This window comes from Mesorhizobium sp. M1D.F.Ca.ET.231.01.1.1, assembly GCF_003999155.2.
Lineage (GTDB): Bacteria > Pseudomonadota > Alphaproteobacteria > Rhizobiales > Rhizobiaceae > Mesorhizobium.
This window is the reverse complement of record NZ_RZOZ02000001.1, coordinates 486626-597913: the sequence shown is the minus strand read 5'-3', so window position 1 is coordinate 597913 and position 111288 is coordinate 486626. Positions and strand designations below refer to the sequence as shown.

116 protein-coding genes, 1 tRNA gene and 1 pseudogene (1 of these 118 running past the window's edge) are annotated in these 111288 nt (G+C 64.1%); 44 read left to right on the top strand and 74 right to left on the bottom strand.

The features are described 5' to 3' along the window. From pyrH to EN874_RS03010, 3 genes are all read right to left on the bottom strand, one after another. Positions 1-513 carry the 5' portion of a UMP kinase gene (pyrH, locus tag EN874_RS03020; protein ID WP_059188649.1) on the bottom strand. It extends 210 nt beyond the left edge of the window, so 513 of the gene's 723 nt are visible here — the first part of the coding sequence; its start codon is at positions 511-513; its stop codon lies off the left edge, out of view. A gap of 150 nt (positions 514-663) precedes the next feature. Further along, entirely contained in the window at positions 664-1773 is a 1110-nt protein-coding gene (locus EN874_RS03015) for an aldo/keto reductase (protein WP_127423997.1), read from the bottom strand. 22 nt (positions 1774-1795) lie between these two features. Further along, the gene (locus EN874_RS03010) at positions 1796-2323 is read right to left on the bottom strand and encodes a nuclear transport factor 2 family protein (RefSeq protein ID WP_127423996.1); all 528 of its coding nucleotides are present in this window, start codon (positions 2321-2323) and stop codon (positions 1796-1798) included. A 114-nt stretch (positions 2324-2437) separates the two neighbouring features. Here EN874_RS03010 and EN874_RS03005 point away from each other — a divergent pair, with 114 nt between their 5' ends. Then, positions 2438-3364, top strand: coding sequence for a LysR family transcriptional regulator (locus EN874_RS03005; protein WP_127423995.1), 927 nt, complete (start codon positions 2438-2440; stop codon positions 3362-3364). 27 nt (positions 3365-3391) lie between these two features. Here the strand turns inward: EN874_RS03005 and tsf are convergent, their stop codons facing one another. From tsf to EN874_RS02975, 6 genes are all read right to left on the bottom strand, one after another. Continuing rightward, positions 3392-4312 carry a translation elongation factor Ts gene (gene tsf, locus EN874_RS03000; RefSeq protein WP_127423994.1) on the bottom strand — a complete coding sequence of 307 codons (921 nt, stop codon included), beginning with the start codon at positions 4310-4312 and terminating at the stop codon, positions 3392-3394. 119 nt (positions 4313-4431) lie between these two features. Then, entirely contained in the window at positions 4432-5211 is a 780-nt protein-coding gene (gene rpsB / locus EN874_RS02995) for a 30S ribosomal protein S2 (protein ID WP_127423993.1), read from the bottom strand. A 176-nt stretch (positions 5212-5387) separates the two neighbouring features. Then, complete coding sequence (locus EN874_RS02990) at positions 5388-5999, bottom strand: LysE family translocator (protein WP_127423992.1); 612 nt, start codon at positions 5997-5999, stop codon at positions 5388-5390. Continuing rightward, positions 5996-6274: a DUF4031 domain-containing protein gene (locus EN874_RS02985; protein WP_127423991.1), complete on the bottom strand. Its 279-nt coding sequence runs from the start codon at positions 6272-6274 to the stop codon at positions 5996-5998. Before EN874_RS02985 ends, EN874_RS02990 begins: the two co-directional genes overlap by 4 nt. Positions 6275-6337: 63 nt before the next feature. Then, the gene (locus tag EN874_RS02980; RefSeq protein ID WP_127423990.1) at positions 6338-7633 is read right to left on the bottom strand and encodes a hypothetical protein; all 1296 of its coding nucleotides are present in this window, start codon (positions 7631-7633) and stop codon (positions 6338-6340) included. Between the two features lie 95 nt (positions 7634-7728). Next, complete coding sequence (locus tag EN874_RS02975; protein WP_126089172.1) at positions 7729-8559, bottom strand: cell envelope integrity EipB family protein; 831 nt, start codon at positions 8557-8559, stop codon at positions 7729-7731. 138 nt (positions 8560-8697) lie between these two features. On the opposite strand from EN874_RS02975, the gene EN874_RS02970 reads away from it, so the two are divergent. The 5 genes from EN874_RS02970 (at position 8698) to EN874_RS02950 (ending at position 13241) form a co-directional block, all read left to right on the top strand. Beyond that, positions 8698-9159: a RidA family protein gene (locus EN874_RS02970; protein WP_127423989.1), complete on the top strand. Its 462-nt coding sequence runs from the start codon at positions 8698-8700 to the stop codon at positions 9157-9159. A gap of 12 nt (positions 9160-9171) precedes the next feature. Next, positions 9172-9900 carry a glycerophosphodiester phosphodiesterase gene (locus EN874_RS02965; RefSeq protein WP_127423988.1) on the top strand — a complete coding sequence of 243 codons (729 nt, stop codon included), beginning with the start codon at positions 9172-9174 and terminating at the stop codon, positions 9898-9900. A 168-nt stretch (positions 9901-10068) separates the two neighbouring features. Beyond that, positions 10069-11283, top strand: a complete 1215-nt coding sequence (locus EN874_RS02960; RefSeq protein WP_127423987.1) for a GNAT family N-acetyltransferase — start codon at positions 10069-10071, stop codon at positions 11281-11283. Between the two features lie 120 nt (positions 11284-11403). Then, on the top strand, positions 11404-11829 hold the full coding sequence (locus EN874_RS02955) for an HIT domain-containing protein (RefSeq protein WP_127423986.1): 426 nt from the start codon (positions 11404-11406) through the stop codon (positions 11827-11829). 317 nt (positions 11830-12146) lie between these two features. After that, complete coding sequence (locus tag EN874_RS02950; RefSeq protein WP_245513424.1) at positions 12147-13241, top strand: phosphatase PAP2 family protein; 1095 nt, start codon at positions 12147-12149, stop codon at positions 13239-13241. A 17-nt stretch (positions 13242-13258) separates the two neighbouring features. On the opposite strand, the gene EN874_RS02945 is transcribed toward EN874_RS02950, so the two are convergent. From EN874_RS02945 to EN874_RS02930, 4 genes are all read right to left on the bottom strand, one after another. Beyond that, on the bottom strand, positions 13259-13882 hold the full coding sequence (locus tag EN874_RS02945; RefSeq protein WP_127423985.1) for a chloramphenicol phosphotransferase: 624 nt from the start codon (positions 13880-13882) through the stop codon (positions 13259-13261). A gap of 97 nt (positions 13883-13979) precedes the next feature. Beyond that, positions 13980-16445 (bottom strand): ATP-dependent Clp protease ATP-binding subunit ClpA, encoded by a 2466-nt coding sequence (gene clpA / locus EN874_RS02940; RefSeq protein ID WP_127423984.1) that lies wholly within the window; start codon positions 16443-16445, stop codon positions 13980-13982. Positions 16446-16451: 6 nt separating this feature from the next. After that, positions 16452-16778, bottom strand: a complete 327-nt coding sequence (clpS, locus tag EN874_RS02935) for an ATP-dependent Clp protease adapter ClpS (RefSeq protein WP_168247384.1) — start codon at positions 16776-16778, stop codon at positions 16452-16454. A 276-nt stretch (positions 16779-17054) separates the two neighbouring features. Then, positions 17055-17384: a phasin family protein gene (locus tag EN874_RS02930; RefSeq protein ID WP_059185707.1), complete on the bottom strand. Its 330-nt coding sequence runs from the start codon at positions 17382-17384 to the stop codon at positions 17055-17057. A gap of 286 nt (positions 17385-17670) precedes the next feature. Here EN874_RS02930 and EN874_RS02925 point away from each other — a divergent pair, with 286 nt between their 5' ends. After that, complete coding sequence (locus EN874_RS02925; protein WP_127423983.1) at positions 17671-19101, top strand: D-alanyl-D-alanine carboxypeptidase; 1431 nt, start codon at positions 17671-17673, stop codon at positions 19099-19101. Positions 19102-19143: 42 nt separating this feature from the next. On the opposite strand, the gene EN874_RS02920 is transcribed toward EN874_RS02925, so the two are convergent. From EN874_RS02920 to EN874_RS02910, 3 genes are all read right to left on the bottom strand, one after another. After that, positions 19144-19842, bottom strand: coding sequence for a molecular chaperone DnaJ (locus tag EN874_RS02920; RefSeq protein ID WP_127423982.1), 699 nt, complete (start codon positions 19840-19842; stop codon positions 19144-19146). Between the two features lie 120 nt (positions 19843-19962). Further along, positions 19963-20400, bottom strand: coding sequence for a DUF1489 family protein (locus EN874_RS02915; RefSeq protein WP_127423981.1), 438 nt, complete (start codon positions 20398-20400; stop codon positions 19963-19965). A gap of 84 nt (positions 20401-20484) precedes the next feature. Next, on the bottom strand, positions 20485-21888 hold the full coding sequence (locus EN874_RS02910) for an L-serine ammonia-lyase (RefSeq protein ID WP_127423980.1): 1404 nt from the start codon (positions 21886-21888) through the stop codon (positions 20485-20487). Between the two features lie 179 nt (positions 21889-22067). Here EN874_RS02910 and EN874_RS02905 point away from each other — a divergent pair, with 179 nt between their 5' ends. After that, complete coding sequence (locus EN874_RS02905) at positions 22068-22787, top strand: DUF599 domain-containing protein (RefSeq protein ID WP_127423979.1); 720 nt, start codon at positions 22068-22070, stop codon at positions 22785-22787. Here the strand turns inward: EN874_RS02905 and EN874_RS02900 are convergent. The 5 genes from EN874_RS02900 to EN874_RS02880 all read right to left on the bottom strand — a co-directional run bounded on the left by EN874_RS02900 (position 22760) and on the right by EN874_RS02880 (position 26827). Continuing rightward, positions 22760-23557: a YdcF family protein gene (locus EN874_RS02900; protein WP_127423978.1), complete on the bottom strand. Its 798-nt coding sequence runs from the start codon at positions 23555-23557 to the stop codon at positions 22760-22762. The genes EN874_RS02905 and EN874_RS02900 overlap by 28 nt on opposite strands. 29 nt (positions 23558-23586) lie before the next feature. After that, positions 23587-25152, bottom strand: coding sequence for an amidase family protein (locus tag EN874_RS02895; RefSeq protein WP_127423977.1), 1566 nt, complete (start codon positions 25150-25152; stop codon positions 23587-23589). Beyond that, positions 25152-25610 (bottom strand): GNAT family N-acetyltransferase, encoded by a 459-nt coding sequence (locus tag EN874_RS02890; protein ID WP_127423976.1) that lies wholly within the window; start codon positions 25608-25610, stop codon positions 25152-25154. Before EN874_RS02890 ends, EN874_RS02895 begins: the two co-directional genes overlap by 1 nt. A gap of 6 nt (positions 25611-25616) precedes the next feature. Continuing rightward, entirely contained in the window at positions 25617-25904 is a 288-nt protein-coding gene (gene gatC, locus EN874_RS02885) for an Asp-tRNA(Asn)/Glu-tRNA(Gln) amidotransferase subunit GatC (RefSeq protein ID WP_127423975.1), read from the bottom strand. Positions 25905-25987: 83 nt separating this feature from the next. After that, a complete protein-coding gene (locus EN874_RS02880; RefSeq protein ID WP_245513422.1) occupies positions 25988-26827 on the bottom strand; it encodes a radical SAM protein in 840 nt (279 codons plus the stop codon). Here EN874_RS02880 and EN874_RS33565 point away from each other — a divergent pair. Continuing rightward, complete coding sequence (locus EN874_RS33565) at positions 26765-26995, top strand: hypothetical protein (protein WP_168247327.1); 231 nt, start codon at positions 26765-26767, stop codon at positions 26993-26995. The genes EN874_RS02880 and EN874_RS33565 overlap by 63 nt on opposite strands. Here EN874_RS33565 and EN874_RS02875 read toward each other — a convergent pair. Beyond that, a complete protein-coding gene (locus EN874_RS02875; RefSeq protein ID WP_127423973.1) occupies positions 26992-27699 on the bottom strand; it encodes a metal-dependent hydrolase in 708 nt (235 codons plus the stop codon). The two genes, EN874_RS33565 and EN874_RS02875, sit on opposite strands and share 4 nt — an antisense overlap. A 103-nt stretch (positions 27700-27802) precedes the next feature. Between EN874_RS02875 and ruvX the strand changes: the two genes are divergently transcribed. Next, the gene (ruvX, locus tag EN874_RS02870) at positions 27803-28285 is read left to right on the top strand and encodes a Holliday junction resolvase RuvX (protein WP_127423972.1); all 483 of its coding nucleotides are present in this window, start codon (positions 27803-27805) and stop codon (positions 28283-28285) included. Here the strand turns inward: ruvX and EN874_RS02865 are convergent. The 3 genes from EN874_RS02865 to EN874_RS02855 form a co-directional block, all read right to left on the bottom strand. Then, positions 28227-28568, bottom strand: a complete 342-nt coding sequence (locus EN874_RS02865; protein WP_127423971.1) for a DUF6105 family protein — start codon at positions 28566-28568, stop codon at positions 28227-28229. The two genes, ruvX and EN874_RS02865, sit on opposite strands and share 59 nt — an antisense overlap. After that, complete coding sequence (locus EN874_RS02860) at positions 28568-29131, bottom strand: hypothetical protein (RefSeq protein WP_127423970.1); 564 nt, start codon at positions 29129-29131, stop codon at positions 28568-28570. The genes EN874_RS02865 and EN874_RS02860 overlap by 1 nt, the downstream gene beginning before the upstream one ends. A 154-nt stretch (positions 29132-29285) precedes the next feature. Beyond that, positions 29286-30914, bottom strand: coding sequence for a DNA alkylation response protein (locus tag EN874_RS02855; protein WP_127423969.1), 1629 nt, complete (start codon positions 30912-30914; stop codon positions 29286-29288). Positions 30915-31090: 176 nt separating this feature from the next. On the opposite strand from EN874_RS02855, the gene EN874_RS02850 reads away from it, so the two are divergent. Genes EN874_RS02850 through EN874_RS02830 form a run of 5 tightly spaced genes read left to right on the top strand, consistent with a single transcriptional unit; the run spans position 31091 to position 35506 of the window. Continuing rightward, positions 31091-32056 carry an aspartate carbamoyltransferase catalytic subunit gene (locus EN874_RS02850; RefSeq protein ID WP_127423968.1) on the top strand — a complete coding sequence of 322 codons (966 nt, stop codon included), beginning with the start codon at positions 31091-31093 and terminating at the stop codon, positions 32054-32056. Next, positions 32053-33339 carry a dihydroorotase gene (locus tag EN874_RS02845; protein ID WP_127423967.1) on the top strand — a complete coding sequence of 429 codons (1287 nt, stop codon included), beginning with the start codon at positions 32053-32055 and terminating at the stop codon, positions 33337-33339. The genes EN874_RS02850 and EN874_RS02845 overlap by 4 nt, the downstream gene beginning before the upstream one ends. Positions 33340-33389: 50 nt before the next feature. Then, positions 33390-33971: a glycerol-3-phosphate 1-O-acyltransferase PlsY gene (plsY, locus tag EN874_RS02840; RefSeq protein ID WP_127423966.1), complete on the top strand. Its 582-nt coding sequence runs from the start codon at positions 33390-33392 to the stop codon at positions 33969-33971. Further along, positions 33968-35104, top strand: coding sequence for a DNA-processing protein DprA (dprA, locus tag EN874_RS02835; RefSeq protein ID WP_127423965.1), 1137 nt, complete (start codon positions 33968-33970; stop codon positions 35102-35104). Before plsY ends, dprA begins: the two co-directional genes overlap by 4 nt. 51 nt (positions 35105-35155) lie before the next feature. Then, positions 35156-35506 carry a hypothetical protein gene (locus EN874_RS02830; RefSeq protein WP_127424508.1) on the top strand — a complete coding sequence of 117 codons (351 nt, stop codon included), beginning with the start codon at positions 35156-35158 and terminating at the stop codon, positions 35504-35506. Here EN874_RS02830 and EN874_RS02825 read toward each other — a convergent pair. The 19 genes from EN874_RS02825 to EN874_RS02735 form a co-directional block, all read right to left on the bottom strand. Then, complete coding sequence (locus EN874_RS02825; RefSeq protein WP_127423964.1) at positions 35503-36645, bottom strand: hypothetical protein; 1143 nt, start codon at positions 36643-36645, stop codon at positions 35503-35505. The two genes, EN874_RS02830 and EN874_RS02825, sit on opposite strands and share 4 nt — an antisense overlap. 189 nt (positions 36646-36834) lie before the next feature. Beyond that, the gene (locus EN874_RS02820) at positions 36835-37107 is read right to left on the bottom strand and encodes a hypothetical protein (RefSeq protein ID WP_189394068.1); all 273 of its coding nucleotides are present in this window, start codon (positions 37105-37107) and stop codon (positions 36835-36837) included. Between the two features lie 84 nt (positions 37108-37191). Continuing rightward, positions 37192-37731: a J domain-containing protein gene (locus EN874_RS02815; RefSeq protein ID WP_127423963.1), complete on the bottom strand. Its 540-nt coding sequence runs from the start codon at positions 37729-37731 to the stop codon at positions 37192-37194. A gap of 602 nt (positions 37732-38333) precedes the next feature. Continuing rightward, positions 38334-38409, bottom strand: a tRNA-Lys gene (locus tag EN874_RS02810). A gap of 191 nt (positions 38410-38600) precedes the next feature. Further along, the gene (gene glpK, locus EN874_RS02805) at positions 38601-40094 is read right to left on the bottom strand and encodes a glycerol kinase GlpK (RefSeq protein ID WP_127423962.1); all 1494 of its coding nucleotides are present in this window, start codon (positions 40092-40094) and stop codon (positions 38601-38603) included. A gap of 91 nt (positions 40095-40185) precedes the next feature. Further along, entirely contained in the window at positions 40186-41913 is a 1728-nt protein-coding gene (locus EN874_RS02800; RefSeq protein ID WP_127423961.1) for an ABC transporter substrate-binding protein, read from the bottom strand. A 78-nt stretch (positions 41914-41991) separates the two neighbouring features. Further along, complete coding sequence (locus tag EN874_RS02795) at positions 41992-42285, bottom strand: DUF2160 domain-containing protein (protein ID WP_168247343.1); 294 nt, start codon at positions 42283-42285, stop codon at positions 41992-41994. Further along, positions 42282-43196 carry a carbohydrate ABC transporter permease gene (locus EN874_RS02790; RefSeq protein ID WP_126089120.1) on the bottom strand — a complete coding sequence of 305 codons (915 nt, stop codon included), beginning with the start codon at positions 43194-43196 and terminating at the stop codon, positions 42282-42284. Before EN874_RS02790 ends, EN874_RS02795 begins: the two co-directional genes overlap by 4 nt. Before the next feature lies 1 nt (position 43197). Then, positions 43198-44064: a sugar ABC transporter permease gene (locus EN874_RS02785; RefSeq protein ID WP_126089119.1), complete on the bottom strand. Its 867-nt coding sequence runs from the start codon at positions 44062-44064 to the stop codon at positions 43198-43200. Continuing rightward, positions 44065-45132 carry an ABC transporter ATP-binding protein gene (locus tag EN874_RS02780; protein ID WP_126089118.1) on the bottom strand — a complete coding sequence of 356 codons (1068 nt, stop codon included), beginning with the start codon at positions 45130-45132 and terminating at the stop codon, positions 44065-44067. A gap of 10 nt (positions 45133-45142) precedes the next feature. Then, positions 45143-46222: an ABC transporter ATP-binding protein gene (locus EN874_RS02775; RefSeq protein WP_127423960.1), complete on the bottom strand. Its 1080-nt coding sequence runs from the start codon at positions 46220-46222 to the stop codon at positions 45143-45145. A 39-nt stretch (positions 46223-46261) separates the two neighbouring features. After that, entirely contained in the window at positions 46262-47782 is a 1521-nt protein-coding gene (glpD, locus tag EN874_RS02770) for a glycerol-3-phosphate dehydrogenase (RefSeq protein ID WP_127423959.1), read from the bottom strand. Between the two features lie 127 nt (positions 47783-47909). Then, positions 47910-48677: a DeoR/GlpR family DNA-binding transcription regulator gene (locus tag EN874_RS02765; protein ID WP_126089115.1), complete on the bottom strand. Its 768-nt coding sequence runs from the start codon at positions 48675-48677 to the stop codon at positions 47910-47912. A gap of 124 nt (positions 48678-48801) precedes the next feature. Continuing rightward, the gene (locus tag EN874_RS02760; RefSeq protein ID WP_127423958.1) at positions 48802-50214 is read right to left on the bottom strand and encodes an aspartate aminotransferase family protein; all 1413 of its coding nucleotides are present in this window, start codon (positions 50212-50214) and stop codon (positions 48802-48804) included. A 102-nt stretch (positions 50215-50316) separates the two neighbouring features. Then, complete coding sequence (locus EN874_RS02755; RefSeq protein WP_127423957.1) at positions 50317-51048, bottom strand: peptidase; 732 nt, start codon at positions 51046-51048, stop codon at positions 50317-50319. A 32-nt stretch (positions 51049-51080) separates the two neighbouring features. After that, positions 51081-51875 (bottom strand): transglutaminase family protein, encoded by a 795-nt coding sequence (locus tag EN874_RS02750; RefSeq protein WP_127423956.1) that lies wholly within the window; start codon positions 51873-51875, stop codon positions 51081-51083. A gap of 20 nt (positions 51876-51895) precedes the next feature. Next, positions 51896-52837 carry an alpha-E domain-containing protein gene (locus EN874_RS02745; RefSeq protein ID WP_126089111.1) on the bottom strand — a complete coding sequence of 314 codons (942 nt, stop codon included), beginning with the start codon at positions 52835-52837 and terminating at the stop codon, positions 51896-51898. 131 nt (positions 52838-52968) lie between these two features. Further along, on the bottom strand, positions 52969-54381 hold the full coding sequence (locus tag EN874_RS02740; RefSeq protein WP_168247342.1) for a circularly permuted type 2 ATP-grasp protein: 1413 nt from the start codon (positions 54379-54381) through the stop codon (positions 52969-52971). A 168-nt stretch (positions 54382-54549) separates the two neighbouring features. Further along, positions 54550-54786, bottom strand: a complete 237-nt coding sequence (locus EN874_RS02735; RefSeq protein WP_126089109.1) for an Lrp/AsnC ligand binding domain-containing protein — start codon at positions 54784-54786, stop codon at positions 54550-54552. A 286-nt stretch (positions 54787-55072) separates the two neighbouring features. Between EN874_RS02735 and EN874_RS02730 the strand changes: the two genes are divergently transcribed. Next, positions 55073-55492, top strand: coding sequence for a DUF4864 domain-containing protein (locus EN874_RS02730; RefSeq protein ID WP_126089108.1), 420 nt, complete (start codon positions 55073-55075; stop codon positions 55490-55492). An 11-nt stretch (positions 55493-55503) separates the two neighbouring features. Here EN874_RS02730 and EN874_RS02725 read toward each other — a convergent pair whose 3' ends face one another. The 8 genes from EN874_RS02725 to coaD all read right to left on the bottom strand — a co-directional run bounded on the left by EN874_RS02725 (position 55504) and on the right by coaD (position 60880). After that, entirely contained in the window at positions 55504-56229 is a 726-nt protein-coding gene (locus EN874_RS02725) for an SDR family NAD(P)-dependent oxidoreductase (RefSeq protein WP_127423954.1), read from the bottom strand. Positions 56230-56295: 66 nt separating this feature from the next. Beyond that, on the bottom strand, positions 56296-57426 hold the full coding sequence (tgt, locus tag EN874_RS02720) for a tRNA guanosine(34) transglycosylase Tgt (RefSeq protein WP_127423953.1): 1131 nt from the start codon (positions 57424-57426) through the stop codon (positions 56296-56298). Then, complete coding sequence (locus tag EN874_RS02715) at positions 57419-57688, bottom strand: hypothetical protein (RefSeq protein WP_127423952.1); 270 nt, start codon at positions 57686-57688, stop codon at positions 57419-57421. The genes tgt and EN874_RS02715 overlap by 8 nt, the downstream gene beginning before the upstream one ends. Further along, positions 57678-58766: a tRNA preQ1(34) S-adenosylmethionine ribosyltransferase-isomerase QueA gene (gene queA / locus EN874_RS02710; RefSeq protein ID WP_127423951.1), complete on the bottom strand. Its 1089-nt coding sequence runs from the start codon at positions 58764-58766 to the stop codon at positions 57678-57680. The genes EN874_RS02715 and queA overlap by 11 nt, the downstream gene beginning before the upstream one ends. Next, complete coding sequence (locus tag EN874_RS02705; protein ID WP_126089829.1) at positions 58766-59215, bottom strand: DMT family transporter; 450 nt, start codon at positions 59213-59215, stop codon at positions 58766-58768. Before EN874_RS02705 ends, queA begins: the two co-directional genes overlap by 1 nt. A 12-nt stretch (positions 59216-59227) precedes the next feature. Beyond that, on the bottom strand, positions 59228-59740 hold the full coding sequence (locus tag EN874_RS02700; protein WP_126089104.1) for a peptidylprolyl isomerase: 513 nt from the start codon (positions 59738-59740) through the stop codon (positions 59228-59230). 30 nt (positions 59741-59770) lie between these two features. Continuing rightward, positions 59771-60361 carry a peptidylprolyl isomerase gene (locus EN874_RS02695; protein WP_126089103.1) on the bottom strand — a complete coding sequence of 197 codons (591 nt, stop codon included), beginning with the start codon at positions 60359-60361 and terminating at the stop codon, positions 59771-59773. A gap of 18 nt (positions 60362-60379) precedes the next feature. Then, positions 60380-60880, bottom strand: coding sequence for a pantetheine-phosphate adenylyltransferase (gene coaD, locus EN874_RS02690; RefSeq protein WP_127423950.1), 501 nt, complete (start codon positions 60878-60880; stop codon positions 60380-60382). Between the two features lie 204 nt (positions 60881-61084). Here coaD and EN874_RS02685 point away from each other — a divergent pair, with 204 nt between their 5' ends. Beyond that, on the top strand, positions 61085-61237 hold the full coding sequence (locus EN874_RS02685; RefSeq protein ID WP_126089101.1) for a hypothetical protein: 153 nt from the start codon (positions 61085-61087) through the stop codon (positions 61235-61237). A gap of 59 nt (positions 61238-61296) precedes the next feature. Here EN874_RS02685 and gyrA read toward each other — a convergent pair whose 3' ends face one another. Next, entirely contained in the window at positions 61297-64089 is a 2793-nt protein-coding gene (gyrA, locus tag EN874_RS02680; protein ID WP_127423949.1) for a DNA gyrase subunit A, read from the bottom strand. A gap of 157 nt (positions 64090-64246) precedes the next feature. After that, the gene (locus EN874_RS02675) at positions 64247-65116 is read right to left on the bottom strand and encodes an AraC family transcriptional regulator (protein WP_127424506.1); all 870 of its coding nucleotides are present in this window, start codon (positions 65114-65116) and stop codon (positions 64247-64249) included. Between the two features lie 84 nt (positions 65117-65200). On the opposite strand from EN874_RS02675, the gene EN874_RS02670 reads away from it, so the two are divergent. From EN874_RS02670 to EN874_RS02660, 3 genes are all read left to right on the top strand, one after another. Next, on the top strand, positions 65201-65731 hold the full coding sequence (locus tag EN874_RS02670) for a hypothetical protein (RefSeq protein ID WP_127423948.1): 531 nt from the start codon (positions 65201-65203) through the stop codon (positions 65729-65731). 32 nt (positions 65732-65763) lie between these two features. Then, positions 65764-66141 carry a VOC family protein gene (locus tag EN874_RS02665; RefSeq protein ID WP_127423947.1) on the top strand — a complete coding sequence of 126 codons (378 nt, stop codon included), beginning with the start codon at positions 65764-65766 and terminating at the stop codon, positions 66139-66141. A gap of 194 nt (positions 66142-66335) precedes the next feature. Further along, positions 66336-66965: a MarC family protein gene (locus tag EN874_RS02660; RefSeq protein WP_127423946.1), complete on the top strand. Its 630-nt coding sequence runs from the start codon at positions 66336-66338 to the stop codon at positions 66963-66965. 119 nt (positions 66966-67084) lie between these two features. Here EN874_RS02660 and EN874_RS02655 read toward each other — a convergent pair whose 3' ends face one another. The 3 genes from EN874_RS02655 to EN874_RS02645 are packed head-to-tail and all read right to left on the bottom strand — an operon-like array spanning position 67085 to position 68486. Then, positions 67085-67510: an OsmC family protein gene (locus EN874_RS02655; RefSeq protein WP_127423945.1), complete on the bottom strand. Its 426-nt coding sequence runs from the start codon at positions 67508-67510 to the stop codon at positions 67085-67087. 24 nt (positions 67511-67534) lie between these two features. Next, positions 67535-67933 carry a DUF2306 domain-containing protein gene (locus EN874_RS02650; protein ID WP_127423944.1) on the bottom strand — a complete coding sequence of 133 codons (399 nt, stop codon included), beginning with the start codon at positions 67931-67933 and terminating at the stop codon, positions 67535-67537. Positions 67934-67967: 34 nt separating this feature from the next. Further along, positions 67968-68486, bottom strand: coding sequence for a single-stranded DNA-binding protein (locus tag EN874_RS02645; protein WP_067319755.1), 519 nt, complete (start codon positions 68484-68486; stop codon positions 67968-67970). A 196-nt stretch (positions 68487-68682) separates the two neighbouring features. Here EN874_RS02645 and EN874_RS02640 point away from each other — a divergent pair, with 196 nt between their 5' ends. From EN874_RS02640 to EN874_RS02590, 11 genes are all read left to right on the top strand, one after another. Then, complete coding sequence (locus EN874_RS02640; RefSeq protein WP_245513418.1) at positions 68683-69063, top strand: cupin domain-containing protein; 381 nt, start codon at positions 68683-68685, stop codon at positions 69061-69063. A 44-nt stretch (positions 69064-69107) separates the two neighbouring features. Continuing rightward, positions 69108-69422, top strand: coding sequence for a metalloregulator ArsR/SmtB family transcription factor (locus EN874_RS02635; protein WP_127423943.1), 315 nt, complete (start codon positions 69108-69110; stop codon positions 69420-69422). Continuing rightward, positions 69419-69895 carry an SRPBCC domain-containing protein gene (locus EN874_RS02630; RefSeq protein ID WP_127423942.1) on the top strand — a complete coding sequence of 159 codons (477 nt, stop codon included), beginning with the start codon at positions 69419-69421 and terminating at the stop codon, positions 69893-69895. The genes EN874_RS02635 and EN874_RS02630 overlap by 4 nt, the downstream gene beginning before the upstream one ends. Positions 69896-69922: 27 nt before the next feature. After that, positions 69923-70528, top strand: a complete 606-nt coding sequence (locus tag EN874_RS02625; protein ID WP_127423941.1) for an ATP-dependent Clp protease proteolytic subunit — start codon at positions 69923-69925, stop codon at positions 70526-70528. Between the two features lie 77 nt (positions 70529-70605). Then, entirely contained in the window at positions 70606-70890 is a 285-nt protein-coding gene (locus EN874_RS02620; RefSeq protein ID WP_127423940.1) for a hypothetical protein, read from the top strand. Between the two features lie 771 nt (positions 70891-71661). Next, entirely contained in the window at positions 71662-74583 is a 2922-nt protein-coding gene (gene uvrA / locus EN874_RS02615; RefSeq protein WP_127423939.1) for an excinuclease ABC subunit UvrA, read from the top strand. Further along, complete coding sequence (locus EN874_RS02610) at positions 74583-74993, top strand: DUF302 domain-containing protein (protein WP_168247341.1); 411 nt, start codon at positions 74583-74585, stop codon at positions 74991-74993. The genes uvrA and EN874_RS02610 overlap by 1 nt, the downstream gene beginning before the upstream one ends. After that, on the top strand, positions 74990-75448 hold the full coding sequence (locus EN874_RS02605) for a GNAT family N-acetyltransferase (protein ID WP_127423937.1): 459 nt from the start codon (positions 74990-74992) through the stop codon (positions 75446-75448). Before EN874_RS02610 ends, EN874_RS02605 begins: the two co-directional genes overlap by 4 nt. A gap of 26 nt (positions 75449-75474) precedes the next feature. After that, entirely contained in the window at positions 75475-76281 is an 807-nt protein-coding gene (locus EN874_RS02600) for a DUF72 domain-containing protein (RefSeq protein ID WP_127423936.1), read from the top strand. A 202-nt stretch (positions 76282-76483) separates the two neighbouring features. Further along, the gene (locus tag EN874_RS02595) at positions 76484-76741 is read left to right on the top strand and encodes a hypothetical protein (RefSeq protein WP_127423935.1); all 258 of its coding nucleotides are present in this window, start codon (positions 76484-76486) and stop codon (positions 76739-76741) included. Positions 76742-76851: 110 nt separating this feature from the next. Then, a complete protein-coding gene (locus tag EN874_RS02590) occupies positions 76852-77997 on the top strand; it encodes a GGDEF domain-containing protein (RefSeq protein ID WP_127423934.1) in 1146 nt (381 codons plus the stop codon). Between the two features lie 13 nt (positions 77998-78010). Here EN874_RS02590 and EN874_RS02585 read toward each other — a convergent pair whose 3' ends face one another. From EN874_RS02585 to urtA, 6 genes are all read right to left on the bottom strand, one after another. After that, a complete protein-coding gene (locus EN874_RS02585; protein WP_126089084.1) occupies positions 78011-78187 on the bottom strand; it encodes a hypothetical protein in 177 nt (58 codons plus the stop codon). Between the two features lie 261 nt (positions 78188-78448). Beyond that, a complete protein-coding gene (urtE, locus tag EN874_RS02580) occupies positions 78449-79144 on the bottom strand; it encodes an urea ABC transporter ATP-binding subunit UrtE (protein WP_127424504.1) in 696 nt (231 codons plus the stop codon). 70 nt (positions 79145-79214) lie between these two features. Next, the gene (urtD, locus tag EN874_RS02575; RefSeq protein WP_127423933.1) at positions 79215-79961 is read right to left on the bottom strand and encodes an urea ABC transporter ATP-binding protein UrtD; all 747 of its coding nucleotides are present in this window, start codon (positions 79959-79961) and stop codon (positions 79215-79217) included. Between the two features lie 6 nt (positions 79962-79967). Continuing rightward, positions 79968-81191 carry an urea ABC transporter permease subunit UrtC gene (gene urtC / locus EN874_RS02570; RefSeq protein ID WP_127423932.1) on the bottom strand — a complete coding sequence of 408 codons (1224 nt, stop codon included), beginning with the start codon at positions 81189-81191 and terminating at the stop codon, positions 79968-79970. Further along, complete coding sequence (urtB, locus tag EN874_RS02565) at positions 81188-82804, bottom strand: urea ABC transporter permease subunit UrtB (RefSeq protein WP_127424503.1); 1617 nt, start codon at positions 82802-82804, stop codon at positions 81188-81190. Before urtB ends, urtC begins: the two co-directional genes overlap by 4 nt. Before the next feature lie 136 nt (positions 82805-82940). Continuing rightward, entirely contained in the window at positions 82941-84221 is a 1281-nt protein-coding gene (urtA, locus tag EN874_RS02560; protein WP_245513474.1) for an urea ABC transporter substrate-binding protein, read from the bottom strand. Between the two features lie 338 nt (positions 84222-84559). On the opposite strand from urtA, the gene EN874_RS02555 reads away from it, so the two are divergent. The 3 genes and pseudogenes from EN874_RS02555 to EN874_RS34225 all read left to right on the top strand — a co-directional run. Then, positions 84560-84946, top strand: coding sequence for a hypothetical protein (locus EN874_RS02555; RefSeq protein WP_127423930.1), 387 nt, complete (start codon positions 84560-84562; stop codon positions 84944-84946). A 111-nt stretch (positions 84947-85057) separates the two neighbouring features. Then, the gene (locus EN874_RS34230; RefSeq protein ID WP_245513416.1) at positions 85058-85528 is read left to right on the top strand and encodes an alkaline phosphatase PhoX; all 471 of its coding nucleotides are present in this window, start codon (positions 85058-85060) and stop codon (positions 85526-85528) included. Positions 85529-85803: 275 nt separating this feature from the next. Further along, positions 85804-85993, top strand: a pseudogene (locus EN874_RS34225) (ribbon-helix-helix domain-containing protein); the annotation flags it as partial. Here the strand turns inward: EN874_RS34225 and EN874_RS02540 are convergent. Together EN874_RS02540 and EN874_RS02535 are read right to left on the bottom strand one after the other, a co-directional pair. After that, positions 85990-86697, bottom strand: coding sequence for a purine-nucleoside phosphorylase (locus tag EN874_RS02540; protein ID WP_127423929.1), 708 nt, complete (start codon positions 86695-86697; stop codon positions 85990-85992). The pseudogene EN874_RS34225 and the gene EN874_RS02540 overlap by 4 nt on opposite strands. Before the next feature lie 77 nt (positions 86698-86774). After that, positions 86775-89354 carry a PAS domain-containing sensor histidine kinase gene (locus EN874_RS02535; protein WP_127423928.1) on the bottom strand — a complete coding sequence of 860 codons (2580 nt, stop codon included), beginning with the start codon at positions 89352-89354 and terminating at the stop codon, positions 86775-86777. A gap of 210 nt (positions 89355-89564) precedes the next feature. Here EN874_RS02535 and EN874_RS02530 point away from each other — a divergent pair, with 210 nt between their 5' ends. Beyond that, positions 89565-90281: a flagellar biosynthetic protein FliO gene (locus tag EN874_RS02530; RefSeq protein WP_127424502.1), complete on the top strand. Its 717-nt coding sequence runs from the start codon at positions 89565-89567 to the stop codon at positions 90279-90281. Positions 90282-90365: 84 nt separating this feature from the next. Here EN874_RS02530 and dksA read toward each other — a convergent pair whose 3' ends face one another. After that, entirely contained in the window at positions 90366-90782 is a 417-nt protein-coding gene (gene dksA, locus EN874_RS02525; RefSeq protein WP_059185643.1) for an RNA polymerase-binding protein DksA, read from the bottom strand. A gap of 254 nt (positions 90783-91036) precedes the next feature. On the opposite strand from dksA, the gene EN874_RS02520 reads away from it, so the two are divergent. From EN874_RS02520 to EN874_RS02505, 4 genes are all read left to right on the top strand, one after another. Next, a complete protein-coding gene (locus EN874_RS02520; RefSeq protein ID WP_127423927.1) occupies positions 91037-91540 on the top strand; it encodes a histidine phosphatase family protein in 504 nt (167 codons plus the stop codon). A 62-nt stretch (positions 91541-91602) separates the two neighbouring features. Next, entirely contained in the window at positions 91603-93075 is a 1473-nt protein-coding gene (locus EN874_RS02515) for a YcjX family protein (protein WP_127423926.1), read from the top strand. Further along, the gene (locus EN874_RS02510) at positions 93072-94154 is read left to right on the top strand and encodes a TIGR01620 family protein (protein WP_127423925.1); all 1083 of its coding nucleotides are present in this window, start codon (positions 93072-93074) and stop codon (positions 94152-94154) included. Before EN874_RS02515 ends, EN874_RS02510 begins: the two co-directional genes overlap by 4 nt. Before the next feature lie 139 nt (positions 94155-94293). Beyond that, entirely contained in the window at positions 94294-94815 is a 522-nt protein-coding gene (locus EN874_RS02505) for a hypothetical protein (protein WP_245513473.1), read from the top strand. 70 nt (positions 94816-94885) lie between these two features. On the opposite strand, the gene EN874_RS02500 is transcribed toward EN874_RS02505, so the two are convergent. Next, the gene (locus tag EN874_RS02500) at positions 94886-95152 is read right to left on the bottom strand and encodes a hypothetical protein (RefSeq protein WP_127423923.1); all 267 of its coding nucleotides are present in this window, start codon (positions 95150-95152) and stop codon (positions 94886-94888) included. 263 nt (positions 95153-95415) lie between these two features. On the opposite strand from EN874_RS02500, the gene EN874_RS02495 reads away from it, so the two are divergent. Continuing rightward, positions 95416-97251, top strand: a complete 1836-nt coding sequence (locus tag EN874_RS02495) for a monovalent cation:proton antiporter-2 (CPA2) family protein (protein WP_127423922.1) — start codon at positions 95416-95418, stop codon at positions 97249-97251. 10 nt (positions 97252-97261) lie between these two features. After that, complete coding sequence (locus EN874_RS02490) at positions 97262-97810, top strand: DUF924 family protein (protein ID WP_127423921.1); 549 nt, start codon at positions 97262-97264, stop codon at positions 97808-97810. Positions 97811-97905: 95 nt separating this feature from the next. On the opposite strand, the gene folK is transcribed toward EN874_RS02490, so the two are convergent. The 3 genes from folK to folP are packed head-to-tail and all read right to left on the bottom strand — an operon-like array spanning position 97906 to position 99627. Further along, positions 97906-98427, bottom strand: a complete 522-nt coding sequence (gene folK, locus EN874_RS02485; RefSeq protein ID WP_127423920.1) for a 2-amino-4-hydroxy-6-hydroxymethyldihydropteridine diphosphokinase — start codon at positions 98425-98427, stop codon at positions 97906-97908. After that, positions 98411-98770: a dihydroneopterin aldolase gene (gene folB / locus EN874_RS02480; protein ID WP_126089067.1), complete on the bottom strand. Its 360-nt coding sequence runs from the start codon at positions 98768-98770 to the stop codon at positions 98411-98413. The genes folK and folB overlap by 17 nt, the downstream gene beginning before the upstream one ends. A 2-nt stretch (positions 98771-98772) precedes the next feature. Further along, the gene (folP, locus tag EN874_RS02475; protein WP_127423919.1) at positions 98773-99627 is read right to left on the bottom strand and encodes a dihydropteroate synthase; all 855 of its coding nucleotides are present in this window, start codon (positions 99625-99627) and stop codon (positions 98773-98775) included. An 84-nt stretch (positions 99628-99711) separates the two neighbouring features. Between folP and EN874_RS02470 the strand changes: the two genes are divergently transcribed. Together EN874_RS02470 and EN874_RS02465 are read left to right on the top strand one after the other, a co-directional pair. Continuing rightward, complete coding sequence (locus EN874_RS02470) at positions 99712-100332, top strand: DUF922 domain-containing protein (protein WP_126089065.1); 621 nt, start codon at positions 99712-99714, stop codon at positions 100330-100332. A 221-nt stretch (positions 100333-100553) separates the two neighbouring features. Further along, positions 100554-102041 carry an MDR family MFS transporter gene (locus EN874_RS02465; RefSeq protein ID WP_127423918.1) on the top strand — a complete coding sequence of 496 codons (1488 nt, stop codon included), beginning with the start codon at positions 100554-100556 and terminating at the stop codon, positions 102039-102041. A gap of 5 nt (positions 102042-102046) precedes the next feature. On the opposite strand, the gene EN874_RS02460 is transcribed toward EN874_RS02465, so the two are convergent. From EN874_RS02460 to EN874_RS02450, 3 genes are all read right to left on the bottom strand, one after another. After that, complete coding sequence (locus EN874_RS02460; protein ID WP_127423917.1) at positions 102047-103078, bottom strand: NAD(P)/FAD-dependent oxidoreductase; 1032 nt, start codon at positions 103076-103078, stop codon at positions 102047-102049. Between the two features lie 96 nt (positions 103079-103174). Further along, positions 103175-103495 carry a 2Fe-2S iron-sulfur cluster-binding protein gene (locus tag EN874_RS02455; RefSeq protein WP_126089062.1) on the bottom strand — a complete coding sequence of 107 codons (321 nt, stop codon included), beginning with the start codon at positions 103493-103495 and terminating at the stop codon, positions 103175-103177. Between the two features lie 166 nt (positions 103496-103661). Further along, positions 103662-104030 carry an Hpt domain-containing protein gene (locus tag EN874_RS02450; RefSeq protein WP_127423916.1) on the bottom strand — a complete coding sequence of 123 codons (369 nt, stop codon included), beginning with the start codon at positions 104028-104030 and terminating at the stop codon, positions 103662-103664. A gap of 291 nt (positions 104031-104321) precedes the next feature. On the opposite strand from EN874_RS02450, the gene EN874_RS02445 reads away from it, so the two are divergent. Next, the gene (locus EN874_RS02445) at positions 104322-110531 is read left to right on the top strand and encodes a kinesin (protein ID WP_127423915.1); all 6210 of its coding nucleotides are present in this window, start codon (positions 104322-104324) and stop codon (positions 110529-110531) included. A 94-nt stretch (positions 110532-110625) separates the two neighbouring features. Here the strand turns inward: EN874_RS02445 and EN874_RS02440 are convergent, their stop codons facing one another. Then, entirely contained in the window at positions 110626-111225 is a 600-nt protein-coding gene (locus EN874_RS02440; RefSeq protein WP_127423914.1) for an ABC-type transport auxiliary lipoprotein family protein, read from the bottom strand. Positions 111226-111288: the final 63 nt, after the last annotated feature.

The window sequence follows — 111288 nt, the reverse complement described above, 5'->3', positions numbered from 1 at the left end:
GGCCGAATAGACACCGTCGACCTGGGTGCCCTTGAACAGCGCGTCGGCGCCGATCTCGGCGGCGCGAAGCGCCGCGGCCGAATCGGTGGTGAAGAACGGATTGCCGGTGCCGCCGGCGAAGATCACCACCTTGCCCTGATTCATATAGGCGGTCGCCTGGCGCTGGGAAAAACTCTCGCAGAGCTCCGGCATGGCTATGGCTGAAAGCACGACGGCATCGACGCCGATCTTGTTCAGCGAGGTGCGCAGTGCCAGCGAGTTGATAACGGTGGCGAGCATTCCCATGTGGTCACCGGTGACGCGGTCGCCGCCCTTGGAGGCGACGGCCACGCCGCGGAAGATGTTGCCGCCGCCGATGACCACGCCGACCTCGATGCCGAGCGCGCGCGCCTCGGCGATGTCGGCGGCGATGCGGTCGACGACCGACACGTCGATGCCGAAATGCTGTTCGCCCATCAGCGCTTCGCCCGAAGCTTTCAGCAAGACACGTCGATAGAGGGGCTTCACCGTCATCTGATTCCTCGAAAATCTCGGCGCGGGCAAATCTGGAGGCGAAAGCTGCCTCGCTTCGCCTGGCGGCGCTGGCACGATGGTTCGACCCGATACACGAAGGGCGCGGCGATGTCACGCCGCGCCCCTGCGCAAAATCCCAGGCTTTTTCGATCAATTGCTGCGGACGCTGACCGCCTCGCCTTCGATCAGGACCGGCAGGGAGTAGCCGGACGGTTTGTCGCCGGTCGCGGCGCCTCCGGTCACCCTCCCCTGGATCTCCGGCCCGAAATAGGAATGCGGGAACGGCGCCGGCATGCTGCTCGCCGAATCGAGCCGCTTGCGCAGCTCCGGGGCAATCGAAAAGTCGAGCGCCGCAAGATTGTCCTGCAACTGGGCAAGCTTCTTCGCGCCGAGGATGACGGTGGCGATGCCGGGCTGCGTCGCCGCCCAGTTGAGCGCCACCTGCGCCATGCTGCGGCCGAGTTCGGCCGCCACCTTTTCTAGCTCCGCCACGATCGCCCAGTTGCGGTCGTTGAATTTCTGGAAGCCCGGATGCGTGGTGTTGCGGAAACCGTCGAGCCGTCCGGCATTCCCGGTCTGCGTCGGCCGGTACTTGCCGCTGAGGAGCCCGCTGGCGAGCGGGCTCCAGATCATGATGCCGGCGCCGTGACGTGTGGCCAAAGGCACGAATTCATGCTCGATCGTCCGCTCGGTCAGCGAATATTCGAGCTGCAGGGCCGAGATCGGCTCATAGCCGCGCAGTTCGGCGACCGCCTGCGCCCGGCCGGCATACCAGGCCGGCACGTCGGAAAGGCCGATATGGCGTATCTTGCCCGCGCGAACGAGGTCGTCCAGCGTACGCAGAACCTCCTCGGCCGGCGTCAGCCGGTCCCACACGTGCATGAGATAAAGGTCGATATAGTCGGTCCCGAGCCGCTTCAGCGAAGCGTCGACCGCGCGCATGATGTTCTTGCGGCCGTTGCCGCCGGCATTCGGATTGCCGGGGTCCATGTTCATCGTGAATTTGGTGGCGATCACCGCCTTGTCGCGCAAGCCGCGCTCGGCGACGAATTCGCCGAGCCAGGTCTCGGCCGTGCCGCCCGTATAGAGATCGGCGGTGTCGAAGAAGTTGCCGCCTGCCTCGACATAGGCATCGAACATAGCGCGGGCGGTTTCCCGGTCGGCGCCCCAGCCCCATTCGGTGCCGAAGGTCATCGTGCCCAGCGCCAGCCGGCTGACGCGCAGGCCGCTGTTGCCGAGCGTGTAATAGGTCATGCTCATGACGTTCTCCGATCTTGTCTGCTTACTGGCCGGGGGTCGACTTGACCCAGGGATTGCCGCGTTCATGCGTCATGCGGAAGGTGAAGCCGTCGACCTTCCAGCCGGCGCTGGAGCGGACAAGGTGGTGCTCATAATTGCCCCACACCTCCCACAGCGGTTCGCCATTGCCCTCCATCCGGTTCCAGGCATAGCCGTTGGAACGAACGATCGCCGCATCGGCCTCGATGACGATCTGATGGTTGGTTCGCAGATGCAGGCTGGTCTTGCTGCCCTTGAGATTGTCCGCCCATGCGCCGATCAGGTCGTCGGAGGCGATGGTCGCCGCAGGCTGCCCGGAGAGACTGCTGAAGTCCGCGGTGACGCGGTCGGCGAAATAGCTGCGCGCCAGCTTCCAGTCCTGCGCGTCGACGGCGCGGTCGATGGCATCGGCAATGCGGATGACGGCGCGCTCGTCGGCGAGTGCCTGCCAGCCGGCCGGTTCGGCTCCGCCGGCATCGACCGGCGCCAGCGCCAGACCTGCCGCGAAGGTCGCGTGTCTCAAAGCATTCATGTCTCTTCTCCTCGAGCATCGGCCCGCTGCCGATTTGTTGAGGACAATGTGGGCCAACGCGCCGACATCGATAAGATTGCATTGTTCGCAAGGACCATGCGATATCATTCATGAATGGATCGAGACCTGCTCACGCACCTGCCTGTTGTCGTTGCCGTGGCGCGGCGTGGCGGCTTCGCGCTTGCCGCGGCCGAGCTCGGCATGAGCCCTTCAGCGGTCAGCCATGCGGTGCGGCTGGTGGAAGAGCGCATCGGACAGCCGCTGTTCGCGCGCACCACGCGCAGCGTTTCGCTGACCGAGGCCGGCAAGGCGCTGGTCGAGACGGCCGCCCCTGCCCTTCAGGATATCGCCGAGCGCATGGATCGCATCCGTGGCGTCAAGGGCCGGCCCTCCGGCCTGCTCAGGATCAACGCTTCCAACATCGCGATCCCATTGGCGGTGACGCCCGTGGTCGCGGCCATGGCCGAACGTTATCCGGACGTGACGGTCGAGGTTTTCGCCGAGCAGGGCCTGGTCGATATCGTCGGCGAAGGTTTCGATGCCGGCATCAGGCTGGGCGAGATGATCGCGCAGGACATGGTCACGGTGCGGCTGACGCCGCCCTTCAAGGCCGTGATCGTCGCCTCACCCGCCTATATCGCAAAGCACGGCCGTCCGCGCGACGTCGCAGACCTCGCCAAGTACAACTGCATCGGCTACCGGCTTGTCCGCTCCGGCGGGCTCTATCGCTGGGATTTGAACGAGCACGGCAAGGATGTCGTGGTCGAGACGCGCGGCACCGCCGTCGTCACCGATTCGCTTGGCGCCATCGATCTTGCGCTTGCAGGCGTCGGGCTCGCCTATGTGTTCGAGCCGCTGGCGCGCGCCGATCTCGCCGCCGGGCGGCTGGTCCAGATCCTGGCGAAGACGGCGATCGAGGAGCCCGGCCTCTTCCTTTATTTCCCGCGCCGGGCATCGATGGCGCCGAAGCTGAGGGCCTTCATCGACACCGCCAATGAGATCGGCCGGGCATCCATGCGGACACCCGGCCGAGTTGCCTGAGCTCTGTAGCCTTACTCTATCTTCAGGCTATTTCTTGACCGCGGCCGCGACTTCCGCCGCGAAATCGGTCGTTTCCTTCTCGATGCCTTCGCCCAGCGCGAAGCGCAGGTAGGCGCTGATCTTGGCCGGAGCGCCGATCTCCTTCTCGGCATCCTTCAGCGCCTTCTCGACGGTTATGTCGGGATTGAGCACGAAGGCCTGCTTCAGAAGCACCACCTCTTCATAGAACTTGCGCAGGCGGCCCTCGACCATCTTCTCGATGATCGCCTCGGGCTTGCCAGTCTGGCGCGCCTGGTCGGCGAAGATCGCCTTCTCGCGCTCGACCGCGGCCGGATCGAGTTCTTCCGTGGTCAGCGCCATCGGGTTGGTGGCGGCGACATGCATGGCGACCTGGCGGCCGAAGGCGTTCGCTGCATGCTCGTTGCCGGTGGTCTCGATCGCGACCAGCACGCCGAGCTTGCCGAGGCCATCGGCGACGGCATTGTGCACATAAGTCGCGACAGCGCCGTGCGGGACGGTGAGCTTGGCCGAACGGCGGAAGCCCATGTTCTCGCCAATGGTGCCTACCGCGTCCTTGATGGTCTCGGTGACCGACTTGTCGGAGCCCGGATATTTGGCCGCTGCCACGGCCTCGGTCGTGCCATAGGCGAGCGCGACCTTGGCGACGTTGGCGACGATTTCCTGGAAGGCGGCGTTGCGGGCAACGAAGTCGGTCTCGGAATTGACCTCGACGATTGCGGCTTCACGCACGCCGGAATCGACGCCGATCAGGCCCTCCGCCGCGGTGCGGCCGGCCTTCTTGTCGGCCTTGGAGATGCCCTTCTTGCGCAGCCAGTCGACGGCCTCTTCCATGTTGCCGTTGGTTTCGTTCAACGCCGCCTTGCAGTCCATCATGCCCGCGCCGGTCAAGTCGCGGAGTTCTTTGACCTGTGCAGCCGAAATGCTCATTGTCGCCTCTTTGTTTCAAATGCGCCGACGCACCATCGGTACTCGATGATGCGCCCGGCAAAAGCGCTTTAGCGCGCCAACTTATTGGAAAGATGAAGGCCGGAGCCGGCCTTCGCTTTTCAAGCTTCCGGAACCTCGGTGGCCGGCGTGTCGAGGGCCGGCTCGACCGGAGCCTCGGCAGACGCGCCGATATCCATGCCGAGGGCGCCCTGCTGGCGGGCGATGCCGTCGATGGCAGCCTTGGCGATCAGATCGCAATAGAGCTGGATGGCGCGCGCCGCGTCGTCATTGCCCGGGATCGGGAAGTCGATCTTGTCCGGATCGCAGTTCGAATCAATGATGGCGACGACCGGGATGCCGAGGCGCTTAGCCTCGAGGATGGCGATCGCTTCCTTGTTGGTGTCGATGACGAACATCAGGTCCGGGGTCGAGCCCATGTCCTTGATGCCGCCCAGCGCCTTGTTGAGCTTCTCGCGCTCGCGGTCGAGGTTGAGGCGCTCCTTCTTGGTGAGGCCCTGGGCCTCGCCGGCCAGCGTCTCGTCGAGCTTGCGCAGGCGCTGGATCGAGTTCGAGATCGTCTTCCAGTTGGTCAGCATGCCGCCCAGCCAACGCGAGTTGACATAGTACTGGGCCGAACGCTGCGCGGCGTCGGCGACGATGTCCGAAGCCTGGCGCTTGGTGCCGACGAACAGCACGCGGCCGCCCTTGGCGACAGTGTCGGAAACCTGCTTCAGGGCCTGGTGCAGCAGCGGCACCGTCTGCGACAGGTCGATGATGTGGATGTTGTTGCGGGCGCCGTAGATATAGGGCGCCATCTTCGGGTTCCAGCGATGGGTCTGGTGGCCGAAGTGAACACCAGCTTCCAAAAGCTGGCGCATGCTGTAATCTGGCAGAGCCATTCTTTAGTTCCTTTCCGGTTGGCCTCCACGGACACAGGCATTTCGGACCTTATGTCCTGATGCCACCGGAGGTTTCAGCCGGATTTCTCCCGGGCAGACACCAAAGTCCGTGTGTGGAATGAGCGCGCATATAGAGTGGAAGCGCGACAAACGCAAGCGCTGCCGCGTCTGCCAGTTCAACGTGCGGCGATCAGCGCACCGGTGCTGATCATTGCGCCGCCGGCAAACCTGTTCATCAGGCGCATGCGCCTCGGCGTTCTGAACCAGACCGAAGCCCGCCCGGCAAGTGCTGCATAGACGCCCATCGTGGCGATATTGACGCTGATGACGATTGCGACGACGAGCAGTCCGTCGGCGAAGGTCATGGTATCGAGGTCAAGGATCAGCGGCATGATCGATGCGTGGAACAGGATTGCCTTGGGGTTGCCGAGTGCGATGGAGGCGCCTAGGAAAAACGACCTTGACAGTCCCGCCTGACCGGCCTGCGGTCCAACTGCCTGGGTGGCGGCCGACCGCCACATCCTGATACCGAGAAACACCAGATAGGCCGCGCCTGCATACTTCAAGGCGAGAAACACCCATTCGAAGGTCTGTGCCAGCGCCACCAGACCGAGCAGCGCCAGGGTCACCAGCACCGCGTCACCGGCGGCAATGCCGACGCCGGCGATGAATGCCCTGAAAAAACCACGCGACACGCCATTGGTGATGACGGCGAACATCGATGGGCCGGGCGTGGCGGCAGCAAGTGTGATCGCCGCGCAGTAGGCTAGAAATGCCGTAAGCGTCATGGTCGTATCTTCCCGTTCGGAACCCGCACGCGGCGGAAGATCGCGACGATCTCCTCGCGGCTGCACTCGATGGCGCCCAGGCGCACCGCGCGGTCGCGCTCGAAGCCGGTTATGTCATAGTGCGGCGCCGATGTCTTGGGCGGTCCCTGATAGGACGAACGCTTCACGCCAAGCTCGGCGGCGAAGCGATGCAACTCTTCGGTGTCGTCGGCCATCAGGTGACACCAGCGATGGCCGGCCCATTTCCAGATCGCCGCATCGACATAGACAGCCATTGAACCTGCTGCACTCCAACCGACAGGGGCGGCCCGTTCACAGTCACCCGGGCCGATGTGAAGTCAGCGATGATAGAAGGGATTCGGATAGGAAATGAAGCCGCCGACGGTTTCGAGCTCGGTGACGATCCTCGTCACGGCCTCCTGCATGCGCGAGCGCAGCGCTGCAAGCGCCTCGTCGACCGACCCGTAGTAATCGTGCAATCCCAAAGGCTCGGGCACGCGAATGTGGGCGCAGCGGGGTCCCGCGGGCTGCGGGACGAAACGGTTGATCGTGTCGCGCAACGTGCCTTTGCAATAATCGTTGCGGATGCGCTTCAGATGCTCGGCGATCTCTTCCTGCGTGATCGTTTGATGGGCGAAAGCCCATGGGCCGACGCGCTGGATGCGTTGGATCGCTTCCGCCAATTTTCGCACGCGCATCTGCCCTTCGGCGTCCGCCTTGCCCTCGCGCAGCCAGCGGCGCGAGCGCCACAGCAGCTCCGCCGAGTCCAGGTCAGCCTCGGCAGCCATGCCTTCGGCCAGTTGCCGGCCAAGAGCGGCCAGCACGCTCTGTTGGCGGGCGGCATAAGAAGCGCCTTCCTCCGCCGTCAGTCCGCAGGCCTGCTCGTCCCGGGATAGCAGCGTTGAATAGATGTGGCAGACACGTTCCGGCAACGGGCCGTCTCCGGCTCCTTCGATTTTCAGGCTCTTCTCGACATAGGCGCATTCCCTGGCGAGCGCCCGCTCGACATTGCCGGTGAAGGCGAGCTTCCACACGACCGGAGCGACCCAAGCCTTGAAATCCCTGTTCGTTTCGCGACCGCGCTGCAGCGCCTCGAGTCCCATCTCCACGGCGCCTGGCAGCAACGGCCCGACAAAATTGCCATGCCAGCCGACGCCGCCTTCCGGATGAAGCAGCACGCCATGGCCTTTGAGTGCCCAGTCGACAGAATGCGCCTTGGCCGCCTCGCTGTTGCCGGGAATCTGCGCGATCAGATTGTTGGCCAGCCAGAATTTCTGCATCAGCCGGCCAATCCCGTTCACCACGCCATGCGTGGCCCAGGACGCCGCAAGCGGGCTGACGCGCGAGACGACCTCCTTGTCGATCATCCAGTCGGTGAAGAACTCCGGATGGTTGGGCGTGATGAATGTCGCCTGGCCCGCCCCGCAGCAGGCCGTCAGCCTTTGCTCATCGGCGGCGGGGAAGTCGATGTGGCGGACGTTTGAGACGCCGCGCAGGCCGGCAAGCCGGTTGAACGGCAACAGGTCACGAAAACCTGGAACTCCGCGCAGCATGACGATGCGGTTGACGATCGTCATCACTTTGATCAGCGCCGGATTGGGTCGCGGCGCCACGAACACGTCGATCCTACCCAAGCTCTCTCCCCCGAAATGCCGTCAGGAAATTGGGATCGGATTGCGGCGCCTTCAAGTCGGGCCGATGGGCAGCCTGCTTGGTGGTTAACCCGCTGCTATTTCGACGCTGGACAGGGCTTGGTCTGATCGAACAGCGACAGGTTGACCAGCTTGCCGGTCATCGAGAAGTCGCCGTAGTCCATGACGAGATCGCGCGTGATGCCGTTCTCGTGCAGCTTGAAGCTGATCCGGTACTCCGGCACTTCCTCGCCGCTTTTGTCGGTCTCGTCGAAATAGGCGATGTCGACCGGCCAGTATTTGTCGCTGGCGAGCTTGGCGAGCGCCGGGGCTTCCGGGTCCGACTTGTCGGCGTCGGTCCTCTTGCCGACGACGACGGTGGTCGTCATCACCTTGTTGGCATCTTCGGAGCCGTCGAACAGATTGGTCTGATAGAAGTTTTCGCCGCTCTCGGCCTTGCCGATCAGTTCAACCAGGTGCTGGGTCGGGAACTGCGTGGCGGCGAGCTCGAGCGTGTTCTTCTCGGGCTTGTCGATGTCGACCTTGAGGCCCTTCGGCTCCCTGGTCGCCATACCCTTGACCTCCTTGTCGAGATTCTGGTCGACGAAGGACTTCGTTACGAAGGAGAAGGTCTTGCCTTCGGCGTCCTCGAACGTCGTCGTCTGCTGATCGGTCAGCCTGGTGTTGTCGCTGGTGACGATCTGGGTGACGAAGCGGAACTTCACCGTGTAGCCTTCGCAGGGAGAGCCGTTGAACTCATACACCATGCGGCCGGAGATGCCGGTGATGCCCGAGCGGTCGGACGCCTTGTTGAGGGTGAGGTCGTAGACGGCACGGTGCGCCTGCAGCGCCGGCACCGCGAAGGCCGGAGCCATCGGGACGGCCGCCGACAGGAGAGCGGCGGAAAGGAAAAGGCGCGTTACGCGCATGAAGTGCTCCGTTCGTCGCGACCGATGGCAGGCCGCAGGGAAAGATAGTCCAGCTTAAAAAAAGTCGTGGCGGAAGCGAGGCAAAAATAGCAATTTCGGCCCGGCCAACGCGGCGCCTTCCAGCAATAGGGAAAACCAATGAGCGAAACAATCGAAAAGCGGCTAAGCGATCTTGGCGTCACCATTCCGGCCGGCGCCGCGCCCGCCGCCAACTATGTGCCCTACTGCCGGACCGGCGACCTGCTTTTCACGGCGGGTCAGTTGCCGCTCAAGGACGGCAAGTTGGTAAGCGGGCTGCTTGGCCGTGACATCGACACCACCGCCGGCAAGGAGGGCGCGAAATTCTGCGCCATCAACATCCTGGCGCAGGCCAAGGCAGCACTTGGCGATCTCGAGAAAATCCGCCGGCTGGTCAAGATCACCGTCTTCGTCGCCTCGGCGCCCGACTTCGTCGAGCAGCATCTGGTCGCCAACGGCGCTTCCGACTTCCTGGTTGCCGCGCTCGGCGAGCGCGGCAAGCATGCCCGCTCCGCCGTTGGCACCGCCTCGCTGCCGCTCAATGCCGCGGTCGAGATCGAAGCGATCTTCGAAGTCGAGTGAGAAGAGCCTGACATGACTGACCTTTCCTGGCTGATCGCCCGCCCGGTTGCGCATCGCGGCTTCCACGACATGAACAGGACGCGCTGGGAGAACACGCCGTCGGCCTTTGCGGCGGCGGCCGAGCGCGGCTATGCCATCGAATGCGACGTGCATATCTCGTCCGACGGCGTTCCCGTCATCATCCACGACGGCGACCTGAAACGCCTGACCGGCGAGGACGGCTTCGTCTGGCAGCGGACCGTCGCCGAGCTGACGGCGCTCAAGGTGGGCGGCACGAAAGACCATATTCCGACGCTGCAGGAGGCGCTCGACCTGATCGACGGCCGGGTGCCGCTGGTGGTCGAGCTGAAAGGCGTTGCCGGCCACGACCAAGGGCTGGTGGCGAGCGTCGGCAGGCTGCTCAAGCGCTACAGGGGCAAGGTGGCGATCATGTCGTTCGACCACTGGCTGATCCGCGATTTCGCCAAGGATGCGCCGGGCATTCCCGGCGGGCTGACCGCCTATGGCAAGGACAACCAGCTGATCGAGGCGCATTTCGCCATGCTGGCGCATGACCTCGCCTTCACCTCCTATGCCGCTGGCGACCTGCCCAACCCGTTCGTGAGCTTCGTGCGCGAAAAACTCGGGATGCCGGTCATCACCTGGACGGTGCATGACCAGCCGGCGGTCGACCTCACCTTCAAATATGCCGACCAGATGACCTTCGAGGGTTTTGAGCCGGATCTGGTCAAGGTGGCCTAGAGCCGGATGACTTCAGCTCGAGACGACCTGAAATCCGATCCGCCTCAATCAATCCAAAGAGAGAGCATGATGTCGTCCGAAAACCGCTTCGCACTTTTCGGCATCATGCTCCGAGGCGGTGCCCGAAACGTGACTTGCGGCAGCCCTGAGGACGCTTAAATAAGCCGCATGGATCAAGGTGACGACGACGATGGACGGACTGCTAATGCGGACTATGCGATCCGCGTCGCGGCGGGCATAGGCGCGTTCACCTGCGCGGAATGGGACGGCTTTGCGGGAACCACCCGCGGCGGCACGGAAAACGGCTACAACCCGCTCGTTTCATTCGCTTTCCTGAGCGCGCTGGAGGATTCCGGCTGTGCCGTGCGACGCACCGGCTGGCAAGGTCATCACCTCAGGCTCGAGACGGCGCAAGGCAAGCTGCTGGGCGCCCTGCCCTGCTATCTGAAATCACACAGCCAGGGCGAATATGTCTTCGACCATGGCTGGTCCGACGCCTTCGAGCGCGCCGGCGGGCGCTATTACCCCAAGCTGCAATGTTCGGTGCCCTTCACGCCAGTCACCGGCCCTCGCCTGCTGGTCGGCAAAGGCGAGGACGAAGGCGCGGTAAAGGCAGGCCTCGCCGCGGGGCTGAAACTGGTAACCGATAAGCTCGGCGTGTCCTCCGCGCATGTCACGTTCGCGACGGAGTCCGACACGGCGACGCTGGAAGCGGCGGGCTTCCTGCACCGCACCGACCAGCAGTTCCATTTCTTCAACGAAGGCTTCTCGAGCTATGACGACTTTCTCGCCACGCTTGCCTCGCGCAAGCGCAAGGCGATGAAGAAGGAACGGCGCGAGGCGCTGGCCGACGGCATTTCGATCGACTGGCTGACCGGCAAGGATCTGACCGAAAAGGCCTGGGACGATTTCTTTGCCTTCTACATGGATACCGGCGGCAGGAAATGGGGTCGGCCCTATCTCAATCGCCATTTCTTCTCGCTGATCGGCGAGCGCATGGCCGACGACATTCTGCTGGTGATGGCCAGGCGCAACGGCCGCTATATCGCCGGCGCCATCAACTTTATCGGCTCCGACGCGCTCTACGGCCGCAACTGGGGCTGCATCGAGGATCACCCCTTCCTGCATTTCGAGGTTTGCTACCACCAGGCGATCGACTTTGCGATCGAGCGCAAGCTGAAGGTAGTGGAGGCGGGCGCGCAAGGCGAGCATAAGCTGGCGCGCGGCTACCAGCCGGTGACCATGCATTCGGCGCACTACATCGCCCACCCCGGCCTGCGCAATGCGGTCGCCGATTACCTTCGCCGCGAGCGGCGCGAGGTCGAGCGGATGGGCGAATATCTTGAAGAGCACACGCCGTTCCGCAAGGATCTCAAGGAATAGGGCCGAAATCGCCGCGCGCACGGTTTCCGGTCCCGCACGGTCGATCTCGCCTGACTTGCCTTGCCGCATGACGGCGGCCCCGCTACATGGGTCGGAACAGCAAGATCCGGAGCGCCCTTCATGGCCGAAGCTACCTACGATCCCGGCAACATCTTCGCAAAGATCCTGCGCGGCGAAATCCCGTCGCATCGCGTCTACGAGGACGACGCGGTCGTCGCCTTCATGGATGTGATGCCGCAAGGGGTCGGCCACACGCTGGTGGTGCCGAAGGCCCCGTCGCGCAATATCCTCGACGCCGATCCGGCGACGTTCGGTCCGCTGTTTGCCGTGGTGCAGAAAGTGGCGGTGGCTGTGAAAAAGGCCTTCAACGCGGAGGGCGTGACGCTCTTGCAGTTCAACGAGCCGGCCTCCGGGCAGACCGTCTACCACCTCCATGTCCATGTCATCCCACGCTTCGAAGGCGTGCCGCTGAAGCCGCATTCCGGGCAGATGGAAAAGCCGGAGGTGCTGGCCGAGAACGCCGGCAAGATCCGCGCGGCACTGTGAAGCTAGCGATCCGCCAATGTTGAAGGCCGACCGATAGAACCGACTGACGACCCCCGATTTCCGCTTGCCGCGATAACTTGCGCTCGATTTTTCGAGACTGGATCAGGATGACGTTTCGTTGAATCGCCATCCTGATCCAACTCCTTTTGGAGCACGATCTTCTCGAAAACCGGTTCCCACGTTTCAGGATCATGCTCTAGACGGTCCCGTGCAGCGCCGGACGTGACCGATTGCACTCGAATCGTTTGGTTAGGAAATATCGAACCATCTCGCTGTAAAACGCCGAGGCAGTGGCGAACGCTTTTGGGTTTCGAACCATGGAAAATTCGGTTGCGGCGTCGACCCCCCTTGCGAGGACGGCTGCCGGTCGCGCTTTTCTGATTGCCCTGGCGGACGCCTTTCAACGGCACCGGCTGCTGCACGCCATGTCCGTCTGTGCCCTGCTCCTGGCAACACTGGTCGGCATGCGTACCGGAAACATGCCGGATTTCAGCGTGCTGAAGGAATACCTTCAATACCTGTTCATCGCTTTCTGGATCTGCGGCTGCGTCTTTGCGCTTGGGGTCTTTCTCCACCTTGCGCTGGTCAAGCGGGATACCGAACCGCTCGGCACCTTCCTGAAATCGCTGGGCAGCTTTTTCGGCGACGCCGAACGCACTGCCAACAGCCTGAACGGCCTTGCCGCGAGCATCGCCTTCGTATCCGCCGTCGGCGTGCTGAAAGGAGCCATCGCAATCCTCTCCCCGTTTACATGGGACAAGGCGCTCGCCCACGCCGATCGGATCCTGCATTTCGGTCGAGCACCAGACGAATGGCTATGGTTTGTCGTCCAGTCGCCATTTGCATTGAGGATGTTCAATATCGCGTACAACTTCTGGTTCATCGTGCTCATTGCCACGGTTTTCACCGCCTGCATCACACGCAACGATACGAAGCTGCGTCATCAGTTCCTGATGAGTTTCATGCTGGTATGGACGCTTGGCGGCTTCTTCCTGGCGATGGGGCTGTCGTCGGCGGGGCCGTGCTATTACGAGCGACTGGGGCTCGGCGGTGACTTTCACCCCCTCATGCAGGCACTCGCCGCCGCCGATCGCATCTATCCGATCTGGGCGCTCGGCACCCAGGACATGCTATGGAGCGGCTACATCGGCGCCACCGACGGCAGTATCGGAATATCGGCTTTCCCATCCATGCACGTGGCGATGGCGGTGCTTTTTTCCCTTTACGCAACGCGGCGCTCCCGGCTGGCCGGTATCCTGATGTGGGCATTCGCCGGTGTGATCATGGTCGCCTCGGTCGTGCTCGGCTGGCACTATGCCATCGACGGCTACGCGGGTGCGCTCTTGTCGATCATGATCTGGAAGGCATGCGGATATTTCCTGGCACGCTTCGCGCCCTCAGGGGTTGCTTGAGGCTCACGGGCTGGCATTTACGCCAGCCTGCGAAAGGCCAGCGGTTCCGGCCCGGCATCAAGTCGTTGGTGGATTGCCCTGGCGCACTCGGCTGGATCCTGCCGCGATGTATCGACTTCGAAATCGTAAACGCCCGGCCTATGCACCTCTTCCTGCCAAAGACCGACGGGCAGCGGTACTGGGTCGTCGACAGAGCCGGTCACATACCCTCCCTCCGCTCCACTCGCGGCACGCCTTTGCATGATCACTTCCACCGGGCAGCGGACCCCGACAAACAGGACCGGCAGGCCGGCGAGACGCCTGGCGCATTCGTGAAGGATGCCGAGTGGCCTCGAATAGTTGTCGTGATGGCCAACGTCGGTGACGACGTTCAAGCCCAGCCGGCTGTGTGCCGCGATGGACCCATAAAGCCCGGCGTAGAGGTTCGGCACGACGGTTTCGAGATCGGGACGTTCGCCGCCGGGACGCAGGCCTATGCCGGGACGGAACCGCGGCGGCGTTGCCTGCGCATAGTTATCGACGCCGAGATTGATCCAGATGCCCTCGAATGTCTCCTGGATCGCCAGGGCGATGCTCGACTTTCCCGACCGCGGCGCACCGTTGAGAATGATGATCTGTCCAGCCAATGCCGGTTCCTCCAACGAAAAAAGCCCCGTCCCCGGGGCTTTTCGATTTCAATGCATGTCGCCCAAAAGTGCGACACCTAATGAGCGTTCAGAGGGACGCGCTTTAGGCCGATCAGCTCTTGCGGGGCAGTTGCGGGACCAGGCTTCGCTTGCCGCCGTCCTTGCCCTTCGGCTCCGGCTTCTGCGCCACCGCCTTCTTGGCGACGGACTTCTTGGCCACCGCCTTCCCAGGCTTCGGGGCATCCTCCGGCTCTTCCTTCTTCGGCTTCACCGGGGCTTCATCGGCGAGCGATTCGAGCTTCAGGCCGGTCTCGCCGGTCTCCTTCTTCTCGACGGTGACGCGCACTGTGCCGCCCTTCTTCAGCTTGCCGAACAGCACCTCGTCCGCCAGCGGCTTCTTGATGTGCTCCTGGATCACGCGACCGAGCGGACGCGCTCCCATGCGCTCGTCATAGCCCTTGTCGGCCAGCCACGCGATCGCGTCCGGCGACAGGTCGAAGGTGACGCCCCGCTCGGAGAGCTGAGCCTCGAGCTGCATGACGAACTTCTGCACCACCTGGTGGATCACCGGCACTGGCAGCGAGCCGAATGGGATGATCGCATCGAGACGGTTGCGGAACTCCGGCGTGAACAGCCGGTTGATCGCCTCGACGTCGTCGCCCTCGCGCTTGGTCGAGCCGAAGCCGATCGCCGCGCGCTGAGCGTCCGACGCGCCCGCATTGGTCGTCATGATCAGGATGACGTTGCGGAAGTCGATCTGCTTGCCGTTGTGGTCGGTCAGCTTGCCGTGGTCCATCACCTGCAACAGGATGTTGAACAGGTCAGGATGCGCCTTCTCGACCTCGTCGAGCAGCAGCACGCAATGCGGATGCTGGTCGACGCCGTCGGTCAGCAGACCGCCCTGGTCGAAGCCGACATAGCCGGGAGGCGCGCCGATCAGCCGCGAGACGGTGTGGCGTTCCATATATTCCGACATGTCGAAGCGGATCAGCTCGACGCCGAGCGAGGCGGCAAGCTGCTTGGCGACTTCCGTCTTGCCGACGCCGGTCGGCCCTGAGAACAGGTAGGAGCCGATCGGCTTCTCCGGTTCGCGCAGGCCGGCCCGCGCCAGCTTGATCGCCGAGGTCAGCGCGGTGATCGCGGTATCCTGGCCGTAGACGACGCGCTTCAGCTCGACGTCGAGGCCTTGCAGCACCTTCTCGTCGTCGGCCGAAACCGTCTTCGGCGGGATGCGCGCCATGGTGGCGATCGTCGCCTCGATTTCCTTGATGCCGATCGTCTTCTTGCGCTTGGCTTCCGGCACCAGCATCTGCGAGGCGCCGGTCTCGTCGATCACGTCGATTGCCTTGTCCGGCAGCTTGCGGTCGTTGATGTAGCGGGCCGAAAGCTCGACCGAAGCCTTGATCGCTTCAGACGTGTAGCGAACCTTGTGGAACTCCTCGAAATAGGGCTTTAGGCCCTTCATGATCTCGATGGCGTCCTCGATGGTCGGCTCGTTGACGTCGATCTTCTGGAAGCGCCGCACCAGCGCGCGGTCCTTCTCGAAGAACTGGCGGAACTCCTTGTAAGTGGTCGAGCCGATACAGCGGATCGCGCCTGACGAAAGCGCCGGCTTCAACAGGTTCGACGCATCCATGGCGCCGCCGGAGGTGGCGCCTGCCCCGATCACGGTGTGGATCTCGTCGATGAACAGAACCGCGCCGGGATAGTCCTCGAGCTCCTTGACGACCTGCTTCAGCCGCTCCTCGAAGTCGCCGCGATAGCGCGTGCCGGCCAGCAGCGTGCCCATGTCGAGCGCGAAGATGGTGGCGTCCTGCAGCACCTCGGGCACGTCGCCCTCGACGATTCGCTTGGCGAGGCCCTCGGCGATCGCCGTCTTGCCGACGCCGGGGTCACCGACATAGAGCGGGTTGTTCTTGGAGCGGCGGCACAGCACCTGGATGGTGCGGTTGATCTCGCTCTCGCGGCCGATCAGCGGATCGATCTTGCCGGCCTTGGCCTTGTTGTTGAGGTTGATGCAGTAGGCCGTCAGCGCGTCCTGCGGCTTCTTCTTGCCATTGTCTTCCTGCGGCTCGGCGCCGTTCTGCCCTCCCTGCTCGTCCTCGGCGCCGCGCGGCGTGCGCGACTCCGAAGCGCCGGGGCGCTTGGCGATGCCATGCGAGATGTAGTTGACCGCGTCGTAGCGGGTCATCTGCTGTTCCTGCAGGAAATAGGCGGCGTGGCTCTCGCGCTCGGCGAAGATGGCGACGAGCACGTTCGCGCCGGACACTTCCTCGCGGCCGGACGACTGCACGTGGATGACGGCGCGCTGGATGACGCGCTGGAACCCGGCGGTCGGCTTGGAATCCTCGTCGTAACCGGTGACGAGGTTGTCGAGCTCGGTGTCGATATAGGTGAGAACCGTGTGCTTGAGCTCGTCGAGATCGACGTTGCAGGCGCGCATCACGGCGGCCGCCTCGGTGTCGTCGATGAGCGCGAGCAGCAAATGTTCGAGCGTTGCATATTCATGATGCCGCTCGTTGGCGAATGTCAGCGCCTGATGTAGCGCCTTTTCCAGGCCTTGGGAGAAAGCCGGCATGTTACCTCACTTCTTCTCCATCACGCATTGCAGCGGATGCTGATTCTGTCGGGCGAAATCCATGACCTGAGACACTTTGGTCTCGGCCACCTCGAATGTGTAGACCCCGCACTCGCCCACTCCATGATTATGAACATGCAGCATGATGCGTGTGGCGGCCTCGCGGTCCTTCTGGAAAAAACGCTCCAGGACGTGGACCACGAACTCCATGGGAGTGTAGTCGTCGTTGAGGATGAGGACCCTGTAGAGGCTGGGCTTCTTGGTCTTGGTTTTGGTGCGCGTGATGACCGCAGTGCCGCGGCCGTGATCGTTTCGGTCGTCGTCACCTTGCATTCGCACCACGCCTGCCGTGGCAGTCAAACCGATCGTCACGTAGTCCTGCCTTTTCGAATCCTCATGCGAGTTCAACATGTAGGTCTTCGATGACCGATTTTAAGCCCTTCTGTTTAGCTGACAATATGGCTAGGTGGGCAAACTTCAGCGAATTTCTCAATCGTGAATGCGGCAAGGCTCGGGCGCTGCAATCGCGCACGAAAAAACCCGGCCGCGCTTCCGCGACCGGGTCCTTTATGCAGGCCGGCTGGTCGTGTCGGATATGATCCGACGAAATTACTTCGCCTTGGCGACGACCGATTCGAACGGCTTGTAGGCTTCCTTGGCGAGCTCGGCATAAAGATTGCCGATCTTGCTGGCCTCGGCCACGAAGCTCTCGTAGCTCTGCTTGGCGTAGTCGGTCTGGATCTCGATGGCCTTCTCGATCGACTTGGCCGAGAACAGCTTCTCGACGGCGGCGCTGCCGGCCTCGAAGCTCTTCTTGGTATATTCGCCGGCTTCGGTGGCGATCGCCTGCGCGCCCTTGGTGAGTGAGGCAAAGCTCTTCAGCCCGGTGTCGGCAAATTCCTTGCCGTATTTCGTGAAGTCCTCATAGGTCTGGGTCATTTCATACTTCCCTTGTTGAAACGCCCATTTGCCCCGGGCGCCCTTGTGCAATGCACTGGAATATATTGTGCGCTGCACAAAAAGTCAAGATTCCCTTGAACCGCAAGGGCCGCGAATGACAGCAGCCGCTAAAATTCGAATAAACAGAGGCTCAAATCGCCAGAAAATGGTGAACGCGGCGGTTACCATAAACGGATTGGTAACGCTGCCCGCGATAGCTTGGCTGGAAGCGAGGCAGGCACCCCTCTGCCGCCTCCGGGGCAACGAAAATTCAGGGTAAGTAGCGGTGCGTCAGGCGTTGTCGGGGTTCGTCTCCAAATCTTCATTCTCCTTCAAGGCAGTCATGGTCGCCGCGCTCGCGGTGACGATTGTCGCCGCCGATGTCGCATCGGCTCTCGCCGCCAAGTCGGCGGCCATCGTCGTCGATGCCAAGACCGGCAAGGTGCTCTATTCAGCCGACGCCAACGGCCGGCGCTATCCAGCCTCGCTTACCAAGATGATGACGCTCTATCTCACCTTCGAGGCGCTGGCGAAGGGCAGGATCAGCAGGAACACGCCGGTGCCGTACTCGGTCCATGCCGCGTCCGAGCCGCCGACCAAGCTCGGCGTGCGCGCCGGCGGCTCGGTGCCGGTCGAGACCGCGATCCTGTCGATGGTGACGAAGTCGGCGAACGACTCGGCGACCGCGCTGGGCGAGATGTTGGGCGGCAGCGAAGACAATTTCGCCCGCATGATGACGGCCAAGGCCCGCCAACTCGGCATGAACGGCACCGTCTTCCGCAACGCCAATGGCCTGCCGGATCCCGGCCAATTCACCACGGCCCACGACATGGCGATGCTTGGCATCGCGCTCCGCGAGCACTTCCCGCAATATTACGGCTATTTCTCGCAGCGCTCCTTCCTCTACGGCCGCCAGCGCATCAACGGCCATAACCGCCTGCTCGGCCGCATCAAGGGCGTCGACGGGATCAAGACCGGCTACACGCGCGCTTCCGGCTACAACCTGGTTTCCTCCGTCGCCGATGGCGATCGCCGCCTCGTCGCCGTGGTAATGGGTGGCGCTTCCGGCCGCAGCCGCGACAACCAGATGGCTTCGCTGATCAGCACCTACCTGCCGCGAGCCTCGACCCGGGGTGGCGGCAATCTGATCGCCAAGGCGGGCGGCGACAACCCGATCAAGGCTTTGGCAAAGGTCCTCCTGCCGAAGCACGACGCGCCGACCCCGGATGAAAAGCCGGCCGTCGACGACACCGAGGTCGCGTCAGCCGACGACAACGTTCCGGTCGCCGAGGAGACCAAGCCGGTCATCCAGGTCAGGAAGGTGAAGACGGTGGCCGTGGCCGCCATGGCTCCCGGGCCCCAGGAAAACACGTCCCAGGCCGAAACCACTTCCCAGACCGTCGCCGCTTATGCCGAGCCGGCGCCTGCGGCCGCGCCGACCGTCGATCCGGTCAAGACGTCGTCGCTGCCGTCGGGATGGGTGGTGCAGGTCGCCTCCTCGCCGACGCAGTCCGGGGCTCAGGCCCTTCTCGACAAGACGAGCAAGCAGGCGCCGAGAGTGCTGGCGGACGCCGAGGGCTTCACGGTCGCGTTCGACAACGGCGGCGTCACCTACTACCGCGCCCGCTTCGGCGGCTTCGGGTCGAAGGACGCAGCCTGGAAGGCCTGCGATGCCCTGAAGCGCAAGAAAATCTCGTGTTACGCCGTCCAGCAATAGGCGGCTTTTGAAATCTCCCGGAAGGTTCAGCGTCGAAGGAGACTAGTCGTGATTGGAGAGCAAGACGTCCTTGGCTTCATTGATTCGCGCCGCCAGGACAGACGTGCCGCCGACATCGGTGTTCAGGCGCTGCATCAGGCGGCGGTGCGCCTTGCGGATATCCGCCGCGGCAGCCCCCGCTTCAAGACCAAGGATCTTGTAGGCCTCCTCCTTAGTCATGGCGCCCGCACCTGGCGCAACACCCAGCCTTTCGCCACTGTCCGGCTGCGCGTCCTTGCGCCAGACGGGAAAACGGCCGTCAAGATACGTCTCTAGCAGCTGGCGGCTCTCCGGGTCCGGCCGCAGCTCGACGTGGAGTTGCTGCAGGTCCGCGATCCCCATGGCGCCCAGCATCTTGCCTTCGTAGCGGCCGGCGAGAACGAGGCCTTCCAGCTTGCCGCTATCATGGTCGAGATCCATTTCGAGAGCCGCTGTGCGCACGGTCGAGCGTTTGGCCGCGACCGGCTTCGCCGGCGGCCGTTTCGCCCGCATCCAGGCATACCAGCCTGCCGCCGCAATCATGAGCAGGCCGCCGATGCTGCTGCGACCGACCACGAGCATCGTCGCGCCGATCAGGCCCAGCAGGGCGGGGCCAAGCGTTCTAAGATTGTCCGCCATCCTGGCGGCGTCGGCGCGCACGAAGATCGTCGCGACGCCGAAAAGCATCAATAGCAAGGCCGCCAATGCGATGATCACGCCCATCGGTTTGCATCATCCGGATGATTGTGCCTGTAGATCAGGATGGGGTGTGGCTCAGTTGCTTGCAAGTCCCACATCGGACGAGCCGAGGGGCCAGCAACCGGAAGATGAGGCCGTGCAGGCTTACAGCAGGCCGAGTTCGGTAAGCTCCAGGCGCAGTTTCGGCGGCATCTCGGCCAATGCGGCTCTGCCCTTGCCAAGATCGGCAGGGGCGTCGGTCGGCTTGAGATAGCGCCAGCCCTGGAAGGCGCGGCGCGGCTGCCAGTCGGTGCGCACCACATCGTGATCGAGCACCAGATGGCAGCGGCCGATGCCTTCGCCGTCGACGAAGGGCCGGATCTCGGTAATGAGCTGCCGGCACTGCACGTTGCCCTTGATCACCCAGTAGAGCGAGCCGCCGTCGACAATCTCCTCGCCGCGCGTCGGCACCATGCGGGTCGTGTGCCAATGCTCGGCCGGCTCGCCGGCGCGGCGCCGCTCATCGAGACGGAAGGCAATCCACTCTTCCAGGTCCTCGACGCTGTCGCAGCCGACACAGAGCTTGATGAGATTGAGAGACATGCCCCAAGATTTAGCTGGGCAGCCCGATGCGTCAACGTCCTGTCCGACTTCTCCACAGGGCCAGTTCGCTCAGCCGGTCGGCACTCAGCACTCGACGACGTTGACCGCCAGCCCGCCCAGGCTGGTTTCCTTGTATTTCTCGTTCATGTCGAGGCCGGTCTGGCGCATGGTCTCGATCGCCGCGTCGAGCGGCACGAAATGCGTGCCGTCGCCCTTGATGGCCAGAGACGCGGCGGTCACCGCCTTGACCGCGCCCAGCGCATTGCGCTCGATGCAAGGCACCTGCACCAGTCCACCCACCGGATCGCATGTCATGCCGAGATGGTGCTCGAGCGCGATCTCGGCGGCATTCTCGACCTGCTCCGGCGTGCCGCCCATGACGGCGCAAAGGCCGGCGGCCGCCATCGCCGAGGCGGATCCCACCTCGCCCTGGCAGCCGACCTCGGCGCCGGAGATCGAGGCGTTGGACTTGATGATGCCGCCGACGGCGGCGGCCGTCAGCAGGAAGTCGCGGATGCTCGGCTGGTCGGCCTCGGGATGGAAATGCAGCCAGTAGCGCAGCACGGCCGGGAGCGTGCCGGCCGCGCCATTGGTCGGCGCGGTCACCACGCGACCGCCGGCCGCGTTCTCCTCGTTGACCGCCATGGCGTAGATCGACAGCCAGTCATTGGCGAGCAACGGATTGGGCCGGTTTTGCTGCCACTGCTCCTGCAGCTTGTCGTGGAGTTGGCGCGCGCGCCGGCGCACCTTCAGTCCGCCCGGCATGACGCCGTCCTGCGACAGGCCGCGATCAATGCAGCCCTTCATGGCGCTCCAGATCGCGTCGAGGCCGGCGTCGAGCTCCTCGCGCGACATGTGCTTTTCCTCGTTGATGCGCTTCATCTCGGCGATCGAAAGCCCGCTCTTGGCCGCCATCGCCAGCATCTCGACGGCGTTCTTGAACGGATACGGCACCTTCTTGCCTTCAGTCGTCACCGAGCCCTTGGCCTTCATGCGCTGCAATTCTTCCTCGGAGACGACGAAGCCGCCGCCGATCGAATAATAGATGCGCTTGAGCAGCAGCCGATCGGATGCGTCATAGGCGTAGAAGGCCATGCCGTTGGCGTGGCCGGTCAGCGGCGTCTTGCGGTCGAGCACCAGATCCTTGGCGGGGTCGAAGCGATAGGACGGATGTCCAGGCGGCGAGATCCGCTTCTCCGCGCCGATGCGGGCGACGATGCCATCCGCCTCGTCCGGGTCGACCGTCTGCGGCGTCTGGCCGGCAAGGCCGAGGACGACCGCGCGGTCCGAGCCATGGCCGATGCCGGTATAGGCGAGCGAGCCGTGCAGGCTGGCGCCGATGCGATCGAGCTTGACGCCGGCCGGACGCGGCCAGTCGCCGGCAAGGACCTCGTCGAGGAAGCGGCGGGCGGCCGTCATCGGCCCCATCGTGTGCGAGCTCGATGGACCGATGCCGATCTTGAACAGGTCGAAAACCGAAAGGAACACGCGCCGTTGTCTCCTGGAGGCCGCTCAGGAATTACATATAGGAATTCCTCTGATGTTTCCGCTGTTTTGCGTGTCGCGGCGCGGCGGCCGCCGACTTTGTTTGCTTCGCCAGCGACATCGTCAGGGGTTGGACCTCTGCGCCATCGAAGCGCCTGCTCGGCCTGTGGTAAAAGGCATGCATGGGCGATTCCCTCCATCTTTCGGCGGCAGACCTGGCGGCGCTGGCTTTCTTCCTGGTTGTCTGGGTGCTGCATACTCTTGCCTCGGACGGCAAGCTGGTCAGCCGCGTGTCGCTGACGACGGCGATGAACGCCCAGCGCGAGGCCTGGATGCGCAACATGGCCGAGCGCGAGGTGCGCATCGTCGACACCGCCATCATGAACGGCCTGCAGCAAGGCACCGCCTTCTTCGCTTCGAGTTCGCTGATCGCGCTCGGCGGCTGCTTTGCCCTGCTCGGCGCATCCGACCGGGTTCTGACTGTGCTGGCCGACCTGCCGTTCGGCGCCGCTTCGTCGCGTGAAGCGTTCCAGACCAAGGTGTTCGGCCTGGTGCTGATCCTGGCCTTTGCCTTTTTCAAATTCGGCTGGGCCTACCGGCTGTTCAATTACTGCTCGATCCTGATTGGCGCCGTGCCGATCCCGTATGGCGAGGCCTCGCGCAACCCAGTCAGCGAAACCGCGGTCTGGCGTGCGTCGCGCATGAACGTGCTTGCCGGCAAGCACTTCAATTCCGGCCTGCGCGCCGTCTTCTTCTCGATCGGCTATCTCGGCTGGTTCATCGATCCGGTCGTGTTCGTGATCTCGACGCTGGTGCTGCTGGCGGTTCTGGTGCGCCGCCAGTTCTTCTCACACGCCCGTCAGGCAGTGCTCGGTCAGCCGCCCGGCGCCGGAAAAGGTTGATCGATCCGGCCCGACAGCCAATAGGCGAAAAGCCCGGTCCATTCGCGGATTGCCGTCGTGGTTGCCTGCAGCGAATCGGCCGGGTTGTCGCGGAATAGACCGATGCCTTCCTTGCCGGAGGTGCGGTAATCGACCGGCCAGGGAATGGTCGGGAAACCCGCCTTGTCGAACAGCGCCTTGGCGCGCGGCATATGGAAGGCGGAGGTGACCAGCAGCCAGGTCTCGCCCGGCTTCGGTTCCACCAGCCTGCGGGAGAAAACGGCATTCTCGTAAGTGTTGCGGGACTTGTTCTCGAGGATCAGGCGATCGGCCGAAACACCAAGAGCAGTCAACAGGCGCGGCGCGGTGTCCGCATCGCCCTCGCCGTCGAGGAAAAGCTCGCCATTGCCGCCCGAGACGACCACTTTCGCCTGCGGGAAGCGCCGGGCGAGGATCGCCGTCTCCACCATGCGGTCGCCGCCGCTGTTCAGTTCATAGCCGCCGCGCACGAGGTTGATGGCGCCCTCGAAGCCGCCGCCGAGCACGACGATGCCATCGATCTTCTCCGGTAGTGCGGGCTTTTGAAAGCGTTCTTCCAGCGGCGTCAGCATCATCGCGCCGACCGACGTCCAGGCCGACAGCGCCAGGATCAGGAAGGCGACCACACTGCCGGTCGCGGCCAACCGACGACGCCCGAACAGCGCCGCCAGCAGACCGGCAAGCAAAAGGAAAATCGCCAGGTTGAGCGGCTGGACGAAGAACCAGAGGATCTTGGAAAGATAGTAGAACATCCCTCCCCCCTTTCAGATGAGGGACAACGCTACCACCACTTCTCCGGCTGAAATTTGCCCGCCGCCTGCTCGATCACATGCGCGGTCTGGAACAGCGTTTCCTCATCGAATGGCCGGCCGATAAGCTGCAGGCCGAGCGGCAGGCCCTTGCCGTCGAGGCCCGCGGGCACCGAGATGCCCGGCAGGCCGGCCATGTTCACCGTCACGGTGAAGATGTCGTTGAGGTACATTTTCACCGGATCGGAGTTCATGTCCTCGTCGGCGACGCCGAAAGCGGCCGAGGGGGTCGCGGGGGTCAGGATGACGTCGACGCCGGCGGCAAAGACGTTCTCGAAGTCGCGCTTGATCAAGGTGCGCACCTTCTGCGCCTGCAGGTAGTAGGCATCGTAATAGCCGGCCGAAAGCACATAGGTGCCGATCATGATGCGGCGCTTGACCTCGCGGCCGAAGCCGGCAGCGCGCGTCTTCTCATACATCTCGACAATGTCCTTGCCGGGCACGCGGAGGCCATAGCGGACGCCGTCATAGCGCGCGAGGTTGGACGAAGCCTCGGCCGGCGCCACGATGTAATAGGCTGGCAGCGCGTATTTGGTGTGCGGCAGCGAGATGTCGACGATCTCGGCGCCGGCCTCCTTAAGCCAGGCGATGCCTTTCTGCCAGAGCGCCTCGATGTCTTCCGGCATGCCGTCGACGCGGTATTCCTTCGGGATGCCGACCTTCATGCCTTTGATCGGCTTGCCGATCACCGCTTCGTAGTCCGGCACCGGCCGATCGACCGAGGTCGTGTCCTTCGGATCGGAGGAGGCCATCGACTTCAAAAGGATCGCGGCGTCGCGCACGTCGCGCGCGATCGGCCCGGCCTGGTCGAGCGACGAAGCGAAGGCGACCACGCCCCAGCGCGAGCAGCGGCCGTAGGTCGGCTTGATGCCGACCGTGCCGGTGAAAGCGGCGGGCTGGCGGATCGAGCCGCCGGTGTCGGTCGCGGTGGCGCCGGCGCAGAGAAAGGCGGCGACGGCCGAGGCCGATCCGCCGGAGGAGCCGCCCGGCACCAACTGGGCATTGTCCAAGGTACGCGCGGTCTTGGTGCCGCCGGCCGAGACGAAGCCGCCGTCGCCCTGATGCGTCGTCGGCATCACCACCGTGTCGAGGCGCGAGCGCCGCCACGGGTTGATGACCGGGCCGTAATAGGAGGTCTCGTTGGAGGAGCCCATGGCGAACTCGTCCATGTTGAGCTTGCCGAGCATGACGGCGCCGTCGGCCCAGAGATTGGCCGTGACGGTCGATTCGTAGCGCGGCTTGAAGCCGTCCAGCACATGGCTGCAGGCCTGGGTGTGGATCCCCTCGGTGGCGAACAGGTCCTTGATGCCGAGCGGAATGCCTTCCAGCGCACCGCCCTCGCCTTTCGCGAGTTTGGCGTCGGAGGCCTTGGCCATCTCGCGCGCCTTGTCGGCGGTCACCGCAACATAGGCATTGAGCACAGGATTGGCGCGATCGATCGCCGAGAGATAGGCTTCCGTGATCTCGGCAGCGGAGATCTCCTTGCCGCGCAGCTTGGCGCGGGCCTCGGAAATGGTGAGATGTGTGAGATCGCTCATCAGGCAAGGCTCTTTTCGTAAAACACCGACCATTTGGAGTCGGGATAATCCAGCACCGGGCCGCACCGCGAAAACCCGGCGCGCTCATAGACGGTCCAGGCGGCGGGGTGGCGGTCGCCGGTCTCCAGGACCAGCCGCTTCAGCCCTTCCTGCCGCGCCAGCGCCTCGACCTGCGCGACGATTTGCGCGCCGATCTTCTGGCCGCGATGCGAAGGACGTGTGTACATGCGCTTGACCTCGCCGGTCGCGCGGTCATGCCGCTTCAGCGCGCCGCAGCCGACGGCAAGGCCACCGTCGCGGGCAATGAACACGGTCGTGTCGTGGCCGGCCATCTGCTCGACCGTCAGGTGATAGCAATGCTCCGGCGGCGTCAGTTCGAGCAGCACGGCGTTGAGGTCGGCGACCAGCGCGCGCACGTCGTCCTGCAAGGGCGTCTCGACGGCGATCTCGACGGCCATCCCGCCCTACTCCACGACCTTGGGAACGAGGAAGAAGTTCTCTTCCGTTGCCGGCGCGTTTGCGACGATGGCGGCCGCCTTGCCGCCGTCGGTGACGACATCCTGCCGCTCCTTCATCTCCATCGGCGTGACCGAGGTCATCGGCCCGACACCCGAGACGTCAACCTCGTTCAACTGCTCGACGAAGCCGAGGATGGCGTTCAACTCGCCGGTCATGCGTTCGGCATCCTCCTCGCTCACCGCAATGCGGGCAAGGTGCGCGACGCGCTTCACGGTCTGAAGATCAACGGACATGTCTATTTGCCTCGGAAAAACCAGTGCGGGCTATAGCGGCGCGGCCCTTGCGGCGCAACATCGATCATGGCGGACTTGCCGGGTCAGCCCGCGGCGCCGGCACGCGTCTTTGGCCGGCGCAACGGGACCGGCAGCTCGAAAAGCCGCGCCTTCGCCGGACACATGCCACACGCCGCCTCATCTTCCATTGCCGCAAAGACCTCGAGTTCGGCGTCGGAGCAGCCCGCGTCGAGCGGCTTATAGGCCAGGTAGCGGTCCCATTTCTCGGAAAGGCGATATTTCGCCTTTTGCATCGGCAGGTAAGCGAGCGGCGCGCATTTCCAGATTTGCCCATCCAGAAGCTGCTTGCAGTAGCGGGCTGGGCAGATTTCCCAGCTTTTGCGCGGGTCGCCGTCTTCGAACGGCGACATCGCATCGCCGAAGCCTTCATAGCGTCGAGTCCAGTTCTTGCTGGCCGGCCGGATCTTCGCGACGAGCCCGTGATCGCGCCGCCACTCTTCCAGCAGGGCGAAGACCGGCTTCAGCCGCTCCTGGTATTCGTCGGAATCATGATGCACCGAAATGATCAGTCGCGCATCCGGGTCCGCCGCCAGCACCGCCGGCAGCGATGGGTGGCGGTGCAGGAAGAAACCGTTGCTGACGATTTCTATCTGGGTTTTCGGCCAATGCCGCCGCACCAGGCCGACGAACTTGGGCAGTTGCGGATGAATGGTCGGCTCGCCGCCCAGCAACGAGAAGCGGCTCACCGAAACCCTGCCGCTCCAAAGGCCCATCCAGCGGTCGGCCTCCTCGACGGACACCGTGCCGGCATGGCCATGGTTGGAGTAGTGGGAGCAACTTTCGCAGGCCAGATTGCAGCCATGCGCGACATGCAGCTCAAGCTTCCGGAAGACCGGCTTCGGGTGCGAAAATGGTCTGATCAATCCAGAGAGCTTCAAGGCGACGCCGCGCCTTCGCAGCGACAGCCGCTGCCGTTGTCGCCGGCCTGCCCGCTCTCGTCGTCGATCAGCATCGCCGCGACCGGCACCGAAACACCAAGACTTCCTCTCAAGGCCATGGTCTTGTTCCAAATTTCTGGCCAGCCACGTTAGATCGTGACCGCTTTGCCGACCTCGGGTAGCGCCACTTTGACACCGGACCCTGCCATGCCGGCCACGAATTTGTCGGCGGTCTGATCGATAATCGGGAAGGTGCCGAAATGGCACGGAACGACGGTATCGAACCTGAAAAAGCGACGGCAGGCAAGGGCCGCCACCGCGCCGCCCATGGTGAAGCGGTCGCCGATCGGCACGATGCCGATCTTCGGTTCATGCAATTCGTTGATCAGCCCCATGTCGGAAAAGATGTCGGTGTCGCCCATGTGGTAGAGCGTCTTGTCCTGCGGGAAATGCAGCACGAGCCCGCCCGGGTTGCCGAGATAGGTGTTGGTGCCGCCCTGGCCGCCGAACGAGGAGGAATGCAGCGCCTGGACGAAGGTGGTGGTGAAGGGACCGCAATCGACGGTGCCGCCGATATTGCCGGGGTTGATCTTCTTGTCGCTGACGCCCTGGCCGACGAGATACATGCAGATCTCGAAATTGGCGACCAGCATGGCGCCGCTCTTCTTCAGCACTTCGACCGCGCCGCTGACATGGTCGCTGTGGCCATGGGTCAAGAGAACATGCGTCGCCCCTTCCGCCGGCCCCTCCCAACCGCCCGTCCAGGATGGATTGCCGACCAGATACGGGTCGATGAGGATGGTGGCGTCCTTTGTCTCGACACGGAATGCCGAATGTCCGTACCAGGTCAGTTTCATGAATGGTTCCTCGATTTTCTCGTTGTCAAAGGATAGAACGCCGAGGGCAAATTGAAAGTCCCGCGGCCGATCAAAACGCGCGGCGAAAGACCGGGGAGAGCTGTTGAGCATCATCGGCGTTGAGGAATTGCCGGCACGGCTCGCCGGTGGCCGCACGCTCGCCGGCCTCGATCTGGGCGACAAGACGATCGGCGTGGCGGTGTCGGACCGCGGCCTGTCCTTTGCCCACCCGCGCCCGGTCATCCTGCGCAAGAAGTTCTCAGCTGATGCCGCTCAGTTGCTGGCTCAGCTCGCGAAGGACAATGTCGGGGCGATCGTGCTTGGCCTTCCCGTCAATATGGACGGATCGGAAGGTCCGCGTGCCCAGAAATCCCGCGCCTTCGCGCGCAACATGGCTGCCCTGTCGGATCTGCCCTTTGTGCTGTGGGACGAGCGGCTGTCCACGGTCGCCGCGGAACGGACGCTGATCGAGATGGATTTCTCGCGCAAGAAGCGCGCCGGCAAGATCGATTCGGCGGCGGCGGCCTTTATTCTGCAGGGAGCCCTGGACCGGCTTCAGTCGCTCGGCCGAGCCGGTCCGGACTGACCGAGCCTTCCCGGCGCTGCCTGATCCATTCGGCGATCTGGCGCCGGCGGCGGAATGCCACCAGTCCGAGCAGCAGGAAACTGTCGAACACGCAGGCCCGCGCGACCATGCCCGGGATGATCGCCGGATCGATGCCGAGCATCTGGCCGTAAAGCTGGAAGACTAGGTCGTGCAGCTGGCGGCTCAGCATCACGTAGCCGAAATTGATGTCGTTGAGCGACAGGAAGAACCAGCCCCAGAACAGGACCAGCGGAGCCGCCCAGAATGCGAACAAGGCGCGCATCAGCGGCGACCTCCGGGTCTGCTTTCCGGGCGGCTGGAGATGCGGGACAAGAGCGAGCTGTGCGCCACCCCCGTCGCCATGCGATGGGAAACCAGGCGGACTTCGCTGTCATGCAAGGCCGTCGCGGTGGCCAGAGCCGAGCGTCGCTCGGCGAGCACCGCGACATAGGAGGCAAGCAGCGCCGTCATCTGGATGGCGACCACCATGAACAGCCCGTTGATGCCTTGCGCGGCGCCGCCGACAAGGATGATCGACAGCAGGAAGGAGGCCGAGATGAAGGCGATCCGCACCACCGCGTCGCCGGCATCGGGCCTTGTCGCGATGTTGAGCAGCGTTTCGATGAAAGCCCAGCAGAAGAGCAGCGCGACGATCAGCAGCGCGATCGCGAGCGGCGCCACCACGACGGTGTGCTCGAGATCCGGGAAACGGCTGCCTTGCACCGACACGCCGAGCACGCCGAGCGCCGAAGCGATGCCGCGGTTCCCATCCATGCAGATGTAGGCCAGCAGGGCGAAAACGACCGCCCAGTGCAAGGCCAGAAATGATGTCAACACGTGCCGCATGCGCTTCCTGCCTGGCGGAGCACGGGAACTCATGGTTAACATTTCCCTACTCCGGTGACCAGAGTGGGCTCTCCCGCGGCCGCCCGCAATTGAAACTATTTGTTAAGGTTAACGACTGTCCACAGGCCGGCGATGGACCGTGTTCCGGGCCACTTCAAGTCAGCGGCGGATAGAGCGTATCGATGATCATGCGCGCGTCATGGCGCGAATCGAGCATGCCGTAGGTGGTGCGCCATTGGCCGCCGAGCCGTGTTTCGACGAAGGCGTCGGCAATCCGCCCTGCCCCGAGCCGGCGCAGTTCCGCTGCCGCCGCCGACAGCGCGAGTTGCTCGGTCAGCAGCCGCGCCGAGCCCTCGTCGGTCGAAGCCACCTGCATGGCCGCCTTGAGCACGCCGATGGTGCCGCGGCCGCCGGTGCCGAGGTCGCGGTCGATGCCGGCCAGCACCTCCTCGAACAGGCCGGGCGCGCGGCCGAGCACGCGCAGCACGTCCAGCGCCATGACATTGCCCGAGCCTTCCCAGATGGCGTTGACCGGAGCCTCGCGATAGTAACGGGCAAGTGGCGCTTCCTCGACATAGCCGTTGCCGCCAAGGCACTCCATCGCCTCGTAAAGCAGTTGCGGCGCGATCTTGCACACCCAGTATTTGACCACCGGCGTCATGGCGCGGGCGAAGGCCGCCTCGCCGCGATCGCTCGCCGCCTCGTCGAAGGAGCGCGCCAGCCGGAACGACAGCGCCGTCGCGGCAGCGACGTCCAGCGCCATGTCGGCGAGCACCCGCTGCATCAGCGGCTGATCGATAAGATTGGCGCCGAACACCTGGCGGTGGCGCGTGTGGTGGACGGCTTCGGCAAGCCCCGCCCGCATGATCGCCGAGGAGGCGACGGCGCAGTCGAGCCGGGTCAGCGTGACCATGTCCATGATCGTCTTTATGCCGGCGCCCGGCTCGCCGACCATCTCGCCTATGGCGTTGGCGAACTCGACTTCCGACGAGGCGTTGGAGCGGTTTCCGAGCTTGTCCTTCAGGCGCTGGAAGCGGAAGCCATTGCTCGAGCCGTCCCCGAGGATGCGCGGGACGAGGAAGCAGGAAAGCCCCTCCGGCGCTTGGGCCAGCGCCAGGAAGGCGTCGGACATCGGCGCCGACATGAACCATTTGTGCCCGGTCAGCCGGTAGAAGCCGCTTCCCGTGCGCTCCGCCCTGGTGATGTTGGCGCGCACGTCGGTGCCGCCTTGCTTCTCGGTCATGCCCATGCCGAGGGTCAGCCCGGTCTTTTGCACCGGCGGCTTCTGGCTCTGGTCGTATTTGCGCGTCGTCACGCGCGGCGCCCATTCGCGGAACAGTTTCGGGCTTGCCATCAGCGCCGCCAGCGAAGCGCTGGTCATGGTGATGGGGCAAAGATGCCCGGTCTCGAGCTCGGCGGTCAGATAGAAGCGCGCCGCCCGCACCTGGTGCCGGCGGCCGATCTCGGCATCGCCGTTTTCCCAGACGGAGGAATGCAAGCCGCCGGCAATCGAGCGTCGCATGAGCGCATGATAGGCGGGATGAAACTCTACCAGGTCGATGCGCCGGCCCTGGCGGTCATGCGTCCTGAGCTTCGGCGTGTCGGTGTTGGCGAGGCGGGCAAGCTCTTGCGCCTCCTGGGTCATGACGAACCGGCCGAGCCCGTCCAGATCCTTGCGCACCGGATCGGAAAAACGCTCGGCAAGCTGGATGAGCAACGGATCGCCCCGCCATGCGTTGCCGCCCGTCAGCGGCGGCGGCTGGTTGATCACGTCGTCGGTCACGCCCAATCCTTCAATTGGCAGAAAAGCCTTTACCTGTCTGAAGGCTGCGGTCGCGAATCCGAAGCCATCGCAGGGTTATAGCCCAAGCCACGCAACGAAAATACCGGGGAGAACGCCCGCAATCCGAAGCTGGCGCTTGCGGCTTTTCAGACCGCACCCTATAGCAGCGCCTTGAGATGACCGACGCTTCGTCCCTGCCGCTTTTCCCGCACCGCCATCTTCTGGGCATCCGCGATCTTTCCCCGGTCGAAATCGAGCTGCTGCTCGATCGCGCCGACCAGGCCGTGGCGATCTCGCGGCAATCCGAAAAGAAGACTTCGACGCTGCGTGGCCGGACGCAAATCAACCTCTTCTACGAGGCCTCGACCCGCACGCAATCGTCCTTCGAGCTCGCGGGCAAACGGCTCGGCGCCGACGTCATGAACATGTCCGTGGCGAGCTCTTCGGTGAAGAAGGGCGAGACGCTGATCGACACCGCCATGACGCTCAACGCCATGCGGCCGGATATCCTGATCATCCGCCACCAGTCGGCGGGCGCGGCAGCGCTTCTGGCGCAGAAGGTTGGTTGCTCGGTGGTCAATGCCGGCGACGGCGCGCATGAGCATCCCACGCAGGCGCTGCTCGACGCGCTCACCATCCGCCGCGCCAAGGGGCCGCTGTCGAAGCTGATCGTGGCGATCTGTGGCGACATCCTGCATTCGCGCGTCGCCCGCTCCAACATCATGCTCTTGAACGCGCTCGGCGCGCAGGTGCGCGTCGTCGCGCCCTCGACGCTGCTGCCGGCGGGCATCGACAGGATGGGCGTGATCGTGTCGCGCTCGATGGCCGAAGGCTTGAAGGATGCCGACGTGGTGATGATGCTGCGCCTACAGCGCGAGCGCATGGAAGGCGCCTTCGTGCCCTCGACCCGCGAATATTTCCGCTATTTCGGCCTCGACGCGGAAAAGCTGAAAGCGGCCAAGGAGGATGCGCTGGTCATGCATCCCGGGCCGATGAACCGCGGCGTGGAAATCGCCTCGGAAATCGCCGACGGACCGCAGAGCGTCATCCAGGAACAGGTCGAGATGGGCGTCGCCGTGCGCATGGCGGTCATGGAAGCGCTGCTCGATCCGCGTCGTAACCATGAGGGACGCGGCGCATGAGCGTGACGGTCTTCAGCAGGGCCCACATCGTCGACCCGTCGCGTGGCGTCGATGAGGTCGGCACCGTCATCGTCGACGGGAAGAAGATCGCCGCCGCCGGCAAGGCGGCGCTGAACCAGGGCGCCCCCGAGGGCGCCGTCGTCATCGACTGCGCCGGCAAGACGGTGATTCCAGGCCTCGTCGACGCCCGCGTCTTCATCGGCGAACCCGGCGGCGAGCATCGCGAGACGATCGCCTCGGCAAGCGTCGCGGCTGCGGCCGGCGGCGTCACCTCCCTCGTCATGATGCCCGACACCAATCCGGTGATTGATAACGTCGCCCTGGTTGAATTCGTGCTGCGCACGGCAAGGGACACGGCGAGCGTCAACATTTTTCCGGCGGCGGCGGTCACCAAAGGGCTGGAAGGCCGCGAGATGACCGAGTTCGGCCTGCTGCGCGAGGCCGGCGCCGTGGCCTTCACCGACGGACGCCACACGATCGCCAACGCGCTGGTGATGCGCCGTGCGCTGACCTACGCGCGCGATTTCGGCGGCGTGATCGCGCATGAAACCCAGGATGCCGACCTCGCCTCCGCAGGCGTGATGAACGAGGGCCTTTATGCGAGCTGGCTCGGCCTTGCCGGCATCCCGCGCGAGGCCGAGATCATCCCGCTGGAGCGCGACCTGGCCCTGGCGCGGCTGACGGGCGGCACCTATCACGCAGCCAAGATCTCGACGGCGATGGCGGCCAATGCGGTGAGCCGGGCGAAAGCCGACGGCGCCAATGTCACGGCGGGTGTGGCCATCCACAACCTGTCGCTCAACGAGAACGACGTCGGCGAATACCGCACCTTCTTCCGGCTGACCCCGCCCTTGCGAGCTGAGGACGACCGGCTGGCGATGATCGAGGCGATCAAGGATGGCACGATCGACCTCATCGTCTCGTCGCACGACCCGCAGGATGTCGACACCAAACGCCTGCCTTTCGCCGATGCCGCAGCCGGCGCGATCGGGCTGGAGACGCTGCTTGGCGCCGCACTGCGGCTCTATCACAATGGCGATTTGCCGCTGCTCAGGCTGATCGAGACGCTCTCGACCGCGCCGGCAAAGCTGTTTGGCCTGCCAGGCGGCACGCTGAAGCCCGGCGCTGCGGCGGACCTCGCCGTGGTCGATCTCGACGAGCCCTGGATCGTCAGCGAGAGCGGCCTGCGCTCGCGCTCGAAGAACACATGCTTCGAGGGCGCACGCCTGCAGGGCAAGGTCTTGCAAACGATGGTGGCGGGCCGCACAGTGTTCTCGGCCTGAGCGTCCGTCGACAAGCACCGGCTCGACTGGCATAAATAAGCGGGGGAACAATGGGTTACGGGCTCGCACTGATCTTCGGCTACCTGCTTGGCTCGATCCCGTTCGGGCTCTTGATCACCCGCGCGGCCGGCCTCGGCGACGTGCGCCAGATCGGCTCCGGCAATATCGGCGCAACCAATGTGCTGCGCACCGGCAACAAGGGCCTCGCCGCGGCAACGCTTCTGCTCGATGCGCTGAAAGGCACGGCGGCCGTGCTGATCGCAGGCCATTTCGCGCCGGAACTGGCGCTCGCAGCAGGTTTCGGCGCCTTCCTGGGCCATCTCTTCCCGGTCTGGCTCGGCTTCAAGGGCGGCAAGGGCGTCGCCACCTATCTCGGCGTGCTGCTCGGCCTTGCCTGGCAAGGCATGCTTGTCTTCGCCGTCGTCTGGCTCGCCATGGCGTTCCTGTTCCGTTATTCATCGCTGGCGGCGCTGGTGGCGGCGGTCGTGGTGCCGATCGCGCTCTATTTCATTAGCACACCGCAGATCGCCGGGCTGTTCGCGGTGATGAGCCTGATCGTCTTCATCAAGCACCGCGCCAACATCTCGCGTCTGCTCGCCGGCACCGAGGGCAAGATCGGGGCCAAAGGATGAGCGCGCCCGCCGCCGGCCCGCGCCTCAGCGACCGGCAGCGGCTTGCCTGGCTCCGCTTGATCCGCACGCCGAATGTCGGCCCGGCCTCTTTTCGCGAACTGATCAACCGCTTCGGCTCGGCCGAGGCCGCGCTCGAAATGCTTCCCGAACTGATGATTTCGGGAGGCGCCAGCCGCATCGTCCGCATCCCGACGGTCGCCGAAGCTGAAGCAGAGCTGGAAGCGGCCCGCCGCGCCGGCGCCCGTTTCGTCGGCATCGGCGAGGCCGACTATCCGTCCATGCTGAAGACCATGGACAACCCGCCGCCGCTGCTGGCGGTAAAAGGCGAAGGCGCGGCGTTTCGCCTGCCGGCGGTGGCGATCGTCGGCGCCCGCAATGCCTCGCTCGCCGGCATCAAGATGGCGCGCATGCTGGCGGCGGATCTCGGCCGCGAGGGTTATGGCATCGTCTCTGGCCTGGCGCGCGGCATCGACACGGCGGCGCACCAGGGCAGTATCTCGACCGGCACGGTGGGCGTGCTGGCCGGCGGCCTCGATGTCCCCTACCCGCCGGAAAACGCCGGCCTGTGCGACGACATCGCCGAGCGCGGCGGCGCCATTGTCTCGGAGATGCCGTTCGGCTGGCAGCCGCGCGCGCAGGATTTCCCACGCCGCAACCGGCTGGTCGCCGGCATGGCGCTGGGCCTGGTCGTGGTCGAAGCGGCGCAGCGCTCCGGCTCGCTGATCAGCGCCCGCCTTGCCAACGAAATGGGCCGGCTGGTTTTCGCCGTGCCGGGCTCACCGCTCGACCCGCGTGCCGCCGGCTCCAACGCCCTGCTCAAGGACGGCGCCTCGCTCGTCACCGAAGCGGCCGACATTCTCGGCGCTTTGGCGCCTCTCGCCGGTGTCCGCGCGCCTCGCGGCACACCGCTGGCCGAGGCGCCAGATCTGTCGGCACTGCCGCCGCCCGGCGAGAACGAGCGCGCCGACGTGCTGGAGGCGCTCGGCTCGACACCGGTAGCGGTCGACGAGATCATCCGCCATACCGGCTTGAGCGCCGCGCAGGTGTCGATGGTGCTCCTGGAACTCGACCTCGCCGGCAAGATCGAGCGTCACGCCGGCGGCAATGTTTCGCTGGTTTTCGGAGAGGCTTGATCTTTGAAGCCTGTCGCCGGCGAGCAGTCGAAGCAAACACGGATCACGCGCATGGCTGCTCTTGCCTGGGCGGGCTTGAGTGTCGTGCTGGCCCTGCAATGGTCCATGGACCTCAGCATGGTGGGTTTTCCAGATGGCTACATAACCCCCTTTGCCAAAGCCACGAGCCCGCTTCTGGGGATTCTGACGGCGGCTTGCATGGCTCAGGGTCTCTACTTCCTGTTCGCTGGGCTGTTCGGCAGGACGATCACCCTGATCGGGCTCAGCCTGCAAATCCTGATCGCCGCGATCCTCACAATGGCGCCTGTGTTCATTGTAAAGGATTGCCCGCATTCCGAGACATGCAGCGCGGTTTACGAGGCGCTCACCAACACGATGATGGACGATGGGGCGGGCGGCTAACGGAACAGGTATTTGGACACTTCCGGGTTGCCGCGGCGCCACATCACATTGTCCAGGAAGTAATGGTGGACGTTGATGAATATCAGCACGATGAAGAAGAACAGCGATGAACCGAGGACTTGCCTGTCGTAGGGGATCAAGGCAGTCAGCACGAACGGGATCAGCCAGAAACCGAGATAGCCGAGCGCGCCGCCGCCGACGATGAATCCGAGGACACGAAGCCGGTAGAGAGGGCCGAGAAACGACAGGGTCTTTGGTTGCGGATCCTTTCCGGCATCCTGACCGTCACGCTCGACGTTGGTCTGATAGCGCCAGACCACCGCAAGATACTGGAGCGAGTGGAGCGCGGGCACCACAAGCAGCCAGAGCGGGTTTATCCTCGCGATCAGAATCCAGAGGTAGAGCGATGCGACATAGGCCACGATGCCGTTATACGGCAGGGCGCGGCCGTTCTTTCGCCAGCGATTGATCAGCATCAGGACTGTGACCGCCGTCGAGGCAACGGCCGCCAGTAGGGCAATGTTGGCGATCCAGGAAGGGGCCGCGAATGTATAATATTCCAGGCCGTAATATTTTCCTTGCGTCACCGCCGTGTTCGTCTGCAGCCATGCCAGGATCCACACCGCATAGCTGTTGACCAGCAGCACCCTCTTGTCCCGATCGTCGAAGAACTTGCGCTTCAGCACGGCGTCCACCATCAGCATGCCGTAGCCTTGCTTGACGTAGTGCCAGCCCACGAAGAAGAACATCGCGTTGGCCGCATATCCAAGCAGGCGGGTGTTCGCCGTGGCCGCGCCATAGGCAAAAAACGCGCCCATGATCACGGGAACGACGATGCCGGCGAAAATGTAGCGGAGCTGCAGGCTCCTGTCGTAGCCCTTGCCGCTCAGCTTGCGCCCGAAATTGCGGTAGAAAATCTGGTACGAGTGGGCGAAATGGGGATAGTTCACAAGGTAGGCCACGACCACCATGGTTGCCGCGACGAGCCCCTCGTATTCGAGCGGCACCAAAAGCAGAATTGGCAGGATCAGGAACGCACCACCGCCGAGCATGAGGAAGTCGGCGACCGGGCCGAAGAGATATTTGCCGGGTGCCGCCGCTTTAGTGGCTGAAGCATCCACCGAAAGGTCAAGTGCCATGGTCGAGCTCTCCTTCGGGAAAGTCGACCTTAGCCACCACCCTGCCTGGCGGCAAGGTTGGGTGCTTCATCTTGTGCCGACGCCCCCGCTAGTGCGTTTCACCGTTTCACGGAAACGGCGGAACGCTTTATCTCCTTGTTTTTATGCAATTCCGGACGGAAAACCGCTCACACTTTTCCTGGAATTGCTCTAGATGGACAGTTGGACGCGTTTCGGCGACTGCAGTTCGCGCCCCATCTTTGCCGCCTGGAAGACGGTTATCAAGACCAGCACCGGCTCGCCGTCGGTAGGATTGATCCTAAGGGCCACGCGGCCAAGCTCGTCGCTCATGGCGCAGGTCCAGTCTTTGACTGCGATCACCTTTTTCTCGGACAATTTTCCCTCCCCTTTGCCGCCCATGCCCGCCCCCAGCGGGTATTGCGCGGGCCGCCGGTTATGCCGGGCCACCGGATGACCTGCCACTAGCCAACCATGGCTCCTGCTCCATCCAGGCACAAGTGACTCTAATGCCTCGGCCGACGGCCGAGGAAGCTTGCTGATATCCCCTCAGTCCGCATGGTCCAGCAGCCTGGTCACCGGGACGTTACGACGATGTTCGGAATTGGCGCGATCGATGCCGTCCACGGTGATCGCGAACATTCCGTTTTCGATTCTTGCTATCCAGCCCTTTGCCTTGAGATACCAGAGATGAAACTCCAGATGTTCTCGCGGGCAGCCTGACAAGCGTTCGAGCTCTTCATCGCCGATGCCGGGATTGTTGACGTCCTGCCGACGTTTTACATAGAGAAGCGACAGCAGCTTGGCTTGAATGACGATGTCCCGTTCAAGCCCTTTGGCGTCGTTGGCTTCCTCCGTCAGCTCGCGGCGGAGGCTCAAATGGTCTCTATACTGAACATCGTATTGCGCGCGCTTGACCGGATCCTTGAGCGTATTGTGGGCTTCCACGATTTCGCTGAAGCGCGTTTCATTGCCGGTATCCCGATTGTCGGGATGGTAGCGCATGGCGAAATAACGAAATATCCGTTCGATCGTCTCCGAATTCGCGTTCGGGCTGATTTCAAGAAGCTCGTAGTAATCGATGAACATAGTGGTGCTTCTTCCACGGAATCGATATTGCGAACACCACTCCCCTTGGACAACATCGCGCAACCGTTCCGCCCATGCAAGCCGGCTTCTCCACAAGCGCCGGCCCGGCGCCTTCATCTCCCGCCATTGGGCGGGAACTTGGCTACATCAGTCGGTCATCACCGGCTGCCGAAGGCGATAGACTTGCCGGCGACGATGCTGGCGGGCTGGACGAGGAGCCACGCTACAGGATGTAAGTGATCATGCGGCGCTTCTCGATTTGGCATGGTGCTTGGTCAAGAGCCCGGCTTGCTTTGGGGTGGATTGAGGTTCGCAAGCCGGGCTGTGCGCCGACTGATGGGCGGGGGGCTTGGGGTTATCAGCCGGCACGCAGCAAAGTGCCTGAATCGCAAGCAGGCCCACAATCGGCTGAAGTCCGTCCTTCCAACGGCATTGGTCCGAGCAAACGAGAGATATAGCCCCCTATTCCGTTGGGGCAGCGACCCATTGCGCTGGTAGAAGGCAAGAAATGCAACGGCGAAATCGAGTGCCCGGGCATTGGACGCCGGCATCGTATAAACCGCGCGATCTCTGACAAGCCATTGAATGTTTTGGAAAAATCTTGGTGAGCGCGATGGGATTCGAACCCATGACCTACTGATTAAAAGTCAGTTGCTCTACCGGCTGAGCTACGCGCTCCCGCGGGCTCAAAACGCCGCCCTCGAAATTGCGCGGAACATAGGGAGAGTGCCGCGGCCGGTCAACCGGAAAAAGATGGTCCGCAGGTCGAGCCTTTCCGCTTACCGGCAAGGCGTTTGCTTGCCGCTTCCCCATCTGGGAAGCGTCGGAAATTGCCTTTGCCGTTGCTGCCCGAGCGTCGAAATGGTTCCTTATCGCACACTCAGCGTTCGGCGCACGGCATCGCGCCAGCCCGCGAGCTTCGCCGAGCGGGTGCCTGCGTCCATGTCCGGCTTGAAGCGGCGGTCGAGCGCCCAGGTCTTGGCGAAGTCCTTCGCCTTCGGCCACACGCCGGCTTTCGATCCGGCAAGCCATGCGGCACCGAGCGCGGTCGTCTCCAGGATGGTCGGCCGGTCGACCGGCGCGTCGAGTATGTCGGCCAGCCGCTGCATGGTCCAGTCGGAGGCGACCATGCCGCCATCGACCCGAAGCACGGTCTTGGCGGAGGCGCCCTTCCAGTCCTTGCGCATGGCGTCGAGCAGGTCGCGGGTCTGGAAGGCGACGGATTCGAGCGCTGCGCGGGCGAACTCCGCGGGTCCCGAATTGCGTGTCAGGCCGAAGATGGCGCCGCGCGCCTCGGCGTCCCAATGCGGCGCGCCGAGGCCGACGAAGGCCGGCACCAGATAGACATTCTGCGCCGGATCGGCGGCTGCCGCGAGCGCGCCGCTCTGCTCGGCCTTGCCGATCACCTTGATGCCGTCGCGCAGCCACTGCACGGCGGCACCCGCGATGAAGATCGATCCTTCCAGCGCATAGGTGGTCTTGCCGTTCAGCCTGTAGGCGATTGTGGTCAAGAGCCGGTTCTTCGAGCGCACCAGGTCGGCGCCGGTGTTGAGCAGCGCGAAGCAGCCGGTGCCATAGGTCGATTTCATCATGCCGGGCTCGAAACAGGCCTGGCCGATGGTCGCCGCATGCTGGTCGCCGGCGACGCCGAGGATTCTTATCTCGGCGCCGAACAGGCCATTCTCGGTCACGCCATAGTTATCGGCGCAGTCCTTCACCTCGGGCAGCAGCGCGGCCGGGATGCGCAGGATCGACAGCAGCTCGTCGTCCCAGACATTCTTCTCGATGTTGTAGACCAGCGTGCGCGAGGCGTTGGTGGCGTCGGTGGCGTGAACCTTGCCGCCGGTCAGCCGCCAGATGAGAAAACTGTCGATGGTGCCGGCGAGCAATTCGCCCTTCTCGGCGCGCTTCCTGGCGCCTTTCACCTTGTCCAGCATCCAGGCGATCTTGGTGCCGGAGAAATAGGGATCGAGCAGCAGGCCGGTCTTGCGCGTGAACTTTTTCTCCAGGCCCTGCTGCTTCAATTTCTGGCAAAGCGGCGCCGTGCGCCTGTCCTGCCATACGATGGCATTGTGGATCGGCTTGCCTGTCGCCTTGTCCCAGATGACGACTGTCTCGCGCTGGTTGGTGATGCCGATCGCCGCCACATCCGAGGCATTGCTGCCGGCCGTCTTCAGCGCGGCCTTCACCGTCGCCACCACGCTTGCCCAGATCTCCTCCGGATCGTGCTCGACCCAGCCGGAGGCCGGATAGTGCTGGGTGAATTCCTGCTGGCCGGTGCCGGCGACTTTCATCTTGTCGTCGAAAAGGATCGCCCTGGTCGAGGTCGTTCCCTGGTCGATGGCCAGCACAAAACCGCTCATTCCCTTCCCTCCACTCCTCATGCAACAGGGGAGACGGCAAAGCCGCCTCCCCTGCATTTCCTACATGGGCATAAATACCCACGTCATGCAGTTACTTCTGCCAGCTCTTCACCAGTTCGTCGTAGTTGATGGTGATCGGCTTTTCCTTCTCGTTCTCGATCTTCAGCTGCGGCGCGAGATTGCCCTTCTTGACCGCGTCGGCGTTCCAGTAGGCGAGGTCATGCTCTTCGGCCATCTTCGGGCCGATATCGCCCTGGACGCCCGACTTCTCGATGCGGGTCATGACCTTTTCCTGCTCGGCGCAGAGCGAGTCCATGGCTTCCTGTGCGCTCTTGGCGCCGGACGAGGCATCGCCGATCGCCTGCCACCAGAGCTGAGCCAGCTTCGGATAGTCAGGCACGTTGGTGCCGGTCGGCGACCACTGGACGCGGGCCGGCGAGCGGTAGAACTCGATCAGGCCGCCGAGCTTCGGAGCGCGCTCGGTGAAGCTCTTGTCGTGGATCGTGCTCTCGCGGATGAAAGTCAGGCCGACATGGCTCTTCTTGACGTCGACGGTCTTCGAGGTGACGAACTGCGCGTAGAGCCAGGCGGCCTTGGCGCGGTCGGTCGGCGTCGACTTCATCAGCGTCCAGGAACCCACGTCCTGGTAGCCGAGCTTCATGCCGTCCTTCCAGTAAACGCCGTGCGGCGACGGCGCCATGCGCCATTTCGGCGTGCCGTCGTCGTTCATAACCGCCTTGGCGCCGGCGTCGACCATCGAGGCGGTGAAGGCGGTGTACCAGAAGATCTGCTGTGCGACCGCACCCTGCGCCGGCACCGGGCCGGATTCGGAGAAGGTCATGCCCTGGGCTTCGGCCGGAGCGTAGGCCTTCAGCCAGTCGAGATACTTCTGGATCGAGTAGACGGCGGCCGGGCCGTTGGTGTCGCCGCCGCGCGCGGTGCAGGAGCCGACCGGACGCGAATTCTCGTCGACCTTGATGCCCCATTCGTCGACCGGCAGACCGTTCGGGATGCCCTTGTCGCCGTTGCCGGCCATGGACAGCCAGGCGTCGGTGAACCGCCAGCCGAGCGACGGGTCCTTCTTGCCGTAGTCCATGTGGCCATAGACCTTCTTGCCGTCGATCTCGCGGCCGGTGAAGAACTCGGCGATGTCCTCATAGGCCGACCAGTTGACCGGAACGCCGAGGTCGTAGCCGTACTTGGCCTTGAAGTCGGCCTTGTTCTTCTCGTCGTTGAACCAGTCGTAGCGGAACCAGTAGAGATTGGCGAACTGCTGGTCGGGAAGCTGATAGAGCTTCTTGTCCGGCGCCGTGGTGAACGAGGTGCCGATGAAGTCCTTGAGGTCGAGGTTCGGATTGGTGACGTCCTTGCCGTCGCCTTCCATCCAGTCGGTCAGGTTGCGCACCTGCTGGTAGCGCCAGTGCGTGCCGATCAGGTCGGAGTCGTTGACCCAGCCGTCATAGAGGTTCTGGCCGGTCTGCATCTGGGTCTGGATCTTCTCGACGACGTCGCCTTCCTGGATCGTGTCGTGCGTGACCTTGATGCCGGTGATGGCGGAGAAGGCCGGCGCCAGCACCTGCGATTCATAGGAATGGGTGGCGATGGTTTCGGAGACGACCTTGATCTCCATGCCGGCGAAAGGCTTCGCGGCATCGATGAACCACTGCATTTCCTTTTCCTGGTCGGCGCGCGAGAGCGTCGAGAGCGGGCCGATCTCCTTGTCAAGGAAAGCCTTGGCTTCGTCCATACCGGCATAGGCGTTGCCGGCCCCGAGCAATAGGACAATAGCGGTCGTTGATGTTAAAATTTGCCGTCGCATGAGGTTCCTCCACATTTAGGTTTTCAAGTGCGATCTGGAGCGGCCGCCAGCACGCGGTCGCTCCAACAGTTTCCCCCTCTATACGTAGCGGAACACGCCAATGGCGTAGACTACGGAGAGAGCGAGAGCCCACCACAGGTTGGGCCCAACGAGACCCAGCCAAGCGAGATGGATAAAGGCGCTGCCGAGCAGCGAAAGGAAGAGGCGGTCGCCGCGCGTCGTTTCGAAGCGCAGGACGCCGACGCGCGGATTGCCGCCCGGCGAGACATATTCCCAGGCCGCCATGCCGAAGAGCAGCAGAAAGATGGTTCCGAAGAAGGCCGCTGTCGGCCAGGTCCACGCCATCCAGGAGAGGTCGAGATTCACGGTCATACCCTCCCCAGGGCGAAACCCTTGGCGATATAGTTGCGGACGAACCATATGACGACCGCGCCGGGGATCAGCGTCAGCACGCCGGCTGCTGCGAGCAGACCCCAGTCCATGCCGGCGGCCGAGACGGTGCGCGTCATGGTGGCTGCGATCGGCTTGGCGTCGGTCGTGGTCAGCGTGCGCGCGATCAACAGCTCCACCCATGAGAACATGAAGCAGAAGAAGCAGGCGACGCCAATGCCGCTCGCGATCAGCGGCATGAAGATTTTCACGAAGAAGCGCGGGAACGAATAGCCGTCGATATAGGCGGTTTCGTCGATCTCCTTCGGCACGCCGGACATGAAGCCTTCCAGGATCCACACCGCCAGCGGCACGTTGAAGAGGCAGTGCGCCAGCGCCACCGCGATATGCGTGTCGATCATGCCGAAGGCCGAATAGAGCTGGAAGAACGGCAGCGCGAACACCGCCGGCGGCGCCATGCGGTTGGTGAGCAGCCAGAAGAACAGGTGCTTGTCGCCGAGGAAGCGGTAGCGCGAGAAGGCATAGGCCGCCGGCAGCGCCACGGTGACCGAGATCACCATGTTCATGACCACATAGGTGATCGAGTTGATATAGCCCGAATACCAGGAGGCGTCGGTGAAGATGGTGCGATAGTTCGCCAATGTCGGATTGTGCGGAAAAAGCGTCAGCGACGAGACGATCTCCGCATTGGTTTTGAAGCTCATGTTGATGAGCCAGTAGATCGGCAGAAGCAGCACGATGATGTAGATCGTCGGCACGATCCACCACCAGCGCGATTCCTCGCCGCGGCGGCGCATGAGCCGCGCGATCTCGTCTTGCGACAGAGCGCTGCTCAGCCCTTCCGAAACCGTCGTCTCGCTCACTCTGTTCGTTCTTTCGTTGACGCCGGTCATGTCAGCGCTCCGCGTCGTAGTTGGTCATCACGGTGTAGAACACCCATGACAACAGCAGAATGATCAGGAAGTAGACCAGCGACATGGCGGCCGCCGGACCGAGGTCGAACTGGCCAAGTGCCGTCTTGACGAGGTCGATCGACAGGAAGGTGGTCGAATTGCCGGGACCGCCGCCGGTGACGACGAAGGGCTCGGTATAGATCATGAAGCTATCCATGAACCGCAGCAGCACGGCGATCAGCAGCACGCGCTGCATCTTCGGCAACTGGATGTAGCGGAACACCGCCCAGCGCGAGGCGCCGTCGATCTTGGCCGCCTGGTAGAAGGCGTCCGGGATCGAAACCAGGCCGGCATAGCAAAGCAGCACGACAAGGCTCGTCCAGTGCCAGACGTCCATGATGATGACGGTGACCCAGGCGTCGAACGGATCCTGGACGTAGTTGTAGTCGATGCCGAGCGCGTTGACGTAGTAGCCGAGCAGGCCGATGTCGTTGCGGCCGAAGACCTGCCAGATCGTGCCGACGACGTTCCACGGGATCAGCAGCGGCAGCGCCATCAGCACCAGGCAGACCGGTACGCCCCAGCCCTTCTTAGGCATGTTGAGCGCGATGAAGATGCCGAGCGGCACTTCGATCGCCAGGATGATGAAAGAGAAGATCAGGTTGCGCACCATCGCTTCCCAGAAGCGGTCGGAGGCGAGCAGCTCCTCGAACCATTCGGTGCCGGCCCAGAAGAAGACGTTGTTGCCGAACGTGTCCTGCACCGAATAGTTGACGACGGTCATCAGCGGAATGACCGCCGAGAACGCCACCAGCAGCAGCACCGGCAGGACAAGGAACCAGGCCCTGTTGTTCCAGGTCTTTTCCATCTATGCCCCCATCTCGACGCGCCATGAATCGGCATAGATGTTGATGCCCGCCGGGTCGAAGCGGATCCTGGGTTCGGCCGGCACCTCATCGTCCTCGCCGATGACGGCGGCGATCTCCCTGCCCTCGAGATTGGCGCGGACCACCTTGTGGCGCCCGACATCCTCGACCTTGCTGACGGACACCGCCATGCCCTCGCGACCGAGCCGCACATATTCGGGACGGATGCCGAGCTCGACGGCGCCGGCTTCGGCCTTGGGCACGCCCGGCAGCTCGATGCGCTGTGCGCCGAGCATCGCCGTCCTGCCGTCGATCGCCACCGGCATGACGTTCATGCCGGGCGAGCCGATGAAATAGCCGACGAAGGTGTGGCGCGGCCGCTCGAACAGCTCGGCCGGCGTGCCGATCTGCACGATCTCGCCGTCGTACATGACGACGACGCGGTCCGCGAAAGTCAGCGCCTCGGTCTGGTCGTGCGTGACATAGACCATGGTGTAGCCAAAGCGGCGGTGCAGTTGCTTGAGCTGCGAGCGCAGCACCCATTTCATATGCGGGTCGATGACGGTAAGCGGCTCGTCGAACAGGATGGCGTTGACGTCCGAGCGGACGAGGCCGCGGCCGAGCGAGATCTTCTGCTTCTGGTCCGCGGTCAGCCTCCTCGCCTTCCGGTTCGCCATCGAGGCGAGATCGATCATGTCGAGCGTCTCGCGCACCTTGCGATCGACATCGGCTTCCGGCACGCGGCGATTGCGCAGCGGGAAGGCCAGATTGTCGTAGACGGTCATGGTGTCGTAAATGACCGGGAACTGGAACACCTGGGCGATGTTGCGCTCCTGCGTCGACAGATTGGTCACGTCCCGGCCGTTGAACAGAAGCTGGCCGTGCGAGGGATGGAGCAGCCCCGAGATGATGTTCAGCAAGGTGGTCTTGCCGCAGCCCGACGGCCCGAGCAGCGCATAGGCGCCGCCGTCCTCGAAAGTGTGGTGCACTTCCTTCAGCGCGAAATCCGAATCCTTCTTCGGATTGGGCAGATAGGAGTGACGGATATGGTTGACGTCGATGCGCGCCATCGCTTCCTCCTCAAGCCGCCAGCTTCGACGCCGTCACGGCGCGGCCGTTCTGGTCGAACACCATGATGTGGCGCGGGTCGATGAACACCTCGACCTCGTCGTCGGTCTCGAAATCGAGGACGCCGTGCGCGAGCATCACCCAGCGCGCATCGGCGAAGTCGAGATGCACGAAGCTTTCCGAGCCGGTGATCTCGGTGATGGTGACCTTGGCCCGCACCGGCACGGCGCTGGCATTGGGTCGCTCGAGCGACAAATGATGCGGCTGGAAGCCGATCGTGTAGCTGGCATCCGGACTGCCGAGCAGTTCCGGCGGGACCGGCAGTTTGACACCGCCTTCGAGCAGGAAATCCGATCCCTTCTTGGCGAGCACGATGGTGTTGAGCGGCGGGTCCGCGAAGGTCCTGGCCGTCACCAGATCGATGGGTTTGCGGAACACCTCGATGGTCGGCCCGAACTGGGTGACGCGGCCGTCCGAGAGGGTCGCCGTGTTGCCGCCAAGCAGCAGCGCCTCATGCGGTTCGGTAGTGGCGTAGACGAAGATGGTGCCGGCGGCGGCAAAGATCTTCGGCAGCTCGGCGCGCAATTCCTCGCGCAGCTTGTAGTCGAGATTGGCTAAAGGCTCGTCGAGCAGCACCAGGCTGGCGTTCTTGACGATGGCGCGGGCGAGCGCCGTGCGCTGCTGCTGGCCGCCCGACAGGCTGAGCGGCGTGCGGTCGAGGTAGGGCGTGAGCTTGAGAAGTGCCGCGGCGTTTCGCACCTCCTTGTCGATCTTGGCCTGCTCGACGCCGGCGACCCGAAGCGGCGATGCGATGTTCTCGTAGACGGTCATCGCCGGGTAGTTGATGAACTGCTGGTAGACCATGGCGACGTTGCGCTTCTGCACCGGCTGTCCGGTGACGTCCTTGCCGTCGAACCAGACCGAGCCGGAGGTTGGCGCATCGAGTCCGGCCATCAGCCGCATCAGGCTGGTCTTGCCGGACAGCGTCGGCCCCAGCAGGACGTTCAGCGAGCCGTGCTGAAGCGTCAGCGACACGTCGCGGATGTGCTCCTGCGCGCCGACCGTCTTCGTCACGTTCCTCAGTTCCAGCATCACGCCTCCTCCCGAGCCCGGCTCACTACCGGGCGGCCTTCATTCGGCCGCCGCGACGTGGCGCCGGCCACGCATGAATTCTTCCAAGGCAGCTGTCTGCTCACGGCTGAAATGCAGGCCGCGCTTGGTCCTGCGCCACAGCACGTCCTCGGCAGTCAGCGCCCACTCGTTCTCGACCAGATAGCGCACTTCGGCCTCGTAGAGGTCGGCGCCGAAATTGCGGCCGAGATCGGCATTCGACCTGGCCAGCCCAAGTAGCCTCTCCGCGCGCGTGCCGTAAAGCCGGATGAGCCTGCGCGCCAGCCGCTGGTCGAGGAACGGATAGGCGTTCTTGAGTTTCGACACCTGCGCATCGAACCCTGTCGCCGGAAAATCGCCGCCGGGCAGCGGCGCGTTGGCGGTCCATGGCTTGCCGCGCTTGCCGAGAAAGCCTTCGATCTTCTCCAGCATCGATTCCGCCAGCCGGCGGAACGTCGTGATCTTGCCGCCGAAGGCGTTGATCAAAGGGGCCGCGCTTTCCCCGCCATCGGCCTTCAGCACATAGTCGCGCGTCGCTTCCTGAGCCTTCGAAGCGCCGTCGTCATAGAGCGGGCGCACCGCGGAATAGGTCCAGACGATGTCCGAACGCTTGACGGCTTGAGCGAAATATTCGCTCGCCGCGGCGCAAAGATAGTCGATCTCGGCATCGCTGATCTTCACGTCGTGCGGATCGCCCGGAAAATCGCGGTCGGTGGTGCCGATCAGCGTGAACTCTTCCTCGTAAGGAATGGCGAAGATGATGCGCCCATCCTTGTTCTGGAAGAAGTAGGCGCGCGGGTCGTCGAACTTCCTGGCGATGACGATGTGGCTGCCCTGCACCAGGCGGACATTGTGCACGTCGTTCTGGCCGACCGTTTTTGCCAGCACCTGATCGACCCAAGGCCCTGCCGCATTGACCAGAAGGCGGGCGCGGACCTCCTCGATTTCGCCGGTCAACACATTCTGGATCTTGATCGTCCACAGCGCGCTCTCGCGGCGCGCGCTGATCACCTTGGTGCGGGTGCGGATGACGGCGCCGCGGTCGGCGGCGTCGCGGGCGTTGAGCGCCACAAGGCGGGCATCGTTGACCCAGCCGTCCGAATATTCGAAGGCCTTGCGGAACAATGGCTTCAGCGGCTTGCCGGCCGGATCGGTGGCCATGTCCAGCGTCTTCGTCGCCGGCAGCAGCTTGCGCCCGCCGATATGGTCGTAAAGGAACAGGCCGAGCCGGATCAGCCAGGCCGGACGCAGGCCCTTGGCATAGGGCAGCACGAAGCGCATCGGCCAGATGATGTGCGGCGCGTTCTTCCACAGAACCTCGCGCTCCATCAGGGCTTCGCGCACCAGGCGGAATTCGTAGAACTCAAGATAGCGCAATCCGCCATGGATCAGCTTGGTCGACCCGGAGGAGGTTCCGCTGGCGAGATCGTTCATCTCGGCGAGGTATACCGAAAATCCACGGCCAACGGCGTCGCGGGCGATACCGCAGCCGTTGATGCCGCCACCTATGACGAAAATGTCATGGATCGGGGATGCGTTCACAGGTTTCCTCCACGATTTCGCATTGCACCATTTTTGTGTTTCGCGAAACCGTGATTGAATTATTTCGAACTAAGAACGAATGTCAAACGAAATATCACAGATGTGTGAAACGGCCTCGGAAGCGAGGTTATCCGAGCGCCGTCTCGATCAAACGAACCTCCGACTCCTCGCAGATCCTGCGCACCGAAGGGATGTCGCAACGGTCGGTGATGAAGGTGTTGACCTGCGACAGATGACCGATGCGAACCGGCGCCGTTCGCTCGAATTTGGTCTGGTCGGAGACCAGGATCACGTGACGCGCATTGGCGATGATGGCCTGCGCCACCTTGACCTCGCGGAAATCGAAGTCGAGCAGCGCGCCGTCATGGTCGATGGCCGAGGCGCCGATGACGGCGTAATCGACCTTGAACTGGCGGATGAAATCGACGGCGGCCTCGCCGACGACGCCGCCGTCGGAACCGCGCACCACGCCGCCAGCGATCACCACCTCGATCGAGGGATATATGCGCATCCTATTGGCAACATTGATGTTATTGGTGATGACCATAAGTCCGTTATGGTCGAGCAGCGCCTTCGAGACAGCTTCGGTCGTGGTGCCGATATTGATGAACAGCGAGGCGTTGTCGGGGATCAGCCTGGCCGCGGCGCGGCCGATCGCCTCCTTCTCCTCGGCGGCGATCTTGCGCCGCGCCTCGTATTCCATGTTCTCGATGCCGGAGGGAAACAGCGCCCCGCCATGGACGCGCGTCAGCAACCGCTGGTCGCAGAGGTCGTTGAGATCCTTGCGGATGGTCTGCGGCGTCACGCTGAAATGCGTCGCCAGGTCGTCGACCAGCACCCGGCCGTGATCCTTCGCCATTTCGATGATCTCTGCATGGCGCGGCGAAAGAAACATCGGCGGTCCTCCCGTTTTCGTTTTTCCTGCCTATATCGGAAAACGAAAGCGATGAAAAGGCATAAGCCGGCTAACGAAATCCATCGGACTGCAAAGGCAAACCGATCCGCAGCCGGCTGATACCCTATGCAGACTGTCGGGCGATCTCGGTGACGACATCGAAAGCCATGTCGACATCGGCAGCCGTCGCTTCGAACTGCCCCGCCTGGAAGCGGATCGCCACCCGTCCGTCGACGCGGGTCTGCGTCAGGTAGATGCGGCCGTCGGTGTTGATCGCATCGACCAGCCGCAGATTGTGCTCGTCCGGATCGGCGCCCTGCGGGGCGCGATGCCCGAACGAGAACAGCGACAGCATCGGCTCGGTGACGACCTCGAAGTCGTCTTCCCTGGCCAGACGATCGGCAAGACCTTCGCTCCAGGCGACATGGTTTCGGATCATCTTTCGCAGGCCTTCCAGCCCATGCGCGCGCAGCAGGAACCAGAGCTTGAGCGCCCGGAACCGGCGGCCGAGCGGCACCGACCATTCCGAATAGTTGATGATGCCGTCATGGCCGCGGGTCTTGAGATAGTCCGGCTTGATCGCCAGCGTGCGCACGAGGTCTTCCGGCTGGCGGACGAGCTGGATCGAGCAGTCGAATTGCGCGCCAAGCCATTTGTGCGGATTGAAAACGATCGAATCGGCGCCTTCGACGCCCGCCCAGAAAGGCCGGTATTCCGGACAGATCATCGCCGATCCGGCCCAGGCTGCATCGACGTGGAGATAGAGGCCGTGCCGCCTCGCCACCGCCACGACAGCGGCGATGTCGTCGGTGCCGCCCGTGCTGGTGCCGCCGACACAGGCGATGATGCCCGCCGGCAGCAGACCGGCTTCGCGATCGGCGACGATCGCCGCCTCGAGCGCCGCAGAGTCCATGGCACGGAAGCGTCCGCTAACCGGGATGCGGACGAGGTTCTCCTCGCCGATGCCGGAGACCCAGATGGCGCGGTCGATCGAGGTGTGGACCTGGTCGGAGGAATAGACCCGCAGCTTCGCCTGCCCGGCGAGCCCCTTTTTGTTGCCCTGCCAGTCGAGCGCCCGCTCGCGCATGGTGAGCACCGCGGCAAGCGTCGCCGACGAAGCCGAATCCTGGATGACGCCGGAGAACCCGTCGTGCAGGCCGAGCGCCTGGCGCATCCAGTCGACGATGCGCGTCTCGAGCTCGGTTGCGGCCGGCGAGGTCTGCCAAAGCATGCATTGCGCGGCCATGGCCGAGACCAGATATTCGGCCACGACCGAAACCGGCGCCGCGTTGGCCGGGAAATAGGCGAAGAAGCGCGGATGCTGCCAATGCGTCATGCCGGGCACGATCTTTTCTTCGAAATCGGCGAAAATCTTTTCCATCGGCTCCGCCGTTTCGGGCGGCGAAACCTTGATGCTCCTGAAAATCTCCCCCGGCGCGATCGCCGGCCGCACCGGCCGATCGCGCAGGCTCTCCCGGTAGTCCACGCCCCAATCGGCGGCGCGCCTCGACCAGTCGCGGAATTCCTTGCTATCCATGCATCCTCCCCGGCGGCCGCGCGGACACTGGTCGACCGGCCATTCTCTATTTTTGATTAACATGTTAAATACAGTAGGGCAACGGCTGCAGGACGGTGCGCCCTATCCCGGAAAGTCCGGCAGGCTGGCGAAGGCCGCCTTCAGCGCGTTCGACCAGCCGTCGGAGATGGTGCGGTAATAGGGATCATCGTGACCGATCCGCTTCTTCAGCCCGACCTTGAAAGCGTCCTTCTCCAGGTAGAGCAGGTCGAGCGGCAGGCCGACCGACAGGTTCGACTTCAGCGTCGAGTCGAATGAGACCAGGAGCAGCTTCACCGTTTCGGCCAGGCTCATCGCCCGATCATAGGCGCGTATGATGATCGGCTTGCCGTATTTCGTCTCGCCGATCTGGAAGAACGGCGTGTCGTCGGTCGACTCGATGAAATTGCCTTCCGGATAGATCATGAACAGCCTGGGCGGACTGCCCTTGATCTGGCCGCCGAGGATGAAGGAGGCGTTGAAATAGGAATCGGCCTTGTCACCGGCCGGCGACGAATAGGCGATCACTTCCTTCACCGTGTCGCCGACCAGCCGAACCGCCTGATACATGGATGGTGTTTCGAGCAGCTTCTCGTGCCGGTCGCCGACTGCCTTGGTTCGTTCGTCGAGCAGGCTGACCACGGCCTGGGTCGTGGCAAGGTTTCCCGCCGACATCAGCACGATGACGCGCTCGCCGGGCTGTTCCCAGACATGCATCTTCTTGAAGGTCGAGATCGAATCCATGCCGGCATTGGTGCGCGTGTCCGACATGAACACGAGCCCGTGATCGATCTTGAGGCCGACGCAATAGGTCATGATTCTTTTTTAGCAGCGAATCCCGGCGGAAATTACTGCTCCACCGTGACGGTGACGGCAAGCTTCTCTTCCGCTTGCCCCAGCAGTATTCCCGACACCGGCGAGGCATCGCGATAGTCGCGTCCCGTCGCCACCCTCACGTAACGTTCGTCGGGAGAAATTCCGTTTGCGGGGTCGAAGGCAACCCAGCCCAGCCCCGGAACATGCGCTTCCGCCCAGGCGTGGCTCGCCGCCTGCTCGACCGAAGCGTCCATCATCAGATAGCCGCTGATATAGCGTGCGGGAAAACCCATGGCCCGCGCCGCGGCGGCGAAGATATGGCTGTGATCCTGGCAGACGCCGCTCTTCAGCGCCAGGGCCTCCTCCGCCGCCGTGACGACGCTGGTCGTGCCAGGCTTGTAGTCGACGCGCTCGCGGATCGTGGCCATCAGCCTGTGCAGGCGCTCGATATCGCTCCCCTCGCCCGCCGCGCCCGCCAATTCGCGAATGCCGTCGCCGGCGGTCGTCAACGGCGTCTGCTGGCCGAACAGCCAGAGCGGCGCAAAACCATGATGCGGGCCGGATACACCGGCCGTGTCGCGCGTCGTCACCTCGCCCGTCGCCTCGACTATGATGGTGTGGTGGCCGCCTTCGGCGCTCACCAGCCGCGTGTCGTTGCCGAAATGATCGGTGAAGCGCACTTCCTCGCGCGCGCCGTCGATCTTGATCGCCCAGGATGCAACGGCCTGTGTCGGTCCGCTGACCGGCAGCAGGCGCAGCCGCTGCAAGAGATACTGCATCGGCGCGTCGTAGCGATACTCGGTCCGGTGGGTGATCTTGAGCCGCATGGCGCTTGTCTCTCCAGCGCTCAGTAGAACCGGTAGTCCAGGGCGATCTCGTCGCCCAGCCTGGTGTTGTCACGAATGAATTCAGCCAGGAACTCATGCAGGCCGTGGTCGAAAATGTCCTTGATCGACCCCTTCTTCAGCATCGCCTGGATCTTCTCGGCCGTGGCGTGACAGGCATGGCGCTCGCCATAGTCGTCGGCGAGGAATTTCAGGTGCTCGCCAAGGAACCGGTAGCAGAAGGTGAGCGAGCGCGGCATGCGGACATTGAGGATCAGATAGTCGGCGATGTTGGTCGGCTTATAGTCGGCTTCATAGACCCAGCGGTAGGAGCGGTGCGCCGACACGGAGCGCAGGATCGATTCCCACTGGTAATTGTCGAGCGTCGAGCCCACCCAGGAGATCGACGGCAACAGCACATAGTATTTCACGTCGAGGATGCGGGCGGTGTTGTCGGCGCGCTCGACATAGGTGCCGAGTTGCGAGAAGTCGAAGATCTCGTTGCGCAGCATGGTGCCATAGAACGAGCCGCGGATCAGCGCCGTCTCGCGCTTGATGGCATCGAGCACCGTCGGCAGGTCGCGCTCGTCGATCGGCCTCGCCAGCATGCGCTTCAGCGACATCCAGGCCTCGTTGATGCTCTCCCAGGTCTCGCGCGTCAGCGCGGTGCGCACCATGCGCGCATTGTTGCGCGCCGTCTCGATCGACGACATCGTGCTCGACGGGTTCGAGGTGTCACGCAACAGGAAGTCCGACACGTTGGCGACGGTGTAATCCTGATATTTCTGCGAGAACGCATGATCGGAGCCGGCGCTGAGCAGCACCGAGTTCCATTCCTCCGACGCGTTCTGGGTGCGCGTCAGCGCCATGCGCAGGCCGGCATCCACCAGGCGCGCCATGTTTTCGGCCCGCTCGATATAGCGGTTCATCCAGTAGAGACCGTTGGCGGTGCGGCCGAGAAGCATTTGCGTAGCCTAGCGCGTGGTGAATAGTGAATGGTGAATGGTGAATGGACCCGAGCAACACTTCGTCATTGCCATCCCCTTGCAATCAAGCATCCGACCATTCACCATTTTACCATTCACCATTCACCGCTCTAATCATCCAACACCCACGTATCCTTCGTCCCCCCGCCCTGCGAGGAGTTGACCACCAGCGACCCTTGTTTGAGCGCGACGCGGGTCAGGCCGCCCGGCACGATCTGGATACGGTCGGAAACCAGGACGTAAGGCCGAAGGTCGACATGGCGCGGCGACAGGCCCTTCTCGGTCAGGATCGGGCAGGTCGACAGCGCGAGCGTCGGTTGGGCGATATAGTTTGCCGGCTTCGCCTGCAGCTTCTTGGCGAATTCCTGGCATTCCTTCTTGGTCGCCGCCGGGCCGACCAGCATGCCGTAGCCGCCGGAGCCGTGCACTTCCTTGATGACGAGCTCGCTTATGTGCTCCAGCACATATTTCAGGCTGTCCGGTTCCGAGCAGCGCCAGGTCGGGATGTTGCCCAGGATCGCCTTGCGGCCGGTGTAGAACTCGACGATCTCGGGCATATAGGAATAGATCGCCTTGTCGTCGGCGATGCCGGTTCCCGGCGCATTGGCGATGGTGATGTTGCCGGCGCGATAGACGTCCATGATGCCAGGCACGCCGAGCGCCGAATCCGGCCGGAAGGTCAGCGGATCGAGGAAGGCGTCGTCGACGCGCCGGTAGAGCACGTCGATCTGCTTGTAGCCTTCGGTGGTGCGCATCGTGACGTGGCCGTCGACGACACGCAGATCCTGCCCCTCGACCAGCTGCACGCCCATCTGGTCGGCGAGGAAGGCGTGCTCGAAATAGGCGGAATTGTAGCTGCCCGGCGTCAGCACGGCGATGGTCGGCGCTCCCTTGGCACCCTGCGGCCGCACAGCCGCCAGCGACTGGCGCAGCAGCTGCGGATAGTTCTCGACCGGCCGCACCTTGATCTGCTGGAACAGCTCCGGGAAAAGCTGCATCATCGTCTCCCGGTTCTCCAGCATGTATGAGACGCCGGACGGCGTGCGGGCATTGTCCTCGAGCACGTAGAATTCGTTCTCGCTGATGCGCACGATGTCGACGCCGATGATATGGGTGTAGACGCCGGCCGGCGGCTTCACACCGATCATCTCGGGCAGGAATGCCTCGTTCTTCGCCACCAATTCCCTGGGAACGCGTCCGGCGCGCAGGATCTCCTGGCGGTGGTAGATGTCGTCGAGGAAGGCGTTCAGCGCCTGCACCCGCTGCTCGATGCCCTGCGTCAGCCGGCGCCATTCCTGGCCGGAAATGATGCGGGGGACGATATCGAAGGGGATCAGCCGCTCCGAGGCTTCCTGCTCGCCATAGACGGCAAATGTGATGCCGGTCTTGCGGAAGACGCGCTCGGCGTCCTGCATTTTCTCGGTGAGCCTGGCCGGGTCCTGTTCCTTCAGCCAGCGATCGTAAGCCTGGTATGGTCTTCTCAATCCGGAAACTTCCGGAAGCATTTCGTCGAACGCTGCCAATCGCGTACTCCCCTCTGAAGCCATTTCACTGGCCTCGCCGGAGAAATGCAAGCGTAATCGGCGATTTGAGAGGCGGCGGCAGCCGCTCGATGCAAATTGCCTAAGATTAGGGCAGCGGCGGCGATGCCCGGTCAGGCTCTGCCTCACGGCGGGGCATTGCCGGGGCGGTCAGAACGCCCGGAAGGTGACGATGGTGAAGGTGTCCTTGATTCCCGGCAGAACCTGCACCCGCTCGTTGATGAAGTGGCCGATGTCTTCCTCGTCATCGACATAGAACTTTGCGAGCAGGTCGTAATTGCCGGCGGTCGAGTAGATCTCGGAGGCGATCTCGGCATCGGCGAGCGCGCTGGCGACCTCATAGGCTTTGCCCAGGTCGCACTTTATCTGCACGAAAAATGCCTTCATTGCCGATCCTGTGAGCTTCTACGCGAATAAGCGGCCCTTGTGGCAGACTGGCGACGGGCTTTCAAGCATCAGGCTGCACCCGCCTTGGCGACCGCTTGCCGCAATTCCCGACCGACGTACCGCGCCGGTACAGGCTGCCGCCGCCAACGAGCATGGGAGTGCTCCCTGGCAGAGCATCGGTCTGGCCATCGATGGCGCCAAGAATCTTCCGGCAGCGATGAAACCGCGGCGCGGCGGCGCGCGTATGTTAGATAGCGTCAGCAAAGCGAATTCCGGGAGACAGGCCGTGCGCCGCTTATTGTTCGCATTCGCTCTCATTCCACTGCTCATCGCTTCGATGGCCTTCGCCGGCGACGCCGAGATCAAAGCGGCGCAGACGGTCATCGACAGCCAGCTCAAAGCTTTCCTCGCCGATGACGGCGCTACCGCCTACAGCTTCGCGGCGCCGAACGTGAAGCGGATCTTCCCGACGGTCGACACCTTCATGAACATGGTGACCAACGGCTATGCGCCGGTTCGCAGGCCGCAGAGCTATGCCTTCGGCAAGGTTGAACAGACCGGTCCAACCTCTATCATCCAGCAGGTGCTGATCGTCGGCCCCGACGGCAAGGACTATGAGGCGGTCTACACGCTGGAGCAGCAGCCGGACGGCAGCTTCAAGATCACCGGCTGCAGCCTGCGCGCCTCGACCTCAGTCAGCACGTGAGCAGAACGGTATCAATACCGCGCGCGGCCGCCCGACATGTCGAATACCGCGCCGGTGTTGAAACTGGCGGCATCGGAACAGAGCCAGAGCACCAGTGCGGCGACCTCCTCCACCGCTCCAAGTCGCTTCAGCGGGCTGGCGCCGATCATGTCGCTGACGACTTCGTTTCCCAGACGCCGGATAAGATCCGTGTCGATCGGACCCGGCGCGACGCAATTTACGTGGATATCGGCGTCGCAGACCTCGCGCGACAGGGCCTTGGTGAACGCAATGATGCCTGCGCTTGCCGCCGAGTAGGCCGCAAGGTTCGGCAAGCCCTCCTTGCCCGCAAGCGACCCCATGTTGACGATGCGGCCCCTGCCGGCCTTGCGCATGATAGGCAGGACCTGATGCGCTACCTCGAATGTCCCGATGAGATTGACAGCGATAATGCGCTGCCACTCGGCCGGATCAAAGGCCTCGAACCCGCGATAAGGACCGAGATAGCCCGCGTTGTTGACGAGGATGTCGACCCGGCCCGTTTCGGCAGCGATCTCGGCCAGCGCTTCCCTTATATCGCCAGCTTTGGTTACGTCGACCGTCTGGCTACGGATACCGCGCGCCGGCAATGGATCGGCGTCCCAGGTCCAGACGTCGGCACCTGACCGTGCCAACTGCGTTGCAACGGCCTTGCCGATGCCTCTGGAGCCACCGGTCACGATCGCCGTCTTGCCGGCAAAGTCGTATGTCACGGCCATGGGTGATCCCTCGACCGCAAATCTGCGCCCGGGCTTGCCCATCCGTCAATCGCCGGAGACACACGACTAGATGGCCGGAATATCGCCCCTCGCCCAGCCTTCCGAAATCTCGGCAGCGCGCGTTTCGAAGGCCTGCGCTTCGATCGCGGCGCGGATGTCCTGCATCAGCTTCTGATAATAGGACAGGTTGTTCCAGGTGAGCAGCATCGCGCCGAGCGATTCCTGTGAGCGCACGAGATGATGCAGATAGGCGCGCGAATAGTCGCGCGCGGCCGGGCAATCGCTTTCCTCATCCAGCGGACGCGGATCGTCGGCATGGCGGGCGTTGCGCAGATTGATCTTACCGCGGCGCGTGTAGGCAAGCCCATGGCGGCCGGCGCGCGTCGGCATCACGCAGTCGAACATATCGATGCCGCGCGCCACCGACTTCAAGATGTCGTCCGGCGTGCCGACGCCCATCAGATAGCGCGGCCTGTCGGCCGGCAGTTCCGGGCCGGTTATGTCCAGCATCTCCAGCATGACCGCCTGAGGCTCGCCCACCGCCAGCCCGCCGACGGCGTAGCCCTTGAGATCCATCGCCTTCAGCGCCTGCGCCGAGCGCACGCGCATCACCGCGCTGTCGCCGCCCTGGACGATGCCGAACATCGCCTTGCCCGGCTGGTCGCCGAATGCGGTCTTGCAGCGTTCGGCCCAGCGCAGCGACAGTTCCATGGCGCGCTCGATCTCCGTCGGCTTGGCAGGCAGCGCGGTGCATTCGTCGAGCTGCATCTGGATGTCTGAATCGAGCAGCCCCTGGATCTCGATCGACCGCTCCGGCGACATCTCGTAAGGTGCGCCGTCGATATGCGAGCGGAAGGTGACGCCCTTCTCCGTCAGCTTCCTGAGCTTCGACAGCGACATCACCTGGAAGCCGCCGCTGTCCGTCAGGATCGGATGCGGCCAGCGCGCGAACTCATGCAGGCCGCCGAGCTTTGCCACGCGCTCGGCCCCAGGCCGCAGCATCAGATGATAGGTGTTGCCGAGGATGATGTCGGCGCCGACGCCGCGCACCTGGTCCATATACATGGCCTTGACCGTGCCGCCGGTGCCGACCGGCATGAAGGCCGGCGTGCGGATCTCGCCGCGCGGCATCGAAACCAGGCCGCGCCGCGCGTTGCCGTCGGTGGCAAGCAGCTTGAAGGAGAAAGTCTCAGCCATCGAATTCCTTATCGTGCACCGGTGCCCCCGGTGCCTGCCGGTCGAGCGACTGCCGGTAGCGGATGCAGCCGCGCATGAATTTCGGCCAGGGCGGCACGGCGATCGCCGGCTCGGTCTTCTCCGGCAGCAGGTCCCAGAGGTCGGGGTGATGCCAGCAGAGGTCGTGGCCGCTCGCATCGCGGTGCGCGCGGATGCCGGCGCGCAGCTTCCTCACTTCCGCGATCAGCGCATCGCGGTCCAATCCTTCCAGATCATCGTCCATCGCTCGTCTCCGCTCGAAAAAGCAGGCTGGAGTCGCCGTAGGAGTAGAACCTGTAGCGGCTCTCGATGGCATGCGCATAGGCCGAACGCATCGTCTCCAGCCCGCTGAAGGCCGAGACCAGCATGAAAAGCGTCGAGCGCGGCAGGTGGAAATTGGTCATCAAGATGTCGGCTGTCCGGAAACGGTAGCCTGGCGTGATGAAGATGTCGGTCGGTCCCGACCAGGCCTCGATCCTGCCGTCTTCCAGCGCAGCGCTCTCGAGGAGGCGCAGCGACGTCGTGCCGACGGCGACGATCCGCCCTCCCCGGTCCCTTGCTGCATTGAGCACGTCTGCCGTTTCGCGGCTCACCGAGCCGGTCTCGGCATGCATCTTGTGGTCGGCGGTATCGTCGGCTTTCACCGGTAGAAATGTGCCGGCGCCGACATGCAGCGTGACGAAGCGGCGCTCGACACCCTTGGCGTCGAGGGCTGCAAACAGCTCCGGCGTGAAATGCAATCCGGCGGTCGGTGCCGCGACGGCGCCCTCTTCCCTGGCATAGATGGTCTGGTAGTCGCTGCGGTCGCGCTCGTCATCGTCACGTTTTGAGGCGATGTAGGGCGGCAGCGGAGTATGACCGACGGCGCGCATTGCCTCGTCGAGGAAGGGACCGGAGAGGTCGAAACCGAGCAGCACCTCGCCCGCCTCGCCTTTCTCGATCACCGTCGCATCGAGCCGGCCGAGGAAGCAGGAATTCTGGTCATGGCCGAAATGGATGCGGTCGCCGACCGCAATGCGCTTGCCCGGCCGCATGAACGCCTTCCAACGGTCCGGCGTCACCCGCATATGCAATGTGGCCTCGACCTGCGCCATCGCTTCGCCGCGCCTGCGGATGCCTTTCAGCTGCGCCGGGATGACCTTGGTGTCGTTGAACACCAGCACGTCGCCTTCCCTGAGCAGCGACGGCAGATCGCGCACCATTCGATCATCGAGGCCCTGGCCGGGCCTGACGACCAGCATCCTGGCGCTGTCGCGCGGCTCGGCCGGGCGCAGCGCAATGCACTCCTCCGGCAGATCGAAGTCGAACAGGTCGACGCGCATCAGTAGAGCCGGATAAGCAGCGCTCCGGCGAGCAGCAACACGGCCCCGGCGACGCGGCCAAGCGAGATCTCGCGCACCGCGACACCGAGGAAGCCGGCGCGGTCGATGAGCATGCCGGCGATCAGCTGGCCGGCGACCAGGAACGCCATCAGCGCGGCTGCGCCGATGCGCGGCGTGAGGATGGTGGAAAGCGTGACATAGAAGCCGCCGAGCATGCCGCCTGCGATGAACAGCCAGGGCGCCGGCGCCTTCCAGTCGAGCGAGATGCCCTGCAGCCTGACCACGGCGACCGCGATGATGCCGAGCACGATGGCGCCCGAAAGGAACGAAAAGGCGGCGGCCGCGACGGGAAGGCCGAGGCCGCGCGCCAGTTGCGAGTTGATCGGCGCCTGGATGGCGATGAAGGCGCCGGACAGGATGCCAAGCAGGGACCAGACCGCGCCCATGATCGTCATTGTGCCTTACTTGACGTCGGTCGCGACCTTCAGCGACACTATCTTGTCGGGATCCTGCACCGGCTCGCCGCGCTTGATCTTGTCGACATTCTCCATGCCTTCGATGACCTGGCCCCAAACCGTGTACTGGCGGTTGAGGAACGCCGCGTCGTCGAAGCAGATGAAGAACTGCGAGTTGGCCGAATTCGGATTCTGGGCGCGGGCCATCGAGCAGGTGCCGCGGCCATGGTTGGCGTTCGAGAATTCGGCCTTCAGGTCCGGCTTGTCGGAACCGCCCATGCCGGCGCGAGACGGCGCGAAGGTCGGCTTGCTCGAATTGCCGAACTTGACGTCGCCGGTCTGCGCCATGAAGCCGTCGATGACGCGGTGGAACACCACGCCGTCATAGGCGCCTTCGCGCGCCAGTTCCTTGATGCGGGCGACATGGCCGGGCGCCAGGTCGGGATACATTTCGATGACGACCGGACCCTTGGTCGTTTCCATGATGAGCGCGTTCTCGCGGTCTTTGATCTCAGCCATGTCGGAAAATCCTTTTGAAAATTGAGGGAGTTACTTGCCGTCGGCGGCGATGCGAACCTTGATCATGCGGTCGGGATCGGTGACGGTGCCGTTGTCTGCCTCGTCGCCCTTCTTGATCTTGTCGACAAGATCCATGCCGCTGACAACCTTGCCGACAATGGTGTACTGGCCGTCAAGGTTCGGCGCCGGCGCGAACATGATGAAGAACTGGGAATTGGCCGAATTCGGGTCCTGCGAGCGGGCCATGCCGACCACGCCGCGGGTGAATTGCTCGCTCTGCGAAAACTCGGCCGGCAGGTCCGGAAGGTCGGAACCGCCGGTGCCGACGGCCTCGGGGTTGAAGCCCTTCTCCATGTTGCCGAACTTGACGTCGCCGGTCTGCGCCATGAAGCCGTTGATGACGCGATGGAAAGCGACATTGTCGTAGGCGCCGTCGCGAACCAGCTTCTTGATCTGCGCGACATGCTTGGGCGCCAGGTCTGGACGCAGGGCGACGGTCACGTCGCCGTCCTTCAGCGTGATGACCATGGTGTTTTCCTTGTCGGCTGCGACGGCAGGCAGGGATGCGGCCACGAGGCCGGCAAGCACGACGAGGAACGTAGCGAGCTTCTTCAGCTGCATGAACTCTTCTCCGAAAGGTTATTTCGCAAATTTGGCGGCGAGCGCGCCGGCAACGGCCGCCGGCACGAACGGGCGGATGTCGCCGCCCATCGACGCAATCTGGCGGACAAGTGTGGCGGTAATGGTGCGCACCGAAGGGCTGGCCGGCAGGAAAACCGTCTGCAGTTCCGGCGCCATCGTCTCGTTCATGCCGGCCATCTGCATCTCGTAGTCGAGATCGGTGCCGTCGCGCAGGCCGCGGATGATGATCGAGGCGCCATGCTTCCTGGCGGCGTCAATGACGAGGCCATCGAACGAGACGACCCTGATGCGGGCGCTGTCACGGCCGAACTCGGCCTTGGTCGCCGCCTCGATCAGCTTCACACGGTCCTCGAAGGAAAACAGCGGCGTCTTGCCGGGGTGGACGCCGATCGCGGCGTAGACCGTGTCGGCCACGGCAAGCGAAGCCTTCAAGACATCGAGATGTCCGTTGGTCAGCGGGTCGAAGGAGCCGGCATAAAGGGCGGTGCGTTCAGTCATGGCAGGCTTCTAGCGAGCCTCTCAAACAAAGGCAAATCCCATTGATGTGCCCGAATGTGCAATGCCCGTGAACCTTTTCACGGACATGAACGACAGATGAATGCGACAATCACGAACGCTTCACGCAGCGTTCACTAGGTTGCCGCTTCAGGAGATGAAACCAAAGCACCGTCTTTATCGTTGTAAGCGCAGGAGAACACGCAAATGCTGATCTACATGCTTGCCACTGCAATGACCATCGTGATGCTGATCGCCACCGCATTCGGGTTGCATCAGGAAGCAGCGCGAGTACGCGTCAAGGCCAACACCAAGCGTCTCGAAGGTTTCGTTGGCCGCAAGCCCTACCGTCACTTCTGACCCCAGCTCTAACCCCGAGAACGACCGCACCGGCCCGAAGGCCGGTGACGCTAGCCAGGCTATTCGGTATCGGTCTGGCCCGGCCCTTCGGACCCGGTCTCGACTGCTGAGCTATCTTCAGCTTCCTCGTCCGACTGCGGCTCCGAGATCCGCTCCACCGACACCACTTTCTCGCCTTCGGCCGTGTTGAAGATTGTAACGCCCTTGGTGGCGCGGCTGGCGAAGCGTATGCCGTTGACCGGCACGCGGATGACGGTGCCGCCGTCCGAAACCAGCATGATCTGATCGTCGTTGCCGACCGGGAAGGTCGCCACCAGCCGGCCAATCTCGGCCGTTTTCGAGACATCGGTGGCGCGGATGCCCTTGCCGCCGCGGCCGGTCAGGCGGAAATCATAGGACGACGAGCGCTTGCCGTAGCCATATTCGGTCACCGTCAGCACGAGCTGCTCGTGCATCTTGAGGAAGTCGTAGCGCTCCTCGGAAAGTTCCGCCTCCTCGCCGATCTCCTCATTGGTGAGCGCGATCTCCTCCTCCTCGCCGGCCGTTCCGGCCGCAAGGCGGCGCTCGGCGGCAGCGCGCTTGAGATAGGCGGCACGCTCCGCGGGCGAGGCGTCGACATGCTCGATCACCGACATCGAGATCACGCGATCGGTCTCGGCCATGGCGATGCCGCGCACGCCGACGGAATTGCGGCTCTGGAAGACGCGCACGTCGGAGACCGAAAAGCGGATGCACTGGCCGGAATTCGCCGTCAGCAGCACGTCGTCATTGTCGGTGCACGTCTCGACGCCGAGGATCTCATCGCCCTCTTCCTCCAGCTTCATGGCGATCTTGCCGTTGCGGTTGACCTGGACGAAGTCGGACAGCTTGTTGCGGCGCACCGTGCCGCGCGTGGTGGCGAACATCACGTCGAGCTCGCCCCAGCTCGTCTCGTCCTCGGGCAGCGGCATGATGGTGGTGATGCGCTCGCCCTGCTCCAGCGGCAGCATGTTGATCAGCGCCTTGCCGCGCGACTGCGGGTTGCCAACCGGCAGCCGCCAGACCTTTTCCTTGTAGACGATGCCGCGCGAGGAGAAGAACAGCACCGGCGTATGCGTGTTGGCGACGAACAGCCGGGTGACGAAATCCTCTTCCTTCGTCGACATGCCGGAGCGGCCCTTGCCGCCTCGGCGCTGCGCCCGGTAGAGCGAGAGCGGCACGCGCTTGATGTAGCCGGAATGGCTGACCGTGACGACCATGTCCTCGCGCTGGATCAGGTCCTCGTCTTCCATGTCCGCCCCGCCTTCGGCGAGCTCGGTGCGGCGCGGTGTGCCGAACTCATCGCGCACCGCGATCAGCTCGTCCTTGACGATCTGCTGGATGCGCGCACGAGAAGACAAAATATCAAGGTAATCAACGATTTCGGCGCCGATCTTGTTCAATTCATCGGCGATCTCGTCGCGGCCGAGCGCGGTCAGGCGCTGCAGGCGCAGATCGAGGATGGCGCGGGCCTGCTCTTCCGAGAGATTGTAGGTGCCGTCCTCGTTGATGCGGTGGCGCGGATCGTCGATTAGCTGGATCAGCGGAGCGACGTCGTGGGATGGCCAGCGCCGCTCCATCAACTGCTCGCGGGCCGTCTGCGGATCGGGCGCGGTGCGGATCAGCTTGATCACCTCGTCGATGTTAGCGACCGCGATCGCAAGACCGACCAGCACATGGGCTCTCTCGCGCGCCTTGCGCAAAAGGTACTTCGTGCGCCGGCTGATCACCTCCTCGCGGAAGCCGACGAAGGCCTTCAGCATGTCGATCAGCGTCAGCACTTCCGGCTTGCCGCCGTTCAGCGCCACCATGTTGGCGCCGAACGAGGTCTGCAGCGGCGTGAAGCGGTAAAGCTGGTTGAGGATGACGTCGGCAACGGCCTCGCGCTTCAGTTCGACGACGACGCGGTAACCCTGGCGATCGCTCTCGTCGCGGATGTCGGAAATGCCCTCGATGCGTTTCTCGCGAACCAGCTCCGCCATCTTCTCGATCATCGCCGCCTTGTTCACCTGATAGGGAATCTCGGTGATGATGATCGATTCACGGTCGTTGCCGCGCGCCTCGATATTGACGCGGCCGCGCATGACGATCGAGCCGCGGCCCGTCGAATAGGCGTTGTAGATGCCTGAACGGCCAAGCACGATGCCGCCGGTCGGAAAATCCGGACCGGGCACGATTTCCATCAGCGACGGCAGGTCGATCGCCGGATTGTCGATGATGGCGATGGCGCCGTTGCAGACCTCGGCCAGGTTGTGCGGCGGGATGTTGGTGGCCATGCCGACGGCGATGCCGCCCGAGCCGTTGACGAGCAGGTTCGGGAAGCGCGCCGGCAACACCTTCGGTTCGCTGCCTGAAGCGTCGTAAGTGTCCTGGAAATCGACGGTTTCCTTGTCGATGTCTTCCAGCAATTCGTGCGCGACCTTGGTCAGTCGGGACTCGGTGTAGCGCATCGCCGCCGGCGGATCGCCGTCGATCGAGCCGAAATTGCCCTGACCGTCGATCAGCGGCACGCGCAGCGACCAGTCCTGCGCCATGCGTACCAGCGCGTCGTAAATCGAGGCGTCGCCATGCGGATGGTATTTACCCATCACGTCGGCGACCGGGCGCGCCGACTTCACATATTTGCGGTTCCAGTGGTAGCCGCTCTCGTGCGAGGCATAGAGGATGCGGCGGTGCACCGGCTTCAGGCCGTCGCGCACGTCGGGCAGCGCGCGGCTGACGATCACGCTCATGGCGTAATCGAGATAGGAGCGCTGCATCTCCTCGATGATCGAAATCGGCTCTATGCCGGTGGGGCCGCCCTCCGGCCCGCGCGGTGTCTTCTGGTCGGTCAAATCAGGTCACAATCCAGTCGGGAATCACTGGCTGCTTATATAGGAAGCCGGGTCGAAACTCCAATGGCGACGGCACTTTTCCAGAGACAATTTCGACGGTAATTTCAAATGGATACCGCTGATTGCGACGATATGGCCGAGCCGCATTTCGCCCTTGTCAGTCAAGGTCGGCGGTGTCGAACGGCTTTGGCTGACGTCCGCATCCGCCCGTCCGTTTGGCGCGATAGATGCCGGGCGCCTCTCCCATCTCGCGCTTGAACCGGCGGTTGAAGGTCGACAGGTCGTTGAAGCCGGCGTCGAAAGCGATTGTCGAGATCGCCTCATCCGACGTGCGCAGCCGCACCGCGGCGTGGTGCAGCCTGGTCCTCAACAGGAATTGGTAGGGCGTCATGCCGACGACCTGCCGGAACGTGCGCAGGAAATGATATGGGCTGGTCGCCGTGCCGTCGGCGAGTTCGCTGAGCGACAGCGGCCGCTCGGCATTGAGCTCTATCAGGCGCACCGCCTCGGCAACGCGTTTCTGGTCGCGCCGGCTGGGTGTCCGGGCAATCTCGGACGAACCCGCCGCAGCCGCGACCACCGCGCCCGCAATGCGCAGTCCAAATTCCTCGAACGCCTCGCTGTCGGCTGTTTCCCGCGCTGCCTCCGCTTGCGCCAGCAATGGCGCCAGCGCCGCCAAGGGCGGCAGCCGTGGACCGGCGAAGCCAAGCCGCTTCGCGCCCGGTACATCCGCGACCAGGCGCTCCATATAGGGGGAAGAAAAATGGAAGGAGAGGCAGCGATCGCCGGTGCCGTGCTCATGCCCGCACTCATAGCAAGTGCCGGGATTGCCGAGCAGGATGGCGCCGGGAGCCAGCATCGCTGAGCCCTGGCGCGTGCGGTAGCGGAACGTGCCGCTGGTCACCGCGGCGACGCAGAAAATACGGTGCTGTTCCTCGAACGGCCTGTCGCCGGCGCCGGCGGTGCAGATTACGTCCGACACCTGCCAACCAGATCCCGAGGCAAGGTTTTTCGCGGTCGTCGTCATCGCCGAAAGATAGCAATTTTTCCCAAGCGCAGAACCCGCCATGCCCCTATTGCTTGTCCTCTCCTGACAAACGAGGCAGCAACCATGACCGATCCCTTTGCCGAAGCCTTGCACAGCGACGGCCCCAATGCGGACCTCGCCGACAAATTGAAACTTTACGGCCGCTTCATCGGCGCCTGGACGTTCGAGGCCACGCGCACCTTGGAGGACGGCACCAAGCTGACCGGACGTGGCGAGGTGCATTTCGGCTGGGTCCTGGAAGGCAAGGCGGTCCAGGACGTGTGGATCCTGCCCGCACGCGATGCCGGTCCCTCGCCATCGCTCGGGCCATGGACCTTCTACGGCACGACGCTGCGCGTCTACGACCCCGGCGCGGACGCCTGGCACATCTTCTGGAGCGATCCCCGCAACCAGTATTACAGCCGGCAGCTCGGCCGCGCCGAGGGCGACACGATCGTCCAGATCGGCGCCGACGGCAGCGGTTCCTCGGTGCGCTGGAGCTTCTCGCGCATCACCGAAAGTTCGTTCCGCTGGCTGGGCGAACGGTCGCATGACGGCGGCGCGACCTGGCGCACCGAGGTAGAGTTCCTGGCCCGCCGCGCGACTCCAGCCTGATCAACCAACCTGTTGTAACGACGGAGAAAACGATGTTCGACCACATCTCGATCGGCGTTCAAGACAGCGACGCCTCAAAGCGCTTCTACGATGCAGCGCTCAAGCCTCTCGGCTACACCTGCCTCAGCCAATCGCCGGGCTCGCTGGGATATGGCAAGGAAGCGGCGCGCTACTGGGTCAATGACGCCGGCAAACCCGTGCCGGCGGATAGAGACTCCGGCCTGCATTTTTGCTTCGCGGCGCCCACGCGCGCCAGCGTCGATGCGTTCCATGCGGCGGCGCTGCGCGAAGGCGGCAAGGACAACGGCCAGCCCGGCCTGCGCGCCGCCTATGGCGACAACTACTATGCGGTGTTCGTCATCGACCCTGACGGCTACCGGCTCGAGGCCTATTGCGGCAAAGCGGACTGAGCATCTGCAGCCAAGTGGAATCACTTGGCGTCGCAGAAATGTGGCTAAGTAAACAGATAGAGCGGATGCCGACTTTTCTATTGACCTGCATCCCGCTCTATCCGGCTGAAATCCCCTTCCGGCTGTTCCCACCGCTCCCGCTTTGCTCTACCAATTGAAGAGCTAGGGCGTCGCCCGGCGGGAGGGGACCAGCGATGCCGAGCTTCGACAGCCTGTTCAACGCCTTCGTCACCATCCTGGTGACCATCGACCCGCCGGGGTTGGCGCCGCTCTTCCTTGCCGTGACGCGAGGCATGAACCGCGAGGAGCGCCAGCAGGTCTCGGTGCGCGCCTCGGTGATCGGCTTCCTGGTGATGGCGCTGTTCGCCGTCGCCGGCGCCTCGATCCTGTCGGTGTTCGGCATCACGCTGCCGGCCTTCCGCGTCGCCGGCGGCTTCCTGCTCTTCTTCATCGCCTTCGAGATGGTGTTCGAGCGGCGTCAGGACCGCAAGGAGAAGATAGGCGACGTCGCCATCACCAAGGACATGATCCACAACATCGCCGCCTTTCCGCTGGCGATCCCGCTGATCGCCGGCCCCGGCGCGATTTCGGCGACCGTGCTGCTGTCGGGACATTTCGAGGGTTTTGGCGCTCAAGCCGCGCTGGTCGGCATCATCGCGATCTGCCTCGTCCTCACCTATCTGGTCTTCGTGCTCGCCGAGCGCATCGACCGCATCCTCGGCCAGACCGGCCGCTCGATCCTGACCCGGCTGCTTGGCGTGATCCTGGCGGCGTTGGCCGTGCAGTTCGTGGCCGATGGCGTCAGGGCGCTTGTGGCCGCCTAGAGCAATTCCACGAAAAGTGTGAGCGGTTTTCCGTCCGGAATTGCGTAAAAACAAGGAGATAGGGCGTTTCACCGTTTCCGTGAAACGGTGAAACGCACTAGGACGCCTCTCCCACTGTTCTACTTCACCGCCGTATCGACCACCTCGAAATCATGCGTGACCGTCGCGGTCTTCGCCATCATGGCTGTGGCCGAGCAGTATTTCTCGATCGACAGGTCGATCGCGCGTTTCACCTTGTCGCGCGACAGGGATCGGCCCTTGACGATGAAATGCATGTGGATGCGGGTGAAGACGCGCGGCTCGGTCTCGGCGCGGTCGGCGTCGAGCTCGACCACGCAGTCCTCGACCGCCTCGCGGCCCTTTTCCAGGATATGGACGACGTCATAGGCCGAGCAGCCGCCGGTGCCGATCAGCACCAGCTCCATCGGGCTCGGCCCCGGCGTCCGGCCCTCCGGGCCATGCGCCGTGCCCAGCACGACCTTGTGACCGCTGCATGACTCGCCGACAAAGGTGCGTTCCTCGACCCATTTGACGCGTGCTTTCACGATGATCTTCCTTGCGATACTGCCCTACTGACCGAACACGACGGCGTGCATGATGCGGCCGGGCAGCAGGGTGAAGATGCCGGCGCCGACCAGCGCGAACAGATAGAGCTTTATCATGGCGCTGCGATGCGCGGCCACCTTATGAGTGTGCGCATACCATACCGCCAGCGGCGCGGTGACAATCACCAGGATGGACAGGATATGGATCGGGCTGAACGGCCCGATCAGGCGGATCTGCTGGATCCAGAAGCTCGAGACGGCGATGACCAGCATCAGCGCCGCCCAGACATAGCCCAGCACGCGGTGGCGCGCCGTGCCTTTCGGCAGCGCAAGCTGCGTCCCGCCTATCGCCAATGCGGCGAGGGCGGCGAACGCATGCCATGGAATGGGAGGAGGCGCCGTCAGCAATGGTCCTGGCGACATCGCGCCTTTCCCTCAACCGATCGTCTCGAACGGCTTAGAACGGAATCTCGTCGTCCAGCTCGCGCGACGAACCGCCGCCACCACCCCGCGAGCCGCCACCGCCGCCACGGCTGAAACCTTCGTTCGGGCCGGACTGGCCGAAATCGGAGCCGCGGCTGTTGCCGCCGCCGGCATAGCTGCCGACCTGGCCGCCACCCTCGCCGCGCGCGTCGAGCATCTGCAACTCGCCGCGGAACTTCTGCAGCACGACCTCGGTCGTGTAGCGGTCATTGCCGGTCTGGTCCTGCCATTTGCGTGTCTGCAGCTGGCCCTCGACATAGACCTTCATGCCCTTCTTCAAATACTGCTCGGCCACTTTGGCGAGCTGGTCGTTGAAGATGACGACATTGTGCCACTCGGTCTTTTCCTTGCGCTCGCCGGAATTCTTGTCGCGCCAGCTTTCCGACGTGGCGATGCGGATGTTGACGACCGGATCGCCCGAATTCAGGCGGCGGATCTCAGGGTCCGCGCCGAGGTTGCCGACCAGAATGACCTTGTTGACGCTACCCGCCATGATACTTCTCCGCGCTCATCCGAAACAAATTTCAAGTCGCTCACCTTACAGCCTGCGGGTTGCTCATGCCCGCAAAGGGTGGCTTTTCCCACAAGGTTTTTGTTCTCTTTTCGTTCTAGGCCTGACAGCACCCTCTGTCAAGGAATGTCACCAAGAGGTAGTGTTCCGTAGGGGAAACAAAAGGGGAGACTTCCGAATGAACATCGTTACGCATGAGCATCTGCCGCGAGAGATTTGGCGAGCCGGGGTGGAGACCCGCATGCAGATCGCCGCCCCCAACGGTGCAGCCGAGCTTTGCATATTCGAGCAGTGGGTCGCACCGGCTACCGGCGCGCCGACGCATGCGCACACGGTCGAGGAAGTGCTAACGGTGATTGCCGGCGAAGCCGAAATGTGGATCGATGACCGACGCGCCGTGCTCACCGCCGGCCAGTCGCTGATCATTCCCGCGCACTGCAAACATGGCTTTCGAAATGTCGGTTCCGGCACGCTTCACATCCATGCCGTGCTCGCATCGCCGATCTTCGAGGCAAGCTTCGGCGGAGCCGCGGAGCCGGTGAAACGCTGGACGCCCTAAAACAGCGCTTGCCAAATCAATAAGTATCGACTTATGCTTTTCATATGATCGAAGCAGAGATTTTCCGAGCGCTTGCCGATCCTACCCGCCGCATCGTGTACGAACGGCTCGCGGCAAGCGAGATGAGCGTGTCCGAGCTCCGCGCCGGCATGAGCGTATCGCAGCCCGCCGTCTCGCAGCACCTTGCCGTGCTGCGCGGCGCCGGCCTCGTGGTCGAGCGTCGCGCCGGCCGCAACGCCTACTACCGCGCCGACCCGCAAGGCCTCGATCCGCTGCTTGGCTGGATCGAGCGCTACCGCGCCTTCTGGCCGGAGCGCATCGAGAGGTTGAAGACGGTTCTGAAGGAAATGGACCAATGACGGCTGAGAAACACCCGGTGGCGGCCGCTGCGCCGCTCAGCTTCGAGTGCGAGCTTCCCGTTCCGCCGGAAAAAGTCTGGCGGGCGCTCACCGAGCCCGAACTGCTCGCGGCCTGGATGATGCCGAACGACATGAAGCCGGAAACCGGCAAGCGCTTCGCCTTTGCCGGACCGGACGCGCCGATCGACTGCGAGGTGCTCGAGGCAGAGCCCGGCAAGCTGCTGCGCTACTCCTGGCGCGAGCGGCCAACTGGCGAAGACGCCGACCATCTGCCGGCATTCGATAGCGTCGTCACCTTCACCCTTGCGCGCACGGCCTCCGGCGGCACGCATCTCAGCATCGTCCATGACGGCTTCGTGCCGGTGGCGCAGCCTGTCATCGCCGTTTCTGGCGCCGGCTGCGGGCTTTCGTTCGACGCGCGCAAGAACCCGATCGCCGCCAATGCGCCCTGCACGATGCTGCGCGCGGCTTGACCGACGACAACCGAGGAGACCTGGCTCATGAGCGCCCTTGCCAATCTGGTGCCGATGGTGATCGAGCAGTCGAGTCGCGGCGAACGCGCCTTCGACATTTTCTCGCGGCTGCTGCGCGAGCGCATCGTCTTCATCAACGGCGAGATCAATGACGGCGTGTCGGCGCTGGTCTGCGCGCAGCTGTTGTCGCTGGAATCGGACCATCCCGACAAGGAGATATCGATCTACATCAACTCGCCGGGCGGCGTGGTGACCAGCGGCTTCGCCATCTACGACACGATGCAATACATCTCCTGTCCGGTGTCGACGGTGTGCATGGGCTTTGCCGCCTCGATGGCTTCCTTCCTGCTGATGGCCGGCTCGGCTGGGCGCCGCATCGCGCTCCCCAACACCAGGATCGTGCTGCATCAGCCGCTCGGCGGCTTTCAGGGCCAGGCCTCCGACATCCAGCGCCATGCCGAGGACATACTGCGCACCAAGCGCCATATGACAGAGCTTTACGCCAGGCATTGCGGCCGCAGCTACGAAGAGGTCGAGCGCACGCTCGACCGCGACTATTTCATGACCGCCGAGGAGGCCAAGGCCTGGGGCCTCGTCGACCATGTTTACGACACGCGCAAGAAGGTGGCCTGAGGTGGGACGGAAGACGCGCGGCAATTTGATTGCCGCCGTGTCTGGCCTCGCTCCCGGCGCGTCTCTATAGTTGGCGAATGACGACGCACCGGCAGTCCAGACATTTGCGCATCGCCCTCGCCGCTCTCGCCGGCGCCATGATCGGCAGCACCGCAGCCTTTGGCGAAGACGGTTCGGCGCGGAAGCTTCCAGGCGTCAGCGGCGACTACCGTATCGCCAAGCCCGCGCCGAAGCCCGAGCCTGACGACGCTCTTCCGGCCGGCGGCAACGGCACGTTCAAGATCGGCGATACCGATGTCAGGATTTCCGGCAGCATAACCATCGACATGGCCACGGGCAGCATCAGGCCTCCCAACCACTGATCGGCGAGCCTAATGGCTGCAAGGTCGAGAAAGAAATCCTCAGTCCCTCAAAATTCAAGCCCCGCCGCTGCTTCCGCAGGTGGACGGGGCTTTCATGGATCTGAAACCCAACTTTAGCCGGGAGTGGACTGCCGGCGTTCTGTTTCGGATGCTCCGCGGCATTCAGCCGACGATCCGACTATGGTCTCTGATTGTACGGATTCGACAAGTCACGGTTTGTCGGACTGGCGCTCGCGCCTGTCCTGGCACTTATGCCTGCCGCGGCTCCATCAACGCGTGGAGCCTCAAGGGACTGTCCGGTGGCGTCATGCTCCGCTCCTGGGTCCGTTGCGACAATGTCGTTCGAAGCGCAAATCGCTATCGCCTGCGGCGTCTCGCAGGCCACCTCTGGGTGGCGAGGCCATCGAAAGACGGCCGGCTTCGGTTGACGTTTCGAGACTGCTCCCGTGAGTCGCCGGCGTCAACCGTCGAATAGCCGGTTACCGAAAAATGTGATCGCTCGGAGGTTACGTCCAGGTAAGTCGAATGCCTTTCGCCGATCGGCCGGAGCGGCTTTTGCGATCATTGTTTCCACAGCGCTTTGTCAGGAGCGTGTTCGGCCTTTGTTCTTTACGCTTGCCCGTTCGCGCGAAAGACGGTTAAACCCGTAGTTGGCAACTTCCGTCGAGATCGTGGCGTCTCTCGACGCGGCGGCGAAACTACCTACATAGGGGATGGCCGGGACAAACCCGCCCAATCCAGAAAATTCCAGACCTGAGGCGGCGACCGGCGATGGCCGACCAAAAATACCTTTCCATTCGCGGAGCCCGCGAACACAATCTCAAGAACGTCGATCTCGACCTGCCGCGCGACAGCCTGATCGTCATGACCGGGCTGTCGGGATCCGGCAAGTCGTCGCTCGCCTTCGACACCATCTATGCCGAGGGCCAGCGCCGTTACGTCGAAAGCCTGTCGGCCTATGCCCGCCAGTTCCTGGAGATGATGCAGAAGCCGGACGTCGACCAGATCGACGGCCTGTCGCCCGCCATCTCGATCGAGCAGAAGACGACCTCGCGCAACCCGCGTTCGACGGTCGGCACCGTCACCGAGATCTACGACTACATGCGCCTGCTGTTCGCGCGCGTCGGCATTCCCTATTCGCCGGCCACCGGCCTGCCGATCGAGAGCCAGACCGTCAGCCAGATGGTCGACCGGGTGCTGGCGCTTGACGAAGGCACGCGCCTCTACCTGCTGGCGCCGATCGTGCGCGGCCGCAAGGGCGAGTACCGTAAGGAACTGCTGGAACTGCAGAAGAAGGGCTTCCAGCGCGTCAAGGTCGACGGCGTCTTCTACGAGATCGCCGACGTGCCGGCGCTGGACAAGAAGTACAAGCACGACATCGACGTCGTCGTCGACCGCATCGTCGTGCGCGGCGATCTGGCGACGCGGCTTGCGGATTCGATGGAAACCGCGCTGAAGCTCGCCGACGGCCTTGCCGTGGCCGAGTTTGCCGACAGGCCGCTCGACGCCAGCCAGACGGGCGAGGACTCGGTCAACAAGTCGAAGAACGAGACGCATGAGCGCATCATGTTCTCGGAGAAGTTCGCCTGTCCGGTCTCGGGCTTCACCATTCCCGAGATCGAGCCACGGCTGTTCTCCTTCAACAATCCGTTCGGCGCCTGCCCGACCTGCGACGGCCTCGGCAGCCAGCGCGCCATCGACGCCAACCTCGTGGTGCCGGACGAGAACGTCTCGTTGCGCGACGGCGCCATCAGCCCGTGGGCGAAATCCACCTCGCCCTATTACGCGCAGACGCTGGAAGCGCTCGGCAAGGCCTATGGCTTCAAGCTCGGCGACAAGTTCAAGGACCTGAGCGCCGAAGCACAGGAGGCCGTGCTGCACGGCACGGGCGAGCGCGAGATCACCTTCCAGTATGACGACGGCCTGCGCTCCTATAAGACCACCAAGACCTTCGAGGGCGTCATCCCCAATCTCGACCGGCGCTGGAAGGAAACGGAGTCGGCCTGGATGCGCGAGGAGATCGAGCGCTTCATGTCGGCCACCCCTTGCCCCGCCTGCAATGGCTACCGGCTGAAGCCGGAGGCGCTCGCGGTCAAGATCGCCGGCAAGCACATCGGCGAGGTGACCGAGCTTTCGATCCGCAAGGCTGATCAGTGGTTCACCGACCTGCCGGCTGAGCTCAACGAAAAGCAGAACGAGATCGCGGTCAGCGTGCTGAAGGAAATCCGCGAGCGGCTGCGCTTCCTCAACGATGTCGGCCTCGACTATCTGACCCTGTCGCGCAATTCCGGCACGCTGTCCGGCGGCGAAAGCCAGCGCATCCGCCTCGCCTCGCAGATCGGCTCCGGCCTGACCGGCGTGCTCTATGTGCTCGACGAGCCGTCGATCGGCCTGCACCAGCGCGACAATGCGCGCCTGCTCGACACGCTCAAGCACCTGCGCGACATCGGCAACACGGTGATCGTCGTCGAGCATGACGAGGACGCCATCCTGCATGCCGACTATGTCGTCGACATCGGCCCGGCCGCCGGCATCCACGGCGGTGAGATCATCGCGCAAGGCACGCCTCAGCAGATCATGGCGACGCCCGCCTCGATCACCGGCAAGTACCTGTCGGGCGAGCTCGAAGTGGCGACGCCGGAAGTGCGCCGCGAGGCGAAGAAGAACCGGCGCATCAAGGTCGTCGGCGCGCGCGGCAACAACCTGAAGAATGTCACGGCGGAAATCCCGCTCGGCACCTTCACCTGCGTGACCGGCGTGTCCGGCGGCGGCAAGTCGACCTTCCTGATCGAGACGCTGTTCAAGGCGGCCTCGCGCCGCATCATGGGCTCGCGCGAGCATCCGGCCGAGCATGACCGCATCGAGGGGCTGGAGTTCCTCGACAAGGTCATCGACATCGACCAGTCGCCGATCGGCCGCACGCCGCGGTCCAATCCTGCGACCTATACCGGCGCCTTCACCCCCATCCGCGACTGGTTCGCCGGTCTGCCGGAGGCCAAGGCGCGCGGCTATCAGCCGGGGCGCTTCTCCTTCAATGTCAAGGGCGGCCGCTGCGAGGCCTGCCAGGGCGACGGCGTCATCAAGATCGAGATGCACTTCCTGCCCGACGTCTATGTCACCTGCGACGTCTGCCACGGCAAGCGCTACAACCGCGAGACGCTGGACGTGCTGTTCAAGGGCAAGTCGATCGCCGACGTGCTCGACATGACGGTCGAGGAAGGTGTCGACTTCTTCTCGGCGGTGCCCGGCGTGCGCGACAAGCTGGAAACGCTGAAGCAGGTCGGCTTGGGCTACATCCATATCGGCCAGCAGGCGACGACGCTGTCGGGCGGCGAGGCGCAGCGCATCAAGCTCGCCAAGGAGCTGTCGCGCAAGGCAACCGGCAAGACGCTATACATCCTCGACGAGCCGACCACCGGCCTGCATTTCCACGACGTCGCCAAGCTGCTCGAAGTGCTGCACGAGCTGGTCGACCAGGGCAACACGGTGGTGGTGATCGAGCACAATCTCGAAGTCATCAAGACCGCAGACTGGGTGCTCGACCTCGGCCCAGAAGGCGGCGACGGCGGCGGCGAGTTGGTCGCATCGGGCACACCGGAAGCGATCGTGCGCGAGAAGCGCAGCTACACCGGCCAGTTCCTGAAGGAGCTTCTGGAGCGGCGCCCCGGAGGCAAGCGCGAAGCGGCGGAGTGATGACGAACAACGGCCTCGTCTCCGTCGAAAGCCGCTTCAGCGTCGGTGAAACCATCGACCGGCTCGTTGAGACCGTTACCAATGCGGGATTGCGCGTCTTCGCGCGCATCGACCATGCCGCCGGTGCGCATGAAATCGGCGTGCCGTTGCGTCCGACCGAGGTGCTGATCTTCGGCCATCCGAAAGGTGGCACGCCGCTGATGCAGGATCGCCAGTTGGCCGGCATCGACCTGCCGATCAAGGCGCTGGCCTGGGAGGATGCGCGAGGCCAGGTCTGGCTGTCCTACAACGATGCGTATTGGCTGGCCGATCGCCACGGGCTTGGCGATGCCAGCCGCGCTGCGGTAGCGGCGATCGCCGCGGGCATGGCAAAGGTGGTCGCGGCCGCTGCCGGAGTGGATCAATCATGAGACTTGCCCGGCCCGAAGATCTCGCAGCCATCGTCGGACTGACCACGGAAGCCTACGCGCCCTACACCGCCCTGCTCGGCGCGCCGCTCATTCCGGTGACCGAGGACTACGCGCCGCGTATCGAGCGCGGCGAAATCTGGCTGCTGGAAGAGGATACCGGCCTGGCCGGGCTGATCGTCCTCGAACGGCATCCGGACCACGCCATGATCTTCAGCGTCGCAGTGACGCCGGCCTTCCAGGGCAGGAAGCTCGGTATTGCGCTGCTCAACTTCGCCGACGAGCAGGCGCGGCTCTGGAGCTTGCCGGAGGTGCAGCTCTACACCAATTCGCGCATGGAGCGGAACCTCGCGCTCTATTCGGCCTATGGCTATCGCGAGACCGGTCGCCGGCCCAATCCGTACCGGCCGGGATGGACGGTGGTCGACATGGCCAAGCCTGTCGGCAACGCCGCCTGATCAATTCGAGAACTGGGAGGAAGACGATGACCAGCCAAGGAAAGATCCGCTCCGGCATGGGCGGCTGGACCTTCGAGCCATGGGATACTTCCTTCTATCCGGACAAGCTGTCGAAGGCGAAGCAACTCCACTATGCAAGCCGCCAGGTGCCGAGCATCGAGGTCAACGGCACTTTCTACTCCAGCTTCAAGGAGCCGACCTTCGTCAAATGGGCGAGCGAAGCGCCCGACGGCTTCGTCTATTCGCTGAAAGGCAACCGCTTCGTCACCAACCGCCGCGTGCTGGGCGAGGCAGGCGAATCGATGATGCGTTTCCTGGGTTCCGGCGTCGCCGCGCTCGGCGACAAGCTGGGGCCGATCCTGTGGCAGTTCGCGCCGACGAAGAAATTCGATGCGGACGATTTCGAGGCCTTTTTGAAGCTGCTGCCCGAGAAGCAGAACGGCGTGCCGCTGCGCCATGCGCTGGAAGTCAGGCATGACAGCTTCATCGTGCCGGAATTTCCGGCGCTGGCGCGAAAATACAACGCCGCCATCGTCTATGCCGACCATGCCAAATATCCGGCGATCGCCGACGTCACCGGCGACTTCGTCTATGCGCGGCTGCAGACCGGCAGCGACGACAATCCGGACTGCTACACGCCAAAGGGCCTCGACGAATGGGCGGCGCGGGTAAAGACCTGGGCCGAAGGCAAGCAGCCGGCCGACTTGCCGCGCGCCGACCCCCAGACCGATGCGCCGGTCAAGCCGCGCGACGTGTTCGCCTACTTCATCACTGAAGGCAAGGTGCGCGCGCCCTTCGGTGCCATGGCCCTGATGAAGCGGGTAACCGATTAAAGCGGCGAGCCTTTACCGCAGTCATATCCTCTGTTTAAGCACCGGATTTGCCTTGGTGTCGGATCTGCTTTGCGTGGCTCCGTCGGAACTTGCCGGGCATCTCGACCGTTTTGTCTTTTTCGCCGATGGCCGTCTTTCATAGCGGTCGGGCGCCGCTGAACGCTGGCCGGCGGCATCGGAGAACCCGAAGAAGCGAGGTGACATGACTGTCATCTTCATTGGAATGTTGCTTACTGTCGCCGGGATTGTGTACGTGGCGAGTGCAGTCCTCTGGCGCGGGCAACTTAGCAATCCGGCATCTGCCGCCTCGGATCGCCCGAAACCATACCTTGCAACACCTGGACCGACGCTGGAGCCACGCCGGCGCGGGCTCCGTTTCCTCGGCCTTTCACAGAATTGGCCAGGTCTGCTGATGATGATGGTCGGCCTTGCCCTGCTGTTGTCGGTAGTGATCCTGTAACGCAGGAATTCCAGCATCTTCACTGCAATCGTAACGCAATCGATACTTCCTTGCCGCACTAATGCACCTACGCCAGGTTGCAGGGGCCCGGCGCCGGCAAGGACGGCTGCATGCTGCTCGACTACAACTCATTGCTTCTGGCCGTCGGCTTCTCCGCCGCCTGCCTCAGCCTCACGCTGTTCGGGACCTGGCTGACCGCCCGTTCCGACAAGTTCCTGCTGACATGGGCAGTCAGCGTGCTGGTGGTCGTGGCCGAGGTCTTTGCCTATGACGCCTACATCGCGGCGCCCGGAACTGCCCTCGGCGTCCTGACGCTGGCGCTGCTGCTGCTTGGCTTCTCGGTGATGCTGGGCGCGGCCCACCAGTTCCGGACCGGCCGCTCGCCGCTGCCGCGCATCGCGCGTGGCGCAGGCATCTCCTTGGCCCTGGCGTTGCCGCCGATCGCGCTCGGCTATGACGGATTGGGCTTCATGCTCGAGAATTCGCTTGCGGCGCTGCTTCTGTTCGGCACGGCGCATGAATATTGGAAAGGCCGCGCGGAGGCGCCGGCGCAGCTTGTTGGCGTGGCGCTGCTCTATTCGCTGACCGCCGCATCATTCGTGCTGTGCGCGAGCGTGCTGGCATGGGACGGCAAGCTGGTCCTCGGCCACGCGCCGAGCAACTGGGCCGAGGATCTGAGCCTGGTCATCGTCATCGCCTCGATGACCGGTATCGGCGCGCTGTCGCTGGCGCTCAACCAGGGGCGGCTCGCGCGCCACCACAAGCGCGAGGCCGAGACCGATGCGCTGACCGGGCTGCTCAACCGCCGCGCGTTGTTCGACCTGCACGGCAAGACGCCTTTCGGCGCCTTCATGGCGGTGGTGGTGTTCGACCTCGACGGCTTCAAGGCAATCAACGACCGGTTCGGCCATGCCGCCGGCGACGAGGTGCTGAAGATCTTCGCCGAAGAACTGTCAGGCAATCTGCGCCCGACCGACGTCGCCGCCCGCTTGGGCGGCGAGGAATTCGCGCTGGTGCTGAAGCGCACCTTGCCAGAGATGGTCGAGGGCACGGCCGAACGGATCAGGATGGCTTTTGCGGCGCGAACGATCGAGACCGAGACGGGCCGGCTGAATTGCACGGTGAGCGCCGGTTTCGCGCTCGGCAGCAACGAAGGCGTGAGCTTCGACAAGGTGCTCAGCGCCGCCGACAAGGCGCTTTACGCAGCCAAGCGCGGCGGCCGCAACCGCGTGCTCGACATTCGACGCTGCGCTTGAGACTTGCCAGCCCTCAGTGGCGCCCGATCACTTCATTATAGGTGTCGAGGTCGACGTAAAATACCTTGGTTATTTCGCCCAGCAGATCGTCCTCGTCGTAGCCTTGCGACATCAGGATGTTGATCGCCGTCATGATGTCCACGCGTTCAATGAGGCGTCGCTTCTGATAATCCTCGACAAAACGTTCCATCGCCTTCCCCTGGCAAGTTCTTTGTTGGACGCATTGACCGACAATCACTCTTGGGAAAGCTAGGCGGGCTTGCTTGCGTGGAACTTGCGGCCGAACCCGCCCTTCCCCTCATTCGCGACTGGTACGGAAAGCGGCCGACTCACCAGGGCCAAGAAAAGACTAGCACGCGGCTTTACACGCGCCAGAGTTAGGAAGGACTGGGTCGCAGAAATATTGGGCTTGCTATCGGCTCACGCGATCGCCTGAAGTCGAGCCGCCCGTTTAGACTGTCAGGTACTTCCGCACATCCGCGCGGTCGAGATCCTCGGCCGGCCCGGAGTGCACGATCCGGCCGCGGTCCATGATGTTGACCTCGTCGGCAAGCTCGCGGCAGAAGTCGAGATACTGTTCGACCAAAAGCACGGCGATCCCTGCCTGGTCGCGCAGATAGCGGATGGCGCGGCCGATGTCCTTGATGATCGACGGCTGGATGCCCTCTGTCGGTTCGTCGAGCACGAGCAGTTTCGGCCGCATCACCAGCGCCCTGCCGATGGCGAGCTGCTGCTGCTGGCCGCCGGACAGGTCGCCGCCGCGTCGCGACAGCATCTGCTTGAGCACCGGAAACAGCTCGAAAACATGCGCCGGGATGTTGCGGTCGCCACGTCCCAGCGGCGCGAAGCCCGACTCCAGATTCTCGCGCACCGTCAGCAGCGGAAAGATCTCCCTGCCCTGCGGCACGAATGCGATGCCCGACCGGGCGCGGTCATACGCCGCGCTCCGGTCGAGCGCCTTCCCCTCGAAGGCAACGCTTCCGCTCGTCAGCCGGTGATGGCCGACGATCGATCTCATCAAACTGGTCTTGCCGACGCCGTTGCGGCCGAGCACGCAGGTTATCTTGCCTGCATTCGCCTTCAGCGAAACGCCCCGCAGCGCCTGGGCGGCGCCGTAGTGGAGCGTGGCATTGGAGACTTCGAGCATGGTCAACGCCTTCTCCAACGCCGAAGGAAAGCGAAATCGAAACGGTGGAACGGAACGCGCCAGACCATGCTCATCGCCCCAGATAGACTTCGACGACGCGCTCGTCGGCCGAGACGAAATCGAGCGTGCCTTCCGACAGCACCGAGCCTTCGTGCAGGCAGGTGACCTTGACGCCGAGCTCGCGCACGAAATGCATGTCGTGCTCGACGACGACCACCGAATGGTCGCGGGCGATATCCTTGAGCAGCCGTGCGGTCTCCTCGGTCTCGGCGTCGGTCATGCCGGCGACCGGCTCGTCGACGAGCAAGAGTTTTGGGTCCTGCGCGAGCAGCATGCCGATCTCCAGCCACTGCTTCTGGCCGTGGCTGAGATTGGCGGCGAGCTCGTCGCGCTTGTCGCCGAGACGGATGATGCCGAGGATATCGTCGATGTGCCGCGCCTCGGCCGCCGAGCGGCGATGGAAGAGCGCCGGGAAGATCGAGCGCGGTCCTTTCAGCGCCAGCATCAGATTGTCCTCGACACTGTGGCTCTCGAAGACGGTCGGCTTCTGGAATTTGCGGCCGATGCCCATCATGGCGATCTCGGCCTCGTCGTGCCGGGTGAGGTCGACCAAGCCGTCGAAGAACACCTCGCCCTCGTCCGGCCGCGTCTTGCCGGTGACGATGTCCATCATCGTCGTCTTGCCGGCGCCGTTCGGCCCGATGATCGCCCGCATCTCGCCCTTGTCGAGCACCAGCGACAGATTGTTGATGGCGCGGAAACCGTCGAAGGAAACCGAGACGCCGTCGAGATAGAGGATGGTGTTCGACTTGCTCATGATAGCTCACTCCGCCGGCTGCGGCTCGGCGCCGGAAGCGGACCATGCGCCCGGGGTCCTCGCCGCCGAGCGCACGATCTTCGGCTCTGGCGCCTCCGGATCAGCGCCGGCTTCCTCAGCGAGCGAAGCCGCGCGCAGCGCGCTGGCCTGGTCGCGCCACGAATCCCACATGCCGACGATGCCCTTGGGCAGCAGCAGCGTGACGGCGACGAACAGCCCGCCCAGCGCGAACAGCCAGAATTCCGGCAAGACGCCGGTGAACCAGGATTTGCCGGCGTTGAGGAGCAGCGCGCCAATGATCGGCCCGACGATGGTGCCGCGCCCGCCGACGGCGGTCCAGATCACCACCTCGATCGAGTTTGCCGGGTCGAATTCGCCGGGGTTGATGATGCCGACCTGCGGCACGTAGAGCGCACCGGCGATGCCGGCCATGACCGCGGAGACGGTGAAGGCGAACAGCTTGACGTTCTCGGCCCGCCAGCCGAGGAAGCGGGTGCGGCTCTCAGCGTCGCGCACCGCCATCAGCAGCTTGCCGTATTTGGAGTGCACGATCGCCGCGGTGAGAAGAACCGCGAGCGCAAGCGTGACGGCGCTCGCCGCAAACAGCGCCGAGCGCGTCGCATCGGCCTGCACGTTGAAGCCGAGTATGTCCTTGAAATCGGTCAGGCCGTTGTTGCCGCCGAAACCCATGTCGTTGCGGAAGAAGGCGAGCAGCAGCGCATAGGTCATCGCCTGGGTGATGATCGACAGATAGACGCCGGTGACGCGGCTGCGGAAGGCGAACCAGCCGAAGACGAAGGCGAGCAGGCCGGGCACGGCGAGGACCATGAGCGCCGCGAACCAGAAATGGTCGAAGCCGTACCAGAACCAGGGCAGTTCCTTGTAGTTCAGGAACACCATGAAGTCGGGCAGGATCGGGTTGCCGTAGACGCCGCGCGAGCCGATCTGGCGCATCAGATACATGCCCATCGCATAGCCGCCGAGCGCGAAAAAGGCACCGTGGCCGAGCGAGAGGATGCCGCAATAGCCCCAGACCAGATCGAGCGCGAGCGCCAGCAGCGCGTAGCAGAGATACTTGCCGAGCAGCGCCACGATATAGGGCGGAACATAGAGGGCGCTCGTCGGTGAGACCGCCAGGTTGAGCAGCGGCACGATGACGGCCGCCGCCAGCAGGACGAAGATCGTGACGGCGATGCGCCGGTCGGCGCCGAACAGGCGCTGCGCGATCATGCTTCCACCGCCCTGCCCTTCAGCGCGAACAGGCCGCGCGGGCGTTTCTGGATGAACAGGATGATCAGCACCAGCACGACGATCTTGCCGAGCACGGCGCCGGCATAAGGCTCGAGGAATTTGTTGACGATGCCGAGCGAGAAGGCGCCGACCAGCGTGCCCCACAGGTTACCGACGCCGCCGAAGACGACGACCATGAAGCTGTCGATGATGTAACCGCGGCCGAGATTGGGCGAGACATTGTCGATCTGGCTGAGCGCCACGCCTGCAATGCCAGCGATGCCCGAGCCAAGCGCGAAGGTCAGCGCGTCGACCCATGGCGTCTTGATCCCCATGGAGGCGGCCATGCGGCGGTTTGCGGTGACAGCGCGCATCTGCAGGCCCCAGGGCGTGCGCTTCATGACATAGAGCAGCACCGCGAACACCAGCAGCGCGAACACCAGGATCCACAGCCGGTTCCAGGTGATGGCCAGCTGGCCGACGTCGAACGAGCCGGACATCCAGGACGGATTGCCGACCTCCTGGTTGGTCGGCCCGAAGATGGTGCGCACCGCCTGCTGCAGGATCAGCGACACGCCCCAGGTGGCCAGAAGCGTTTCCAGCGGGCGGCCATAGAGGAAGCGGATGATGCCGCGCTCGATGGCAAGCCCGACCAGCGCGGCGACCAGGAAGGCGAGCGGCAGCGCGATGACCAGCGACCAGTCGAACAGGCCGGGGAACGACGTGCGGATCACCTGCTGAACGACGAAGGTGGTATAGGCGCCGAGCATCACCATCTCGCCATGCGCCATGTTGATGACGCCCATGACGCCGAAGGTGATGGCAAGCCCGATCGCGGCGAGCAGCAGCACCGATCCGAGCGAGATGCCGTACCAGATGTTCTGGCCGGCATCCCACAGCGCCAGCGTCGAGTTGATGCGGCCGATGGCGGCGCTCGCCGCATCCCTGACCGCGCCTTGAGCGTTGGCCTCTACGGAGGTGAGCAATGAAAGCGCGTCGCGATCGCCGCGCGCAGCGATGACCGAGACGGCGGCCAGCTTGTCGGCTTCCGGCCCGTCGGAGACGAGCACCGACGCCGCCCGAGCTTGCTCGAACATCGCCTTGACGCCGGGATCGGTCTCGGCGGCGATAGCGGCATCGAGCGGTTCGATGTTCGCCGCATCGGGGGCCTTGAACATGGTCGCCGCGGCGGCAAGGCGCACGGCAGGATCCTTGGCCCGCAGCGTCAGCGTGCCCAGCGCATCGCGGATAGTGCGGCGGAGCGCATTGTTGACCTTGACCTTGGCGAGGTCGATCTTCGCGGCGTCGGCTGCCTTGTCACCGCTCAGCGGATCGAGCAGCTCGATGCCGTCGCCGCCCTCCTTGCCGACAAAGACCTGGGAATCGGACTTGCGGATATAGAGATTGCCGTCGGCCAGCGCCGAGAGCGGGCGCTCGACGGCTGGATCGCCGCTCGCGGCCAATTCGCGCACGACCGCTTCGGTGGCCGCGAAATTCGCAGCGGTGGCAAATTTGGCGATCGTCGCGCGAAGATCGGCCTCAGCCGCGCTCGACGGCAGCAGGCTTGCCATCGTCAGCAGCAACATCAGGCCGATCGCGCGCAACAAGGTCATCGTCTTCAAGCGGCTTCCAGGGGTTCGAGGCTTTCACCCGGGCGGACCGAAGGGCCCGCCCGGGCTGCGGTCTCGGATCGTGGGGCCACTCCGCGATCCGACAGACCTGGGGTCACGGACCAAGTCCGGACCGGGATCAGTTGGTGCCCTTGCCGCCGCACTTGCCGGTGGCGACGTTGAAGTTGCCGCAGGACAGAGGCGCGCGCCAATCCGAGATCAGGTTCTTGGAGTCGGGCAGGTAGTCGGACCATTCGTCGCCCATCACCAGGCCCGGCGTCTGCGACACGGTCTCGAACTGGCCGTCGGCCTGGATCTCGCCGATCAGCACCGGCTTGGTGATGTGATGGTTCGGCATCATGGCCGAATAGCCGCCGGTGAGATTCGGCACCGATACGCCGACCATGGCGTCGATGACCTTGTCCGGATCGGTGGTGCCGGCCTTCTCGACCGCCTTCACCCACATGTTGAAGCCGATGTAATGGGCTTCCATCGGGTCGTTGGTGGTGCGCTTGTCGTTCTTGATGAACTTGTGCCAGTCGTCGATGAACTTCTTGTTCTCGGGCGTGTCGATGCTCTCGAAGTAATTCCAGGCGGCGAGATGGCCGACCAGCGGACCGGTGTCGAGACCGGCCAGTTCTTCCTCGCCGACCGAGAACGCCATGACCGGGATATCCTCGGCCTTGATGCCCTGGTTGCCGAGCTCCTTGTAGAACGGCACGTTGGCGTCGCCATTGACGGTCGACACGACAGCGGTCTTCTTGCCGGCCGAGCCGAACTTCTTGATCGCCGAGACCTCGGTCTGCCAGTCGGAGAAGCCGAACGGCGTGTAGTTGACCATGATGTCCTCGGCCGGCACGCCCTTCGATTTCAGATAGGCTTCGAGGATCTTGTTGGTGGTGCGTGGATAGACATAGTCGGTGCCTTCGAGCACCCAGCGCTTCACCGAGCCGCCATCGGCGCTCATCAGATAGTCGACGGCCGGAATGGCCTGCTGGTTCGGCGCGGCGCCGGTGTAGAAGACATTGCGCTCGCTTTCCTCGCCCTCATACTGGACCGGGTAGAACAGGATGTTGTCGAGCTCCGAGAAGACCGGCAGCACCGACTTGCGCGACACCGAGGTCCAGCAGCCGAACACCGCCGCCACCTTGTCCTTGGAGATCAGCTCGCGCGCCTTTTCGGCGAACAGCGGCCAGTTGGACGCCGGATCGACGACGACCGCCTCGAGCTTCTTGCCGAGTAGGCCGCCCTTGGCGTTCTGCTCCTCGATCAGCATCAGCATGACGTCCTTCAGCGTCGTCTCCGAAATCGCCATGGTCCCCGACAGCGAATGGAGGATGCCGACCTTGATCGTGTCGTCGGCCGCCTTGGCGGGAGCCGACATCGACAGGCCGGCAGCGACTACGCCGGCCGAAAACATTTTTGTTATTGTCGAGAAATTACCCCTCATGTTCCACGCTCCCAAGCTGGTTGTTTTGCATCGCAACATAGCGGTGCAAGCGACGTGCCAAACGCGGGATCATGGTAAGGTCAGGCGCGATAGACGAATAGTTACAGTTGGTTATCGGATAGCCGTCGCACGTATCGGATCTCTGGGGATGGATCAGGACTGAGAAAACTTTGCGCACGACTGCCTAAATTTTGCCCAAATTGTAAAAATGCCTAAACTTTAATCTCAGCTACGCATGCCGCAATCCGCGAACGGGTTGCGAGACGGCGGCAAAATGGGGCAAGGTCGCGGCGCAAACGAGCGACGTCATGGCCTTACGCATCATCCTGAGCTTCCTGCTTCTCCCCTCCGCCGCCGGCAGCGCCCGCGCCGACTTCACCGACGGCAGGCTGCCCGACGGGACCTATCACTGCGAGGTCTACCTGCTCGGCCTGTTCTTCAATCTCGGCGACATCACCATCAAGGGCAATGTCTATAGCGGCCCGGTGACCTTCGGCACCGCGGCAACCTACAACTACCAGATGAATCCCAATGGCGAGATCAGTTGGCTCGGACCGCTCGGCGGCTACACCAGCGGCGGCAACTCGATCTCGATGACGCAGGCGACACTCGACGGCCCGGGCAGGCCGTCCTTCGACATCATCATGAAGCAACCCGACGGCGCCTTCACGGCGTCGACCTGCACCAAGGGGTAGCGGCGGCCCGTCCGCTTCTCCATCGCAACACGCTCTCTCATGTCATGCGGCTGTTGCCGAAGCGGCTTAGGCAGCGCCTGTCGTCAACATCCACCTTGAGAGGTAGACACGATGGCCAATTCTCCGTCTTCACCCTCCCCTGTTATCCGCGACGTCATTGCCGCGCGCGTCTCGCGCCGCAACATGCTGAAGGGCGGCCTCGCCTCCGGCGCGCTGATCGCCGGCGGCAGCTTCGTCGGCTCCTTGTTTGCCGGCGAAACACATGCCGCCGCCGCTCAATCCACCCTTGGTTTTCCCGAGCTGAAGCGGGTCTTTGACAAGACGTTCTATGGTGTCGACACCGAGGGTGCGGCGCGCGGCCTGCCGAAGTTGCTGTTTACCTGCCCGCACGGCGCCGAGGCGACCGGCCCCTGCTTCACGCCCGACGGCACGACGCTGTTCCTGTCGGTCCAGCATCCGGCCGAGGACGCCGAGACGCTCGATAAGGTGCAGACGCTGTGGCCCGACTTCAAGGACGGCCAGCCGCCGCGCCCGTCGGTCGTCGCCATCCGCCGCAAGGACGGCCAGCCGGTCGGTGCCTGAGGCGACCGCGCGCCTGCATAACAAGGCGGAGCTTGATCGGGTTCCGCGCCAGCAGGCAGCCGGAAGGTGGAACTAAGGCAATTCCAGGAAAAGTGTGAGCGGTTTTCCGTCCGGAATTGCGTAAAAACAAGGAGATAGGGCGTTTCGCCGTTTCCGTGAAACGGTGAAACACTAGATGCCTTTCGCCGATATCTGGCGGCTAAGCAGTCGGCCTGGCGGATGGCCGGCGACACGATCGTCAGTGTCGGGTTTTCGGCGCCGCCGGTGGTGAACTGGCCGTCAGAGACGAGATCGCCGAAAGCCAGGCCTGACGACACCCAAATTCATCTCGACCCTCTATGACGAGGCGATCGAGATCAGATCGCCAATTTCGTTTCGATGCTTCGCACGACCTGCGCGCTCTATCTGCGCGGTCAGCGGCCGGCGGCGCAAGAACAGGCGGCACTGAAACAGGTGGCAGCCTAGCTCTCAACCGCCACTTCGAGCGCCAGGCGCGTCATGTCGGTGAACAGCGCCTGGCGTTCGGAATAATCGGTCTGCTCGCCCGTGGCGACGTGGTCGACCACCGTCAGCAGCGACAAGGCGCGCGCACCGAACCGCGCCGAGATGCGGTAGAGCGCGCTGGTTTCCATATCGACTGCCAGCGCGCCGAGCGCCCTGGGCTCGTCGAACCGGGCACGGCCATCAGGATGATGGAAGACGTCGCTGCAGACCGTGAGCCCGGCGCTGCAGGCGATGCCGAGATCGGCGGCCCGCCGCAGCGCCAGCGCGTGAAGCGTCTCATCGGGCCCCGCCGGCTGGTAAAGTCCGAACACCTGCCCGCTGATGGCCCCTTCGGCGCGTACGGCACTGGAAATGACCAGGCCCCGCAGCGGAACGCTCTCCGACAGCCCGCCACATGTTCCGGTGCGGATCAGCGTCCTCACGCCATGATAGTCGAGCAACTCATGGGCATAGATCAGGAAGGACGAGACGCCGATTCCGGTCGCATGGATGCTGACCGGCTTGCCGCGGAACCGGCCGGTGAATCCAAGCGCGCCCCGACGGCGATTGACGCAGCGCGGCGCCTCGAGAAAGGTGTCCGCCATCCATTGAGCGCGCTCGGGATCACCCGGCAGCAGCACCGTTTCGGCGTAGTCTCCCCTGCCCGCCTCGATGTGCGGCGTCACGCGCTATCACCCCCATGATCGGATCCATCCGATCTCCATCATGGCAGGGTCGCAGCAATGTGCAAGCGATAGCTGTTTTAGGATTCCAGCACGTCCTTGACGATCGTCGCCAGTTGCTTGAGCGAGAAGGGCTTGGGCAGGAAGCCGAAATGCGCGTCGGCCGGCAGGTTTCTGGCGAAGGCGTCCTCGGCATAGCCGGAAACGAAGACGAACTTGATGTCCGACTGCCGCTTGCGCAGCTCGCCGAGCAGCGTCGGGCCGTCCATTTCGGGCATCACCACGTCGGACACGACGATGTCGACCTTGCCGCCGAGGGCCTCGAAGACCTCCAGCGCCTCGACGCCGGAAGACGCTTCGTGCACCGTGTAGCCGCGCGAGGTCAACGCCCTGACGCCACCCATGCGAACGGCATCCTCGTCCTCGACCAGAAGCACTGTTGCCGAGCCGGACAGGTCTTTTGCGTTGTCGACCGGCTTGGCGGGCACCGAAGCCGCTGCCGTCTCGCCTGTCTCGACAACCTTCTTTGCCTCCGCGACATGGCGCGGCAGGAAGATGCGGAACACTGTTCCCTTGCCGACTTCGGAATCGCAATAGATGAAGCCGCCCGTCTGCTTGATGATGCCATAGACCATCGAGAGGCCAAGGCCTGTACCCTTGCCGACCTCCTTGGTGGTGAAGAAGGGCTCGAAGATCTTCTTCAGCACGTCCGGCGCTATGCCGCTGCCGGTGTCCTCGACCTCGACCAGCACATAGTCGGCCGGCGCAAGCTCGCGATAGGCGAAGGACTTGCACTCCTCCGTGGCGACGTTGCGGGTGCGCACGGTAAGGTCGCCGCCGGCCGGCATCGCGTCGCGCGCGTTGACGGCGAGATTGACCACCACCTGCTCGAACTGGCCGATGTCGACCTTGACCGGCCACAGATCGCGGCCGTGGTCGATCTTCAGCCTGATGTCGTTGCCGACCAGGCGGGCAAGCAGCATCCGAAGATCGGCGAGCACATCGGTCAGGTTGAGCACTTCCGGCCGCAGCGTCTGCTTGCGCGAGAAGGCGAGCAATTGCCGAACCAGCGACGCCGCGCGGTTGGCGTTCTGCTTGATGTTCATGATGTCGGGGAAGGACGGGTCCGACGGCCGGTGGTTGGTGAGCAGAAGGTCCGACGCCATGATGATGGCGGTGAGCACGTTGTTGAAGTCGTGCGCGATGCCGCCCGCGAGCTGGCCGACCGCCTGCATCTTCTGGCTCTGCGCCATCTGGCCCTCGAGCGCCTTCTGCTCGGTGGTCTCGACGGCGTAGACGATGGCCGACTCCTCCACTCCCTCGCCGCCGGCGCCGTCGGCGACCGCGTTGACGTAGAAGCGGATGTGGCGCTCCTCATTGCCGGGCAGCAGCGAGTCGATCGGCTCGATATTGGCCTGCCGCTGCCGCGCCCTTTCGAAGGCGGCGGCGAAGGCCGGCCGGTCGCGCTCATGCACGACGGTCTCGAAGCGCACGCGCCGGTCGACCGCGTCCCGGTCGACGACGGACGAAAACAGCGACAGGAACGGCGCGTTGGTGCGCAGGATGCGCCCGCCGGCATCGACGCCGGCAATCGCCATCGGCGTCGAGTTGAAGAAGCGGGTGAAGCGGACCTCCGAGGCGCGCAGGTCCGCGGAAGCGTCCTCGCCCTGGGTGCGGTTGAGAACGATGGTGCGCGTCGGCCCGTTCACGCCTTCGCGGCTCGCCGAAACGCGGTGCATGAAGCGGACCGGCAGCGCCTGGCCGCTCATTGTCGTGAGATCGAGGTCGATGACGGCATTGCGCGTGGTGCCGGGATCCGCCTTGACCGAGCGGACGAGCGCCATGCCGTCGCCGGCGACGATCTCCGGCAGCGTGACCGCGCCCGGAGTGAAGCTGGCAAGGTCGATGCCCAGCCATTCGGCAAGCGTGGCGTTGATATAGGTGACGCGGCCTTCCTGGTCAGCCGAGAAGAAGCCGGCCGGCGCGTGGTCGAGATGGTCGATCGCCTTTTGCAGGTCGAGGAAGAAGCGCTCCTGCTCCGCCCGCTCCTGCGAGATGTCGGCGATCTGCCAGGCAAGCATCGGTAGCCGCTGGCCCGGCACGTTGAAGGCGCGGGCCCGGGTGCGATACCAGCGCGCGCCGGGCTCGGCCCCGGGCTTGATCGACTGCGCCAGGCGGAATTCACCGTCGCCGGGCTGGCCGTCGCGCAGGCCGGACGCCAGCCGGTAGATGGTCATCGAGGCCTCGGGAACATCGGAAAGCAGCCCCTCGACCGTCTTGAGGTCCGCCGCCGAAGCGGCGCCCGTCATGTCGGCATAGGCCCGGTTGGCGTAGATGACGCGGCCCTTGGTGTCGGTGACTAGGAGACCTTGCGACATCGAATCGACGAAGGCTTTGGACAGTTCGTCGCCGGTCGAACGCGGAGCGATCTGCACGAAGCCGATCGCCGTCGCGAACAGAAAGCCGACGCCGATCATGGCGAGCACGCCCAGCATGCCGAGCAGGAACGGATCGCCGAGACGCTCGCGGAACAGCCCGAAGACGACCGCGGCGCCGGTCAAAACGACGATGAAGACGATGAGCCTTGCGACGGCGCCCGGACGCGTGTTTTGGTCGACGATCGGTACCGGATAGAAATCGCCGCGCGTTTCCTTGGCCATGTGCCCCCTGCTCGTGATTCCGATGCCCCGACACCCGCGAACGGCCGGTTGAATCACATTCTCCTGTAGCGGAAAAGGCCCCGGCGGCAAATGTCCGATAAAATCAACGAATCATGTTTCAAACTGTTCACGATGCGTGATGCGAACTTGCGGTCGCTAGTCCCAACGGTCTAGTGTCGCCTCACCTCAGGAAGGCGATTGGGTGCAACGATGCTGCAGTGGCTGGATAGCGTGGCGGGTCCGGGTTATGTCGCAGCAATCCTGTGGACGTTTGCAGCCCTTATCCTGCTGGTCGTCGTCCTCCTCGTCATCAAGGTCGTCCGCAACCTGACTTTTGGCACCTTCGTTGCCGGCGGCAGGAACCGCAAGACGCGGCTCGCCGTCATGGACGCCACCGCCGTCGACAGCCACCGCCGGCTGGTGCTGGTGCGACGCGACGATATCGAACACCTGATCCTTATCGGCGGCCCGACGGATGTCGTGGTCGAACGCGACATCAGGCTGGCGGCGCCCCGTCGCCCGGCGCTGACCGGCGACAGCGGCCAGCAGCAGGCCGCCACGCCGCGCCCGCGCGCGCCGCAGCCCGCGCCGGCGCCGGCGAGGCAATCTCCGGCGCCTGCGCCTGCACCAGTCACCGAGCCCACGGCGCGGCCGCGCACGGTGACCTCCGTGCCCAGGCCGGTCGCCCCCAGTCAGCCTACCGCGAAAGTCATGCCGCTCCCTGCCTATGGACCGGCGAATGGCAGCGTCCGGCATGCGCCGCCACCGCCCTCCAACGACTCGATCGACGATACGCTGATGAACGAACTCGAGGCATCGCTGGAGGAGTCGCACCCCAAACCGGCGATCAGCAAGCCGGCAGCAAAGCCTTCGCTCGATGACGAGATGACCAAGCTTCTCGGCGAGCTGGCCAGCCACAAACGCTGACCGGGGCCTCGACCGGCTCTAAGCCGTGGTTGGAAAAGAAAATGGCCGGGAAACCCGGCCATTTTTCAATTCATGCGATCCGCATCAATCGTCGCGGTAGACCTTCTCGCGGCGCTCGTGGCGCTCCTGCGCCTCGATCGACAGCGTCGCGATGGGGCGGGCGTCGAGCCGCTTCAGCGCGATCGGCTCGCCTGTTTCCTCACAATAGCCGTACGTGCCCTCGTCGATGCGCTGCAACGCCGAATCGATTTTCGAGATGAGCTTGCGCTGGCGGTCGCGGGCGCGCAGTTCGATGGCACGGTCGGTTTCGGAAGAGGCGCGGTCGGCCAGGTCGGGATGGTTGGCGTTTTCTTGCTGGAGGATTTCGAGGGTTTCACGCGCTTCGCGAAGGATATCGTTCTTCCATGTGATAAGCTTCATGCGGAAGTAAGATTTCTGCCGTTCGTTCATGAACGGCTCGTCTTCGGAGGGTACGTAATCGGCGGTAACGATGTCGTTCATTCGACTCACCCAACAACCCCAAATTTGGCGCCTATATATTCGCGGACAAGGGGCTGCACAAGCGTAAACGGCAACAGTTTCACGCAATTGTTAGTCTCGCGGCGGCAGACATTCGCAACAGCCTCTTCTCAACGACCGGGGTCGAATTCATCAGCGAATCGGCGCGGTTGCACGTCGTCGACCATTGTGCACGACGCCGTTCTGGTGACTAATCGCCAAAACGCTCAGCGCATTCAGCACAAAGGGGGAGCCGGTTGAGCAGACTTTATCTGTTGAGGCATGCCAAGGCCGGATGGGCGCTGCCGGGGGTGCGCGACTTCGATCGACCGCTCGACGAATCCGGCATGGCCGATGCCGAGGCGATGGGCGATGCCATGCGGACCCGCGATTACGTGCCGGACGTCACGCTCTGCTCCAACGCCAAGCGGGCGCGGCAGACGCTGGAAGCGCTTGCGGGCCGCACCGACACCGGCCGGGTGCTGTTCTTCGACACGCTTTACAGCGAGGATGCCGCCGGCTACCTCGACATCATCCGCAAGAATGGCGGGGCCGGCTCCTTGCTGGTCATCGGCCATAATCCGATGACGGAGGACCTCGCCATGGCGGTGTCGGGCGACGGCGACGAGGCCGCGCGCGGCATGCTCAACCACGGCTTTCCCACCTCCGGCCTCGCCGTCGTGCGTTTTCCCGGCAATCTCGGTGAAGCAGGTCAGGGCAACGGCTATCTCGAGGCCTTCCTCACTCCCGCCGATCTCTGACACCATTTCAAACGCCTCGCCCAAGGCCTATATCGGGCCCGACGGACGACCCAGAGGCAGATTTGGCATCATCGCTGACCACTTTCACCGACGAGGCAAGGATTGCGCTCGACACGTTGTCGGGGCGGGCCGTGGGGCTCTTCTCTCCATCGCTGCGTCTGGGCGTCACCGGTCTTTCCCGCGCCGGCAAGACGGTGTTCATTTCCGCTCTCGTGCACAACCTTATCCATGGCGGGCGGCTGCCGCTGTTCGAGGCGCAGAAATCGGGCCGCATCGCCCGAGCCTTCCTCGAGGAGCAGCCGGACGACGCCGTCCCGCGCTTTCAGTACGAGGACCATGTCGCGGCCCTGGTCGACGACCGCGCCTGGCCGGATTCGACGCGCGCCATTTCCGAGCTGCGGCTGACTATCGAATACGAGTCGGCCTCCGGCTGGAACCGCCTGTTTTCGGCTGGAAAGCTGTCGGTCGACATCGTCGACTATCCCGGCGAATGGCTGCTCGATCTGCCGCTGCTTGGCAAATCCTTCGCCGATTTCTCGCGCGAGGCCGTCGAGTTGGCGTCGCTGCCCGTGCGCTCCGACTTGTCGCGGGACTGGCTGGCGGTGGCCGCCAAAATCGATCCGGACGCCGACGCCGACGAGATGACCGCGCGCCGTCTCGCCGAGAGCTTCGCCGCCTATCTCAAGGCCTGCAAGCTCGACGAACGCGCGCTGTCGACCCTGCCGCCCGGCCGTTTCCTGATGCCGGGCGATCTCGAAGGCTCGCCGGCGCTGACCTTTGCGCCGCTGATGAAGCTGTCGGATCGACGCCCCCGCTCCGGATCGCTGCAAGCGATGATGGAGCGCCGCTATGAAGCCTACAAGACGCATGTCGTAAAACCGTTCTTTCGCGAGCATATCACCCGCCTGGACCGGCAGATCGTGCTGATCGACGCCATGCAGGCGCTCAACGCCGGCCCGGTCGCCATGGCCGATCTGGAGCGGGCCGTCACCGAGATCCTCTCCTGTTTCCGGCCCGGGCGCGGCAACATCGTCACCGACCTGTTTTCCAGACGCATCGACCGCATCCTGGTGGCGGCGACCAAGGCCGACCAACTGCACCATGAAAGCCATGACCGGCTGCAGGCGATCGTGCGCAGGCTGGCCGATCGGGCCGTCGCGCGGGCGAATTTCAGCGGCGCCGATGTCGATGTGGCAGCCATGGCGGCGGTGCGCTCGACCCGCGAAGGCACGGTCAAACAAGGCCGCGAAACGCTGCCGGTGATCATCGGCACGCCATTGAAAGGCGAGAAGATCAACGGCGAGACATTCGACGGCAAAGCCGAAACAGCCATATTTCCCGGTGACTTGCCGGAGAAAGCCGATGCCGTGTTCGACCATTCCGGGCCGCAGCTTGAAGACACCGAACCGGCGATCCGCTTCGTGCGTTTCCGTCCGCCGAAGCTCGAGCGGACGGCCGAAGGCGTCACGCTGTCCTTGCCGCATATCCGGCTCGACCGCGCGCTGCAGTTCCTGATCGGAGATCATCTGGCATGACCGCGCCCCGCAAACCGGCAGCCTTCCGCATCGAGCCGGAGGCAACGCCAAGGCGGGAGCCGCCGCATAAGCATGGTGCGGATGAACAGCCCGTGCGTAAGCCACGCGCCGCCAGGTCCGACGTCGCCGTCGTCATCCCTTCCGAGATCGACGTCTTCGACGAGCCGGACATCGAGCAGGCCGCGCCGCCGCCGGCGACCGCCCCAAGGAGGCGCTCGCTGCTGGCGCGCCTGTTTTTCGGCGCTTTCGGGGTGCTTGTCTCGCTTGCGATCGGCCTGTGGACGGACCAGCTCATCCGCGACCTCTTTGCGCGCGCCGAATGGTTGGGCTGGCTGGCGGCCGGCATGGCGGCGATCGCGCTTTTGTCGCTGCTCGTCATCCTCATCCGCGAATTCCTAGCCATCGCGCGCCTCGCCGAAGTCGAGAAGCTGCAGCGGCGGGCCCTGGATGCCGTGGCGCGCGACGACCCCAAGGCCGCGCGCGCCCTGGTCGATGAGCTTTCCACCTTTGTCGCCGCCAAACCGGAGACCGCGGCCGGCCGCCGCGCGCTCGCCGAACTGCGCGGCGAAATCATCGACGGCGGCAACCTGGTGCGGCTTGCCGAGACCGAGATCCTGTCGCCGCTCGACGCGCGCGCCAAGACGATGATCCTGGAGGCCGCAAAGCGCGTCTCGCTGGTGACGGCGGTCAGCCCGCGCGCGCTTGTCGACGTCGCCTATGTCGTGTTCGAGGCCGGCAGGCTGATCCGGCGCCTGTCGGAACTCTATGGCGGCCGTCCCGGCACGCTGGGCTTCTTCCGGCTGGCGCGCGGTGTGCTCGCCCATCTGGCGGTGACCGGCTCGATCGCCGTCGGCGACAGTTTCGTGCAGCAGATCGTCGGCCACGGCCTCGCGGCGAAGCTCTCGGCAAAGCTTGGCGAAGGCGTCGTCAACGGCATGATGACCGCGCGCATCGGCATCGCGGCGATGGATACGACACGCCCGCTGCCTTTCATCGCGGCAAAGCGACCGGGATTGGGCGATTTCCTCTCGGCATTGACCTCGTTCGCGACCCGCAAGGAGGGCCAAAGCGAGCAATAAGGCAGAGAAGTAAGGTAAATGCAGAAACGGCCGCCAGTGACGAAGCATTAACCAATCTTCTTCATGGTCACTCTGGTTCCAACAGCAGACTCGTTCGTGCCGGGTGTCGTCGATGAAAAGCGTAATCTTGTCCTGCGTCATGACCGCTGCGGTCGCCGCGCCGCTCGGCCTTGCCGAAAGGGCTTTTGGAGCAGAGCCCGACAAGCAGTTTTTCCGTTCGGTCGAAGGCAAATGGGTAGGCCCCGGCGAAATCATCGCCGGCAAATACAAGGGCACGAAATTCACCTGTAATTTCAACGGCTCCACGCCGGACGGCAAGGTCGGCATGACACTTGACGGCGACTGCCGGGTCGGCGTCTTCACCCAGAAGATGTCCGCGACCGTCGAACGCCGGGGTCGGGATGGCTACAGGGGCAGCTTCATGGGCGGTTCGACCGGCAACGGGATGGACATCGTCGGCGGCAATGTCGTCGATCCCCAGAAGGTCGTTTTCACCATCAACCGCAATCAGTTGAACGGCGTCATGCAGGCGCGCGTACCCGACGACAATTCGATGACCGTGACGGTCGCCGTGCGGGTCAACAAGCAGCTGGTGCCGGTCATCGGCATGAGCCTGAAGCGGATCGATACGGTCGAGGTCGGTTCCATCGCGAAAAACTGAGCAAACGCGCTCAGCAGGCAAACAAAAGGCGGCAGCCTATGGCCACCGCCTTCTTTCGTTTTGACCTCGCTCAACCCTTGATGGCGGCGGTCACTTCGTCATAAGCCTTGCAGGCTTCGTCAAGCGTCGTGGCGTTCTGGTATTTCGTCGTCACGGCCTGGACCTTGGCCGTCAGATCGGCCGCCTTGGTCGGATCCTTGGTGATTGCTTCCTGAAGCGCGGCGGTCATGTCCTGCGCCTTCTTGGTTGCCATCTCCTGCGTGCACTCCGGCCCCTTGGAGCAGGCCGAGGCGGCCAGCGCCGCAACACCGACGGCAACGAGCAAAAGCTTCTTCATGTCTGTCATCTCCTCAAAAAAGGCAGCGGCCCATCGCCGCTGCCTTCCAATGGCCGAAGCCGACCGTGCCTTAACCGCTGATTGTGGGATCACGCAACGACCAGCTCTCGTAAACTTGTGTAACGAGGCTGCAACAGGAGTCTGCCGCCAGGCGCCTCGTCTGTTTCCCGCCTAAGGTCCGTGCTCTTCCCGTCAGGCTCGTCGCCCTTGCCTCTCGGTCCTCCTGCATGCAAGGAGTGCTCCGAGACAACGGGAAGACAGGAATGGCGGCTGAGGCATCGGGCAGCGATCTCGTACAGGTGGTGGCGCTGCTTGCTGCCGGCGTGGTCGCGGTGCCGATCTTCAAGCGCATGGGGCTGGGCTCCATCCTCGGCTACCTCGCTGCCGGCGTGGTGATCGGGCCCTTCGGCCTGCGTGTCTTTTCCGAATCGGAGGCCATCCTCCACGTCGCCGAGCTCGGCGTCGTCATGTTCCTGTTCATCATCGGCCTCGAAATGCAGCCGTCGCGGCTCTGGGGCCTGCGCCGCGAAATCTTCGGGCTCGGCGCGCTGCAGGTCGGCGTCTGCGCGGTTCTCTTGACGCTTGTGGGCCTGGCCGGAGGCTTTCCGATCGCGCAGTCCTTCGTCGCCGGCGCCGGCTTCGTCCTGACCTCGACGGCGATCGTCATGCAATTGCTCGAGGAGCGCGGCGAGATCGCCACGCCCAAGGGTCAACGCATCGTCTCGATCCTTCTCCTCGAAGATCTGATGATCGTGCCGCTTCTGGCCCTGGTTGCTTTCCTGGCGCCGGGCGGCGCGGAGACCAGCCTGTCCGAGCGGCTGACCGAGGTCGGCATCGGCATCGCGGCGATCGTCGGGCTCGTAGTGGCGGGCCGTTATCTGCTCAACCCGCTGTTCCGCATCCTGGCCGATGCCCGCGCCCGCGAGGTGATGACCGCCGCTGCACTGCTGGTCGTTCTGGGATCGGCTTTGGCCATGCAGCTTTCCGGCCTGTCGATGGCGATGGGCGCTTTCCTCGCCGGCGTGCTGCTCTCCGAATCGACCTTCCGCCACCAGCTCGAAGCCGACATCGAGCCGTTCCGCGGCATCCTGCTAGGCCTGTTCTTCCTCGCCGTCGGCATGTCTCTCGATCTCGGCGTCGTCGCCCAGAACTGGCGCCTCGTCGCGATCTACGTCGTCGCCTACATGATCATGAAGGGGCTCGGCATCTACATCGTCGCGCGCATGCTCAAGAGCGGCCACCGCGAGGCGCTGGAACGAGCGGTCTTCATGGCGCAGGGCGGCGAATTCGCTTTCGTGCTCTATTCCTCGGCGACCGCGGTCGGCATCATCGACGGCCGGGCCAACGCCACGCTGACCGCCATCATCATCATCTCCATGGTGCTGACGCCCCTCGCCATCGTGGCGCTGCGCTATCTCACGCCGCGCGACGAGCAGTCGCTTGAAGGCGTCGACATCGCCGACGGGCTGACAGGCAGCGTGCTGATCATCGGCTTCGGCCGCTTCGGCCAGATCGCCAGCCAGCCGCTGCTTTTGCGCGGCCTCGACGTCTCGATCATCGACAACGAGGTCGAGATGATCCAGGCGGCGGCCGATTTCGGCTTCAAGGTCTATTACGGCGACGGCACGCGGCTCGACATCCTGCATGCGGCCGGCGCCGGCCGGGCGCGCGCCGTGCTGATCTGCGTTGACAAGCCGGACGCGGCAGTGCGCATCGCGCAGCTGATCAAGGCCGAATTCCCGCTGGTCACCATCCTGGCGCGGGCCTTCGACCGCGGCACCGCGCTGCAGCTTGTGCGCGCAGGCGTCGACTATCAATTGCGCGAGACCTTCGAATCGGCGCTGGTCTTCGGCGGCTCGGCGCTGGAAGCGCTGGGCGTAGACCCGGAAGAGGTCGCCGAGGTCATCGAGGACGTCCGCCGCCGCGACGAAGCGCGCTTTGAAACGCAATTGGCCGAGGGCGTGCGCGCCGGCCAGCGCTTCCTCAAAGGCAATATCGGCACGCCGATCCCGACGCCGCTTACCCAGCCGCGCCGTGCCGGCCGGGCGCTGAACGAAGAGACGGCCGACGTGCTGAACAAGGCCGAAACGCAGAGCTGAAAGGCAACGCATGGCAGAACTCGATCCGCGAGCGCTTTCCGTCACCAGATTCTGGCGCGATGCCGGCGAGGACGCCTGGTTCGAGAAGAGCGACGCTTTCGACGCCGATTTCCGCAGCCGCTTCCTGGAGCTGCACCATGCCGCCGCCAGGCGTGAATGCGACGACTGGAACGCCCATCCCGAGGGATCGCTGGCGCTGATGATCCTGCTCGACCAGTTCCCGCGCAACTGCTTCCGCGGCACCGGGCACATGTATGCCACCGATCCGCTGGCCAGGCATTTCGCCGACCGGGCGATCGCCGCCGGCCATGATCTGGCCCTCGACGAGGTCGTTCGCGTCTTCCTCTATCTGCCCTTCGAGCATTCCGAGTTGCTTGCGGACCAGCGGCGATCGGTGGAACTCACTGCCGCGCGAGCGCCGGACTATCTCAAATACGCAAACGAGCATCTGGAGATCATCCAGCGTTTCGGCCGCTTTCCGCACCGAAACAAGATGCTCGGTCGCGAAACGACACCCCAGGAACAGGCATTTCTCGACGGCGGCGGTTTCTCCGGCTGATCAGTTTCAGAGTTAAGGCATGTCTCCCGAAACCGCTTTCGGGAGACATGCGCAAAATCAAAATCTAAAGCGCATGGAGCGAATCTGAAAGATCGCTACGCGCTTTGATTGAGCCACCACTCGCGGCCCGACGGCAGCCGTTCGATCCCCGATGCATCCACGGCGCCGAGCCGCTCCGACACGCTTTTGCCGCCGACCGCAAGGTCGGGCGCGATCTCGGCCAGCGGCGCCAGCACGAAGGCCCGTTCCAGCATGCGGGGGTGCGGCACCTCGAGCCCGGTCTCGTGGATCACACGGTCGCTGAAAACCAGGATGTCGATGTCGATCAGGCGAGGCCCCCAGCGCTCCTCGCGCACCCGCTTCAGGCGCCTTTCGACGTCGAGGCAAAGATCGAGCAGCGCGCGCGGCGACAGCGCCGTTTCGATCGCGGCCGCGGCGTTGAGGAAATCCGGCTGGTCGAGCTTGCCCCAGGGCGGCGTGCGGTAGAGCGAGGAGACGGCGGTGACGCGCGTCCTGTCGTCGCCGTCCAGCATGCGCAATGCCGCGGCCATGGATTTCGCCGGATCGCCGAGATTGCCGCCGAGACTGAGATAGACGGCGTTATTGGGGCCAGACAACGGTCACCTCGACATGATCGAGCACGCCCGGCACCGGGGCGTTCGGCTTGCGCACCGTGATCTCGGCCTTCCTGATCTGCGGAAACCGCGCGGCAAGCGCCTTCGCCACTTCCAGCGCCAGCGCCTCGATCAGGAAGCGGCGGTGTCCGGTGATGATCTTCTCGATGACCGCGAAGGCGATGCCGTAGTTGACGGTGTCCTCGATGGAGTCCTCCTCAAGCGGGCGGCTGGGCTCGACGGTCAGCTCGGCATCGACATAGAACCGCTGGCCAAGCGTCTCCTCCTCGTCCAGCACGCCGTGCCGGGCAAAGAAGGCGCAGTTCTTCATGCGGATGACATACATGGTCAGCGTCCGGGCGGAAGGTCGTTTTCGCGTGCCAGCATAGCATCGGCCACCGCCAGCGCATCCACGTTGATTGCGACATCGTGGACGCGAAAAAGATCGGCTCCCTTCAGCCGCAGGATTACGCTGGCGGCCGCGGTGCCGGCCGCGCGCTCGGCCGGTTCGCGTCCGGTGACGCCGCCGATGAAACGCTTTCGCGACGTCCCCGCCATCAGCGGAAAGCCGAGCGCCTGAAGCTCCGAGAACCGCGCCATCAGGTCGAGGTTTTCCTCAGTCGTTTCCTTGGCGAAACCGAAGCCGGGGTCAAGCACGATCTGTCCATCGGAAACATTGCTGGCGCGCGCGATCTCCAGCGATTTGCGCAGGAACAGGAACTGGTCCTCGATCACATCAGGCAGCTTCTGCCGCTCGCGGCCGGTATGCATGATGATCAGCCCGGCGCCCGTCTCGGCGGCAACCCGCGCGATGCCGGGCTCGCGCTGCAGTCCCCAGACATCGTTGACGATATGCGCTCCGGCGGCAACGGCGCGCCGGGCGGTATCCTCGCGATAGGTGTCGACCGAGATCAGCGCCTCGCCGGATGCCGCAAGCGCCTCGATGACCGGCAGCACCCGCGCCTGCTCTTCCTCGGCGCTGACCGGAGCAAAGCCCGGCCGCGTCGATTCCCCGCCGACATCGATGACGGCCGCGCCCTCTTCCGCCATGCGGCGCGCCTGGGCTATCGCCTTCTCCGGCGCGATGAACAGACCGCCGTCGGAAAAACTGTCCGGCGTGACGTTGAGGATGCCGACCACGGCTGCCTTGGGGCCGAGGTCGAGATGGCGTCCATGCGCGAGCTGCCACCGCCTTGTCGTCATTGTCCATCAACCATGCGTGATCCGCGCGAAATCAATTCCGTTGCGCTGGCAAGGCCCGTAAAGCAAGGTGCAAGAAGAGGCAACATGATGAACCGCTCCCTGCTCTGTGTCCTGATGCTGACTTTCGCCGCCATGCCGGCCGGCGCAGCGAATCTGGTCAAGTCCTACAGCTATTTCAGCGTCGGCGGCCGCACGCTGGACGACATCGAAAAGCAGCTGACGAAGAACGGCCCTGAAGTGAAGAGCACCGGCTCCAGGCACCCAGGCGCCACGCAGATGGCTTTCACCACCCGGGTCAGCTACGCGCAGACGGCGGATTCCTGCCGGATCGCGAACGCGCAGGTCACTGTGAAAGTCAAGGTGATCCTCCCGGAATGGCGGCGTCCGCGCAAGGCCGAGCCGGAGGTCAGGCTGTTCTGGGACACGCTGTCGGCCGACATCAAGCGCCACGAGGAGCGCCACGTCGAGATCGCCAAGAACCATGCACGCGAACTCGAGGACGCGCTGAAGGCGACGTATCCGCAAAAGACCTGCGAAGCCGCGAAGGCGAAGGCCGCCGAGATTTCCGCCGCCGTCCTCGCCAAGCACGATCGCGCCCAGGTTCAGTTCGACCGTGTCGAAGGCGTCAACTTCGAGAGCCGGATCATCCGGCTTCTGCGCTACCGGATGCAGCGCATCCAAAGCGGCAAGTTGCCGCCGGCTTGACCATTCGGAGCGGCGGTGCCGGCGAAAGCCAATCCCGCCGAAACATGGTGCCAGCTTCGAAAAACTTTCGAGCGGTGGTCGAAAACGGCCTATATCGAACGACATATATTGGGTTCTCCGTCTGGCTGACCTTGCCAACACACGACACGAACGACAGGCGGATAACGCCCCGCGTCGACTGCTTCTCGCCGGCGGCGCACCAGACCTTGAAAGAATGACGCATGGACCAGACCGTCGACAATCGCACGACGATGGCGACATCCGCCTCGTCGCCGATCGGCGAGAGCGAGAAGAACGCCATCATCGGCGGCGTGCTGCTGTCGATGCTTTTGGCGGCGCTTGACCAGACCATCGTCGCGCCTGCTTTGCCGACCATCGCGCGTGCGCTCGGCCACGCCGAATACCTGCCCTGGATCGTGACCGGCTACCTGCTGACGGCGACCGCGATGGCGCCGCTCTACGGCAAGATTTCCGACGTCTACGGCCGCCGGCCGGTCATCTATGCCGCGATCCTGATCTTTCTCCTGGGGTCGCTGGTCAGCGCGCTTGCCCCCAGCATGCTGGTGCTGGTCATCGGACGGGCGATCCAGGGCGCGGGCGGCGGCGGTCTGTTCGCGCTGGCGCAAACCGTCATCGGCGACCTCGTGCCGCCGCGCGAACGGGCGCGCTACGCCGCATGGATAGCCGGCACCTGGGCGGTCGCCAGTGTCGCCGGTCCGCTGCTTGGCGGTGTCTTCGCCGAGCATTTGCACTGGTCGCTGATCTTCTGGATCAACCTGCCGATCGGCTTCCTGGCGATGGCGATCATCAACAACCCGCTGAAGAAGCTGCCGATCGCGGCCAAACATCACCGCATCGACGGGTTGGGCGCGGTGCTTCTGGTGGTCGCCACGGCACTGCTGCTCCTGGCGCTCAACTGGGGCGGCAGCACCTATCCATGGTTCTCGCCGGAAATCCTCGCCCTGGTGGCCTGCTCGGCCGTGTTCGGGGTGTTGTTCGCGCTGCGGCTGGTGAGGGCCGCCGAGCCGCTCATCTCGCTCGAAGTGCTGGGTAATCGAATCGTGCTCGCCGGCACACTGTCGTTGTTCCTCCTGCAGGCGGCAAACATCGGCGCGTCCGTATATCTGCCGGTCTATCTGCAGTCGGTCGTCGGGCTCTCGGTCAGCGAGTCCGGCACTGCCATGCTGGGTCTCCTGCTCGGCACCGTCGCCGGCGCCACCTTCAGCGGCCGTATGATCCCGCGCTTCGTCCACTACAAGCGCATCGCCATGGTCGGCCTCATTTTGGCGATCGTCTGCATCGGCGTGCTCAGCGCCATTGCGGGACACGCCTCGCTGCTCGAAGTCGAAATCCTGACGACCCTCATCGGCCTGGGCAGCGGCACGACCTACCCGGTCAGCACCGTCTCGGTCCAGAATGCGGTCGATCGCGCCCATCTCGGGGTCGCGACCGGCGTGCTGACCTTCCTGCGTTCGCTGGGCGGCGCGCTGGGCGTCGCGATGCTCGGCGCCGTCGCACTCGGCTACGGCCTGCCGCTCTCCGCCGAGGGCTCACGGACGCATATCGAGCTGCCCTCGGTGATGCCGTTCGTCATGATCTTCCTCACCGCCGGCATCACGCTCGTCCTGGCATTGACCGCGCTGGCGCTGATGCCGGAAAAGCCGCTGCGCGGCAAGGAGAAGGACGCCGCGCCCGTGCTCGCCGAATGATGACGTTAGTCGTGGACGCCGAGCTTCCTCTGTAGGCTGGTCGACGAGGTCGTGTACTGGAAGACGATGCGCTCGCCGGGGCTGACGATGCGTTTTGCCGCCTGCGCCATCAGGGCGACTTCATGGAAGCCCGACAGGATCAGCTTGAGCTTGCCGGGATACCAGTTGATGTCGCCGATGGCGAAGATGCCGGGCACCGATGTCTGAAACTTCTCGGTGTCGACCGGGATCAGGTTCTCATGCAGGTTCAGCCCCCATTCGGCGATCGGCCCGAGTTTCATGGTGAGGCCGAAGAACGGCAGCATGCGGGTGCAAGGCACCTCGACATCGCCATCCGGGCCGCCCTTGATGGTCGCTGACGAAAGCTGGCCACCGGCGCCGGCGAGGCCGCTCACCTGACCGACCAGAAACTTCAGCTCTTTCATCTCCTGCATGGCGTACATCTTGTTGACGCTGTCGGGCGCTGCCCGGAACTCCGGCCGCCGGTGGACGAGCGTCACGCTTTTGGCGATCGGCTGCAGGTTGAGCGTCCAGTCGAGCGCCGAATCGCCGCCGCCGACGATGACGAGGTCATGGCCGCGGAAATCCTCCATGCGCCGGACCGAATAGAAGACGCTCTTGCCTTCATAGTCCTCGACGCCCGGGATGGGCGGGCGCTTGGGCTGGAACGAACCGCCGCCGGCGGCGACCACCACCACCTTGGCCTCGAACACCTCGCCTTCGTCGGTGATGACGCGAAAGGTGCCGTCCTCGAGCTTTTCGAGGCTGGAAACCATGCGGTTGAAGGTGAAATCCGGCTTGAACGGGTGGATCTGCTCCATGAGCTTGTCGACCAGCCCCTGCGCCGTGATCATCGGCCAGCCGGGAATGTCGTAGATCGGCTTTTCCGGATAGAGCTCGGCGCATTGTCCGCCGGGACGGTCGAGGATGTCGATGAGATGGCACTTCATATCGAAGAGGCCGAGCTCGAACACGGCGAACAGGCCGACCGGCCCTGCCCCGACAATAAGTACGTCCGTCTTGATCGTGTCCGTCATCAACTCCGCCCCGTTTTGGGAAAACCGCGGGACAGTGCATGAGCTACGGCCCGCTGCCAAGCAGCCAGGCGCAAAATTGGAAAACGGAGGGTTGGTTCAGCCCTGGCGTTCGGGCACGCGGACGACGAGGCCGTCGAGCGCGTCGCGCACCTTGATCTGGCAGGACAGGCGCGAATTCGGCCGGACGTCATAGGCGAAGTCCAGCATGTCCTCCTCCATCGCCTCCGGCTCGCCGACCTCGGATGTCCAAGCCTCGTCGACATAGACATGGCAGGTCGCGCAGGCGCAGGCGCCGCCGCATTCCGCCTCGATGCCGGGCACCGCGTTGCGGATCGCGTTTTCCATGACGGTCGACCCGTTTTCGGCTTCCACGTCGAATTGAGTGCCGTCATTGGCGATGTAAGTCAGCTTGGTCATTGGTCACCTGAGGAGTCGCAGCGGAGATAATCACTCCACCGGACAAGTCAACTGCCGTGGGAAAACGCCGCCAAATGACGTTTTTCAGAAGGTGGGCGGTTGCCCGCCCTAAGGCGCGGCGGCCGGTTGGAAAGCGCGTCGCTCGAATCCTCTGAAGGACGACGCTTCAGCGGCTGATGGCGGCGATGAAGTCCCGCACTTCCTCGATCAATACGCCGAGCTTCTTCAGCATGCGGGCGTCCTCAGGCTGCTTTTCGATTGCCGCGGCGCATTCGGCGACGGCAAAGGCGCCGATGCCGCGCGCCGAGCCTTTCAGGCTGTGCGCAAGGAGCACCCGTTCCTTGGCATCGGCATCGAGGATCTTGTCGCGCACCGAAAGCGCCTGCTGCACGAAGAGCGCCAGCACCTCCTGTTCGAGCGCGCGATCATCCATCGTCTGCCGCGCAAGATGGGCCATATCCACAGGTCGCGACCCTGCCGTTCCCGACACGTCGCCGCCGGGCATGGAAAACGCGATTCCAATGTCACCACGCATACGCACTGCAACTCCTGCAAAAGGCGGCTCGCCGCCAAAAAAATAGGCGACCCGCGTCGCCATCGGGTTAACGGTTGCCTGGGAAAAATGTTGTCACGGAGGCGGCCCAAATCACGCTTGCGTTAACCTTATATTTAAAGTTTTACGTATCGCCCGGAATGCATGTTTTCTTTACCCCTGTGTGTCATTACGATACGAACGTCCATTTTCAGCCTCCTGTCTGGGACCAGACAAGCCAGAATCAGGCCAAAATCATAAGTCCCGCGGCAGCTAGTACAGGGTAGCGAAGGCATGGCTAAGAAACCGACGACGACCAAATCCCTCGAGAGCGACGTAGCCGCGGAACTGGAAAAGGCGCTTGACCTTGACCTTAACGGCGGCGAAGGCGGGCTCGACATGGTCGCGTCGATGGAAGATCTCGAAGCCCAGATTTCGGCCGCCGCGGACGAACTGGCGCGCGAAGGCCGCAGCCAGAGGGCTGAGCCGGCAAATGAGCCTCAACCCGCGAAGGCGGCGCCCCAGCCTAAGCCGGCTGAGCTGCGGCCGGTCGAATCGCGCGCTCCGCAGCCGGCCGGCTTCACGCCTGCTCCCGCCGGTTTCACGCCGGCAAACGATGACCGCCAGAAGGATTACCGGACGCTTCTGCACAGCCTCAACCGGCGTGCGTCGAGCACTGTCTACTGGGTCGTAGCGTTCATTTCTCTCGCCTGGATTGCGGGCGCCGGCGGCCTCGCCAATCTTCTGTTCGGTTCGGGCATATCGAAGATCCGCACCTTCGACCAGTTCTTCGCCCGCCCCGAGCTGATCGGCCTGGCGGTCGCGGCGATCATCCCGGTCATTCTGTTTTGGGCCTTCGCCGCCATGATCCGGCGCGCGCAGGAAATGCGCCTTGCCGCGCAATCGATGACCGAAGTGGCCTTCCGCCTCGCCGAGCCGGAAAACCTTGCCCAGGACCGCGTCATGATGATCGGCCAGGCCGTGCGCCGCGAGGTGGCGGCCATGGGCGAAGGCATCGAGCGCACTCTGGCGCGTGCCGTCGAGCTCGAAACGCTCGTCCACAGCGAAGTCAGTCAGATCGAGCGCTCCTATTCCGAGAACGAGGCCCGCATCCGCTCGCTGGTTGACGGGCTGGGCAGCGAACGCGAAGCGGTCGTCACCCATGCCGAGCGTGTGCGCGCCTCGATCGCCGGCGCCCATGAGACGCTGCGCGACGAGATCGGCTCGGCCAGCGACATCATCCGCGACTCGATCCTCAACGCCTCGACCAAGCTGTCGATGACGATCAACAATTCCGGCGACACGCTGATCGACCGCATCAACGAAAGCTCGACCTCGATCTTCGATTCGGTCGAAACCCGGCTCGATTCGATCACCGACCGCCTGTCGACCTCGGGTGAGGCCTTCGCCAGCCTGCTCGATACCCGCATCGCCAAGCTGACCGACACCACCGACGGCCTCACCCGCTCGCTGACCGACCTGCTCGACGACCGCACCAGCGGCATGGTCTCGCTGCTCGGCGGCGCCGCGCGTTCGCTGAGCTCCGAATTCGAAGCGAGCCTCAGCGGCATCGAGCGGACGCTGGCCGAGCGCGGCCAGGCGCTGATCGGCGAGTTCCAGACCCGCGCCGAAGCGCTCGACACCGGCACGCAGAAGCTCAATGCCGCGCTCGAGGCCCGTGCCCGCCAGATCAACGAGACCCTGGTCGAACGTGCGCGCGAGATCGCCGGCACATTTGCCGAGAGCAAGGACCAGCTGTCGGCGATGATCGACCAGGGCAAGACGCAGATCGGCGCAGACATGGCCGATATCATCTCGTCGACCTCATCCATGCTCGAAGCCCGCGCCACCGATTTCGCCGGACGCATGGAGGCAGCCCGGCACGTCGTGTCGCGCTCGTTTGATTCCGACATCCAGCGGCTCGCCAATGCCCGTGTCGGCATTGAAGAAGCCGTCGAGAACCACAGCCGCATGCTCTCCGAAAGCCGCGACCGCATGGCCGCCGCCATGCAGGAGGACCTGGCGAAGTTCGCCGAGGGTCGCGCCGAAATCGATGCCGCCGTCACCAATCAGGTGCAGAAGCTGTCGGAAGGCCGCGGTTTGATCTCGCGCGCCTTGGAAGAGGACCTGCGCAAGGTCAACGAGTCGCGCGCCGCCATCGATGCTTCGCTGGGCAGCCATCTCGAACAGCTCGAAGAGGGTCGCAACCGCCTCTCCCAGGCCTTGAACGAAGACTCCGGCAGACTCGTGCAAGCCCGCACGATGATTGATGAAATGGTCGCCGGTCATGTCGGCAAGCTGGCCGAGGGCCGCAACATCCTGGCGCGCGCGCTGGAAGCCGACCTCGGCAAGCTGGCGGACAGCCGCACTTCGATCGACGGCCTCGTCGCCGGCCAGGTCGAGAAGATCGCCGAAGGGCGAGCGGTGCTCGCCAAGGCACTCGAGACCGACATCATCGGCATCAGGAACCTGATCGAGACCCATTCGACCAAGCTCGCCGAGGATCGGGGCGAGCTCAGCCGCGCGCTGGAGGGCGACCTGAGCGGCATTCGCGGCCTGATCGACAGTCATGCCGGCAAGCTCGTCGAGGACCGCAGCCTGCTGTCGCAGACGCTGGAATCCGACCTCGCCAAACTGGCCGAGAGCCGCGCCTCGATCGACGGTCTGGTCGCCGGCCAGGTCGAGAAGCTCGCCGAAGGCCGCGACATCCTCAAGCGCGCCCTGGAGGCGGACCTCAACACGATCAGGGGCGCCATCGCCGGACACTCCGACAAGGTGCTGGACGACCGCGCGCAGCTGTCGAAGGCCCTGGAAGCCGACTTGCAGACGGTCAGCGGCGCGATCTCCGACCACCAGAACCGGCTTGTGCAGGACCGCTCGGTGCTGTCGAAGTCGCTCGAGGACGATCTGGCCAAGCTCGCCGAGAGCCGCTCCTCGATCGACGGCCTGGTCGCCGGCCAGGTCGAGAAGCTCGCCGAAGGCCGCGACATCCTCAAGCGCGCGCTGGAAGCCGACCTCAACACCATCCAGGGCGCCATCGTCGATCATTCGCAGAAGATCAGCGACCATCGCGCCGAGCTGTCGCGCGCCCTCGATTCCGACATGATCAATGCCAGCGGTCTCATGCAGACTCACGTCGACAGGCTCTCGCAGGACCGCGCGACGCTGTCGAAGGCATTGGAGGATGACCTCGCCAAGCTGGCCGAAAGCCGCTCCTCGATCGACGGGCTGGTCGCTGGCCAGGTCGAGAAGCTCGCCGAAGGCCGCGACATCCTCAAGCGGGCGCTCGAAGCGGATCTTGCCAAGCTCGCCGAAAGCCGCTCCTCAATCGATGGCCTCGTTGCCGGCCAGGTCGAGAAGCTCGCCGAGGGCCGCGATGTGCTCACGCGGGCTCTCGAGGCCGATCTCGCCAAGCTCGCCGAAAGCCGGGCCGGCATCGACGGGCTGGTCTCCGGCCAGGTCGAGAAGCTTGCCGAAGGTCGTGATATCCTCAAGCGTGCGCTCGAAACCGACCTGCAGAAGCTGGCGGAAAGCCGCTCGGAGATCGACGACATCATCGCCGGTCATGTCGGCAAGCTGTCGGAGGGCCGCAACACGCTGGCTCGCGCCCTTGAGGAGGATCTCGCCAAGCTCGCCGATGCGCGCAAGGATGTCGACCGTTCGGTGTCCGGCCACATCGACCAGATCGCCGCCAAGAGCGGCGACATGTCGGCGGCGATCGCGGCCGATGTCGAGAAGATCGAGCAGGCCTTCAGCCGCCAGACCGGCATCATCGAAGAGCGCGCCAGCACCATGGAGCGTGCGCTCTCGACCGGCGTCGACAATGTGCGCGGCGTCCTCGAAAAGACCGCCGTCTTCGTTGCCGGCGCGCTGCGCGACAAGGTGATGGAAGTCACAAGCGCCCTGCATGAGCAGGCCGGAGCCGCCTTCAGCGACGCCGATAGGCAGATCGCCGAACGCGCCGAGCAGACTTCGGCCGCGCTGCTGGCCAGGGCCGAGGACATCGCCAACGCCTTCGAGCAGGCCGACCGCCGTCTGCATGAGCGTGCTCAGGACACATCCAGCATGCTGATGGCCCGCGCCGACGATGCGTCCAACGCGCTCATGGCCCGCGCCGAGGAAACTGCCGACAAGCTGGCCGCCCGCGCCGGCGAGATCGCCGGCACTTTCGACGCCGCCGACCAGAAGCTGGTCGCTCGCGCGGTCGAGACGGCCCAGTCGCTGGCGGCTCGCGCCGGCGACATCCTGCGCAACTTCGAGGGCGCCGACGAACGGCTGAGCGTGCGCATCACCGAATCGGCCGAAGCCTTGGCCGCGCGCGCCTCCGATCTCGGCCGCATCTTCGATGCCGCCGACCAGCATCTGATCTCGCGCATCGCGGAAGGCTCGGAAGCGTTGTCGTCGCGGGCGTCCGAGATTGCCCGCATCTTCGACGACGCCGACAGCCGCCTGGTGTCGCGCATCGCCAGCAGCACTTCGAGCATCGGCGAACATGCCGACACCATTGTCGGCGCGTTCGCCGCCACCGAACAGCGCGTCGCCGATCGCGCCCGGCAGACCGGTCAGGAACTCGCCGTCCATGCCCGCGAGATCGAGCAGGCGCTCGCCGGCGCCGACGAGCGCCTGGCCTCAAGCGCCGCTGCGGCGGCTGCCCGTGTCGAAGAGCAGGTGGCGAGCGTCGAGAACCGCCTGGCCTCCACTGCCGAAACCATGGGCCAGAAGCTCAACGATCAGGTCTCCAGCGCCGAGGCGCAGCTCATCTCGCGCGCCAACGTCATCGCCGAGACCTTCACGGCGGTCGGCCAGCATATCGGCCAGAGCACCAACGATGCGGCAAAGACCATCGGCGCCAACACCCGCGAGCTCAACACCATGCTCGCGGCGCGCTCCGCCGAGATGTCGAAGATCCTCGACGAGACGGCGCGTCCCCTGGTCGAGCGCTTCGCCCAGGGCGGTTCCGAGCTGCAAAAGAGCATGGAAGAGGTCACCGAACGGGCAACCGAGAAGCTGCGCAGCGAAAACGCGGCCCTCGTCAATGCGCTCGCCAACCGTACCGCCGAGACGCTTTCGGCTGTCGAAGGCGCGCGCTCGACGCTGGCCGAAAGCGTTGCCGACCTCATCGGCCGCATGGGCAACTCCAGCGCACAGCTCGGCCAGCTGATCGACCAGGCTGCCGTCAACCTCGGCCAGATCGAGGAGCGCCTGACCGGCAGCACGCAGAGCTTCGCCTCGACCACGGAAAAGGCTGCGCAAACCTTCGCCAGCTCGGCGCGTCTCGTCGATTCGAATACGACTCGGCTCACCGATCTGTCGTCGGCGACGTTGCGCGAGGTCGCCTCGATCGCGACCAAGTTCGACGAGCACAGCCGCCTGCTGTCCAGCGCTTCCAATCTGCTTAGTTCCGCGCAGAGCAATCTGGAGCACACGCTGGAGCGTCAATCCTCGCTCGAGGATCTCGCCGTCGGACTGGTCAAGAAGTCGGAAGACCTCGAGAAGGTGATGCGCTCATTCGAGAATCTGGTCAGTCAGACGATGCAAACCGCCGAAGGGCGCACCATGGAATCGGCGGAGAAGATCCGCACGGCCATCGCCGAGGTCGTCGATTCGGCGACGCGGCGCTTCGCCGACGCGACCGAGGAGATGCGACGCACCGCGGGCTCCATCAAGAGCGAGTTGGACCTGACCCGCGCCGAGCTGAAGAAGGGCGTCATCGAGATGCCGGAGGAGGCCAAGGAATCGACCTCTGCCATCCGCCGCGCCGTATCCGAGCAGATCAACGCGCTCAAGGAACTGTCGGATATCGTTGCGAAATCCGGCCGCAGCGGCAGCAGTGAGGCTGGTGAGCCGCGCGGGCTGCGCCCGGCACCCCAGGCACCGGCCCGCCCCGCCGAGCAGCCGTTGCGCCGTCCGCCTGCGCCACAGCAGCAGCAGCCTCAGCCGGAGCGCCGGACCCCGCCGGCACCGCTCGCCGAGACGACGCTGCGCGGAACACTCGATCTCGAGCGTCCCGCCGAGGCGCCGCGCCGCGATCCGAACGGCCGCACACCGCAGGGCGGCTGGGTGCGCGATCTGCTGACCAACGCCTCGCGCGAGGAGGAGCTGAAGCCGGCAGCGCCCGCCGAAGCGCCGCGCGCAGCGCCTGCACAGCGCACGCCGCTGCATGTCATGGAATCGCTCAACTCGCTGTCCGTCGACATCGCGCGCGCCATCGACCACGACGCCTCGATCGAGCTGTGGAACCGCTATCGCCGCGGCGAACGCGACGTGTTCACGCGCCGGCTCTACACGCTGAAGGGCCAGCAGACCTTCGACGAGATCCGTCGCAAGTACCAGGCCGAGGCCGAGTTCCGTGCCGCCGTCGACCGCTACTGCGACGATTTCGAGAAGCTGCTCAAGGACGTCTCGCGCAACGATCGCGACAACATCATGGCGCAGACTTATCTCACGTCCGACACCGGCAAGGTCTACACCATGCTGGCCCACGCCAGCGGCCGCCTGCAGTAAGCAGCGGATCGAAAGGACATGAAAAAGGCGGGCCAAGGCCCGCCTTTTTTCATGTCCGGTTGTTTCCGGGCAATTGCCCTGTTCGATCAGTCGCTCAGATCACCGTATCCGTCCAGCGGACGATGTCCTTCGCCGCCTGGCCGAAGGCGTTGTCCATCGCGCCGACATAGGCGGCGTTGCCGCTGCCGGAGACCGGGGCGCTCGCCGTGAAGCTCTTCGAGGCGCGCACCTCGCCGTTGCGGTCGTTGAGAACGCGCACGAACAGGTCGACGTCGGCATGCTCGCCGCCATTGACCCGGACCTCGAAGGACCGCACCTCGACGATGATCTGGTAGTCGATCGCCAGCCCCTCGCCCGGCTTGCCGACGCCGGCAAAGCTGCCCGAGCGCTGGAAGGTCTCGGCGAGCCTTGCCTGCACGATCAGCGGCAGGCGGTCCGCCCATTGCGCGCCCTTGAGGAACTGGATCGACTGGTCGGACGGCCTGATGACGATGTTCTGGCTGTCCAGCGCCTTCAGCGCCGAAGGCTGCGCGATCAGGATCTGACGGCGGCTGTGGCCGCGCATGTCGACCGACGGAGCGGAAAGCTCGAACGTATCGAGCGGCGTCGGCTTGCCCCCCAGTGCCGCGCAGCCGGCGAGCGTCAACACAAGCGCCACGGCGGCAACCGACTTCAACCCTCTACCCGATTTCACGCGCGATCCCCGTTATGTCCCCGGATCTGACGATCAACTTGCAGCTGCAATCCATGTTCTTGG

Excerpts from the sequence above, each read along its gene's own strand:
- EN874_RS02905 (WP_127423979.1), top strand. The coding sequence starts at position 22,068 with ATGGGCGATTCCCTCCATCTTTCGGCGGCAGACCTGGCGGCGCTGGCT.
- urtD (WP_127423933.1), bottom strand. The coding sequence starts at position 79,961 with ATGAGCAAGTCGAACACCATCCTCTATCTCGACGGCGTCTCGGTTTCC.
- EN874_RS02735 (WP_126089109.1), bottom strand. The coding sequence starts at position 54,786 with ATGAAGGCATTTTTCGTGCAGATAAAGTGCGACCTGGGCAAAGCCTAT.
- dprA (WP_127423965.1), top strand. The coding sequence starts at position 33,968 with ATGAGCGCGCCCGCCGCCGGCCCGCGCCTCAGCGACCGGCAGCGGCTT.
- EN874_RS02930 (WP_059185707.1), bottom strand. The coding sequence starts at position 17,384 with ATGACCCAGACCTATGAGGACTTCACGAAATACGGCAAGGAATTTGCC.
- EN874_RS02765 (WP_126089115.1), bottom strand. The coding sequence starts at position 48,677 with ATGTTTCTTTCGCCGCGCCATGCAGAGATCATCGAAATGGCGAAGGAT.
- EN874_RS02830 (WP_127424508.1), top strand. The coding sequence starts at position 35,156 with ATGGCTGCTCTTGCCTGGGCGGGCTTGAGTGTCGTGCTGGCCCTGCAA.
- EN874_RS02975 (WP_126089172.1), bottom strand. The coding sequence starts at position 8,559 with ATGCGCGTAACGCGCCTTTTCCTTTCCGCCGCTCTCCTGTCGGCGGCC.
- EN874_RS34230 (WP_245513416.1), top strand. The coding sequence starts at position 85,058 with ATGGCCAATTCTCCGTCTTCACCCTCCCCTGTTATCCGCGACGTCATT.
- EN874_RS02915 (WP_127423981.1), bottom strand. The coding sequence starts at position 20,400 with ATGTCTCTCAATCTCATCAAGCTCTGTGTCGGCTGCGACAGCGTCGAG.
- folP (WP_127423919.1), bottom strand. The coding sequence starts at position 99,627 with ATGACGACAAGGCGGTGGCAGCTCGCGCATGGACGCCATCTCGACCTC.
- EN874_RS02600 (WP_127423936.1), top strand. The coding sequence starts at position 75,475 with ATGACCAGCCAAGGAAAGATCCGCTCCGGCATGGGCGGCTGGACCTTC.
- EN874_RS02815 (WP_127423963.1), bottom strand. The coding sequence starts at position 37,731 with ATGTTCATCGATTACTACGAGCTTCTTGAAATCAGCCCGAACGCGAAT.
- EN874_RS02510 (WP_127423925.1), top strand. The coding sequence starts at position 93,072 with ATGACCGCGCCCCGCAAACCGGCAGCCTTCCGCATCGAGCCGGAGGCA.
- EN874_RS02695 (WP_126089103.1), bottom strand. The coding sequence starts at position 60,361 with ATGCAGCTGAAGAAGCTCGCTACGTTCCTCGTCGTGCTTGCCGGCCTC.
- EN874_RS02950 (WP_245513424.1), top strand. The coding sequence starts at position 12,147 with ATGGAAAATTCGGTTGCGGCGTCGACCCCCCTTGCGAGGACGGCTGCC.
- EN874_RS02700 (WP_126089104.1), bottom strand. The coding sequence starts at position 59,740 with ATGGCTGAGATCAAAGACCGCGAGAACGCGCTCATCATGGAAACGACC.
- EN874_RS02685 (WP_126089101.1), top strand. The coding sequence starts at position 61,085 with ATGCTGATCTACATGCTTGCCACTGCAATGACCATCGTGATGCTGATC.
- EN874_RS02775 (WP_127423960.1), bottom strand. The coding sequence starts at position 46,222 with ATGCTGGAACTGAGGAACGTGACGAAGACGGTCGGCGCGCAGGAGCAC.
- EN874_RS02625 (WP_127423941.1), top strand. The coding sequence starts at position 69,923 with ATGAGCGCCCTTGCCAATCTGGTGCCGATGGTGATCGAGCAGTCGAGT.
- EN874_RS02500 (WP_127423923.1), bottom strand. The coding sequence starts at position 95,152 with ATGAAGAAGCTTTTGCTCGTTGCCGTCGGTGTTGCGGCGCTGGCCGCC.
- EN874_RS02715 (WP_127423952.1), bottom strand. The coding sequence starts at position 57,688 with ATGGACGATGATCTGGAAGGATTGGACCGCGATGCGCTGATCGCGGAA.
- clpS (WP_168247384.1), bottom strand. The coding sequence starts at position 16,778 with ATGCAAGGTGACGACGACCGAAACGATCACGGCCGCGGCACTGCGGTC.
- EN874_RS02675 (WP_127424506.1), bottom strand. The coding sequence starts at position 65,116 with ATGACGACGACCGCGAAAAACCTTGCCTCGGGATCTGGTTGGCAGGTG.
- EN874_RS02920 (WP_127423982.1), bottom strand. The coding sequence starts at position 19,842 with ATGGGCGTGATCATCGCATTGGCGGCCTTGCTATTGATGCTTTTCGGC.
- EN874_RS02535 (WP_127423928.1), bottom strand. The coding sequence starts at position 89,354 with ATGGCCAAGGAAACGCGCGGCGATTTCTATCCGGTACCGATCGTCGAC.
- EN874_RS02630 (WP_127423942.1), top strand. The coding sequence starts at position 69,419 with ATGACGGCTGAGAAACACCCGGTGGCGGCCGCTGCGCCGCTCAGCTTC.
- EN874_RS02760 (WP_127423958.1), bottom strand. The coding sequence starts at position 50,214 with ATGGATAGCAAGGAATTCCGCGACTGGTCGAGGCGCGCCGCCGATTGG.
- EN874_RS02495 (WP_127423922.1), top strand. The coding sequence starts at position 95,416 with ATGGCGGCTGAGGCATCGGGCAGCGATCTCGTACAGGTGGTGGCGCTG.
- EN874_RS02450 (WP_127423916.1), bottom strand. The coding sequence starts at position 104,030 with ATGCGTGGTGACATTGGAATCGCGTTTTCCATGCCCGGCGGCGACGTG.
- EN874_RS02645 (WP_067319755.1), bottom strand. The coding sequence starts at position 68,486 with ATGGCGGGTAGCGTCAACAAGGTCATTCTGGTCGGCAACCTCGGCGCG.
- EN874_RS02490 (WP_127423921.1), top strand. The coding sequence starts at position 97,262 with ATGGCAGAACTCGATCCGCGAGCGCTTTCCGTCACCAGATTCTGGCGC.
- EN874_RS02745 (WP_126089111.1), bottom strand. The coding sequence starts at position 52,837 with ATGCTTCTCGGCCGCACCGCCAACGGTCTCTACTGGATGAACCGCTAT.
- EN874_RS02900 (WP_127423978.1), bottom strand. The coding sequence starts at position 23,557 with ATGTTCTACTATCTTTCCAAGATCCTCTGGTTCTTCGTCCAGCCGCTC.
- EN874_RS02985 (WP_127423991.1), bottom strand. The coding sequence starts at position 6,274 with ATGGCTGTCTATGTCGATGCGGCGATCTGGAAATGGGCCGGCCATCGC.
- queA (WP_127423951.1), bottom strand. The coding sequence starts at position 58,766 with ATGCGCGTCGACCTGTTCGACTTCGATCTGCCGGAGGAGTGCATTGCG.
- dksA (WP_059185643.1), bottom strand. The coding sequence starts at position 90,782 with ATGAACGACATCGTTACCGCCGATTACGTACCCTCCGAAGACGAGCCG.
- EN874_RS03005 (WP_127423995.1), top strand. The coding sequence starts at position 2,438 with ATGGATCGAGACCTGCTCACGCACCTGCCTGTTGTCGTTGCCGTGGCG.
- EN874_RS02895 (WP_127423977.1), bottom strand. The coding sequence starts at position 25,152 with ATGAGCGATCTCACACATCTCACCATTTCCGAGGCCCGCGCCAAGCTG.
- EN874_RS02640 (WP_245513418.1), top strand. The coding sequence starts at position 68,683 with ATGAACATCGTTACGCATGAGCATCTGCCGCGAGAGATTTGGCGAGCC.
- EN874_RS02460 (WP_127423917.1), bottom strand. The coding sequence starts at position 103,078 with ATGACGGACACGATCAAGACGGACGTACTTATTGTCGGGGCAGGGCCG.
- EN874_RS02865 (WP_127423971.1), bottom strand. The coding sequence starts at position 28,568 with ATGCGCGCCTTGTTCGCATTCTGGGCGGCTCCGCTGGTCCTGTTCTGG.
- EN874_RS02790 (WP_126089120.1), bottom strand. The coding sequence starts at position 43,196 with ATGACCGGCGTCAACGAAAGAACGAACAGAGTGAGCGAGACGACGGTT.
- EN874_RS02505 (WP_245513473.1), top strand. The coding sequence starts at position 94,294 with ATGACCGCTGCGGTCGCCGCGCCGCTCGGCCTTGCCGAAAGGGCTTTT.
- EN874_RS02795 (WP_168247343.1), bottom strand. The coding sequence starts at position 42,285 with ATGACCGTGAATCTCGACCTCTCCTGGATGGCGTGGACCTGGCCGACA.
- EN874_RS33565 (WP_168247327.1), top strand. The coding sequence starts at position 26,765 with ATGCGCGACATGCAGCTCAAGCTTCCGGAAGACCGGCTTCGGGTGCGA.
- coaD (WP_127423950.1), bottom strand. The coding sequence starts at position 60,880 with ATGACTGAACGCACCGCCCTTTATGCCGGCTCCTTCGACCCGCTGACC.
- EN874_RS02590 (WP_127423934.1), top strand. The coding sequence starts at position 76,852 with ATGCTGCTCGACTACAACTCATTGCTTCTGGCCGTCGGCTTCTCCGCC.
- EN874_RS02660 (WP_127423946.1), top strand. The coding sequence starts at position 66,336 with ATGCCGAGCTTCGACAGCCTGTTCAACGCCTTCGTCACCATCCTGGTG.
- EN874_RS02465 (WP_127423918.1), top strand. The coding sequence starts at position 100,554 with ATGGACCAGACCGTCGACAATCGCACGACGATGGCGACATCCGCCTCG.
- EN874_RS02970 (WP_127423989.1), top strand. The coding sequence starts at position 8,698 with ATGAGCGAAACAATCGAAAAGCGGCTAAGCGATCTTGGCGTCACCATT.
- EN874_RS02785 (WP_126089119.1), bottom strand. The coding sequence starts at position 44,064 with ATGGAAAAGACCTGGAACAACAGGGCCTGGTTCCTTGTCCTGCCGGTG.
- EN874_RS02850 (WP_127423968.1), top strand. The coding sequence starts at position 31,091 with ATGACCGACGCTTCGTCCCTGCCGCTTTTCCCGCACCGCCATCTTCTG.
- urtC (WP_127423932.1), bottom strand. The coding sequence starts at position 81,191 with ATGATCGCGCAGCGCCTGTTCGGCGCCGACCGGCGCATCGCCGTCACG.
- EN874_RS02585 (WP_126089084.1), bottom strand. The coding sequence starts at position 78,187 with ATGGAACGTTTTGTCGAGGATTATCAGAAGCGACGCCTCATTGAACGC.
- EN874_RS02635 (WP_127423943.1), top strand. The coding sequence starts at position 69,108 with ATGATCGAAGCAGAGATTTTCCGAGCGCTTGCCGATCCTACCCGCCGC.
- tgt (WP_127423953.1), bottom strand. The coding sequence starts at position 57,426 with ATGGCTGAGACTTTCTCCTTCAAGCTGCTTGCCACCGACGGCAACGCG.
- EN874_RS02750 (WP_127423956.1), bottom strand. The coding sequence starts at position 51,875 with ATGCGGCTCAAGATCACCCACCGGACCGAGTATCGCTACGACGCGCCG.
- EN874_RS02605 (WP_127423937.1), top strand. The coding sequence starts at position 74,990 with ATGAGACTTGCCCGGCCCGAAGATCTCGCAGCCATCGTCGGACTGACC.
- uvrA (WP_127423939.1), top strand. The coding sequence starts at position 71,662 with ATGGCCGACCAAAAATACCTTTCCATTCGCGGAGCCCGCGAACACAAT.
- EN874_RS02665 (WP_127423947.1), top strand. The coding sequence starts at position 65,764 with ATGTTCGACCACATCTCGATCGGCGTTCAAGACAGCGACGCCTCAAAG.
- EN874_RS03015 (WP_127423997.1), bottom strand. The coding sequence starts at position 1,773 with ATGAGCATGACCTATTACACGCTCGGCAACAGCGGCCTGCGCGTCAGC.
- EN874_RS02595 (WP_127423935.1), top strand. The coding sequence starts at position 76,484 with ATGACTGTCATCTTCATTGGAATGTTGCTTACTGTCGCCGGGATTGTG.
- tsf (WP_127423994.1), bottom strand. The coding sequence starts at position 4,312 with ATGAGCATTTCGGCTGCACAGGTCAAAGAACTCCGCGACTTGACCGGC.
- urtE (WP_127424504.1), bottom strand. The coding sequence starts at position 79,144 with ATGCTCGAAGTCTCCAATGCCACGCTCCACTACGGCGCCGCCCAGGCG.
- EN874_RS02965 (WP_127423988.1), top strand. The coding sequence starts at position 9,172 with ATGACTGACCTTTCCTGGCTGATCGCCCGCCCGGTTGCGCATCGCGGC.
- EN874_RS02825 (WP_127423964.1), bottom strand. The coding sequence starts at position 36,645 with ATGGCACTTGACCTTTCGGTGGATGCTTCAGCCACTAAAGCGGCGGCA.
- EN874_RS02650 (WP_127423944.1), bottom strand. The coding sequence starts at position 67,933 with ATGTCGCCAGGACCATTGCTGACGGCGCCTCCTCCCATTCCATGGCAT.
- urtB (WP_127424503.1), bottom strand. The coding sequence starts at position 82,804 with ATGACCTTGTTGCGCGCGATCGGCCTGATGTTGCTGCTGACGATGGCA.
- EN874_RS02725 (WP_127423954.1), bottom strand. The coding sequence starts at position 56,229 with ATGGCCGTGACATACGACTTTGCCGGCAAGACGGCGATCGTGACCGGT.
- EN874_RS02610 (WP_168247341.1), top strand. The coding sequence starts at position 74,583 with ATGACGAACAACGGCCTCGTCTCCGTCGAAAGCCGCTTCAGCGTCGGT.
- EN874_RS02445 (WP_127423915.1), top strand. The coding sequence starts at position 104,322 with ATGGCTAAGAAACCGACGACGACCAAATCCCTCGAGAGCGACGTAGCC.
- rpsB (WP_127423993.1), bottom strand. The coding sequence starts at position 5,211 with ATGGCTCTGCCAGATTACAGCATGCGCCAGCTTTTGGAAGCTGGTGTT.
- EN874_RS02960 (WP_127423987.1), top strand. The coding sequence starts at position 10,069 with ATGGATCAAGGTGACGACGACGATGGACGGACTGCTAATGCGGACTAT.
- EN874_RS02990 (WP_127423992.1), bottom strand. The coding sequence starts at position 5,999 with ATGACGCTTACGGCATTTCTAGCCTACTGCGCGGCGATCACACTTGCT.
- folB (WP_126089067.1), bottom strand. The coding sequence starts at position 98,770 with ATGTATGTCATCCGCATGAAGAACTGCGCCTTCTTTGCCCGGCACGGC.
- EN874_RS02780 (WP_126089118.1), bottom strand. The coding sequence starts at position 45,132 with ATGGCGCGCATCGACGTCAACCATATCCGTCACTCCTATCTGCCCAAT.
- EN874_RS02890 (WP_127423976.1), bottom strand. The coding sequence starts at position 25,610 with ATGGCCGTCGAGATCGCCGTCGAGACGCCCTTGCAGGACGACGTGCGC.
- plsY (WP_127423966.1), top strand. The coding sequence starts at position 33,390 with ATGGGTTACGGGCTCGCACTGATCTTCGGCTACCTGCTTGGCTCGATC.
- urtA (WP_245513474.1), bottom strand. The coding sequence starts at position 84,221 with ATGTTTTCGGCCGGCGTAGTCGCTGCCGGCCTGTCGATGTCGGCTCCC.
- EN874_RS02670 (WP_127423948.1), top strand. The coding sequence starts at position 65,201 with ATGACCGATCCCTTTGCCGAAGCCTTGCACAGCGACGGCCCCAATGCG.
- glpK (WP_127423962.1), bottom strand. The coding sequence starts at position 40,094 with ATGAGCGGTTTTGTGCTGGCCATCGACCAGGGAACGACCTCGACCAGG.
- clpA (WP_127423984.1), bottom strand. The coding sequence starts at position 16,445 with ATGCCGGCTTTCTCCCAAGGCCTGGAAAAGGCGCTACATCAGGCGCTG.
- EN874_RS02875 (WP_127423973.1), bottom strand. The coding sequence starts at position 27,699 with ATGAAACTGACCTGGTACGGACATTCGGCATTCCGTGTCGAGACAAAG.
- EN874_RS02555 (WP_127423930.1), top strand. The coding sequence starts at position 84,560 with ATGGCCTTACGCATCATCCTGAGCTTCCTGCTTCTCCCCTCCGCCGCC.
- EN874_RS02470 (WP_126089065.1), top strand. The coding sequence starts at position 99,712 with ATGATGAACCGCTCCCTGCTCTGTGTCCTGATGCTGACTTTCGCCGCC.
- EN874_RS03010 (WP_127423996.1), bottom strand. The coding sequence starts at position 2,323 with ATGAATGCTTTGAGACACGCGACCTTCGCGGCAGGTCTGGCGCTGGCG.
- EN874_RS02455 (WP_126089062.1), bottom strand. The coding sequence starts at position 103,495 with ATGACCAAGCTGACTTACATCGCCAATGACGGCACTCAATTCGACGTG.
- EN874_RS02845 (WP_127423967.1), top strand. The coding sequence starts at position 32,053 with ATGAGCGTGACGGTCTTCAGCAGGGCCCACATCGTCGACCCGTCGCGT.
- EN874_RS02620 (WP_127423940.1), top strand. The coding sequence starts at position 70,606 with ATGACGACGCACCGGCAGTCCAGACATTTGCGCATCGCCCTCGCCGCT.
- gatC (WP_127423975.1), bottom strand. The coding sequence starts at position 25,904 with ATGTCCGTTGATCTTCAGACCGTGAAGCGCGTCGCGCACCTTGCCCGC.
- EN874_RS02955 (WP_127423986.1), top strand. The coding sequence starts at position 11,404 with ATGGCCGAAGCTACCTACGATCCCGGCAACATCTTCGCAAAGATCCTG.
- EN874_RS02800 (WP_127423961.1), bottom strand. The coding sequence starts at position 41,913 with ATGCGACGGCAAATTTTAACATCAACGACCGCTATTGTCCTATTGCTC.
- EN874_RS02530 (WP_127424502.1), top strand. The coding sequence starts at position 89,565 with ATGCTGCAGTGGCTGGATAGCGTGGCGGGTCCGGGTTATGTCGCAGCA.
- EN874_RS02755 (WP_127423957.1), bottom strand. The coding sequence starts at position 51,048 with ATGACCTATTGCGTCGGCCTCAAGATCGATCACGGGCTCGTGTTCATG.
- EN874_RS02860 (WP_127423970.1), bottom strand. The coding sequence starts at position 29,131 with ATGCGGCACGTGTTGACATCATTTCTGGCCTTGCACTGGGCGGTCGTT.